The organism is Nitrospirillum guaranorum (assembly GCF_034653275.1).
Lineage (GTDB): Bacteria > Pseudomonadota > Alphaproteobacteria > Azospirillales > Azospirillaceae > Nitrospirillum.
Map to the genome: position 1 here is coordinate 452739 of NZ_JAYEES010000003.1, position 110947 is coordinate 563685.

106 protein-coding genes, 1 tRNA gene and 1 pseudogene (2 of these 108 only partly in view) are annotated in these 110947 nt (G+C 68.5%); 51 read left to right on the forward strand and 57 right to left on the reverse strand.

Annotated features, from left to right (window positions below):
• Positions 1–109: the 3' portion of a lysine-2,3-aminomutase-like protein gene (locus UAJ10_RS10970; RefSeq protein ID WP_322915393.1), read on the forward strand. 962 nt of this gene lie to the left of the window's left edge; 109 of the gene's 1071 nt are visible here — the last part of the coding sequence; the start codon falls outside the window, past its left edge; the stop codon is at positions 107–109.
• A 144-nt stretch (positions 110–253) separates the two neighbouring features.
• On the opposite strand, the gene UAJ10_RS10975 is transcribed toward UAJ10_RS10970, so the two are convergent.
• Positions 254–1000, reverse strand: coding sequence for a DUF599 domain-containing protein (locus UAJ10_RS10975; RefSeq protein ID WP_322915394.1), 747 nt, complete (start codon positions 998–1000; stop codon positions 254–256).
• A gap of 163 nt (positions 1001–1163) precedes the next feature.
• Between UAJ10_RS10975 and UAJ10_RS10980 the strand changes: the two genes are divergently transcribed.
• Positions 1164–1736, forward strand: a complete 573-nt coding sequence (locus UAJ10_RS10980; RefSeq protein ID WP_322915395.1) for a hypothetical protein — start codon at positions 1164–1166, stop codon at positions 1734–1736.
• Between the two features lie 5 nt (positions 1737–1741).
• Here UAJ10_RS10980 and maiA read toward each other — a convergent pair whose 3' ends face one another.
• Together maiA and UAJ10_RS10990 are read right to left on the reverse strand one after the other, a co-directional pair.
• Positions 1742–2407, reverse strand: a complete 666-nt coding sequence (gene maiA / locus UAJ10_RS10985) for a maleylacetoacetate isomerase (RefSeq protein WP_322915396.1) — start codon at positions 2405–2407, stop codon at positions 1742–1744.
• A 41-nt stretch (positions 2408–2448) separates the two neighbouring features.
• Positions 2449–3540: a fumarylacetoacetate hydrolase family protein gene (locus tag UAJ10_RS10990; protein WP_322915397.1), complete on the reverse strand. Its 1092-nt coding sequence runs from the start codon at positions 3538–3540 to the stop codon at positions 2449–2451.
• A gap of 300 nt (positions 3541–3840) precedes the next feature.
• Between UAJ10_RS10990 and UAJ10_RS10995 the strand changes: the two genes are divergently transcribed.
• Positions 3841–4317: a MarR family winged helix-turn-helix transcriptional regulator gene (locus UAJ10_RS10995; protein ID WP_322915398.1), complete on the forward strand. Its 477-nt coding sequence runs from the start codon at positions 3841–3843 to the stop codon at positions 4315–4317.
• 178 nt (positions 4318–4495) lie between these two features.
• Here the strand turns inward: UAJ10_RS10995 and UAJ10_RS11000 are convergent, their stop codons facing one another.
• A complete protein-coding gene (locus tag UAJ10_RS11000) occupies positions 4496–6709 on the reverse strand; it encodes a xanthine dehydrogenase family protein molybdopterin-binding subunit (RefSeq protein WP_322915399.1) in 2214 nt (737 codons plus the stop codon).
• 2 nt (positions 6710–6711) lie between these two features.
• A complete protein-coding gene (locus UAJ10_RS11005; protein ID WP_040849287.1) occupies positions 6712–7176 on the reverse strand; it encodes a (2Fe-2S)-binding protein in 465 nt (154 codons plus the stop codon).
• 534 nt (positions 7177–7710) lie between these two features.
• On the opposite strand from UAJ10_RS11005, the gene UAJ10_RS11010 reads away from it, so the two are divergent.
• From UAJ10_RS11010 to UAJ10_RS11020, 3 genes are all read left to right on the forward strand, one after another.
• The gene (locus UAJ10_RS11010) at positions 7711–8775 is read left to right on the forward strand and encodes an amino acid ABC transporter substrate-binding protein (RefSeq protein WP_322915400.1); all 1065 of its coding nucleotides are present in this window, start codon (positions 7711–7713) and stop codon (positions 8773–8775) included.
• Between the two features lie 164 nt (positions 8776–8939).
• Positions 8940–10190 carry a dicarboxylate/amino acid:cation symporter gene (locus tag UAJ10_RS11015; RefSeq protein ID WP_322915401.1) on the forward strand — a complete coding sequence of 417 codons (1251 nt, stop codon included), beginning with the start codon at positions 8940–8942 and terminating at the stop codon, positions 10188–10190.
• 427 nt (positions 10191–10617) lie between these two features.
• Entirely contained in the window at positions 10618–10818 is a 201-nt protein-coding gene (locus tag UAJ10_RS11020) for a hypothetical protein (protein ID WP_322915402.1), read from the forward strand.
• Between the two features lie 285 nt (positions 10819–11103).
• Here the strand turns inward: UAJ10_RS11020 and UAJ10_RS11025 are convergent, their stop codons facing one another.
• The 4 genes from UAJ10_RS11025 to hslV all read right to left on the reverse strand — a co-directional run bounded on the left by UAJ10_RS11025 (position 11104) and on the right by hslV (position 17157).
• Positions 11104–11322 carry a hypothetical protein gene (locus tag UAJ10_RS11025; protein WP_322915403.1) on the reverse strand — a complete coding sequence of 73 codons (219 nt, stop codon included), beginning with the start codon at positions 11320–11322 and terminating at the stop codon, positions 11104–11106.
• A 386-nt stretch (positions 11323–11708) separates the two neighbouring features.
• On the reverse strand, positions 11709–14546 hold the full coding sequence (locus tag UAJ10_RS11030) for a TonB-dependent receptor plug domain-containing protein (RefSeq protein ID WP_322915404.1): 2838 nt from the start codon (positions 14544–14546) through the stop codon (positions 11709–11711).
• 731 nt (positions 14547–15277) lie between these two features.
• On the reverse strand, positions 15278–16588 hold the full coding sequence (gene hslU / locus UAJ10_RS11035; RefSeq protein WP_322915405.1) for an ATP-dependent protease ATPase subunit HslU: 1311 nt from the start codon (positions 16586–16588) through the stop codon (positions 15278–15280).
• An 8-nt stretch (positions 16589–16596) separates the two neighbouring features.
• Entirely contained in the window at positions 16597–17157 is a 561-nt protein-coding gene (gene hslV / locus UAJ10_RS11040) for an ATP-dependent protease subunit HslV (protein ID WP_145749161.1), read from the reverse strand.
• Between the two features lie 138 nt (positions 17158–17295).
• On the opposite strand from hslV, the gene hisB reads away from it, so the two are divergent.
• The 8 genes from hisB (at position 17296) to hmpA (ending at position 22994) form a co-directional block, all read left to right on the forward strand.
• The gene (gene hisB, locus UAJ10_RS11045; RefSeq protein WP_040849280.1) at positions 17296–17919 is read left to right on the forward strand and encodes an imidazoleglycerol-phosphate dehydratase HisB; all 624 of its coding nucleotides are present in this window, start codon (positions 17296–17298) and stop codon (positions 17917–17919) included.
• Positions 17920–17950: 31 nt separating this feature from the next.
• Positions 17951–18616 (forward strand): imidazole glycerol phosphate synthase subunit HisH, encoded by a 666-nt coding sequence (gene hisH, locus UAJ10_RS11050; RefSeq protein WP_322915406.1) that lies wholly within the window; start codon positions 17951–17953, stop codon positions 18614–18616.
• Positions 18617–18674: 58 nt separating this feature from the next.
• On the forward strand, positions 18675–19268 hold the full coding sequence (locus UAJ10_RS11055) for a GNAT family N-acetyltransferase (RefSeq protein ID WP_322915407.1): 594 nt from the start codon (positions 18675–18677) through the stop codon (positions 19266–19268).
• Positions 19269–19276: 8 nt separating this feature from the next.
• Complete coding sequence (gene hisA, locus UAJ10_RS11060; protein WP_322915408.1) at positions 19277–20017, forward strand: 1-(5-phosphoribosyl)-5-[(5-phosphoribosylamino)methylideneamino]imidazole-4-carboxamide isomerase; 741 nt, start codon at positions 19277–19279, stop codon at positions 20015–20017.
• A complete protein-coding gene (hisF, locus tag UAJ10_RS11065; protein WP_322915409.1) occupies positions 20017–20793 on the forward strand; it encodes an imidazole glycerol phosphate synthase subunit HisF in 777 nt (258 codons plus the stop codon). Before hisA ends, hisF begins: the two co-directional genes overlap by 1 nt.
• A 4-nt stretch (positions 20794–20797) precedes the next feature.
• Positions 20798–21130, forward strand: coding sequence for a phosphoribosyl-ATP diphosphatase (locus UAJ10_RS11070; protein WP_322915410.1), 333 nt, complete (start codon positions 20798–20800; stop codon positions 21128–21130).
• Between the two features lie 53 nt (positions 21131–21183).
• Entirely contained in the window at positions 21184–21546 is a 363-nt protein-coding gene (locus UAJ10_RS11075; protein ID WP_322915411.1) for a histidine triad nucleotide-binding protein, read from the forward strand.
• Between the two features lie 233 nt (positions 21547–21779).
• Positions 21780–22994, forward strand: coding sequence for an NO-inducible flavohemoprotein (gene hmpA, locus UAJ10_RS11080; protein ID WP_322915412.1), 1215 nt, complete (start codon positions 21780–21782; stop codon positions 22992–22994).
• Positions 22995–23060: 66 nt separating this feature from the next.
• Here hmpA and UAJ10_RS11085 read toward each other — a convergent pair whose 3' ends face one another.
• The 3 genes from UAJ10_RS11085 to dnaK form a co-directional block, all read right to left on the reverse strand.
• Complete coding sequence (locus tag UAJ10_RS11085; RefSeq protein ID WP_322915413.1) at positions 23061–23642, reverse strand: LOG family protein; 582 nt, start codon at positions 23640–23642, stop codon at positions 23061–23063.
• Positions 23643–23711: 69 nt separating this feature from the next.
• Positions 23712–24854 (reverse strand): molecular chaperone DnaJ, encoded by a 1143-nt coding sequence (gene dnaJ, locus UAJ10_RS11090; RefSeq protein ID WP_322915414.1) that lies wholly within the window; start codon positions 24852–24854, stop codon positions 23712–23714.
• Between the two features lie 143 nt (positions 24855–24997).
• Positions 24998–26917, reverse strand: a complete 1920-nt coding sequence (gene dnaK, locus UAJ10_RS11095; protein WP_004274039.1) for a molecular chaperone DnaK — start codon at positions 26915–26917, stop codon at positions 24998–25000.
• 681 nt (positions 26918–27598) lie between these two features.
• Between dnaK and UAJ10_RS11100 the strand changes: the two genes are divergently transcribed.
• Positions 27599–27805 (forward strand): hypothetical protein, encoded by a 207-nt coding sequence (locus UAJ10_RS11100; protein ID WP_040849273.1) that lies wholly within the window; start codon positions 27599–27601, stop codon positions 27803–27805.
• Positions 27806–27973: 168 nt separating this feature from the next.
• On the opposite strand, the gene UAJ10_RS11105 is transcribed toward UAJ10_RS11100, so the two are convergent.
• The 3 genes from UAJ10_RS11105 to UAJ10_RS11115 all read right to left on the reverse strand — a co-directional run bounded on the left by UAJ10_RS11105 (position 27974) and on the right by UAJ10_RS11115 (position 31235).
• Positions 27974–29395 (reverse strand): hypothetical protein, encoded by a 1422-nt coding sequence (locus tag UAJ10_RS11105; protein WP_322915415.1) that lies wholly within the window; start codon positions 29393–29395, stop codon positions 27974–27976.
• 147 nt (positions 29396–29542) lie between these two features.
• Positions 29543–30391: an ABC transporter permease gene (locus UAJ10_RS11110; protein ID WP_322915416.1), complete on the reverse strand. Its 849-nt coding sequence runs from the start codon at positions 30389–30391 to the stop codon at positions 29543–29545.
• A gap of 4 nt (positions 30392–30395) precedes the next feature.
• A complete protein-coding gene (locus tag UAJ10_RS11115) occupies positions 30396–31235 on the reverse strand; it encodes an ABC transporter permease (protein ID WP_322915417.1) in 840 nt (279 codons plus the stop codon).
• 168 nt (positions 31236–31403) lie between these two features.
• Between UAJ10_RS11115 and UAJ10_RS11120 the strand changes: the two genes are divergently transcribed.
• The gene (locus tag UAJ10_RS11120) at positions 31404–32021 is read left to right on the forward strand and encodes a regulatory protein RecX (protein ID WP_322915418.1); all 618 of its coding nucleotides are present in this window, start codon (positions 31404–31406) and stop codon (positions 32019–32021) included.
• Positions 32022–32027: 6 nt separating this feature from the next.
• On the opposite strand, the gene UAJ10_RS11125 is transcribed toward UAJ10_RS11120, so the two are convergent.
• Positions 32028–34475, reverse strand: coding sequence for a mechanosensitive ion channel domain-containing protein (locus tag UAJ10_RS11125; RefSeq protein ID WP_322915419.1), 2448 nt, complete (start codon positions 34473–34475; stop codon positions 32028–32030).
• A gap of 304 nt (positions 34476–34779) precedes the next feature.
• On the opposite strand from UAJ10_RS11125, the gene UAJ10_RS11130 reads away from it, so the two are divergent.
• Both UAJ10_RS11130 and UAJ10_RS11135 read left to right on the forward strand, forming a co-directional pair.
• Entirely contained in the window at positions 34780–35484 is a 705-nt protein-coding gene (locus tag UAJ10_RS11130) for a sulfite oxidase-like oxidoreductase (RefSeq protein WP_322915420.1), read from the forward strand.
• A gap of 111 nt (positions 35485–35595) precedes the next feature.
• Entirely contained in the window at positions 35596–36117 is a 522-nt protein-coding gene (locus UAJ10_RS11135) for a glutathione peroxidase (RefSeq protein WP_322915421.1), read from the forward strand.
• 58 nt (positions 36118–36175) lie between these two features.
• Here the strand turns inward: UAJ10_RS11135 and UAJ10_RS11140 are convergent, their stop codons facing one another.
• Positions 36176–38191, reverse strand: coding sequence for a PAS domain-containing sensor histidine kinase (locus UAJ10_RS11140; RefSeq protein ID WP_322915422.1), 2016 nt, complete (start codon positions 38189–38191; stop codon positions 36176–36178).
• Between the two features lie 266 nt (positions 38192–38457).
• Here UAJ10_RS11140 and UAJ10_RS11145 point away from each other — a divergent pair, with 266 nt between their 5' ends.
• Positions 38458–38724, forward strand: coding sequence for a DUF1289 domain-containing protein (locus UAJ10_RS11145; RefSeq protein WP_322915423.1), 267 nt, complete (start codon positions 38458–38460; stop codon positions 38722–38724).
• Positions 38725–38748: 24 nt separating this feature from the next.
• Here the strand turns inward: UAJ10_RS11145 and UAJ10_RS11150 are convergent, their stop codons facing one another.
• From UAJ10_RS11150 to rsmI, 5 genes are all read right to left on the reverse strand, one after another.
• Positions 38749–38961, reverse strand: a complete 213-nt coding sequence (locus UAJ10_RS11150; RefSeq protein WP_322915424.1) for a hypothetical protein — start codon at positions 38959–38961, stop codon at positions 38749–38751.
• Positions 38962–39282: 321 nt separating this feature from the next.
• The gene (gene gshB, locus UAJ10_RS11155; RefSeq protein WP_322915425.1) at positions 39283–40233 is read right to left on the reverse strand and encodes a glutathione synthase; all 951 of its coding nucleotides are present in this window, start codon (positions 40231–40233) and stop codon (positions 39283–39285) included.
• 118 nt (positions 40234–40351) lie between these two features.
• Positions 40352–41245 carry a SirB1 family protein gene (locus tag UAJ10_RS11160; protein WP_322915426.1) on the reverse strand — a complete coding sequence of 298 codons (894 nt, stop codon included), beginning with the start codon at positions 41243–41245 and terminating at the stop codon, positions 40352–40354.
• Between the two features lie 141 nt (positions 41246–41386).
• Positions 41387–41776, reverse strand: coding sequence for a YraN family protein (locus UAJ10_RS11165; protein WP_322915427.1), 390 nt, complete (start codon positions 41774–41776; stop codon positions 41387–41389).
• On the reverse strand, positions 41763–42779 hold the full coding sequence (gene rsmI / locus UAJ10_RS11170) for a 16S rRNA (cytidine(1402)-2'-O)-methyltransferase (protein ID WP_322915428.1): 1017 nt from the start codon (positions 42777–42779) through the stop codon (positions 41763–41765). Before rsmI ends, UAJ10_RS11165 begins: the two co-directional genes overlap by 14 nt.
• Before the next feature lie 37 nt (positions 42780–42816).
• Between rsmI and UAJ10_RS11175 the strand changes: the two genes are divergently transcribed.
• Positions 42817–44196 (forward strand): penicillin-binding protein activator, encoded by a 1380-nt coding sequence (locus tag UAJ10_RS11175; protein WP_322915429.1) that lies wholly within the window; start codon positions 42817–42819, stop codon positions 44194–44196.
• Positions 44197–44208: 12 nt separating this feature from the next.
• Here the strand turns inward: UAJ10_RS11175 and UAJ10_RS11180 are convergent, their stop codons facing one another.
• The 3 genes from UAJ10_RS11180 to UAJ10_RS11190 form a co-directional block, all read right to left on the reverse strand.
• A complete protein-coding gene (locus UAJ10_RS11180) occupies positions 44209–44505 on the reverse strand; it encodes a hypothetical protein (protein WP_322915430.1) in 297 nt (98 codons plus the stop codon).
• Positions 44506–44658: 153 nt separating this feature from the next.
• Entirely contained in the window at positions 44659–45450 is a 792-nt protein-coding gene (gene znuB / locus UAJ10_RS11185) for a zinc ABC transporter permease subunit ZnuB (RefSeq protein WP_322915431.1), read from the reverse strand.
• On the reverse strand, positions 45443–46255 hold the full coding sequence (locus tag UAJ10_RS11190) for a metal ABC transporter ATP-binding protein (protein ID WP_322915432.1): 813 nt from the start codon (positions 46253–46255) through the stop codon (positions 45443–45445). The genes znuB and UAJ10_RS11190 overlap by 8 nt, the downstream gene beginning before the upstream one ends.
• A 209-nt stretch (positions 46256–46464) precedes the next feature.
• Here UAJ10_RS11190 and UAJ10_RS11195 point away from each other — a divergent pair, with 209 nt between their 5' ends.
• From UAJ10_RS11195 to UAJ10_RS11210, 4 genes are all read left to right on the forward strand, one after another.
• Positions 46465–47442 carry a zinc ABC transporter substrate-binding protein gene (locus UAJ10_RS11195; protein WP_322915433.1) on the forward strand — a complete coding sequence of 326 codons (978 nt, stop codon included), beginning with the start codon at positions 46465–46467 and terminating at the stop codon, positions 47440–47442.
• A gap of 66 nt (positions 47443–47508) precedes the next feature.
• Positions 47509–48309, forward strand: coding sequence for a 4-hydroxy-tetrahydrodipicolinate reductase (dapB, locus tag UAJ10_RS11200; RefSeq protein WP_322915434.1), 801 nt, complete (start codon positions 47509–47511; stop codon positions 48307–48309).
• Positions 48310–49254 carry a DMT family transporter gene (locus UAJ10_RS11205; protein WP_322915435.1) on the forward strand — a complete coding sequence of 315 codons (945 nt, stop codon included), beginning with the start codon at positions 48310–48312 and terminating at the stop codon, positions 49252–49254.
• 81 nt (positions 49255–49335) lie between these two features.
• Positions 49336–51810, forward strand: a complete 2475-nt coding sequence (locus UAJ10_RS11210; RefSeq protein WP_322915436.1) for a patatin-like protein — start codon at positions 49336–49338, stop codon at positions 51808–51810.
• On the opposite strand, the gene UAJ10_RS11215 is transcribed toward UAJ10_RS11210, so the two are convergent.
• Complete coding sequence (locus UAJ10_RS11215) at positions 51807–52298, reverse strand: DUF2244 domain-containing protein (protein ID WP_322915437.1); 492 nt, start codon at positions 52296–52298, stop codon at positions 51807–51809. The two genes, UAJ10_RS11210 and UAJ10_RS11215, sit on opposite strands and share 4 nt — an antisense overlap.
• Before the next feature lie 94 nt (positions 52299–52392).
• Entirely contained in the window at positions 52393–53157 is a 765-nt protein-coding gene (locus UAJ10_RS11220) for an SDR family oxidoreductase (protein WP_322915438.1), read from the reverse strand.
• A 137-nt stretch (positions 53158–53294) separates the two neighbouring features.
• On the opposite strand from UAJ10_RS11220, the gene UAJ10_RS11225 reads away from it, so the two are divergent.
• Together UAJ10_RS11225 and nth are read left to right on the forward strand one after the other, a co-directional pair.
• Positions 53295–54218 (forward strand): LysR family transcriptional regulator, encoded by a 924-nt coding sequence (locus tag UAJ10_RS11225; RefSeq protein WP_322915439.1) that lies wholly within the window; start codon positions 53295–53297, stop codon positions 54216–54218.
• A gap of 166 nt (positions 54219–54384) precedes the next feature.
• Positions 54385–55026 (forward strand): endonuclease III, encoded by a 642-nt coding sequence (gene nth, locus UAJ10_RS11230; protein WP_322915440.1) that lies wholly within the window; start codon positions 54385–54387, stop codon positions 55024–55026.
• A gap of 70 nt (positions 55027–55096) precedes the next feature.
• On the opposite strand, the gene UAJ10_RS11235 is transcribed toward nth, so the two are convergent.
• Together UAJ10_RS11235 and UAJ10_RS11240 are read right to left on the reverse strand one after the other, a co-directional pair.
• Entirely contained in the window at positions 55097–55489 is a 393-nt protein-coding gene (locus tag UAJ10_RS11235) for a bactofilin family protein (RefSeq protein WP_322915441.1), read from the reverse strand.
• Between the two features lie 512 nt (positions 55490–56001).
• Positions 56002–56706 (reverse strand): EI24 domain-containing protein, encoded by a 705-nt coding sequence (locus UAJ10_RS11240; protein WP_322915442.1) that lies wholly within the window; start codon positions 56704–56706, stop codon positions 56002–56004.
• Positions 56707–56799: 93 nt separating this feature from the next.
• Here UAJ10_RS11240 and UAJ10_RS11245 point away from each other — a divergent pair, with 93 nt between their 5' ends.
• From UAJ10_RS11245 to UAJ10_RS11265, 5 genes are all read left to right on the forward strand, one after another.
• Positions 56800–57780, forward strand: coding sequence for an adenosine kinase (locus UAJ10_RS11245; protein ID WP_322915443.1), 981 nt, complete (start codon positions 56800–56802; stop codon positions 57778–57780).
• Positions 57781–57972: 192 nt separating this feature from the next.
• The gene (gene ppa / locus UAJ10_RS11250; protein WP_004271346.1) at positions 57973–58506 is read left to right on the forward strand and encodes an inorganic diphosphatase; all 534 of its coding nucleotides are present in this window, start codon (positions 57973–57975) and stop codon (positions 58504–58506) included.
• Positions 58507–58738: 232 nt separating this feature from the next.
• Complete coding sequence (locus UAJ10_RS11255; RefSeq protein WP_322915444.1) at positions 58739–61462, forward strand: bifunctional acetate--CoA ligase family protein/GNAT family N-acetyltransferase; 2724 nt, start codon at positions 58739–58741, stop codon at positions 61460–61462.
• Positions 61463–61628: 166 nt separating this feature from the next.
• The gene (locus tag UAJ10_RS11260; protein WP_145749125.1) at positions 61629–61925 is read left to right on the forward strand and encodes a hypothetical protein; all 297 of its coding nucleotides are present in this window, start codon (positions 61629–61631) and stop codon (positions 61923–61925) included.
• 345 nt (positions 61926–62270) lie between these two features.
• Positions 62271–63626, forward strand: a complete 1356-nt coding sequence (locus UAJ10_RS11265) for an IS5 family transposase (RefSeq protein ID WP_322915445.1) — start codon at positions 62271–62273, stop codon at positions 63624–63626.
• Here the strand turns inward: UAJ10_RS11265 and xth are convergent.
• The 6 genes from xth to UAJ10_RS11295 all read right to left on the reverse strand — a co-directional run bounded on the left by xth (position 63613) and on the right by UAJ10_RS11295 (position 70828).
• The gene (xth, locus tag UAJ10_RS11270) at positions 63613–64449 is read right to left on the reverse strand and encodes an exodeoxyribonuclease III (protein ID WP_322915446.1); all 837 of its coding nucleotides are present in this window, start codon (positions 64447–64449) and stop codon (positions 63613–63615) included. The two genes, UAJ10_RS11265 and xth, sit on opposite strands and share 14 nt — an antisense overlap.
• Positions 64450–64517: 68 nt before the next feature.
• Positions 64518–65303, reverse strand: coding sequence for a gamma-glutamyl-gamma-aminobutyrate hydrolase family protein (locus UAJ10_RS11275; RefSeq protein WP_322915447.1), 786 nt, complete (start codon positions 65301–65303; stop codon positions 64518–64520).
• A 41-nt stretch (positions 65304–65344) separates the two neighbouring features.
• Complete coding sequence (locus tag UAJ10_RS11280) at positions 65345–66004, reverse strand: LolA family protein (protein WP_322915448.1); 660 nt, start codon at positions 66002–66004, stop codon at positions 65345–65347.
• A gap of 139 nt (positions 66005–66143) precedes the next feature.
• The gene (locus UAJ10_RS11285; RefSeq protein WP_322915449.1) at positions 66144–68870 is read right to left on the reverse strand and encodes a DNA translocase FtsK; all 2727 of its coding nucleotides are present in this window, start codon (positions 68868–68870) and stop codon (positions 66144–66146) included.
• A 150-nt stretch (positions 68871–69020) separates the two neighbouring features.
• On the reverse strand, positions 69021–70304 hold the full coding sequence (locus tag UAJ10_RS11290) for an aminotransferase class I/II-fold pyridoxal phosphate-dependent enzyme (protein WP_322915450.1): 1284 nt from the start codon (positions 70302–70304) through the stop codon (positions 69021–69023).
• A 185-nt stretch (positions 70305–70489) separates the two neighbouring features.
• Positions 70490–70828 carry a P-II family nitrogen regulator gene (locus tag UAJ10_RS11295; protein WP_322915451.1) on the reverse strand — a complete coding sequence of 113 codons (339 nt, stop codon included), beginning with the start codon at positions 70826–70828 and terminating at the stop codon, positions 70490–70492.
• Positions 70829–71212: 384 nt separating this feature from the next.
• Between UAJ10_RS11295 and UAJ10_RS11300 the strand changes: the two genes are divergently transcribed.
• From UAJ10_RS11300 to UAJ10_RS11315, 4 genes are all read left to right on the forward strand, one after another.
• A complete protein-coding gene (locus UAJ10_RS11300; RefSeq protein WP_322915452.1) occupies positions 71213–72463 on the forward strand; it encodes a UbiH/UbiF/VisC/COQ6 family ubiquinone biosynthesis hydroxylase in 1251 nt (416 codons plus the stop codon).
• Positions 72464–72584: 121 nt separating this feature from the next.
• Positions 72585–75014: a penicillin acylase family protein gene (locus tag UAJ10_RS11305; protein ID WP_322915453.1), complete on the forward strand. Its 2430-nt coding sequence runs from the start codon at positions 72585–72587 to the stop codon at positions 75012–75014.
• Positions 75015–75221: 207 nt separating this feature from the next.
• Positions 75222–76340, forward strand: a complete 1119-nt coding sequence (locus UAJ10_RS11310; RefSeq protein ID WP_322915454.1) for a hypothetical protein — start codon at positions 75222–75224, stop codon at positions 76338–76340.
• Between the two features lie 72 nt (positions 76341–76412).
• On the forward strand, positions 76413–77108 hold the full coding sequence (locus UAJ10_RS11315) for an RluA family pseudouridine synthase (protein WP_322915455.1): 696 nt from the start codon (positions 76413–76415) through the stop codon (positions 77106–77108).
• Positions 77109–77112: 4 nt separating this feature from the next.
• Here UAJ10_RS11315 and UAJ10_RS11320 read toward each other — a convergent pair whose 3' ends face one another.
• From UAJ10_RS11320 to UAJ10_RS11350, 7 genes are read right to left on the reverse strand one after another with little or no spacing between them, the layout of a single operon-like run.
• Positions 77113–77409: a putative quinol monooxygenase gene (locus tag UAJ10_RS11320; protein ID WP_322915456.1), complete on the reverse strand. Its 297-nt coding sequence runs from the start codon at positions 77407–77409 to the stop codon at positions 77113–77115.
• Positions 77410–77432: 23 nt separating this feature from the next.
• On the reverse strand, positions 77433–77903 hold the full coding sequence (locus UAJ10_RS11325; RefSeq protein WP_322915457.1) for a DUF2269 family protein: 471 nt from the start codon (positions 77901–77903) through the stop codon (positions 77433–77435).
• Positions 77903–79216, reverse strand: a complete 1314-nt coding sequence (locus UAJ10_RS11330; protein WP_322915458.1) for an SDR family oxidoreductase — start codon at positions 79214–79216, stop codon at positions 77903–77905. The genes UAJ10_RS11325 and UAJ10_RS11330 overlap by 1 nt, the downstream gene beginning before the upstream one ends.
• Before the next feature lie 30 nt (positions 79217–79246).
• Complete coding sequence (locus UAJ10_RS11335) at positions 79247–79693, reverse strand: thiol-disulfide oxidoreductase DCC family protein (protein ID WP_322915459.1); 447 nt, start codon at positions 79691–79693, stop codon at positions 79247–79249.
• 45 nt (positions 79694–79738) lie between these two features.
• The gene (locus UAJ10_RS11340; RefSeq protein WP_322917311.1) at positions 79739–80416 is read right to left on the reverse strand and encodes a phytanoyl-CoA dioxygenase family protein; all 678 of its coding nucleotides are present in this window, start codon (positions 80414–80416) and stop codon (positions 79739–79741) included.
• Entirely contained in the window at positions 80416–81681 is a 1266-nt protein-coding gene (locus tag UAJ10_RS11345; protein ID WP_322915460.1) for a PQQ-dependent sugar dehydrogenase, read from the reverse strand. The genes UAJ10_RS11340 and UAJ10_RS11345 overlap by 1 nt, the downstream gene beginning before the upstream one ends.
• Before the next feature lie 49 nt (positions 81682–81730).
• Complete coding sequence (locus UAJ10_RS11350) at positions 81731–82081, reverse strand: winged helix-turn-helix transcriptional regulator (RefSeq protein ID WP_322915461.1); 351 nt, start codon at positions 82079–82081, stop codon at positions 81731–81733.
• Positions 82082–82172: 91 nt separating this feature from the next.
• On the opposite strand from UAJ10_RS11350, the gene UAJ10_RS11355 reads away from it, so the two are divergent.
• Together UAJ10_RS11355 and UAJ10_RS11360 are read left to right on the forward strand one after the other, a co-directional pair.
• On the forward strand, positions 82173–82502 hold the full coding sequence (locus UAJ10_RS11355) for a nuclear transport factor 2 family protein (RefSeq protein ID WP_246172059.1): 330 nt from the start codon (positions 82173–82175) through the stop codon (positions 82500–82502).
• Positions 82499–83281: an SDR family oxidoreductase gene (locus UAJ10_RS11360; protein WP_322915462.1), complete on the forward strand. Its 783-nt coding sequence runs from the start codon at positions 82499–82501 to the stop codon at positions 83279–83281. Before UAJ10_RS11355 ends, UAJ10_RS11360 begins: the two co-directional genes overlap by 4 nt.
• 4 nt (positions 83282–83285) lie before the next feature.
• On the opposite strand, the gene UAJ10_RS11365 is transcribed toward UAJ10_RS11360, so the two are convergent.
• Entirely contained in the window at positions 83286–84140 is an 855-nt protein-coding gene (locus UAJ10_RS11365; protein WP_322915463.1) for an aldo/keto reductase family oxidoreductase, read from the reverse strand.
• A gap of 103 nt (positions 84141–84243) precedes the next feature.
• On the opposite strand from UAJ10_RS11365, the gene UAJ10_RS11370 reads away from it, so the two are divergent.
• The 5 genes from UAJ10_RS11370 (at position 84244) to UAJ10_RS11390 (ending at position 87966) form a co-directional block, all read left to right on the forward strand.
• Entirely contained in the window at positions 84244–85146 is a 903-nt protein-coding gene (locus UAJ10_RS11370) for a LysR family transcriptional regulator (RefSeq protein WP_322915464.1), read from the forward strand.
• 34 nt (positions 85147–85180) lie between these two features.
• A complete protein-coding gene (locus UAJ10_RS11375; RefSeq protein WP_322915465.1) occupies positions 85181–85531 on the forward strand; it encodes a hypothetical protein in 351 nt (116 codons plus the stop codon).
• A gap of 159 nt (positions 85532–85690) precedes the next feature.
• Positions 85691–87046, forward strand: coding sequence for an IS5 family transposase (locus tag UAJ10_RS11380; RefSeq protein ID WP_322915445.1), 1356 nt, complete (start codon positions 85691–85693; stop codon positions 87044–87046).
• Between the two features lie 342 nt (positions 87047–87388).
• Positions 87389–87613: an antitoxin MazE family protein gene (locus tag UAJ10_RS11385; RefSeq protein WP_322915466.1), complete on the forward strand. Its 225-nt coding sequence runs from the start codon at positions 87389–87391 to the stop codon at positions 87611–87613.
• A complete protein-coding gene (locus UAJ10_RS11390) occupies positions 87610–87966 on the forward strand; it encodes a type II toxin-antitoxin system PemK/MazF family toxin (RefSeq protein WP_322915467.1) in 357 nt (118 codons plus the stop codon). Before UAJ10_RS11385 ends, UAJ10_RS11390 begins: the two co-directional genes overlap by 4 nt.
• 86 nt (positions 87967–88052) lie before the next feature.
• On the opposite strand, the gene UAJ10_RS11395 is transcribed toward UAJ10_RS11390, so the two are convergent.
• Positions 88053–88144, reverse strand: a tRNA-Ser gene (locus UAJ10_RS11395).
• A 94-nt stretch (positions 88145–88238) separates the two neighbouring features.
• Entirely contained in the window at positions 88239–88985 is a 747-nt protein-coding gene (locus tag UAJ10_RS11400) for a YggS family pyridoxal phosphate-dependent enzyme (protein ID WP_322915468.1), read from the reverse strand.
• Between the two features lie 201 nt (positions 88986–89186).
• Here UAJ10_RS11400 and UAJ10_RS11405 point away from each other — a divergent pair, with 201 nt between their 5' ends.
• The 5 genes from UAJ10_RS11405 to holA all read left to right on the forward strand — a co-directional run bounded on the left by UAJ10_RS11405 (position 89187) and on the right by holA (position 95393).
• Entirely contained in the window at positions 89187–90308 is a 1122-nt protein-coding gene (locus UAJ10_RS11405) for a porin (protein WP_322915469.1), read from the forward strand.
• Positions 90309–90438: 130 nt separating this feature from the next.
• On the forward strand, positions 90439–90984 hold the full coding sequence (locus tag UAJ10_RS11410) for a DUF3576 domain-containing protein (protein WP_322915470.1): 546 nt from the start codon (positions 90439–90441) through the stop codon (positions 90982–90984).
• Positions 90985–91110: 126 nt separating this feature from the next.
• The gene (gene leuS, locus UAJ10_RS11415; RefSeq protein ID WP_322915471.1) at positions 91111–93729 is read left to right on the forward strand and encodes a leucine--tRNA ligase; all 2619 of its coding nucleotides are present in this window, start codon (positions 91111–91113) and stop codon (positions 93727–93729) included.
• Positions 93716–94288, forward strand: coding sequence for an LPS assembly lipoprotein LptE (gene lptE / locus UAJ10_RS11420; RefSeq protein ID WP_322915472.1), 573 nt, complete (start codon positions 93716–93718; stop codon positions 94286–94288). Before leuS ends, lptE begins: the two co-directional genes overlap by 14 nt.
• Positions 94289–94361: 73 nt before the next feature.
• Positions 94362–95393 (forward strand): DNA polymerase III subunit delta, encoded by a 1032-nt coding sequence (gene holA, locus UAJ10_RS11425; RefSeq protein ID WP_322915473.1) that lies wholly within the window; start codon positions 94362–94364, stop codon positions 95391–95393.
• Between the two features lie 76 nt (positions 95394–95469).
• Here the strand turns inward: holA and UAJ10_RS11430 are convergent, their stop codons facing one another.
• The 7 genes from UAJ10_RS11430 to UAJ10_RS11460 form a co-directional block, all read right to left on the reverse strand.
• On the reverse strand, positions 95470–96351 hold the full coding sequence (locus tag UAJ10_RS11430; protein WP_322915474.1) for a ParB/RepB/Spo0J family partition protein: 882 nt from the start codon (positions 96349–96351) through the stop codon (positions 95470–95472).
• Positions 96344–97162, reverse strand: a complete 819-nt coding sequence (locus UAJ10_RS11435) for a ParA family protein (protein WP_322915475.1) — start codon at positions 97160–97162, stop codon at positions 96344–96346. The genes UAJ10_RS11430 and UAJ10_RS11435 overlap by 8 nt, the downstream gene beginning before the upstream one ends.
• The gene (gene rsmG, locus UAJ10_RS11440) at positions 97152–97760 is read right to left on the reverse strand and encodes a 16S rRNA (guanine(527)-N(7))-methyltransferase RsmG (protein ID WP_322915476.1); all 609 of its coding nucleotides are present in this window, start codon (positions 97758–97760) and stop codon (positions 97152–97154) included. Before rsmG ends, UAJ10_RS11435 begins: the two co-directional genes overlap by 11 nt.
• Positions 97757–99646 (reverse strand): tRNA uridine-5-carboxymethylaminomethyl(34) synthesis enzyme MnmG, encoded by a 1890-nt coding sequence (gene mnmG / locus UAJ10_RS11445; protein WP_322915477.1) that lies wholly within the window; start codon positions 99644–99646, stop codon positions 97757–97759. The genes rsmG and mnmG overlap by 4 nt, the downstream gene beginning before the upstream one ends.
• Positions 99647–99756: 110 nt before the next feature.
• The gene (gene mnmE, locus UAJ10_RS11450; RefSeq protein ID WP_322915478.1) at positions 99757–101097 is read right to left on the reverse strand and encodes a tRNA uridine-5-carboxymethylaminomethyl(34) synthesis GTPase MnmE; all 1341 of its coding nucleotides are present in this window, start codon (positions 101095–101097) and stop codon (positions 99757–99759) included.
• A 10-nt stretch (positions 101098–101107) separates the two neighbouring features.
• Complete coding sequence (locus tag UAJ10_RS11455; protein ID WP_322915479.1) at positions 101108–101482, reverse strand: (2Fe-2S) ferredoxin domain-containing protein; 375 nt, start codon at positions 101480–101482, stop codon at positions 101108–101110.
• Positions 101479–101733 carry a DUF6489 family protein gene (locus tag UAJ10_RS11460; RefSeq protein WP_040843426.1) on the reverse strand — a complete coding sequence of 85 codons (255 nt, stop codon included), beginning with the start codon at positions 101731–101733 and terminating at the stop codon, positions 101479–101481. Before UAJ10_RS11460 ends, UAJ10_RS11455 begins: the two co-directional genes overlap by 4 nt.
• A 180-nt stretch (positions 101734–101913) precedes the next feature.
• Here UAJ10_RS11460 and UAJ10_RS11465 point away from each other — a divergent pair, with 180 nt between their 5' ends.
• From UAJ10_RS11465 to UAJ10_RS11475, 3 genes are all read left to right on the forward strand, one after another.
• On the forward strand, positions 101914–103974 hold the full coding sequence (locus UAJ10_RS11465; protein ID WP_322915480.1) for a thioredoxin domain-containing protein: 2061 nt from the start codon (positions 101914–101916) through the stop codon (positions 103972–103974).
• Positions 103975–104107: 133 nt separating this feature from the next.
• Positions 104108–104803 (forward strand): dienelactone hydrolase family protein, encoded by a 696-nt coding sequence (locus UAJ10_RS11470; protein WP_145749094.1) that lies wholly within the window; start codon positions 104108–104110, stop codon positions 104801–104803.
• A 182-nt stretch (positions 104804–104985) separates the two neighbouring features.
• Positions 104986–105960, forward strand: coding sequence for a quinone oxidoreductase family protein (locus tag UAJ10_RS11475; protein ID WP_322915481.1), 975 nt, complete (start codon positions 104986–104988; stop codon positions 105958–105960).
• Between the two features lie 2 nt (positions 105961–105962).
• Here the strand turns inward: UAJ10_RS11475 and dnaQ are convergent, their stop codons facing one another.
• From dnaQ to UAJ10_RS11500, 5 genes are read right to left on the reverse strand one after another with little or no spacing between them, the layout of a single operon-like run.
• Positions 105963–106676, reverse strand: a complete 714-nt coding sequence (gene dnaQ, locus UAJ10_RS11480; RefSeq protein ID WP_322915482.1) for a DNA polymerase III subunit epsilon — start codon at positions 106674–106676, stop codon at positions 105963–105965.
• A 9-nt stretch (positions 106677–106685) separates the two neighbouring features.
• Positions 106686–107330, reverse strand: coding sequence for a dephospho-CoA kinase (coaE, locus tag UAJ10_RS11485; protein ID WP_322915483.1), 645 nt, complete (start codon positions 107328–107330; stop codon positions 106686–106688).
• Between the two features lie 21 nt (positions 107331–107351).
• Positions 107352–108203: a shikimate dehydrogenase gene (locus UAJ10_RS11490; RefSeq protein ID WP_322915484.1), complete on the reverse strand. Its 852-nt coding sequence runs from the start codon at positions 108201–108203 to the stop codon at positions 107352–107354.
• 11 nt (positions 108204–108214) lie between these two features.
• Positions 108215–108859, reverse strand: a complete 645-nt coding sequence (locus UAJ10_RS11495) for a Maf family protein (protein ID WP_322915485.1) — start codon at positions 108857–108859, stop codon at positions 108215–108217.
• 6 nt (positions 108860–108865) lie between these two features.
• The gene (locus UAJ10_RS11500; protein WP_322915486.1) at positions 108866–109774 is read right to left on the reverse strand and encodes a pyruvate, water dikinase regulatory protein; all 909 of its coding nucleotides are present in this window, start codon (positions 109772–109774) and stop codon (positions 108866–108868) included.
• Between the two features lie 503 nt (positions 109775–110277).
• Between UAJ10_RS11500 and hemE the strand changes: the two are divergent.
• A pseudogene (gene hemE / locus UAJ10_RS11505) lies at positions 110278–110947 on the forward strand (uroporphyrinogen decarboxylase); it runs 391 nt beyond the window's last position.

Below are 110947 nucleotides of genomic sequence, written 5' to 3' on the forward strand. Positions count from 1 at the left end.
CGGCCACGGCAAGGTGCCCCTGACCGCCGACTACCTGGCCCCCGACGGCGAAGGCGGCTGGACCGTCACCGACCCGCGCGGCGGCCGGCACGCCTATAGCGAAGAGTAGTTTTAAAACTCCCTCAGCGCGGGGCGCGGCCATCCGGCCGCTAGGCTTGTCCTACCTTTTCAGTCCGCTGATGCTCCCAGAAAAGGTCCGACGGCCGCAGTCACGGCCTACGCCGGGATGATCCAGATCATGCCGGCGGTGGGATCAGCCCCCTTCCGGTGGCAGGGGCCGCGCGCGTTCCGGCAGCACCATCCGCACCGCCGTGCCGAAGCGGCGCACGGCATGGAAGGCGCGGGAGTGGAAGTGGCGGCGCACCAGCACCACGATCACCAGCGTGGTGGAGGCCATGAAGGCCAGGGGATGGACGAACCAGCCCAGCGCCGCGAAGCCGAAGTAATAGGCGCGCACCCCGGCGTTGAAGCTCTGCACCGCCAGGGACAGCAGGGCCGCCGCCGCGTCGGCCGCCTCTTCCACGTCCACGCTGGGCGGATGGTTGGTGGCGTCGGGCATGGCGCCGATCAGGGCGCAGGTATAGTTGTACTGCCGCACCGCCCAGGTGAACTGGAAGAAGGCGTAGACCAGCACGCCCAGCAGCAGGAACAGCTTGGCCTCGATCAGGGCGCCCGACGCTGTGCTGGCGACATGCATCTTGTCCACCAGGGCCGCCAGCCGGTCGGCGTTCACCAGGGCGCTGAGGTCGCCGGCGATCAGCAGCACGGTGGTGGAGGCGAAGAAGGACACGCTCTGGATCAGATGGCCCAGCAGCTGGCCATCCAGCAGGCGGGTGTCGCGCGCCTGCATGTTGCGCATCCACACCTCGCGCACCGTGCGCATGTGCAGGTTGAGGCTGGCCGGCGCGCCCGGCAGGCGGAAGATGACGTTATAGCCGCCCCACAACACGAAGAAGGTGATGAGGGCCAGAAGGTCCAGCGGCGCCAGGTCGAAGGGCATGGGCGGGGCTGCGGTCGCAGGAGGGCGGAAAGCGACGCCATCATGCCCTGAGCCCGCCCGCCAGGCGAGAGGAAGCTTGAGGCCCAGCATCCCCGCGCCATCGACACGCGGCGCCTTCTAAGGATACTACATTTCGCGAAATACAACTTTAATGCCAAGGGCCATGATGCCGTTGAAAATCGATAAGCCTTTGCTGATTGCCCTCGCCGCCGCCGCCACCCTGTTGGGGTGCGCCACTGGTGAGGCCAGCAAGGACATTGTGTTCGGCGCGGACAGCAAGAAGGCGATCGTCGTCTTGGGATGGGAAGGGCTGGACCAATATGGCGGTACGTCGCTGCGGATGCAGTTCCGCGGCACCAGCATGTTGGGTCCCTTCGACGATCGCTACTTCAGTTTAGCCAATGGCAAGGGGCTGGTGGAACGACAGCCGACGGAATACTTCGTAGCCGAAGTGGATCCGGGCTATTACGTCGTCAATTCGGTGGATGTCCGCTGGTCCCAAGAGGTGATCGTCCGGATGTGCAAGGGCACCATCAAGTTCTTCCTGCCGCCCGGCAAGGTCACCTATATCGGCAACTTCGCCTCGACTTTTGGCGGGGCCGCCGTCACGTCGGCCAAACCACACCCCCAAGCGGCTGCGGCCAAGCTGGCCGAATTCCCCCACATCTCACAGCCCATGACCGTGGCGACTGTGAGCAACGTTCCCTACCCAAAGCGTGAGGACTGCAAGCTGTAAGTTGCTCACGCCGGCGGCGCGTCGGCCTGGCGCTCAGGCGCGGCATCGGCGAAGGCCGGCAAGCTGGCGGCCGCGGCGTCGATGGCCACCAGGGTGGGGCAGGCGGACAGGTCGGCGTTGAAGCGGCGGGCGTTGAACATCTGCGGCACCAGGGTCAGGTCGGCCAGGCCGGGCGTGTCGCCGAAGCAGAAGCGGCCGGCATGGGGCTTCACCATCGCCTCCACCGCCGCCAGCCCGGTTTCCATCCAGTGGCGCACCCAGCGGCCGGCGCGTTCCTCATCCACGCCCATCTCACCCTTCAGGTATTTCTGGACCCGCAGGTTGTTGATGGGGTGGATGTCGCAGGCGATGGCCAGAGCCAGGGCGCGGACCTGGGCCCGCGCGATGGGGTCGGCCGGCAGCAGGGCGGGGGTGGGGTAAACCTCGTCAAGGTATTCCACGATGGCCAGCGACTGGGTCAGCAGGTGGTGGCCGTCCGCATCCTCCACCGCCAGGGTGGGCAACTGGCCCTGCGGGTTCAGGGCCAGGTAGTCCGGCTTCAACTGTTCCCCGCCGTCGCGCAGCAGGTGCACCGGCACCTGCTCGGCCGCCAGGCCCTTCAGGTTCAGGGCGATGCGCACGCGGTAGGCGGCCGAGGAACGGAAATAGGTATAGAGGGCGAGCGAGGCCATGGGGCAGGCGGGTCCTTGGGGAGGGACGGCAACGGGAAATGTCAGGGGACGGGCGCCGGAACCGGCTCGGGCGCCACCGGCCGGGGCCTGTATTCCGCCACCGTCTGCTCGATGGCGCCGAAGAGGCTGGCGCCGTCGGCGTCCCGCATTTCGATGCGCACGCTGTCGCCGAAGCGCAGGAAGGGCGTCTTGGGCTGGCCCTGCAGCAGGGTTTCCACCGTGCGCACCTCCGCCAGGCAGGAATAGCCGACACCGCCCTCGGCGATGGGCTTGCCCGGACCGCCATCCGGCCCCCGGTTGGACACGGTGCCGGAGCCGATGATGGTGCCGGCGACCAGCGGCCGGGTACGGGCGGCGTGCGCGATCAGCTGGCCGAAGTCGAAGGTCATGTCGACGCCGGCGTTGGGCCGGCCGAAGGGCTGGCCGTTGATGAAGGACAGAAGGTCCAGGTGCAACTTGCCGTCGCGCCAGGCGCCGCCCAGGGCGTCCGGCGTCGCCGCCACGGGGGAAAAGGCGCTGGACGGCTTGGACTGGAAGAAGCCGAAGCCCTTGCCCAGTTCCGCGGGGATCAGGCCGCGCAAGGACACGTCGTTGACCAGCATGACCAGGCGGATCAGGCCGCGCGCGTCCTCCGCCGACACGCCCATGGGCACGTCGCCGGTAACCACCGCCACCTCCCCCTCCAGGTCGATGCCCCAGGCCTCGTTGGCCATGAGGATGGGGTCGCGGGGGCCGAGGAAGCTGTCGGACCCGCCCTGGTACATCAGCGGGTCGGTCCAGAAGCTGGGCGGCATGTCGGCGCCGCGCGCCTTGCGCACCAATTCCACATGGTTGACGTAGGCCGAGCCGTCCGCCCACTGGTAGGCGCGGGGCAGCGGGGCCATGCAGGCGGCCTCGTCGAACGCCTCGAACGGGGCGATGCCCTCATCCAGTTCGGCCGCGACCTCGGCCAGGCGCGGCGCCACCTGGGCCCAATCGTCCAGGGCCCGCTGCAGCGTGACGGCGATGCCCGGCACGGCGCGGCAGCGCGCCAGGTCGGCCGACACCACCACCAGGATGCCGTCGCGGCCCACCTTGGCCTGCAAGGCGCCGTCCAGCGTCCGGTCCAGCGATTTCAGGGTAGCCAGCTTCATGGGGGCCTTTCCTATCGATCCATTCGCCCTTACGGGGTCGGCAGGAAAAAGGGCGCCCTCAAGGCGGCCGGCCATCCCCGGGGACGGCGGCGCCTTGAGACCACGAAAAACGGGGCTGTTTCCTCCCAACCCGTCTTCCACCCCCCGGGGCGGCGCCCGTTAAGGACAACCCCAATGATGGGATGGACAGCGGTCGGTTTTATCGTTTCAAATGAAACGTTATAAGTACAGTAGGCCGCGCGGGTTTCCCTGTCAAGCCGCCCAGCCACCGCCACCAACCTGTCACAGGGCCAGCACCCCATGTCCCCCGATCTGCAACTGAACCGCTTCCTGCCCTACCGGCTGAACATCCTGTCGAAGAAGGTCAGCCTGGCGCTGGCCACGCGGTACCAGGAACGCTTCGGCCTCAGCATTCCGGAATGGCGGGTGTTCGCCACCCTGGGCCAGGAGCAGCCGCTTTCGTCCAACGACATCGTGGAGCGCACGGCCATGGACAAGGCCAAGGTCAGCCGGGCGGTCAACCGCCTGGTGGCCGCCGGTCTGCTGGACCGCCAGCCCCATCCCCGGGACCAGCGCCTGCTGCGCCTGTCCTTCAGCACGCGCGGCCGCGACCTTTACGCCCAGGTGGCACCGGAAGCCTTGGCCTGGGAGGCGCAGCTGCTGTCCGTGCTGACCGACACCGAGCGCGCGCAGCTGTGGGCGCTGATGGAAAAGCTGGAACAGCGCGTGGCGGAGGAAATCCCGGAGTCGGTGCCCCTGTCGGATAGTCTGGATTAGTTTATTAGTCCTCAGGCGCCGGCAGGCCCATCCGGGCGTTTGGCTGTCCTCAGTTTCCAGTCCACTGCGTTCCCCGGAAACTTCCGGCGGATGCAGTCGCATCCTACAGTGACGTGGGACTGCTCCCACGTCACTGCTTGGCGCGTTAAAGCGACGGTGGGCCACCGTCGCGCTTCATTCAAACGCTGACCGACCCGGCGAAGGGAAGGTCGCGAACGCGCTTGCCGGTCAAGGCGGCGATGGCGTTGGCCACCGCCGGCCCCAAGGGCGGCACGCCCGGTTCGCCCACGCCGGTGGGCGGGTTGGCGCTGGGGACGATGTGCACCTCCACCTTGGGCATCTCATCGATGCGCAAGCAGCGGTAGGTGTCGAAGTTGGACTGGTCGACCACGCCGTCCTTCATGGTGATGGCGCCGAACATGATGGCGCCCAGGCCATAGCCGATGCCGCCCTCCATCTGGGCCTTGACCACGTCCGGCGTGACGGCGATGCCGCAATCGACGGCGCAGACCACGCGTTCGACCTTGATGCGGCCCTTGTCATCCTGCGAGACCTCGGCCACGTGGGCGACGACGGACCGGAAGCTTTCCGCCACCGCCACGCCCCGCGCCCAGCCCTTGGGCAGGGGCTTGCCCCAGTCGGCCTTTTCCACCGCCAGGTTCAGCACCGCCAGGTGCCGCGGGTGCTTTTCCATCAGCTTGCGCCGGAAGGCCACGGGATCCTGCTTGGCCTCCGCCGCCAGCTCGTCCAGGAAGGTTTCCACGGCGAAGGCGGTGTGGGTGGACCCCACCGACCGCCACCACAACACCGGCACGGGCGAGGTGGTGGTGTGCAGATCCACCAGGCGGTTGGGGATAGTGTAGGGGATTTCCGCCGCCCCTTCGACCGACGTCGCGTCGGGCTTGCCCGGCTGGTCGAACGGGCCGCCGGCCATGATGCTCTGCCCGACGATGCGGTGCTGCCAGGCCAGCACGCTGCCGTCGGCGCCCAGCTTGGCCTCCATGCCGTGGACATACAGCGGGCGGTAGCGGCCGCCCCGGATGTCATCCTCCCGCGACCAGATCAGCTTCACCGGTCGCCCGGCCAGCTTGCCGCCCTGCACCTTGGCGTCCGACAGCGCCTTGGCGATGGCCACACCCTCGACGATGTAGTCGGATTCGACGTTGGCGCGGCGGCCGAAGCTGCCGCCGGCGTAGACGGTGTGGATGGTCACCTGCTCCGGCTTCAGGCCGGCCGTCTTGGCGGCGTTCATCTGGTCGATGGTCTGGAACTGGTCGCCCGCCCAGATGTCGCAGCCGTCCTTGCCCAGCTTGACCACGCAGGTCAGCGGCTCCATGGGCGCGTGGGCCAGGTAGGGGAAGGTGAATTCCGCCTTCACGGTCTTGGCGCCCTTCACCGCGTCGACATCGCCCTCCTTGGTCACCAGCTGGCCGGGCTTGGGCAGCAGGGCCTTATAGTCGGCGATGATGGCGTCGGTGCCGCGCTTCTCGGCGTTGGTCTCGTCCCAGGTGACCTTCAGCGCCTCACGCCCCTGGTGCGCCGCCCAGTAGGAGGTGGCCAGCACGGCCACGCCGCGCGGGATCTCCACCACCTCGACCACGCCCTTCACCGCCTTCGCCGCCTTGGCGTCGATGGCCTGGGCCTTGGCGCCGAAACGGGTCGGGCGCTGCACCACCGCCACCAGCATATTGGGCTGGACGACGTCGATGGCGAAGATGGCCTTGCCCGTGGTCTTCTCCGCACTGTCCTTACGCGGCAGCTTGGTGCCCACCAGGGTGAAATTCTTCGGATCCTTCAGCGGCACGTCGGCGGGCACGGGCAGGGTGGCCGCCTTGGCCGCCAGCTCACCGAAACCGGCCTTGTGCGTGCCGGCGGAAACCACACCCTTGGACACGGTGATGTCCGACGCCGGCACGCCCCAGGTCTGGGCGGCGGCCGCCACCAGCAGGGCGCGCGCCGTGGCGCCGGCCTGGCGCAGCTGGGTCCAGGAATTGTAGACGGAGGTGGACCCGCCCGTGCCCTGGATGGGGCCGAAGGCGGTGTTGTTGTACAGCTTGGCGTTGGCGGGGGCGTGTTCCGCCCGCATCTGCGCCCAGTCGGCGTCCATCTCCTCCGCCACGATGGCGGTCAGGCCGGTGAAGACACCCTGGCCCATCTCCAGATGCTTGATCAGCACGGTGACGGTGCCGTCCGGCGCCACCTTGACGAAGGCGTTGGGCTCGAAGGTCTTGGCGGCGGCCGCGGCCGCCTCGGCCCGGCGGCTGGTGCCGGCCCAGGTGAAGCCCACCATCAGGCCCACGCCGGCGCCGCCGGTGACCTGCAGGAAACGGCGGCGCGAGGTGCCCTCGGGGCTTTGGGTCTGGGGGCCTTGGGTCATGTGTCCATCGGGCATGATCAGATCTCCAGCGCCTTGGCCGCCTCGTGGATGGCGGCGCGGATGCGGACATAGGTGGAGCAGCGGCAGAGGTTGCCGCTCATGGCGCTGTCGATGTCCTGGTCGGTGGGTTTGGCGTTATCGGTCAGCAGGGCCACGGCCGACATGATCTGGCCCGACTGGCAGTAGCCGCATTGGACCACGTCCAGCTTGACCCAGGCGTCCTGCACGGCCTTGGCCACCTTGCCCTCGATGCCTTCGATCGTGGTCACCTTGGACCCGGCGATGGAACCGATGGGGGTGGAGCAGGCGCGCACGGGCTGACCGTCGACATGCATGGTGCAGGCGCCGCACTGGGCGGCGCCGCAGCCGAACTTGGACCCCGTCTTGCCCGCGATCTCGCGCACCGCCCAGAGGAGCGGCATGTCGGGATCGGCGTCAACCGACCAGGGCTTTCCGTTGAGGGTGAGTTTGATGGGCGGCATGGAATCTCAATCCCGGGGGTTCGTCGTGCGGGGGCATCCCCATTCCGGATCGCCGCGCCAGGCGGCACCGGGCACGGTCCCGCTCCCTCCGATGCGGGCGGATGGGCGGCAGGACAGGCCTTGCGGAATACGAATGCGGAACGGCGGGCAACCCCATGCCCGCCGGGAAGTCATGGGTGTACCACGATCGTGTAGAAATGGCCAACTTGGCCAAATGGTGGACTTGCGAAACCGTCGGTTTCTTCCCATATAGCGGCTTGATCGAAGCTGGGCCGGGCCCTTTATTTGCTCGCTTCCGTTATTTCCATTCAAATATAGCGTCTATTCCGGCACAGCGAATGGTCGACCCCATTGTTGTGGCTAGTGGAATCTGCCCCAGGGACACTAGGCGCCCGCCCGGGCCTTTTGTATCTTGCGATGGCCCGTGACGAACCCTTGGCCACCAAACGGTTAGCGTCCAAGGCCGGTCGCACGGGCGCGGGACTTCGGGACGACACGGGGCGGGTCATGGGGCACAGGATGCGGCGCGGCTGGATGCGCCAGGCGAAAATATGGACGCTGGGCTTGGCCTTGGCGGCCGGCGCCCTTATGGCACCCGCCTGGGCCCCCGCCGGGGCGGCTGCCCCCGGTTCCGCCAAAACCGGCGGCACGCTGGAGCAGGTGCGCCAGCGCGGCACCCTGCGCTGCGGCGTCAACACCGGCCTGCCGGGCTTCGGGGCGCCGGACAGCCAGGGGGAATGGACGGGCCTGGACGTGGACATCTGCCGCGCCGTGGCCGCCGCCGTGCTGGGCGACGCCCGCAAGGTCCAGTTCATTCCGCTCAGCGGCCGCCAGCGCTTCAGCAGCCTGCTGTCGGGGGATATCGACCTGCTGTCGCGCAACACCACCTGGACCCTGAGCCGCGACGTGCAGGGCATGGACTTCGCCCCGCCCGTCTATTACGACGGCCAGGCCTTCATGGTGCGGCGGTCCTTCCGGGCGCGCAGCGTGCGCGAGCTGAACGGCGCCACCATCTGCGTGCAGCAGGGCACCACCACCGAACTGAACCTGGCGGATTATTTCCAGTCCACGGGCATGAGCTACACGCCGCTGGCCATCGAGGACCTGGGCGAGCTGGTGGCTGCCTTCTTCAACGGCCGCTGCGACGCCTACACCACCGACGCCTCGGCCCTGGCCGCCACCCGCGCGGCGCAGACGGTCAGCGCCGACGACTATCTGATCCTGCCCGAGCTGATCTCGAAGGAACCGCTGGCGCCGGCGGTGCGCAAGGATGACGCGCAATGGTTCGACATCGTGAAATGGACCGTCTTCGCCCTGATCGAGGCGGAGGAGCGGGGCGTCACCAAGGCCAACGTGCGCGACAACCTGGTGTCCGCCGCCCCGGGCGTGCAGCGCCTGCTGGGCGTGCGGACGGGGGCCGGGCTGGGCAAGTCGCTGGGCCTGGACGATGAATGGGCCGTGCGCATCGTTTCCCAGGTGGGCAACTATGGCGAGGTGTTCGAGCGCAACGTCGGCCGCAATTCCGTGCTGCGCCTGGACCGGGGGCTGAACGCCCTGTGGAACCAGGGCGGCCTGATGTACGCCATGCCCATACGGTGACGGAAAACGTAGCGATTCCGGTGGGGAGGGGCCTTTCGGGCGAAGGCCGCCGTTGTATCGGCACCGGTTTCAAGGCAAGTAGACAGCAACAGAAAATTTGACCGCGCCAAAATCGCCCCGGGAACGCCGGGACGCCGGCGCCGGCCATCGGGGGATAGGTTTCAATGCAGCAAAAGCGCTTCACGCTGTTCGTCCTGGGCGCGATGGTCGCCGGCATCGCGGTGGGCGCCGTGGGGCACAACCTGCCCGCGGCCGACGGGGCCTCCCTGGCCGGCACCCTGTCGATCCTGACGGACATCTTCCTGCGCCTGATCAAGATGATCATCGCGCCCCTGGTCTTCTCCACCCTGGTGGTGGGCATCGCGCATATGGAGGACGTAGCCGCCATCGGCCGCGTGGGCGTGAAGACGCTGGGCTGGTTCCTGCTGGCCGGCATCGTCTCGCTGATCCTGGGCCTGGTCATGGTGCAGATCCTGGAGCCGGGCGTGGGCATGGCCCTGCCGGACCCCACGTCCGGGGGCAAGGCGCCGGACGCCGCCGTCTTCACCCTGAAGAACTTCATCGAGCACACGGTGCCGCGCTCGGTGATCGAGGCCATGGCCAACAACGAGATCCTGCAGATCGTCGTCTTCTCCATCTTCGCGGGCATCGCCATCGCCTCGGTGAAGGAGAAGGTGCCGGTGGTGGTGCATCTGGTGGAACAGATCGCCACCGTCATGCTGAAGGTGACCAGCTACGTCATGATGTTCGCGCCCATCGCCATCTTCGCGGCGCTGGCGGCCACGGTGACGACGCAGGGGCTGCAGGTGCTGGGCAGCTACGTGAAGTTCGTGGGCGGCTTCTACCTGGCCATGGCGCTGCTGTGGGTGGTGCTGCTGGCGGCGGCCGTGCCCTTCATCGGCGGCCGGGTGCGCGAACTGGTCAGCGCCATCCGCCAGCCCGTGCTGCTGGCCTTTTCCACCGCCAGTTCCGAAGCCGCCTACCCGCGTACGCTGGAGCGCATGCAGGCCTTCGGCGCCGCCCGCAAGATCGTCAGCTTCGTCCTGCCGCTGGGGTATTCGTTCAACCTCGACGGCTCGATGATCTACTGCACCTTCGCCACCATGTTCATCGCCCAGGCCTACGGCATCCACATCAGCATCGGCCAGCAGGTGGAGATGCTGGGCCTGCTGCTGCTGACCAGCAAGGGCATCGCCGGCGTGCCGCGCGCCTCGCTGGTGGTCATCGCCGCCGCCCTGCCCTTCTTCCACATCCCGTCGGAGGGCATGGTGCTGGTGCTGGCCGTCGACCATCTGCTGGACATGGGCCGCAGCGCAACCAACGTGGTGGGCGTGTCGGTCGCCGCCGCCGTCATCGCCAAGTGGGAGGGCCTGCTGGGCCCCGGTCACCTGGCCGACGGGGAAGAGGACATCTGACCCGGCTGTCGTCGAGCCCCCGGCCCCGGCTGTCGTCCGGGTGGCGGAAGGCCGCACCCCCACCAACGGCGGGCCCCCGGGTCCGCCGTTCGCGTTTGAGGTACCACGGCGCGCTTGGGTCTAAGCGCTTGGCGCGCCTACCCTTTCCCCGGCGCCTGCGGCAGGGCGCCCTACCCCACTCGGCGGGCGACGATTCCGGGATCCCGGCGGCGTGCAACCCCCTGTACGGCAAGGGTATGCCGGATGGCCGCTGACATCGGCGGCCACAAACCCGACATGCCCCTGTCATAGCCGTCTGCCATGCTCATATATGCCCCATGGCGACGGATGGCACGTGCCCCGCCCCCTCCTGTCATGGGGATGGGGCGAGGAACCCCGAAGCCTGGACCAGGCTTGGACCAAGCCCAAGAAGGGAGGGTGAGACACGATGATGGTGCACCACGAACCCCGCCTGACCGACATGCTGGAGGACCCGGTGGTCCGGCTGGTGATGGAACGCGATGGCGTCTACCGCGATGATGTCCTGAAACTGATGGCCAGCGTGGCCCGCAAGGCCACCAAGCCCGCCGTGAAGACGGCCGCGACCAAGGTTACCGTGGCGGAGCCCGTCTTGGCCGGTCACGCGTGAAAACGGCGCTGTCGTTTAACGCGGATCCGAAGACACGATGCCCCAAGACGCGATGCCCTAGGACACGATGCCAAAGGCACGCCTTCTGTTTTCGGCGTTTCACTTGAGCCATCCATGACAGCCGCCCCCGGAAACCAGACTCCGGGGTGCGGCCAGCGGGAATGACCGGCGTCGGCGGGCACCGTCCCGCCGCCAGCCTCAAGTCCATGAAAGACAAGACATACCCGCAAATAAAAAAGGGCGACCGCAAGGCCGCCCGGCGAACAACCAAACCTGTTTCAGGCGTTATTGTTCGACCGGGGCCCCCGACATCTGGGCCGGTACCTTGGCCGGGGCGGCGTTGCTTTCACCCGAAGACGACCAGGCCGCCAGCAGGATCATGCCCACGGCGGTCAACGCCAGCAGCAGCCAGCGGCCGGCGCTCTTGTCGCCGGCAGTCCTGTCCCTCGTCTTGACATGGGGCAGTGGCAGGTCCGCCACCGTCTCCGTTGCATCGCCGTTCATCTTGCCCCCGGATGTCATGTTCCTGGGTTGATCCTGTACGGGAACAATAAAGTTACCCGCAGGGGCCACGAAACCCCTCTTAAGGTATAAATAGTCTATCTTTTCATTAAAGAGAGACTCTGTGTCATAGATCACACACCAGGACGGCAAGAGAAATTTAAGTCAAATAGCCTGTTAATGGATTAAAAGGGCAAGACACCGTTGTCTGATGCAAGACGGATCGGGTGGCGCTCGGCCCCTCGAACCGGCGGCCCCGGATAGCGGAATGGCGGGTGGAAAAAAGGCGGCATGCCGGAACCGGCAGCCGCCTTGAAGTGTAGCCTAACGGGTAACATCCACATCCGCCGGCGCCGGCCCGGTCGGGACCGGCGCCGCTGGTGTGGTTCTTAGAACTTCACGCGTACCCCACCGTAAACGAACCGGCCAATCACGTCGTACGTGCCGGCGGCCGTCTCGGTGCCTGTAACGTCGCCCGGCAGACCCGAGTAGACGGGGGGCGGCGCCACATCGAGCAGGTTGTGCGCGCCCGCGTAGAGCTCGACCGTGCGGTCGAACAGGGCATAGCTCACCTGGACATCATTATAGATCTTGGCGCCGATGCCGGTGGTCAGCGGCCAATCGTAGCTCTTCAGGAACTGGTCATCGAACCGGGCTGGGCCGATGTAGCGGACGGTCCAGTCGAAGTTCAGGTTTTCCCAGCTGTAGGTCAGATCGACGGTGGCGCGGTGGCGCGAGGCCCCGATCTCACCGGCGAACTGGTCATGGTCGGCGCCGGGCAGCGGCACCGTATAGCCCTGGAACAGCATGGTGTAGCTGGCGTGGACGCCGGCGGTACCCGCCAAGCCCAGCTTGTCCAGGTCGTAATTGTACGCGGCGGTGATGTCGATGCCGCTGGTGACCAGCTGCCCAACGTTCTGCAGGTTGGAGTTGATGTACTGCAGGGCGCCGTTTTGGTCGCGGGTGATCAGGCCGCAGAACTGCCCGCTGTGGCCGTCGCCGGTGCGGTAGCACTGATCCAGCGCGAACTGGCGCGGAACCGATTCCACCGCGTTGTCGACGACGATGCCGAAGTAGTCGGCGGTCAGGCTGAGGTTGGGGATGAAGCTGGGCGAATAGGCGGCACCGGCGCTGATGTTCTTGCTGCGCTCCGCCCCCAGGTTGGGGTTGCCGGAGTTGAAGCCGCTGACGCCCTGCAGTTCCGCCTGCGTCGGGGTGAAGGAGCCCTGGGAATTGATGCGGGCCAGGATCGACGGGATGGACCGGCAATTGGCCCCCAGCGTGCCGCCGCCCGAGGCGGTGATGCCCGAGCAGGGATCGACCAGGCCCGTGGGGAAGGTCTGGGTGCCGGGATCATACAGCTCGTTCACGTGCGGCGCGCGCACCGACACGGAGTAGTGGCCGCGGAAGTGCAGGTCGCTGACCGGCACATATTCACCGCCGGCGCGCCAGCTGTTGATGTCGCCGACGCTGGAATAGCTGGCCATGCGATCGGACATGTCGATCGACAGGCTGTGGATCAGCGGCAGATCCTTCAGCAGCGGGATGTTGGCCTCCGCGTACTCCTCGGTGACATGGTAGGAGCCCTCGACATTGGGGGCCTTGTTGCCGCCATTCAGGCCCTGCTGGGTCAGCACGTCGTTGTCGGACGCGCTGGTCTCCACGCGGTGTTCCACGCCGATGGCGATGCCCAGGGGCCCCGCCGGCAGCTGGAACACGTCGCCCGAGATGTTGCCCTGGGCCACCTTCTGCGTGACCTTGGCGTTCAGCGTCTGGTCGGCGCGCACATAGTCCGCCGCCGCCTTGCTCATGGAGTTGAAACCGAACAGGTTCAGCGGCGCGCAGCCGGCGGCGCGGGCGCTGGCATTGCGGCACTGGATGGTGCCGTTGGCCAGCTGTTCCACATCCAGCGCGTTGGCGAAGTTCAGGATGTTGACCTGGCCGGTCGACACCTGGGACTGGGTGGTCTGCCCGTAGTTGTAGGAGGCGTCCCACTTGAAGTTGCTGAAGGTCGGGACCAGAGTCTCGATCTTCGGAATGGTGCCCTCAAGGCCGAGGACGGCACGGAAGGTCTGGCGATCGTTCTTCGAGCCGCGATTGTCGATGTCGGACAGGCGCTTGGTGAACTGGATGTCCTTCAGGCCATCGCCGTTGCTGTCCTTCGCCGACGCCAGGATGGCGGCGGGGACCAGCGGGTTGTTCCGAATGACGCCATTGGCGTCGCGATACTGCACGTCCCACTGCCCGAGGGCGCTGGGATCGGTGAAGATCTGGTTGGACGCCAGAGGGAAGGGTTCAAGCCGCGACTGGGTATGGGTCTGGGCGTAGTTGATCTCGGTGAACGCCTTGACCCAGTCGGTCAGCTCATAGTCGGCGTTGGCGGCGCCGGTGTACCGGGTGGTGGGGATGGCGATGGTGCGGTAGGCGCTGCGGTTGAAACCATCGGGCTGGCGGCCAAGGGCGCTGTTGCCGTTGGTGTAGAAGCCGGTGACCAGCGTGCCGTTGGGCAGATAGGTATAAGTGGACTTGCCGGCGGTGAACTTGCCCTGGGGGGCGTAAGAGGAGAGATAGGGCCGGGTGACCTCGAACGCGTGATCCAGCTCGCCATCCAGGACGCCGGTGGATTCCTGGTCGACGGCGGTGCCGGCACGGTTGCGGGAATAGACCGCCCCTTCCTCGGAATAGCCGAAATAGGCCACGGCGTGCCCCCGGCTGCCGATCTTGCCACCCATGGTCAGCGTACCGTCCTTGGTGATGCTGTCGCTATGGTTGGAGATGCCATAGCGCGCGTCCACGGCCACGCCTTCGAAGTCCTTCTTCATCATGATGTTGACCACGCCGGCGATGGCGTCGGAGCCATAGATGGCCGACGCGCCGTCGGTCAGGACTTCGATATGGTCGATCAGGGCGGTCGGGATGCTGTTCAGGTCGACGGCGGTGCTGCCGGGCTCACCCGCCACGAAGCGGCGGCCGTTGACCAGCACCAAGGTGCGATCTTCGCCCAGGTTGCGCAGATCGATGGTCGCGATACCCGAGTTGGCGATGTCGAAGTTGGAGTTGGAGCGCGAGAAGGTCGGCGAGCCGAACGTCGGATTCTGCAGCAGGACGTCCTGGACGTTGATGACGCCGCGGCTGGCGATGTCTTCGGCGCTGATCACCTGAATGGGCGCGGCTTCCGTGGTGACGGATCGCGCGATGCGAGAGCCGGTGATGACGATTTCCTGCAAGTCGTCTTCAGCCGCGTGCGCAATGATCGCGCCAATCGGAAGCGTAGACAAGCCGATGGCGGCACCCGCCAGCAAAGCCTGGCGAGTCCTAAATTGTAATCCCCTCATTCAACCCATCTCCTGTTCGGATTTGTTATTGATCCGCCTACGCCACCGCAGCGTTTTGCCCCACAGCGGTGACGGCCGTCGCACACCAGTTCTTGTTCAATAGGCCGGACGACAGGCTGAAACAGTCCGGGAGGGGCTAAACGGACGTCAATGAGGAAAGTTTGCTATTTTGCAATGGTGGCAACTATGTAACTTTTTTGATACAGTTTTGTTATAAAATTTCATCAAAGATTTTGGCTCTGAATATAAATTATCTAAGCATGGGCCTTCGGGTGGCCGTGCCCAAGCCATGTCACTTTCCGTACGCCTTTCGGCTTAGACATCCACACCGCAAATACCGACTCGGATAGGGTAGCCTGCGATACCCATCGAGGGATACAAACCGCAGCATGCGTCAAAGTGCCGCATATCACCTTGTTTTGTAAGGAGGATTTTCGGCAGCCCGCTTAACCGGGCGTCATGTCCGCAGCCACGCGCCGTCAAGATCACGGACCTTGCCCCACGCGAGCGGCTGCGGAGACCACTATCACTAAAATAGTAGTCCGATCTCGTTCCACGTCCCGCTCGACAAAAAAGGCGGGACCTCGCGATCCCGCCTTCCTCCGGCAACGCCGCGCCAACGCTTACAGGATGAATTTGCTGAGGTCGGCGTTCTTGGCCAGGTCCGACACCTTCTCCCGCACATAGGCGGCGTCGATGGCGACGGCGCTGCCGGCCTGATCCGCGGCGGTGAAGCTGATCTCCTCCAGCAGGCGTTCCAGCACGGTGTGCAGACGGCGGGCACCGATGTTCTCCACCGTGCTGTTGATCTGCACCGCCAGGCGCGCCAGCTCGTCGATGGCGTCGTCGGTGAAGCTGAGGGCCACGTCCTCGGTCTTCAGCAAGGCCACGTACTGCTTGATCAGGCTCGCCTCCGGCTCCGTCAGGATGCGGCGGAAGTCCTCCTCGGTCAGGGGCTTCAGTTCCACGCGGATGGGCAGGCGGCCCTGCAGCTCCGGCAGCAGGTCCGACGGCTTGGCCACGTGGAAGGCGCCGGACGCGATGAACAGGATGTGGTCGGTCTTCACCGCGCCGTGCTTGGTGTTGACCGTCGTGCCCTCGATCAGGGGCAGCAGGTCGCGTTGCACACCTTCACGGCTGACGTCGCCGCCGCCCCGGTTTTCGGACCGGGCGGTGATCTTGTCGATCTCATCCAGGAAGACGATGCCGTTCTGCTCCACGGCGTGGATGGCCTCGGCCACCACCGTCTCGTTGTCCAGCAGCTTGTCGGATTCCTCGGCCATCAGCACGACGTGGCTTTCGGCCACCGTCATGCGGCGGGCCTTGGTGCGGCCGGCGAAGGCCTTGCCGAAGATGTCGCCCAGATTGATCATGCTCATGCTGCCGCCGGGCATGCCGGGGATGTCGAAGGCCGGGGCGGACGCGGCGTTGTCCTGCACCTGGATTTCGATCTCCTTGTCGTTCAGCTGACCCTCGCGCAGCATCTTGCGGAACTTCTGCCGCGTCTCGGATGACGCCCCCTCGCCCACCAGGGCATCCAGCACCCGTTCCTCGGCGCGCAGCTCGGCCTTGGCCGCCACCTCCTTGCGCAGGCGCTGGCGCGTGAGGGTGATGGCGATCTCCACCAGGTCGCGCACGATCTGTTCCACATCGCGGCCGACATAGCCGACTTCCGTGAACTTGGTCGCCTCGACCTTCAGGAAGGGGGCCTGGGCCAGCTTGGCCAGGCGGCGCGCGATCTCCGTCTTGCCCACGCCGGTGGGCCCGATCATGAGGATGTTCTTGGGCAGAACCTCCTCCTTCAGCCCATCGGGCAATTGCTGGCGGCGCCAACGGTTGCGGAGCGCGATGGCGACGGCGCGCTTGGCGTCCTTCTGGCCGACGATGTAGCGATCCAGTTCCGAGACGATTTCGCGGGGGGAGAACGAGGTCATCGCCGGGCTCACAGCTTTTCCAGGGTGATGTTGCGGTTGGTGTAGACGCAGATGTCGGCGGCGATGCCCAGCGCCTTGCGGGCGATGGCCTCCGCATCCAGGTCCGGCAGGTCGATCAGGGCGCGGGCGGCCGCCAGGGCGTAGGCGCCGCCAGAGCCGATGCCGATGATGCCGTCCTCCGGCTCCAGCACATCGCCGTTGCCGGTCAGGATCAAGCTCGCGCTTTTGTCGGCCACGGCCATCATCGCCTCCAGCCGGCGCAGGTAGCGGTCGGTGCGCCAGTCCTTGGCCAGTTCCACGGCGGCCCGGGTCAGCTGACCCGGATACTGTTCCAGCTTGGCCTCCAGGCGTTCGAACAGGGTCATGGCGTCCGCCGTGGCGCCGGCGAAGCCGGCCATGACCGACCCGCCGGCCAGGGGGCGGACCTTGCGGGCGTTGGACTTCATCACCGTGTTGCCCACCGACACCTGGCCGTCGCCGGCCACCACCACCTGCCCGTTCTTGCGGATGGAAAGGATGGTGGTGCCGTGCCACTGGATGGGGTCGTGGGTCTTGCCGTAATCGGACATGGCCTTGAGGCTTCCGTTGGAATGGAAATGAATGAAGGGCCCACGGTATGTGGGATGGCGATGATGCGGGTCAAGCCATGCGCCAGAGTCGGTGCTCCGGCCCTTTCACGGTAACAGCCTTGCTGCTAAGTAGTGTTTATGGACAGGAACGAACCAGCAGGCGCCCGCAGCAGCACTGTGGAGCGCAAGACCAAGGAAACGCAGATCAGCGTGACCGTGGATCTCGACGGTACCGGCCGTTACGACGTGTCGACCGGCATCGGCTTCCTTGACCATATGCTGGAGCAGCTGTCGCGCCATTCGCTCATCGACCTGACGGTGCGCGCTGTGGGCGACCTGCACATCGATTTCCACCATACGACCGAGGATACCGGCATCGCCATCGGCGAAGCCGTGGCCAAGGCCCTGGGCGACCGGCGCGGCATCAACCGCTACGGCCACGCCTACATCCCCATGGATGAGACGTTGACCCGCGCGGCCATCGACCTGTCCAACCGGCCCTACCTGATCTGGAAGGTCCATTTCACCCGCGACAAGCTGGGCGAGATGGACACGGAACTGTTCAAGGAATGGTTCCAGGCCTTCGCCTTCGCCGCCGGTGCCACGCTGCACATGGAAAACCTGTACGGGGAGAACAACCACCACATCGTGGAGAGTTGTTACAAGGCCCTGGCCCGGGCCCTGCGCGCCGCCATCGAGATCGACCCGCGCAAGGCCGACGCCGTGCCCTCCACCAAGGGTGTGCTGGGCGGTTCGCTCTGATCCTTTCTTCCAGTCACAGGGCCCGCCGCCTATGACCGCGACCTCTTCCGCCTCCGTGGCGCTGATCGACTACGGCTCCGGCAACCTGCGCTCCGCCGCCAAGGCGGTGGAGCGGGCGGCGCAGGAGGCCGGGCGCCATGGGCTGGCCGTCACGGTCACGGCCGACCCCGACGCCATCGCCCGGGCCGATCGCATCATCCTGCCGGGCGTGGGCGCCTTCGCCGACTGCATGGGCGGCCTGCTGGCCGTGGACGGGCTGAAGGACGCGCTGGAAGAGGCGGTGATCCGCCGCGGCCAGCCCTTCCTGGGCATTTGCGTCGGCATGCAGCTGATGGCGCGCGAGGGCCGCGAACACGGCGTACACCCAGGCCTGGGCTGGATCGATGCGGTGGTGGAACGGTTGACCCCGGCCGATCCCGCCCTGAAGATCCCGCACATGGGCTGGAACGAGCTGGTGCTGGACCAGGCGGACCACCCGCTGCTGGCCGGCATCGAGGCCGGGGCCCATGTCTATTTCGTCCATTCCTATGGCCTGAAGGTGGGCGACCCCGCCCTCTTGAAGGCCCACGCCGACTACGCCGGCCCCATCCCCGCCCTGGTGGGCCGCGACAACCTGGCGGGCACCCAGTTCCATCCCGAGAAAAGCCAGGCCACGGGCCTGACGCTGATCGCCAATTTCCTGGCCTGGACGCCCTGATCACCCCCTGTTCCCATCAACGCGTCACCGTTCCCGCCGCCACGCTTCGAGGTTTCCCATGACCGGTGCGCACCCGCCGGCCGCCCCCAGCGCCCAGATCACCGTGGAGGTGGCGGAACGCATCCGCCCCGGCGACATGGATGACCTGTGCGACGCCGCCGACCTGGCCATCCGCGATGGTGGCGGCTTCGGCTGGGTGACGCCCCCCGCGCGCGAGGCCATGGAGCGCTATTGGAAGGGTGTGATGGTGGTGCCGGAGCGCACCCTGCTGGTGGGCCGCCTGGACGGGGTCATCGCCGGATCGGCCCAGCTGGTGCGCCCCACCCGCAACAATGAGGCGCAAAGCTTCGCCTGCAACCTGACCACCAGCTTCGTCGCCCCGTGGGGGCGCGGCCACGGCCTGGCCCGGGCGCTGACCCTGGCGGTGGAGGACGAGGCGCGCAAGGCCGGCTTCCGCATCCTGAACCTGGACGTGCGCGCCACCCAGGGCGCCGCCATCGCGCTGTATCGCGCCCTGGGCTACATCGAATGGGGCCGCCATCCCCACTATGCGCGGGTGGACGGGCGGGACGTGCCGGGCCTGTTCTTCTACAAGGATTTGACGGACCCCAGCCGGCAGGAAGACCGGCCTCAAGACAGCAAGCGGGATTAGGGCGAACCATGATCATTTATCCGGCCATCGACCTTAAGGACGGCGCCTGCGTGCGCCTGGTGCGCGGCGACATGGACCAGGCCACGGTGTTCAACACCGACCCGGCCGACCAGGCGGCGCGCTTCGCGGCGCAGGGCTTCGAATGGCTGCATCTGGTCGATCTGAACGGCGCCTTCGCCGGCCGGCCGGTCAACGGCGACGCCGTGGCCGCCATCCTGAACCGGGTGAAGCTGCCGGTGCAGCTGGGCGGCGGCATCCGCGACATCGCCACCATCGAGGACTGGCTGAAGCGTGGGGTGGAGCGGGTGATCCTGGGCACCATCGCCGTGCGCGACCCCGACCTGGTGAAGCAGGCCTGCCGCTTGTTCCCCGGCCGCGTGGCCGTGGGCATCGACGCCCGCGACGGCCGCGTGGCGGTGGAGGGCTGGGCCGAGGCGTCGGACATCACCGCCCTGGACCTGGCGCTGAAGTTCGAGGACGCCGGCGTGGCCGCCATCATCTACACCGACATCGACCGCGACGGCGCCCTGGGCGGGGTGAACGTGGAGGCGACGGCCGACCTGGCCTCGCACCTCACCACGCCGGTCATCGCCTCGGGCGGGGTGTCCAGCATCGCCGACCTGGCCGCGCTGAAGCGGCAGGAAGACACGGGCATCACCGGCGTCATCTGCGGCCGCGCCCTGTATGACGGCCGCATCGACCCGGTGGCGGCGTTGAGCCTGCTGAACCGCCCCCGGGAGATGCTGTGATGCTGAAACGCCGCATCATCCCCTGCCTGGACGTGAAGGACGGGCGCGTGGTCAAGGGCGTCAACTTCGTCGACCTGGTGGATGCCGGCGACCCGGTGGAGCAGGCGCGCCTGTATGACGCCGCCGGCGCGGACGAGCTGACCTTCCTGGACATCACCGCCAGCCACGAGGGGCGCGACACCATCTTCGACGTCGTGCGCCGCACGGCGGAACAGGTGTTCATGCCCCTGACGGTAGGCGGCGGCGTGCGCACGGTGGAGGATATCCGCAAGCTGCTGCTGGCCGGCGCCGACAAGGTCTCGATCAACAGCGCCGCCGTCAGCCGGCCCGAATTCGTGCGCGAGGCGGCGCAGAAGTTCGGCGCCCAATGCGTGGTGGTGGGCATCGACGCCAAGCGCGAGGCCCCATCATCCACGAATGGCGGCCGCTGGGGCGTGTACACCCACGGCGGCCGCAAGGAGACGGGGCTGGACGCCGTGGAGTGGGCCCAGCGCATGGCGGAATACGGCGCGGGGGAAATCCTGCTGACCTCCATGGACCGCGACGGCACCAAGAGCGGATTCGACCTGGAGCTGACGCGCGCCGTGGCCGACGCCGTGCCTGTGCCCGTGATCGCCTCGGGCGGTGTCGGCACCCTCGACCATTTGGTGGACGGCGTCACCCAGGGCCATGCCTCGGCCGTGCTGGCCGCCAGCATCTTCCACTTCGGCACCTATTCCATCGCCGAGGCCAAGGCGCACATGGCCGCGGCCGGCATTCCCATGCGCGGGGTGTGACGCCATGCCCGGCAAGACCGAGGGCGATCCGCTTAAGGATCTGTACGCTACCATCCTGGCCCGCAAGGGCGCCGACCCCGAGACCTCGCATACCGCCCGGCTGTTCAGCCGCGGCACGGCCAAGATCGCCCAGAAGGTGGGGGAAGAGGCGGTGGAAACGGTGATCGAGGCCATGCGCGGCGACCGCGACAAGCTGGCGTCCGAATCCGCCGACCTGCTCTATCATCTGCTGGTCCTGTGGGCGGACGCCGGGCTGACGCCGGACGACATCTATGCCGTGCTGGCCGCCCGCCAGGGCATCAGCGGCATCGAGGAAAAGAAGAACCGTAAAGGCTGATCCGCTATAAGGGGCGGCGACCGCGCCCCCGCCGGCGCTTGAGGGAGAAAAAGATGGCATACGACAGCACCAACATCTTCGCCCGCATCCTGCGCGGCGAGATCCCCTGCAAGAAAGCCTATGAGGACGATCACGTCCTGGCCTTCCACGACATCCATCCGCAGGCCCCCACCCACATCCTGGTGATACCGAAGGGGGCCTACGTCAGCGCCGCCGATTTCGGCGCCAAGGCCAGCGACGCCGAGATCGCCGCCTTCACCCGCGCCGTTTCACGCATCGCCGCCGAGGCGGGGGTGGAGAGCTCCGGCTACCGCCTGATCTCCAACCACGGCCCCGACAGCCACCAGGAGGTACCGCACTACCACGTCCATATCCTGGGCGGCCGGCCGCTGGGCCGGCTGGTGACGCCACTGTAACCCCTTTCCATGATCCGTGAAGGCCGCCGGAAGCGATCCCGGCGGCCTTTTTCATATCCCCCGCGGCGCGGGGGACCGGCCGCGCGCCGTCCTGCGCTCAAAAAGATGTATTTGACACGCATCAATATCGCTGGCAGGAATTCATTCATCAGGAATGAATGATTAGGCCCCCGGTAGCCCGCCGCCCTGACCGCGTAAGGATAGCCGCCCTCTTCCCCAGACAGGAGTACGACATGCCGAAGCCGCTTAGTCCGGAAACCATCACGCTGGTCAAGGCCACCGTGCCGCTGCTGGCCGAACACGGTTCCACCATCACCAGGGCCATGTACCGCCGCCTGTTCCAGGATGACCCCATTCGCGCGCTGTTCAACCACGCCAACCAGGGTGAGGATGGCGCCCAGGTGCATGCCCTGGCCGCCGCCATCCTGGCCTACGCCCGCAATATCGAGAACCTGGGCGCCCTGACCCCGGTGGTGGAGCGCATCGCCCACAAGCACGTCGGCTATCACATCCTGCCGGAACACTATCCCTATGTGGCGACCGCCCTGCTGGGCGCCATCAAGGAGGTGCTGGGCGATGCCGCAACCGACGCGGTGCTGAACGCCTGGGGGGAGGCCTACTGGTTCCTGGCGGAGGTGCTGAAGGCGCGCGAGACCGTGCTGCGCGACGGGATTGCGGCGCAGGACGGCGGCTGGACCGGCTGGCGCCAGTTCACAGTGGCCGACAAGGTGCGGGAAAGCGGCGTCATCACCTCCTTCATCCTGCGGCCGGCCGACGGCGGCGGCGTGCCCCGCCACAAGCCGGGACAGTACCTGACCTTCCGCTTCACTCTGGCGGGCGGCACCGAGGTGAAGCGCAACTACTCCATCTCCTGCGCGCCACGGGATGGCCAATACCGCATTTCCGTGAAGCGGGAGGCCAACGGCAACGGCGGGTCGCGCCATCTGCACGACCATGTCCAGGTGGGCGACATCATCGAGGCGACGCCGCCGGCCGGCGACTTCTTCCTGGATGAGGCGCCGACGCGGCCCGTCATCCTGTTGTCGGGCGGCGTGGGCCTCACCCCCATGGTCAGCATGGTGGAGGAGATCGCGGCCCGGCACCCGGGGCTGGAGACCCACTACATCCACGGCGCGTTGAACGGCACCACCCATGCCATGGATGTCCACGTTCGCGATCTCGCCGCCCGGCATCCCACCATCAAGGTCGCCACCTTCTACAGCGAGCCGCATCCCCAGGACCGGCTGGGCGTCACCCACGACGGCGAAGGCTTCATCAGCATCGACTGGCTGCGAGAGAACACGCCCCTGCACCAGGCCGACATCTACCTGTGCGGGCCCAAGCCCTTCCTGCGCGCCTATCTCGGCGGCCTGGCCCTGGCCGGCGTGGCCGCCGACCGCATCCATTACGAGTTCTTCGGCCCGGCCGACGATCTGGTCGCCGCCTGAGGTCGCGGATAAAAGAAAAGGCCGCCGGGATCATTTCCGGCGGCCTCATTTATTTGGAACGAGTTCTCAGCGCTCGTCAGCCTTGATCCATTTGGTCACGGCCGGGGCATGGTAGGCGCGCAGCTTGTCCAGCAGCGTCTCAGCCGTGTCGGCCGTCACCAGCATGTCGCGATGGTTCTGCTTCATGAAGCCGGAGGCCACCACGCTGTCGAGGAAGGCGGTCAGGCCGTCATAGAAGCCGGCGACGTTGTAGATGGCGCAGGGCTTCTGATGGTGGCCCAACTGGGCCCAGGTCCAGACCTCGAACAATTCCTCGAAAGTGCCGATGCCGCCGGGCAGGGCGATGAAGCCGTCCGACAGCTCGGCCATCAGGGCCTTGCGCTCGTGCATGGAGGCGACGACGCGCAGGTCGGTCAGGCCGGCGTGGGCGATTTCCTTCTTCTTCAGCGATTCCGGGATGACGCCGATGACCTGGCCGCCCGCGTCCAGGACGGCGTCGGCCACGGCCCCCATGAGGCCGACGGAGGCGCCACCGTAAACCAGGCCGATGCCGGCGCCGGCCAAAGCCCGGCCCAGGCCGCGCGCGGCCTCAAGATACCGGGGGTCGAAGCCGGGGCTGGAGCCGCAGAAAACGCACAGACGCCGCATGATGTTCCTCAAAGAAAACGCCGGCGCGTCACCCGGGGAAGGGCGGCGCGCCGGCGCCGTTCCCAGATGTTATTCCTTCAGGTCGGCCCACAGCTCCTTCACCTTGGCGAAGAAGCCTTCCGATTCGGGGTGGGTGCCGCCCTTCTCTTCCCCGGCCTTCTCGAACTCGCGCATCAGCTCCTGCTGGCGCTTGGTCAGGTTGACCGGGGTTTCGACCAGGGCCGTCACGTACATGTCGCCGCGCTGGGTACTACGCAGGACGCTCATGCCCTTGCCCTTCAGGCGGAACTGGTGCCCGCTCTGCGTGCCCGGCGGAATGGAGACGCGGGCGCGGCTGCCGTCGATGGTCGGCACCTCGACCGTGCCGCCCAGGGCCGCCGTGGTCATGGGAATGGGCACCCGGCACTGGATGTTGGCGCCGTCGCGCATGAACAGCGCGTGCGGGGCAATGGCCAGGAAGATGTACAGGTCGCCCGGGGGCGCCCCACGGGCCCCAGCCTCGCCCTCGCCCGACAGGCGGATGCGGGTGCCGTCCTCGACACCGGCCGGGATGTTGACCTGCAGGGTCTTTTCCTTGCGCACGCGGCCATGGCCGCCGCAGTTGCGGCAGGGATCCTTGATGACGCGGCCGGCGCCGGAGCATGCCGGGCAGGTGCGCTCGATGGTGAAGAAGCCCTGTTGCGCCCGCACCTTGCCCGCGCCGTTGCAGGTGGGGCAGGTGACTGGCTGGGTGCCCGACTCGGCACCGGTGCCGTTGCAGACGTCGCAAGCGACGGAGGTCGGCACGCGCACGTTGGTGGAGGTGCCCTTGAAGGCGTCCTCCAGCGAGATTTCCAGATTGTAGCGCAGGTCGCTGCCACGACCCGGGCCCTGCCCGCCGCCCCGGCGGCCGCCCATGAAGTCGCCGAACATCTCTTCGAAGATGTCCGCGAAGCCGCTGCCGAAATCGAAGCCGCCGGCGCCGGCACCAGCCCGGCCACCGCCATTCTCGAAGGCGGCATGGCCGAAGCGGTCGTAGGCCGCCCGCTTCTGCTCGTCCTTCAGGACCTCGTACGCTTCGCTGACTTCCTTGAATTTCTGCTCGGCCGCCTTGTCACCCTGATTGCGGTCGGGGTGATACTGCATGGCCAGCTTGCGGTACGCTTTTTTCAGGTCGTCGGCCGAGGCGGTCTTCGCCACGCCCAGAAGTTCGTAATAATCCTGCTTCGCCATGTTTGGCCCTAAGCCCTTTCAGGGAATTGCCGGAACCCGGGCCCGACCAGGCCCCTGATGGGGCTCAGGCCCGCCCCCCGGAATTAACCGGCGGACGGGCCCGATACCTAGTCAGTCATTGCCCGGATCGTCTTAAGAAAGACTTAGGCGGACTTCTTTTTGTCTTCGTCGACTTCCTCGAAGTCGGCGTCGACGACCTTTTCCGACCCTTCGCCATGAGCGGCACCGTGGTCTTCGCCACCGGCGGCCGAGGCGTCCTGGCCGGACTTGTACAGCTCTTCACCCAGCTTCATGGAGACCTGGGCCAGGGCTTCGGTCTTGGCCTTGATGTCGGCCGCGTCCTCACCCTCCAGCGCCGTCTTCAGCTCGGCGATGGCCTTCTCGGCGGCGGCCTTCTCGGCGGCCGGCAGCTTCTCCGCGTTCTCCTTCAGCGTGCGCTCGGTGGAGTGCATCAGGCCATCGGCCTGGTTGCGCGCCTCCACCAGCTCCTTGCGCTTCTTGTCGTCGGCGGCGTGGCTCTCGGCTTCCTTGACCATGCGCTGGATGTCGGCGTCCGACAGGCCGCCGGAGGCCTGGATGCGGATCACCTGCTCCTTGCCGGTGGCCTTGTCCTTGGCCTGGACGTTGACGATGCCGTTGGCGTCGATGTCGAAGGTGACCTCGATCTGCGGCACGCCACGCGGGGCCGACGGGATGCCGACCAGGTCGAACTGGCCCAGCATCTTGTTGTCCGCCGCCATCTCGCGCTCACCCTGGAAGACACGGATGGTGACGGCCGTCTGGTTGTCCTCGGCCGTGGAGAAGGTCTGGCTCTTCTTGGTCGGGATCGTGGTGTTGCGGTCGATCAGGCGGGTGAACACGCCGCCCAGGGTTTCGATGCCCAGGGACAGCGGGGTCACGTCCAGCAGCAGGACGTCCTTCACCTCACCCTTCAGCACCGCACCCTGGATGGCGGCGCCGACGGCCACCACCTCGTCCGGGTTCACGCCGCGGTGCGGCTCGCGACCGAAGAACTGCTTCACCGTCTCGATGATCTTGGGCATGCGGGTCATGCCGCCGACCAGGATCACCTCGTCGATCTCGCTGGCCTTCAGGCCGGCGTCCTTCAGGGCCGCCTTGCAGGGCTCGACCGTGCGGGCCACCAGATCCTCGACCAGTGCTTCCAGCTTGGCGCGGGTCAGCTTGACGTTCAGGTGCTTCGGACCGGTCTGGTCCGCGGTGATGAACGGCAGGTTGACTTCCGTCTGCATGGCGGAAGACAGCTCGATCTTGGCCTTCTCGGCCGCTTCCTTCAGGCGCTGCAGGGCCAGACGGTCCTTGCGGAGATCGATGCCGTTCTCCTTCTTAAACTCGTCGGCCAGGTAGTCGATGATGCGGGCGTCGAAGTCCTCGCCACCCAGGAAGGTGTCGCCGTTGGTGGACTTCACCTCGAACACGCCGTCGCCGATTTCCAGCACGGAGACGTCGAAGGTGCCGCCGCCGAGGTCGTAGACCGCGACGATGCCGGAGCCCTTCTTCTCCATGCCGTAGGCCAGCGCCGCGGCCGTGGGCTCGTTGATGATGCGCAGCACTTCAAGACCGGCGATGCGGCCGGCGTCCTTGGTCGCCTGGCGCTGGCTGTCGTTGAAGTAGGCGGGCACGGTGATGACGGCCTGGGTCACCTTTTCGCCGAGGTAGTTCTCGGCCGTTTCCTTCATCTTCTGCAGGATGAAGGCGGACACCTGGCTGGGGCTGTACTTCTCGCCATGGGCCTCGACCCAGGCGTCACCGTTGTCGCCCGAAATGATCTTGTAGGGCACCAGGCCCTTGTCCTTCTGGGTCAGCGGGTCGTCGTAACGGCGGCCGATCAGGCGCTTGATCGCGAACAGCGTGTTCTCGGGGTTGGTCACCGCCTGGCGCTTCGCCGGCTGGCCGACCAGGCGTTCCCCGCCCTGGGTGAAAGCGGTCATGGACGGCGTGGTGCGCGCGCCCTCGACGTTCTCGATCACCTTGGCCGACGTGCCTTCCATGACGGCCACGCAGGAATTGGTGGTGCCGAGATCGATACCGATGACTTTGCTCATAATTCTAACCCTTCCAATGTGGCAGACGCGCGACGGCCCTTCCGGCACCGGAGCGGTCCCCCTGTTAAAACGGGACACGTTCAACACGATCATGGCGCGGCACCCGGTGGCGCCCGTCATGGCACGGCCCTCCCCATCCTGAAACGGGAGCGACCGCATCGCCACGCAGATATAGGCAGGGCGGCGCCCGGCTGCAACCGGCTTTGCGGCGCCGGGGCTCGCTAAAAGCGCCCATTCCACCCCTGGCATATGTCCCGCTATCCCATAGCGCGTACGCGGTATCGTCCGCCCCCTCGCCAGCCCTGGGGGTGGTGTTGGAACCCCACCACCACCGCTTGGTGCGGGAAGCGCGGGCGGCGGCCGCCCGATTTCCCATCCATCAAGTTACAATTTGTCAGGAATTGGCACCACCAAGTGAATGTCGTGTGAATACGGGCGTAATCCATCAGATTATGAATTAACGGAGAATTAACGGCCCTATTTACCGGCGGTTATTGCTGCAAAATTATAACTTATTGCCTCGCACAACCAGATTGACCCAACCTGAGGCAGGATGGTGTATCGCTAGTTGAGATTTTATTCTTCCTGTTGACTTGGCGCCCCAGATCTGTGCTGTAATTACTTCAGGGGTCGCTTGGACCCCCGGGCGAGGGGTCGCCCGCACTCTTGGGGCACAAAGTCATGACCGACACGCGCCGCACTACCGCCATCGCCATCAAGCATTGCCTCGACAATCTGGCGCTGGACGCTCGCCGCAATAACATGGGGGAACTGGTCCACCTCCTGGGCCTGGCCTCCCTGGCCGCGGAAGACGCCGCCAAGGCCGCGGACAGCCGCACCGTGGGCCTGCAATCCCTGCTGGACCGCACCCCCCAGGGGCGGTGCTGACAGGACGCGCCACTGGCAGGACCGCAAGGCCCCTTCCACAAGTGGGACGGGTCGGGCGGATCACGCATGACAACGGATGACCGGAACGACGGCCGCGCGGGCCGTTTTTCGGATTTATCCGTTTTTCTTTGCGCAGCGTTTTAAAGAATAGAGCGCGGGCGCGCCGCGTCAGTTCTTGGCGGGGTCGTCGCCCTTGCGGCGGCGATAGCCGTCATCCTCCTCGTCCGAGTCGAGGGGGCCCTCCCCCTCATCCTCGTCGAAGTCATCCTCGTCATCCGGCAGGGCGTCGCCCTCATCCCAGCTGCCGGCGTTCCAGCCGCCGGCGGGCCAATCCGGCGCCATGCCGGGCGGCAGGCTGTCGTCACCGTTGCCGGAGGCGTCGCCCACGGGCAGCGATTCATAGCCGCCGATCTGCGCGCGGCGGATTTCCCGTTCCAGCATGGCGACGGCGTCCGCCGCCAGGGGCGAACCTTGCAGCCCCTCGGGCAGGCCGTAGGAGAAGACGGCCAGGGTCGCCCGGCCGCCGACCACGGCACCGCGCAGCCACAGGTGGCAGCGCCGGCGGCGCCCGTCCTCCACCGCCGTATGGGTGAAGCGGGCCAGCACCTCGTCATCCGCCAGGGTGTCGACGCTGCCCATGCCCACCTGGCCGTCCGGCCCGTCGGCGAACTGGGCGGCGATGCGCCGCAGCAGCACGGCCGGGGGCAGGCCGTCACCTTCCTCCGCCGTGATGGCTTCCCAGTCCAGGCCGGCGGCAAGCGCCGATTCCAAGGCCGACTCCGGTTCCATATCGTCGGGCGGCGGGTAGTCATGCACCACGACCCGCAGGGTCTCGTCGGCCTCCGCATCGTCCGGGCGGCGGAAGTGGCTGGTCTCCGGCCCGCCCAGGTCGTCCTCATCCTCGTCGCTGGTCCGCCAGTCCCAGGGAAGGCGGAAGCGCACGACATCGGCGTGCACGATGTTGCGCATGGTGACGGCGCTGACGGGGCCCTGGTCGGCGGGTCCGAACTCCATGCGGCCGATCTCGTCGCCCAGGCGGTCCAGCAGGGCGCCCAAGCCGGGCACCCAGAATTCCTCGCCCGGCACGTACAGCTGCAGGGTGGCGACGCGCACCCGGTCGGGCGGACGGAAGTCCGCCATCTTCCACACGAAGATCTGCGCCTCGGGAATGCGCGCGCCGGCGCCCAGCGCCGCCGCGGCAGCCGTCGCCTGCTCCGGCGTCTGGCCCGGCTCGGGGGCCGCCGGCAGGGCGGCGCAATAGGCGATCCAGCGGCGATCGCCCGACGCCATGGCGGTCACGCCCGGCGGCAGCAGGTGATCGCGGTCCAGATACTGCAACGCGTCTTCGGCATCCACGCCGTATTCATTGGCGTAGGTGGTGACGGAAACCAGCAGGTCCAGCGGGTGGCCGCCCACGGGGCGTCCGTCGGTGGCCGCCCACAGCACCGGCGACTGCAGGGCCAGGCCGCCGTCGTCACGGTAGACGCGCGTCCAGGTCGCGGGCAGGCAAATGCGCACGGCCCCGCCATGCACGGCCATCCACTGCCAGTCGCCGCTGGCGAGGTCTATGTCCAAAGTCCGCTGTCCCATGGCGCGGCACTCTAGGCAAGCCGGCCCGCCGTTGCAAACCCTCCGCCAGCAGGCCAGCCAGTACAGTTGCGCCCCCAGCACATGGCTGGAGCGGCCAATTCCGTCAAAATCCACGCCCAGCCAAGGGCATGCGCGCAAAAGCGCCTATCAGTTGCGCAGGCGGTAGCCGCGGTGCAGCAGGGTGCCGGCGATGGCCAATAGCGCGACGTTCACGGCCACCAACACCAGGACGGCCAGCGCCGCCTGGTCCTGGCCCTGCCCCAGGAAGCCGATGCGCACGCCGTCGATGGCGTAGTAGATGGGGTTGGCCTGGACGATGGCGCGCAACACCCCCGGCATGCCCGCCACCGGCGCGAACAGACCGGACAGGAAGATCAGCGGCGTGAAGACGAAGGTCATGGCCGCCGACAAATGGTCCCACTTCACACTGATGAGCCCGGTCAGAACGCCGAAGGTGGCCATCATGGACGAGCCCAGCACCACGAACAGCAGCACCAGCGCGGGATCGGCCATGGGCGACTGCCAGAAGATGAGGAAGCCCACCCACACGGCGGCCCCGCTGGCCACGCCGGCGGCCATGGCGGACAGGACATAGGCGGCCAGCATCTCGGCGGCCCCCACCGGAGCCATGAGCTGGTCCAGGATCGCGCCCTCCATCTTCGCATAGAGGATGGAGAAGGAGGGGATCTGCACCGACTGGGTCAGCAGGGACAGGGTCACGAGGCCGGGCACCAGGAAGGCCAGGATGGCGTCGCCCTCGGGCGTACCGCGCTTGTCGCCCAGGCCGAAGGCGAAGACGGTGAAGTAAAGGGCGGCGGACAGGCCGGGCGCCACCAGGAACAGCATGGCCAGCTTGCGCAGGCGCTTGATCTCCCGCCCCAGCAGGGTCAGGAAGCCCAGGGTGTTGAAACGGCCATGGTACCGGCGGCGATCGGGCCGATAGGCCCCGGCCGGCAACGGCGCTTCGGCACCCACCCCGTCCACCGGCATGTCCATGGCGTCAGGCCTTCAGCTTGTAGCCGGTGGAGACCATGCGCAGGGCCACCAGCCAGAGGACGAGGTTGATGCCCAGCATCACGGCGATGCCGGTCCCCAGCGTGCCGTCGGTGCGACCGATGAAGCCGTAGCGGAACCCGTCGATGAAATAGAAGAAGGGGTTCACGTGGGCCACGGTGTGGAAGAAGCGCGGCGCGCTGTCCAACGTGTAGAAGGTGCCCGACAGGAAGGACAGGGGCGTGATCACGAAGTTGGTGATGGCCGCCATGTGGTCGAACTTGTCCGCCCAGACGCCACCGATGAGGCCCAGCAGCGACAGCAGCATGGACGCCATCACGGCATGGAATAGGACGTAGAAGGGCGCGTGCAGGCCCAGCGGCACCACCAGCTGGATGACGATCCAGGTGACGAGGCCCACCATCAGCCCGCGCACGATGCCGCCGGCGACGAAGGCGGACACGAATTCGAACGGGGACAGGGGCGGCATCAACACGTCGACGATGTTGCCCTGGACCTTGGACACCAGCACCGAGGACGATGTGTTGGCGAAGGCGTTCTGCGCCATGCCCATCATGATCAGGCCCGGGCCCAGGAAGCGCAGGAAAGGCACGTCGCCCACCATGCGCACGACCCCGCCCAGCGCCAGGGCGAACACGGAATAGAACAGCAACGTGGTCACCACCGGCGCGGCGATGGTCTGCACCCAGACCTTCAGGAAGCGCCGTATCTCCCGCTTCGTCAGGGTGGTGAAGCCCACCCAGTTGATGGCGCCCAGGGCCCGGGGGGCCGGAGCGCGCGGCGCGGCGTCGGCGCTGGACAAATGAGACTGCTGCAGCATGGTCATGGGATTCGGGCGCCCGTGCGGAAGGGTCCGGGGATATGCCCCCGGCGAGGCTGGGCCTGACCTTAACGCCGCGCCCCCCGTCCGGCAATATGAGCGGCGTCACAGGCGCCGCCGGAACCCCGCGCGACACCGTGGCGCCGGCCCTGCCCCCGGCGCTACCATGGACCCATGACCGACGACCTTTTCGACCCCCGCCCCGCCAACCAGCCGCCCGAAGGCCGCCAGCCCCCCAAACGGCGCGGGCCCAAACGGGTCAGCGCCGCCTATCTGGAGCGGGCCGCCCTGCATTACCTGGAGCGCTTCGCCGCCTCCACGGCGGCGTTGCGCCGCGTGCTGATGCGCAAGGTGGACATGTCGGCGGCCGCCCACGGCACGGACCGGGCGCAGGGGGCGGAGTGGGTGGAGGCGCTGATCGCGCGGTATCAGCAGAGCGGCCTGCTGAACGACCGTGTCTATGCCGAGGGCCGCGTGGCCAGCCTGCACCGCCGGGGTGGATCCACCCGCACCATCCGCCAGAAGATGGCGGCCAAGGGTGTGGACGCCGATCTGGTCGACGCCGCCCTGGGCGAACTCGCCCGCGAGTTGGACGATGCCGACGAAGGCTCGACCGACCTGCGGGCCGCCCACGCCTACGCCCGCCGCCGCCGGCTGGGCCCCTTCCGCCCCGAGGCGGAGCGGGATGCCAAGCGCGACAAGGACCTGGCCACCCTGGCCCGCGCGGGCTTCGACTTCGACACCGCCGCGCGCATCGTGGACGCGACCGATCCGGACGAAATTCCCGGGTGACGCCCCTCAGACCGGGAAGGGGATGCCCTCGGCGTCGAAGCGCAGCTTCAGGCGGCGGTTGAACTCGCGCCCCACGGCGAACTGGCGGCGGGGACGGGTCTTGATGCGGAACTTGATCTTCACCGCCTTCTCGGCGAATTCGCTGACGCCCAGGATTTCCAGGGGCGCCAGGATGCCGGGGCCAAACAGGCTGTCGCCCTGCAACTCCTCGCCGATCTCGGTCATGATCTGGGTGGCCCGGTTCAGGTCGGTGGCGTAGGCGATGCCGAAATCGGCGCTGAAGTAGCTATAGTCCTTGGTCAGGTTGGAAATGCCGGTGACGGCGCTGAACGGCACGGTATGGACCGCGCCGCTATCGTCGCGCAGGCGGATTGTGCGGATGGTCAGTCCTTCCACCGTGCCGGTGTAGCCGGCCAGCGTCACGGAATCGCCGACCGAGATCGTGTCCTCGAACAGGATGAACAGGCCGGTGATGACGTCCTTCACCAGGGACTGCGAGCCGAAGCCGATGGCGACGCCGATGACGCCGGCGCCGGCCAGCAGCGGGGCGATGTTGACCCCGATCTCCGCCAGCACGGTCAGCCCCACCATGACCAGCAGGATCACCAGCACGGCGTTGCGCACCAGGGGCAGCAGGGTGCGGATGCGGGCGCTGCGCTCCACCAGGCGTCCGTGCCGGTCGGTGGTGTTGAGGTAGCGCTCGATGCCTCCGCTGACCAGTTCCCACACGATCAGCGCGAAGATGACCATGAGGACGATGGTGAGGAGCGAGGCGCTGGCCCGCTGGCCGAAGGGGGTGCTGAGCCAGCCGAAACTGTCCACCCCCCAGGCCTGCAGCACGGTCAGCAATCCCGCCAGCCACACCACCACCTTGGCGCCCCGATGCAGGATGGGCAGATAGCGGTTGGCGCGGGATTCCAGCAGCGGGTATTGGCGCTTCAAATCATCCGGAATGGCGAAGCCGCGCCGGATCAGGCGGTCGATCCCCTCCATCAGCAGGCGGGCCACGATCAGGGTGACGACGCTGATCAGGGTGGCGCGGGAAACGAAACCGAAACCGCCCTTCACCTCCAGCGCCCAGATGCCGTAGATGGCCACGAGATAGACGATGGCCAGGATGTGCCAGATCTCCGCCAGGCGGCGGCGGACCAGGCCCCAGGCGGTCGGCGCCGGCGGGGGGGCGGCGACCATGGGGCTGTCGCCGGAGATTTCGGCCGCCAGCTGGGCCTCAAGCGCGCCGTCCTCGTGCAGGTCTTCCGGCTGCACGGGATCCCGGCCCCGGATCCAGTCCGCCACGCTCTGCCGGTTCTGCAGCACCAGGATCACCAGCATGATGCCGACGATCAGGCCCACCACCTTCAGCAGGGCCATATAGGGGCGATAGGGCAGGCCCAACTGAAGCGCCACCTGCGCCACGAAGTAGCCGTAGACGGCGGTCAGGGCGATGCGGCGCACCCAGATGTAGATGTAGTGCGCCGTCTCATCCCCCACCGGGAGAAGGCGCAGGGAAGGGGCGCCCGGCGACAGCAGGAAACGGGCCGCCAGCGTCGCGCCCTGCACCAGCAGGCTGGACACGATGATGCCCAGCGCCGCCGTGGAGGCGGGCTTGGGCGGATGGGTCAGGGTCTGCACGCCATAGGCCGCCAGGGCGAAGGCCACCATGGGCACGATGTCCAAGAGGGTGCGGATCAGCAGCAGACCCAGACGCACGCCCCAATTCCGGGGTTGGCGATGTTCCAGCCCCCGGCGCGGGCGCGCCAGCAGCCAGAAGGTCGCCAAGCGGGCGACATAGCCAGCGATGACCACCAGCAGCACCTCGCCCAGCAGAATGCCCCACTGCACGCGCAAGCGGGGGTCGGACATCTGGCGGTCCAGCCAACGATAGGCCTTGGGCAGGTCAAGCAAGGCCTGCCCGGCGGCCGCGATCTCCTCACTGAATTCCTCGATGCGGTCGGACAGGGCGTCCAGCATGCGGGCGCCCAGCGCCTCCACCTCCGACTCCTGCGCCGGGGCCGTGGGGGCGGCGCCGGCAGGAGCAGGGGCGGCGGAGGTCGCCGTCGCCGGGGCCGGGGCCGCAGGGGCCGCGGAGACGGCACCGGGGTTCGCGTCGGCCAGCAGTTTCAGCTGGGCGATCAGGGCGTCGCGGCGCTGGGGGTCCTGCAGGGTCTGCAGCAGGGCCGCCGCCTGGGCGGACGCGGGTGGCGGGACAGCATGGACGGCGGGCGGCGAAACGGGCACCGGCACGGGAACGGCCACCGGCTCCTTGGCCGCCTCCTCTTGCGGGGGCTGCGGGTCGGGCTGGGCCAAATTGGGTGGGGAAGGGTCGGACTGGGACACCTCGGCGGCCCCGGCCACGGGCGCGCCCTGCGCCCGGGCGGGCGACGGCATCGCGGGCGACAGCAGCAGGGACGCCAGAAGCGCCAGGGAAACGGCAAAAAGGGCTTTCCGCATCATCCGCAACAATCGGGGTGGGCCTATCCAGGAAGGGCCAAGGATCAAGGAAGGGCCGAACGTTAACCTTAAAGGGTAGGGCTGCCAACGGCTGGGCGCGCGATGTTGCCGTAAAGCATAGGTCCCGAAGCACAGTTGCCGCCAAAATCGCCGCTGGCCGGTAGGCAGGCGGGGCAGGGCGCACTATCCTTAAGATTGTGGCGGCGGCGCGGCATGTGGACCGGGCGCCCACGATTTGACACAACATTTCCCGTGGGCACCCGGCCAACCCCGGTCACCCCGGCTGATCATGTGAGCAACCCGGCGCATGGCTACGGACAGTCCCGACGACACCCCACCGGATGCCGCCCTGGGCGCCAACGACCGGAACACCCCTGAAAGCAAGCTGGTGGCGACCAAGCGCGCCTGGGCGCTGTCCCGGCTGCTGACCGGCGGGCAGGCCGACCCTTTGGCGTCCCGCCCCCGCCTGCCGCCGGGACAGCGCCTGGTGACCAACTGGCCGGTGCTGGATCTCGGCATCCTACCGGAGGTGGACATCCACGACTGGACCCTGACCGTGGACGGGTTGGTGGATCATCCCTTCACCTGGCGCTGGGCGGATTTCCAGGATCAGCCGGCGTTCAGCGACACATCCGACATCCATTGCGTCACATCCTGGTCGCGCTACGACAACCATTGGCGGGGCGTTTCCGCCGGCCACATCGTGGCGCTGGCCCGGCCGCAGGCGGATGCCGCCCACGTCCTGCTGCACAGCTATGACGGGTATACCACCAACCTCAGCCTGGCGGCGTTCAGCGCCGCCGATGTGCTGCTGGCCACCACCTGGCAGGGGGAGCCCTTGACGCGGGAACATGGCGGGCCGGTACGGCTGGTGGTGCCCCAGGCCTATTTCTGGAAATCGGCGAAATGGATCCGCCGCATCCAGTTCGTCAACGACGACACGCCAGGGTTTTGGGAGGTACGTGGGTACCACAACGAAGGCGACCCCTGGACCGAACAACGGTACGGTTGAGACCTGTAGATGAGTCAAAGCAGCTTTTCCCGCACGGCCCCCCATATGGCCGCCCGCACAGCCCCCGTCGCGTCGCGCCTGCGCGCGCCTTCCAATTCCCAGGTCAGGCCCATGGAGCAACCGAAGACGCGGGAACGGCTGAACGCCCACAGCTTCACCTTTCCCAGCCTGACCGGCGATGGAACCATACCGCTCAGCGCCTTCAAGGGCCGACCGGTGCTGGTGGTCAACACGGCGTCGGCCTGCGGTTACACCCCGCAATATGCCGAACTGCAGATGCTGTGGACCCGCCTGCGCGGCCGGGGCCTGGTGGTGGTGGGCGTGCCATCGAACGATTTCGGCGGGCAGGAGCCCGGAAGCCCGGCGGAGATCGCGCAGTTCTGCGCCACCACCTACGGCGTGGACTTCCCCCTGACGGCCAAGCAGACCGTGATCGGCCCCAACGCCCACCCCTTTTTCCAGTGGGTGGTGAGCAGCGTGGGGGAGGGGGCGGGCCGGCCGCGCTGGAACTTCCAGAAGCACCTGATCACGCCCGACGGGCGCCTGGCGGAAATCTGGCCCTCGCCCGTGCGGCCCATGGCCGACGTGGTGCTGGAAAGAATCCTGGGCCTGCTGAACAAGGCCGGGCTCTGAGCGTCACGGCCCGCCGTCGATGCCGGTATCGGTGCCGGTGGCGGTCAATCCGTGGTGCTCAGTTCGCCGCCGCCACCAGCCCGATGTCCGGCCACACCCGGTCGGCGGGCATGATGACGCGGGCGATGGTGCCGGTGCCGGGCTCGCTCTCGATCTCCAGCTTGCCGTCGTGCAGTTCCACCAGGGCGCGCACCAGGGGTAGGCCCAAGCCGGCGCCGCCGGCGGTGCGGGTCAAGGGGTTCTCGATCTGGCGGAAGGGTTCCAGGGCGCGGCCGATGTCTTCCGCCCGCATGCCGATGCCGGTGTCGGCCACGGTGATGACCAGGCGTCCGTCGCCGTCGACCACGGCGCCCAGGGTGACGGTGCCTCCCTTCAGCGTGAACTTCACGGCGTTGGCCAGCAGGTTGGACAGCAACTGCTTCAGCGCCACCTCGTCCGCGCGCAGGCGGGGCAGGAAGTCCGCGTAGTCCGTCTGCAGATGGATGCCGCCGCGGATGGCCCGTTCCTTCACCACCCGCAGGCAGGAGGCGAAGACGCGCGGCAGATCCACCATATGCTCGTTCAACTCGCGCTTTCCGGCCTCGATCTTGGACAGGTCCAGGATGTCGTTGATCAGGTCCAGCAGCATGCGGCCGCTGTCGTGGATGTCCTTGGCGTATTCGGCGTAGGCGGGGTTGCCGATGGGCCCAAGCGACTGGCTGCCGATGATCTCGGAAAAGCCGATGATGGCGTTCAGAGGCGTGCGCAGCTCATGGCTCATGTTGGCCAGGAATTCGGTCTTGGACCGGCTGGCGAATTCCGACTGCTCCTTGGCCAGGCGCAGCGCCACCTCGGCCCGGCGGCGGTCGGTGATGTCGTCGGCCGTGCCCTGGATGGCGTAGGCGCGGCCGGCCCCGTCCAGCAGCACCCGGGCCGACAGGGACGCCCACAGGGCGCTGCCGTCCCGGCGGCGAATCTCGGCCGCGAAATCCTGGATGGCGCCCCGGTCCATGACTTCCTGGGGGAAATCCACCCGGGGGCGCGGGTCGACGAACAGCTGCGTCCAGGCGTCGGTCAGGGTGGTCGCCAGATCCTCTTCCGAGGCGTAGCCCAGCATGCGCACCAGGGCAGGGTTGGCCGACAGGATGGCGCCCCCGACGGTGATGGTGAACATGCCCTCCACCGCGTTCTCATAGATGTCGCGGTACTTGCGCTCGCTGGCGTGCAGCACGGCGTTGGCCTGTTCCAGGCTGTCCATCAGCACGGTGCGGTCGTGGGCGCGGCGGCGGCTGACCATCAGCACCAGGCTGATGCCAAAGGTGAGCGCGAAGCCGAAGACCAGCACGGCCTTCACCTCCCACGACTGGCGGGCCAGGCCGGCCACCAGATCGCCCGTCATGTCCAGCCACCACACCCCGTCGCCGATGGAGATGGCGCGGCTGAATTCCGAGGTGGCGGTGGCGGTATGCCTCGTCTGGACGAAGGCGGCCTCGCCCCCGCGCGACCGCAGGCTGAGCCGGGTCCACAGGGCGGGATCGGCCTGCCCCTCCATGCGCAGGGTCAGCAGATCGCGCAGATCGATGCGGGCCACCAGCGCCATCCCGCCGTTGGCCACCGTCCCGGATGTGGACCGCGCCAGCAACAGGCTGGCGCCGTCGGCGCCCAGGCGCACGGTGATGCCCTCCGGCGAAAGCGGAAGGTCGGCGATGTCGGCGGGCGCGATGTCGGCCCCGACGGGGCCGGTCCGCAGCACGCGGCCGCCCGGGCCCACCCAGGACACGGCCCGGATCTCGGGCCGGAGGTCGATCAGCAGGGCCACCTGGCGGTCGAATTCCGCCGGGGCGGGATTGGCGGTCAGGAAGTCGCCCTCCGCCCCCAGGGTGGCGGCGATGCGGTCCAGCCGTTGCTGCACATGACGGCTGCGGGCGTCGGCCTCATCCGCCAAGCGGGCCTGGGCCACGCCCGACAGCATGGAATGGACGTAGAACGCGGCCAGGACGGTCAGGACAATACCGGAGAGGGCGGCCAAAATCGGGCCGCGGGTCAAAAAAAAGACGGCCGGGCGGCGACGCCGCGCGGTCTCCAACACCGACATCCTGGCAATACCTTTCCGCTTCCCCTTGGGGCCATGTCCGCCGTCCATGTCCCTAGTCCACGTCCAGTCAACATCCCCTGGGGGCCCCCTGCGGCTTCGCAGGCGGGCAGGATAAACCCATTCCTAACCCCAAAGATACAACAGTGGGTTAACATCCTGTCAGAAAGTGTAGGATGGCGTAGGAAAGGCGGCCATGGAAAGGGCGACAAGATACGCCCGCAGTCGTTAATATCCGGGGGTCCCCGCAACCGACCGGTGCTGACACCTTGACCGACAGCCCCATCCCCTCCACCGGCCCTGATCCCAGGGTTCCCGATCCGGACGATTACGTGGCCAGCCCGTGCACCCGCGTCTGCCGCATCGACGCGCGCAGCGGCCTGTGCGCCGGCTGCCAGCGCACCTTGGAAGAGATCACCTTGTGGGGCGGGATGACGCCGGACCAGCGGCGCGCGGTGCTGACCAGCCTGCCGGAGCGGCGCAAGGCCAGGCGCACCTTGACCCGTTGGCGTCATGGCAGCCAGCCGGGGATGTAATCCCGGGGGAAGGAGAGGGACGGATCAGTCCGCCCCGTTGTCCGGATCCTCGCCCTCGGCGAAGGCGCGGGCACCCCACATCAGGCGTTCGATCTCACGGATACGGTCGCCCTGGCGACGCAACCGTTCGGCATTGACGACATTACCGCCCGGCGCCCCATCGGGCCCCGAGCCCTTCGAAGCCCTGGGTGCCCGCTTGGGGCTGTCCTCCCCACCGAGATCGTCCGCGCCAGCCATCGACCGCCTCATCGACCGGACGCCGATACCGTGCCACGGGCGCCCTCTGGTTCATGCAAGTATCACGAAGCGTATCATGGCCCTGGGCCACCCGCATCCCGGAAAGCCCGCCAAATCGTTCGGACAGGGTGATAATAAGTAGACGGTGTGACCTGATTTCAACGGTCCCCCGCCCCCTATTTTCGCAGTGGACTGCGCCTGGCGTTTCCAGCGGCGGGAATGCCCGCGCCAGCACCGCCAAGCCACCCTGGCCCGACGGCCTCACCGGGACGCGGCGTACCGCCGCTGGATTCACCGTGACGCGGCGTACCGCCGCTGGATTCACCGTGACGCGGCGTACCGCCGCTCGATGGCGTCCCACAGGGTGGACTCGATGGCGCCGCCGTTCAGGCGGTTGATCTCCTGGATGCCGGTGGGGCTGGTCACGTTGATCTCGGTCAGGTAATCGCCGATGACGTCGATACCCACGAACACCAGGCCCTTGTCGCGCAGCACCCCACCGATGGTGGCGCAGATCTCGCGTTCGCGCTGGGTCAGGTCGGTCTTGGCGGCACTGCCGCCGGCGTGGAAGTTGGCGCGGGCCTCACCCTCCTGCGGCAGGCGGCTGACAGCGCCCACCGGCTCGCCATCCACCAGCAGGATGCGTTTGTCGCCCTGGCGGATTTCCGGCAGGTACTTCTGCACGATGATGGGCTCGCGGTAGAGCTGGGTGAAGGTCTCCAGCAGGGCGCCCAGGTTCTCGTCATCCGGCTTCACATGGAAGACGCCGGATCCGCCGTTGCCGAACAGCGGCTTCACGATGATGTCCTTGTATTCCCGGCGGAAGGCCAGGACCTCGTCCTTGGCGCTGGTGATCAGCGTCGGCGGCATCAGGTCGGGGAAGTGGGTGACGAACAGTTTCTCCGGCGCGTTGCGGACGGAGGCGGGGTCGTTCACCACCAGGGTCTTGGGGTGGACGTGTTCCAGCAGGTGGGTGGCCGTGATGTAGGCCATGTCGAAGGGCGGGTCCTGGCGCATCAACACCACGTCGACGCTGGCCAGGTCCAGCGTCTCGGCCGGGCCGAAGGTGTGGTGGTTGCCCCGCTCGCGCCGCACCTCCAGCGGCCGGGCGGTGGCCACCAGGCGGCTGTGGCGGAAGGCCAGGTCCTGGGGCAGGTAGTGGTAAAGGGTGTGACCCCGCCGCTGCGCCTCCAGCGCCATCATGAAGGTGCTGTCGGTATCGATGTTGATGGAGTGCATCGGGTCCATCTGAATGGCAACGGACAGGCTCATTCTCATCTCCCCCACGCCGGCGGTCCGGCGGTGCTTGGCTGGCAAAGGATAGGACTGTGGCCCGCATGGGATCGGCCCGGCTGCGGCGCCAATCACACGAGGGTGAATAAAGGTCGGGTCAATTCAGGCGATTGCGCAGATGCTGCACCAAGGTGGCCGCCTGGTCCAGCAGCTGGGCCGAGGTGCCGGCGCGGGCCCCCAGGTCCAGGAAGGTCTCGAACGCCGAGATGGCGGTGGTGATGTGGCCCAGCTGTGCCTGCAACAGGCCGGATTCGCGCCACAGCGCCACCTGGCCCGGTGCCATCAGCAGCATGGCCTCCACCGCCTCGGCCGCCAGGTCGGGCCGTTCGCCGCGCATGTGCAGCAGCTTCACATTGTTGTGCAGGCGCAGGAGGACATCGCGGTTGCCCACGGGGGCATAGTGGTCCGGTTCCAGTTCCGCCGCGGCGCCCGAGGTCTGTTTGATCAGGTCGCGCAGGTCGACCACGCTCAGCACCCGGCCGCCGCCGAAGGGGTCGATGATGGCGCGGTCGCCACCGTGATCCAGGCGGATGAGGAAATGTCCCGGAAAATTCAGGCCCACCATGCGCCAGCCCTGGGCGCGGGCGGCATGCATGTAGAGGATGCCCAGCGCCACCGGCAGGCCCCGACGCCGGTCGATCACCCGCGCCAGGTTGGCGTTCTGCAAATCCTCATACGTGGCGCTGTCGCCCTCGTAGCCCATGCGGTCCACCAGGGCGCCGCGCAGGGCGTCCAGGCACTCCTCCAGCGTCAGCGCCTCCGGCGCGCGGCCGGCCGTCCGCTTGGCCACGGCGGCGGAGAGCGCGGTGAGATGCCGGCGGTAGGGCGCCAGGCTGGTGTCGCCCCCGGACAGGGTCGCCAGCGCCAGGGCGGTTTCCGCCAGGTCGATATCCTCGTCACGCATGTGGCCCACGGCGCGCAACAGCGCGCGGGCTTGCGCCTGGCCCTTGCCGGCGCGGGTGCTGCGGTTCTGGGACCCCTGGCTGGTCACGGATTGGATGCTCCCTCCGGCATCGGCCCTGCGGCGCCGGGCCTTGGGGGCGCCGGGCTTTGGGGAGATAGCGCATCGCCGGGGCCGGTGTCGACCACCAATGCCGCCGAAACCCTCAATGACCGCGCATGAAACGCGCCGTCAGGAGGATCGCCAGGCGTCCGGCTTGTGCAGCGGCCAGCGCCGCGGCCGGACGATCATGAGGTCGAAGCGGATGGCGTGGCGCGCCAGCCGGGGCCGGGCGGCGACATAAAGGCCGGCGGCCCGTTCCAGCCGGCGCCATTGCGCCAGGCTGACGGCCAGGTGGCCCAAATCCTCCGTCGGGCGCGCCTTGACCTCGACGATGGCCAGCAGGTCGCCCCTGGCCGCCACGATGTCGATCTCCCCCGCCGGGGTGCGGCAGCGGCTGGCCAGCACGCGATAGCCCTTCAGCCGCAGGGCCAGGCGGCACCATGCCTCCGCCCAGCGGCCCAGGCGCTCGCCGGAGCGGCCCTTCTGCGTCTTTCGCGCCAGCCGCTCAGCCCGCGTCATCTTTCGAAATCTCAAGCGCCCGTTGGTAGATCTGCTTGCGGGGGGCGCCGCTGGCCTCCGCCACCGTGGCGGCGGCGTCGCGGACGCTGAGGGTGCGCAGGGCGGCGCGCAGCAGGCCGTCGATGTCCACCTCCTCCCCACCGTCCTCGACCGGCGGGCCGATGACCACCACCACCTCCCCCTTGGGCGGGCCGTTCCCGGCATAATGGGCGGCGAGCCCGGGCAGGGTGCCGCGCCGCACCTCCTCGAACAGCTTGGTCAGCTCACGCGCCACCGCCACCTCGCGCCCGCCCAGCACCTGGGCGGCGTCGGCCAGCAGGTCGGCCAGGCGTTGGGCCGACTCGAACAGCACCAGGGTGGCGCGCACCGGCGCCAGTTCCTCCAGCGCGGCCCGGCGGGCGCCGGTCTTGTTGGGCAGGAAGCCGGCGAACAGGAAGCGGTCGGAGGGCAGCCCCGCCAGCACCAGGGCCGCCAGGGTGGCGCTGGCGCCCGGCAGATGGGTGACGTACAGCCCCTGGTCGCGCGCCTCGCGCACCAGCTTGTAGCCGGGGTCGGAGATCAGCGGCGTGCCGGCGTCGGACACCAGGGCGATGGCCTCGCCCGCCGCGATGCGGGCCAGCAGTTGGGGCCGCATGCGGGCGGCGTTGTGCTCGTGATACGGCAGCAGGGGCTTGCGCACCTGGTACCGGGCCATCAGCTTGGCCGTCACGCGCGTGTCCTCGCAGGCGATGGCGTCCACGCCCTTCAGGGTTTCCAGCGCGCGCAGGGTGATGTCGCCGGCGTTGCCGATGGGGGTGGCGACGACATGCAGGCCAGGCGGCGGTTTACGCGCGAAGGCGCTGCCGTTAGGCTCTGCCCCGTCTTCGTCCAACGGGACGTCCCCATCCAACGGGACGTCATCGTGGGGGTCGTTTCCGGCGTCGATATCGTCGACGGGGCCAGTGTCGACAGTGTCGACAGGGCCGGTATCGACATCGTCGACAGGCGGTTGCTGCGGTTTCATGGGATCAACGGGTGGGTTTGCGATGAAGTATGCCGGGATGTCCGCCACGACGGCGACGGCCAGGACCGCAGCGACGCTGCTGACGCTGGCCTTGCTGGCGGGCTGCGCCAGCCAGCCCACGGTAACGGCCCCGCCGCGCGCCGCGCAAGCGCCGCAGCAGGCGCCCCAGCCGCAAGCGGCCCAGCCCCAGCCCGAGGTGGCCCCGCCCCAGGCGGAGGCGGCCCCCGTCCCGGCCACGGTGCCGGCGGATGAGACGGTGCGGGTGGCCCTGCTGCTACCCCTGTCGGGCAAGGCCGCCAGCCTGGGCGAGGCCATGCAGCAGGCGGCGCAAATGGCCCTGTTCGACACGGCCGACAGCCATTTCCAGCTGCTGATCCGCGACACCAAGAGCACGCCGGAGGGGTCGGTGGCCGCGGCGCAGGACGCGCTGGCCGCCGGCGCCACCCTGCTGATCGGCCCGGTCTACGGCGTGGACGCCAAGGCGGTGACGCCGGCGGCGGGCGCGGTGCCGGTGCTGAGCTTTTCCAACGACGCGACGGTGGCCGACACGCACGCCCCGGCGGGCGGCACCTGGGTGCTGGGCTTCCAGCCGCAGGACCAGGTGGCCCGGGTGGTCAGTTACGCCGCCAGCCGTGGCCTGACCCGCCTGGCGCTGCTGGCCCCGGTGGGCGGCAACGGCGACATGGTGGAGCAGGCCATGCGCGACGCCGCCGCCAAGGCCGGCGCCGACGTCACCCGCGCCGCGCGCTACCAGCCCACGCAGAAGGACGTCAGCGACACCATTAAGCGGTTGTCCAACTTCGAGCAACGCCACGCCCAGATGGCGGCGGCACGCGACGCGGCGGCCGCCGCCAAAGAGGGGGGCGCCAAAGAGGGGGGCAAGGACGGCAAGCCGGCGGCGGCCGTCGAGGAATTGCCCTTCCAGGCCATCCTGATCGCCGAGGGTGGCCAGCGGCTGAAGGAGGTGGCGCCCCTGTTGCCTTTCTTCGACATCGACCCCGGCCCCGTGCGCTTCCTGGGGACGGGCCAGTGGGACGAGCCCGGCATCGGGCGCGAGCCGGCGCTGGTGGGCGGCTGGTACGCCAGCGCCGCCCCCGACGCGCGCCAGGGCTTTGAGAAGCGGTTCAACGACGTGTACGGCCAGCGCCCGCCGCGCCTGGCCACCCTGGCCTATGACGCGACCGCCCTGGCCGCCGTGCTGGCCAAGGGCCACAAGGCCTATGTCCGGGAAAACCTGATCGATCCCAACGGCTTCGCCGGCATCGACGGCGTGTTCCGCCTGCTGCCCACCGGCCAGGTGGAGCGGGGCCTATCCGTGCTGGAGGTGACCAAGACCGGGGTGACCGTCGTGGATCCGGCGCCCACCAGCTTCACGCCGGCGGCGACCCCGGCGCCCAGCCCGAACACCGGGTCGTAAGCCGGGCCCCCATTATCTGGAGGCGGTGCGCGCGGCGTCCATATCCAGGTAAACGCCGTCCAAGTCGGCGTTGTCCAAATCGGGAAGACCGAGGTCGGCGGCCAGGTCCTGGGCCAGGGATCGTCGGGTGGCGGCGGCGGCCAGTTCGAACCAGGCGAGGCGGGCCACGCGGCTGGCGGCCGAGTGGTCGGTGTCGCGGCGCAGTTCCCCGGCGATGAAGCCTTGGCTCATTGAGCCGGCGGACGCCTGCGCATAACCGGCCTTCATGCCGGTGGGGGAGAACCGATCCAAACCATGCTCCATCGTCATGTCTGCCACACACCAGGTGGGCGTCGGTTCACATGCTGTTAATTAGATAGTGACCGAAATGGCGCGGTTCGGGTAGAAAAATTATGCTTAAAAATTAGTTAAAACGGTGTGCGACCGCGAAGGCCACGCCACCTGCGGTGGCCATCCATCCGCTCAGCGTATCCCACCCCTTGGGAAAAGCTGGGACAGCAGGAACAACGCGGCCGCAGCAACCACCACCGCCGGCCCCGCCGGCAGGTCGGCGCGGAAAGAAGCGCCCAGGCCGCCGCAGACCGACAACGCGCCGATGGCGGCGGCCAGACCGACCATGATTTCCGGCGTACGGGCGAATCGGCGGGCACAGGCGGCGGGGATGATCAGCAGGGCCGTGATCAACAGCACGCCCACCACCTTCATGGCCAGCGCGATGGTGGCGGCCATCAGCATCATGAAGCCCAGCTGCGTGGCCAGCACGGGCACACCCTCCACCCGTGCCAGATCCTCGCTCACCGTCATGGCCAACAAGGGGCGCCACAACCAGGCCAGCAAGGCCAGCACCACGGCCCCGCCGCCCCAGATCCAGACCAGGTCCCCGCCGTTGACGGCCAGGATGTCGCCGAACAGATAGGACATGAGGTCCACCCGCACCGTCTGCAGCAGCGCCACGGCGATGAGGCCCAGGCTGAGCGTGGTGTGGCTGAGCAGACCCAGCAGCGTGTCGGTGGCCAGTTTGCGCTGGCGCTGCATCAGCACCAGCACGCCGGCCAACGCCAGGCCCACCAACGCCACCGCCAGCATCAGGTTCATGCCGGCGACGAAGCCCAGCGCGATGCCCAGCAGGGCGGCGTGGGACAGGGTGTCGCCGAAATAGGCCATGCGCCGCCAGACGACGAAGCAGCCGAGCGGTCCCGCCACCAGGGCGACGCCGATGCCGCCGGCCAGCGCGCGCAACAGGAAATCATCCATGGGGGTGCTTATCCTTGGGCCCGGGATCATGCGTGTGCTGGCAGCCCGGCGTGGCGGCGCCATGGCTGTGGGGCCCGGGGGAAGACAGCCAAGCCGGCACGGCCAGCGGGTCCCAGGCGTTATCGGGGGTGTTGCTGAGGGGCCCGAACAGGGCCTGGAAATCGGGATGGCGGCGCACATCCTCCGGCCGGCCGGCGCAGCAGACATGGCCGTTCAGGCAGATCAGCCGGTCGGTGCCCGAAATGGCGTAGCTGAGATCATGGCTGACCATCAGCACGCCACAGCCGTGGCGACGGCGGATGGCGTCGATCAGGGCGTACAGGGTGGCTTGGCCGGCCACGTCCACCGCCTGCGCCGGTTCGTCCAGCACCAGAAGGTCGGGCCGGCGCAAAAGGGCGCGGGCCAGCATGACGCGCTGCAGCTCCCCACCCGACAGGGCCTGCACCGGGCTGTCGGCCAGGCTGGCGGCGCCCACCTCGCCCAGAGTCTCATCCACCGACGCGTCGGTCACCGGGCCCCAAAGGGCCAACAGCCGCCGCACGGTCAGGGGCAGGGTGGCGTCCACGGCCAGGCGCTGGGGCATGTAGCCGATGCGCAGGCCGGGCTTGCGCCACACCGTGCCGCCGCTGGGCCGCTGCAGCCCCAGCACGGCGCGCAGCAGGGTGGACTTGCCGGCGCCATTGGGGCCCACCAGGGTCACCACCTCGCCAGCCGACACAATCAGGTCCACCGACTGCAGCACCGTGCGCCGGCCGAACTGCACCGTCAGGCCGGCGGTCTTGATAAGCGCCGCCTCAGGCGACATCTCTGGGAACTCTGGCTGGGCAGACTCTGGCGGGGACGGCATGGGCCCTTCCTGGCGGGAAACCGGTCCCAGGTGCCAAGACGCCTGCGACACGGGTATGCGTGCCCCCCGGCTTTACGGCATCCGGACCGACTTGACAAACGTTATAATATAACATTGCATGTCGGGGCGCTTCCTGTCCCGGCGCCCATCACCCCGATTGGTACCCCATGTCGCCCTTCCGCATCCTGTCCCTGGTCGCCCTGCTGTGGCTGGCGTTCACCGTCCCGTCGCGGGCGGACGCGCCCACGGCGCCCAAGGTGGTGGCGAGCGTGAAGCCGGTGCATTCCCTGGCGGCTGCGCTGATGCAGGGGGTGGGGCAACCGAAATTATTGGTCGACGGCACGGCCAGCCCGCACAGCTTCAGCCTGAAGCCGTCGGACGCCACCGCCCTGTCCCAGGCCGACATCGTGTTCTGGATGGGCCCGACCTTGGAGCCCTTCCTGGTGAAGCCGCTGGCCAGCCTGGCCCGGGGCGCCCACATCGTCACCCTGATCGAGGCGCCGGGCCTGCGCCCCCTGGCCCTGCGCAGCGCCGGCGCCTGGGCGGACGGCGATTCCCACCAGGATGGGTCCCATCAGGAGGGGCATGCCCACCTGGTACCGGCCGTCGTGGGCGGGGCCGCCGACAACCAGATCGACGGCCACGCCTGGCTGGATCCCGGCAACGCCAAGGCCATGGCCCGCGCCATGGCCGACGCCCTGATCCAGCATGACCCGGCCGACGCCGTGCGCTATCGCGACAACCTGGCGGCCCTGCTGCGCAGCCTGGACGCCCTGGACGCGGAGATCGGCGCCATCCTCGCGCCCGTCAGCGCCAAACCCTTCGTCGTCTTCCACGACGCCTTCCATTACCTGGAAGCGCGCTACCGCCTGGACGGCGTGGGCGCCATCACCCTGAACCCGGAGGTGCGGCCGGGTGCCGCCCGCCTGAGCCAGCTGCGCGCCCGCATCCAGGCCTCCGGCGCCACCTGCGTCTTCGCCGAGCCGCAGTTCGAGACGGCGCTGATCGGCACCCTGGTGGACGGGACCCAGGCCAAGCGCGGCGTGCTGGATCCGGAGGGCGCCCTGCTGCCCGCCGGGCCGGACCTCTACGCCACCCTGATGCGCGCCAACGCCCATGCCTTGGCCAATTGCCTTAACGGGTAACAGGCTGTCTCGGCGGGTAAGCTGTGTTAAGACGCCCCCACGGAATTTGACGGCTGGGGTGACATCATGCGGATCGGGATCGTGGGCTGCGGCGGCCGGATGGGCCGCATGCTGATGCGGGAGGTGCTGGGCACCCCCGGCGCCGTCCTGTCCGGCGGCACCATGCGCCCTGGCAATCCCGACCTGGGCCGCGACCTGGGCACCCTGGCCGGGCTGGACCCCGCCGGCATCGTCTCCACCGGCGACGTGGAAGCCCTGTTCACCGCCAGCGACGCGGTCATCGACTTCACCACCCCCGCCGGCACGGCCGTGCACGCCGACCTGGCGGCCCGCCACGGCACCGCCCTGGTGGTGGGCACCACCGGCCTGACGCCGGACCAGCAGGCCGCCATCGACACGGCCGCCAAGACCGCCGCCCTGGTGCAGGCACCCAACATGAGCCTGGGCGTGAACCTGCTGCTGGCCCTGGTGGAGGACGTGTCGCGCACCCTGGGGCCGGACGTCTGGGATATCGAGATCGTGGAAATGCACCACCGCCACAAGGTGGACGCCCCCTCCGGCACCGCGCTGGGCTTGGGCCGGGCGGCGGCGGCTGGGCGCGGCGTCGACCTGGCCGCCGTGTCCGACAGGGTGCGCGACGGTCACACCGGCGCGCGGGAGGCCGGCCACATCGGCTTCGCCACCCTGCGCGGCGGCGACGTGGTGGGCGACCACACCGTGATCTTCGCGGCGGAAGGCGAACGCATCGAACTGACCCACAAGGCCGGCAGCCGCGCCATCTTCGCCCGTGGCGCCGTGCGCGCCGCGATCTGGGCCGGTGGCAAGGGCCCCGGCCTTTACAGCATGCGCGACGTGCTGGGCCTGTAAATGACCGACACCGCCGCCGAGCTTACCACCGCCCCGGGCCGCTGGGCGCACCCGGGCCTGCGGGGGGCGTTGTGGGGGCTGTTGGCGGTGGCCGTGTGGGCGGGATCCTTCGTCATCACCCGCATGGGCGTGAAGGCCGGCCTGAACGCCTTCGACCTGGTGGCCCTGCGCTTCGCCACCGCCGGCGCCCTGATGATCCCGATCCTCCACCGCCGAGGCCTTGCCTTCGACCGGCTGGGCCTGGGCGGCCTGGTCCTGCTGGTGACGGGGTCGGGGGCGCCCTACGCCCTGATGCTGGCGGCCGGCGCCCGCTACGCCCCGGCCTCGCACGCGGCGGCCTTGACCCCCGGGCCCATGGCGGCCATGACCGCCGTGCTGGGCGCCCTGTTCCTGCGCGAGCGCCTGCCGGTCACCGGCTGGACCGGCGTGGGCCTGATCCTGGGCGGCAGCGCCCTGATCGGCGGGCCCAGCCTGTTCAACGCGTCGGGTGAGGGGGCCGCCCTGGGCCACGCGCTTTTCCTGGGTGGGGCGCTGATGTGGGCCATCTACGTCATCGTTCTCAGGCGCAGCGGCGTGGGCCCGCTGCACGCCACCGCCATCGTCGCCACCGGGTCTGCGCTGCTGTACCTGCCGCTCTATCTGCTGGTGTTACCCAAGGGCATCGGCCAGGCGGCGGCACATGACATCGCGCTGCAGGCCGTCTACCAGGGCTGCTTCACCACCCTGGTGGGCCTGGCGGCCTTCAACCGCGCCGTTGTCCTGCTGGGCGCCACCGGGGCCGCCGCCCTGCCGGCCCTGATCCCCGTGGTCACGCTGGGCCTGGGCGCCGTGATGCTGGGCGAGGCGCCCAGCCTGGCGGAGACGGCAGCCACCCTGCTGATCGGCGGCGGCGTGCTGGTCACCACGCTGGCCCGCAATCGTCGTCCCCCACCCTCAAAAACTTAAAGTCTCAAAGACTTAATTGACCGCCCCGGATCGCGGCGCGACAGTCGGGGTGGGAGAAACCACCGCCTCGGATGCCATGCCGTGAAGGAAAAAGAACTGCGCATGGCGCTCGTCTGCTACGGCGGGGTGTCGCTGGCCGTGTACATGCACGGCGTGACCAAGGAACTGCTGAAGCTGGCCCGCGCCTCGCGTGTTTTCCACGGCACCCACGATCCCCGCCTGCGCAACGCCGGCAGCTACCAGGCCCTGCAGGACGACCTGGCCCGCCGCATCGGCTACAGCAGCGGCGCCAGCCTGGACGGCGGCGCGCAGACGCCGGACACGGAAGAGATCTACGTCGCCCTGCTGCAGGAGGTGGGCGCCCATATCGACCTGCGCATCGTCATCGACGTCATTGCCGGATCGTCCGCCGGCGGCATCAACGGCGTGCTGCTGGCCCGCGCCCTGGCCCATGACCTGGACCTGGACGCCCTGACCGAGCTGTGGCTGGACGGCGCCGACGTCACCAACCTGATGGTGGAGGACGGCCGGGCGACGAAGTGGAGCAAGTGGTTCCTGAAACCCTTCCTGGCCTATGGCCTGGGCCGGCTGATGCGCCTGGCGCCGGATGACGAGATGCGCTGGAAGCTGTCCATGTTCGTGCGCTCGCGCTGGTTCAAGCCGCCCTTCGACGGCATGCGGCTGATGGAGATGCTGTTGGACGCGGCGTCCGCCATGGGCCGACCGGTCAGCCCCTACGCCTCGCTGCTGCCGGCGGGGCAGTCGCTGTCGCTGTTCGTCACCGTCACGGATTTCCATGGCTTCCTCCAGCGCATCCCCGCCCACGACCCGCCCTCGGTGGAGGAGCGGGAGCATCGCCATGTGCTGAAGTTCCACTACCGCCGCTGGCCCGGCGGCCGGGTGGACACGGATTTCGGCGAGGGCGCCATCCCCGGGCTGGTGTTCGCCGCGCGCGCGACCTCCTCCTTTCCCGGCGCCTTCACGCCGGCGCACCTGCGGGCGTTGGACGGCCTGCTGGCCCGGCGGGGCCAGGACTGGCCGGAGCGGGAGCGCTTCCTGAAGCGCAACTTCCGCCGCTACACGGCAGCCGGCGTGGATCCGGGGCGCATCAGCTTCATCGACGGCAGCGTGCTGAACAACAAGCCCTTCGCCGAGGCCCTGCGCGCCATTTCCGGCCGCCCGGCCTATCGCGAGGTCGACCGCCGGCTGATCTACATTGACCCCGATCCCGCCCACCTGAAACGGGTGGCCAAGGCGGAAACGCCAGGCTTCTTCCGCACCCTGAAGGGTGCGCTGTCGGACATCCCGCGCAACGAGCCGGTGCGCGACGAACTGGTGTCCATCGACCGCAACAACGCCCGGGTGCGCCAGTTGCGTTCCGTCATCGACGCCGCCCGCCCCGGCATCACCCAGCTGGTGCACGAAGTGGTGGGGGGTGAGCCGCCGGCGGAACTGACCTATGCCCAGATCCACGACTGGCGGGAGATCGCCAACGGCCGCGCGGCCAAGGAGGCGGGCTTCGCCTATGAGGCCTATGTGCGCCTGAAACTGACCTCGGTGCTGGACGCCATGGGCCGCCTGGTGGCGGTGGGCTGCGGCTATCAGCCGGGCACGGCCGCCGCGCGGCAGGCCACCGACGCCCTACACGCCTGGGCCCGGGCCACCGGCATCACCCCGGACCAGGTGACGACCTGGAGCCTGGAGCGGCGCGACGACGGCCTGCCGGGCGGTGACGCCCCGCCCTGGGTGCGCTTCCTGCTGGCCTTCGACGTGGGCTTCCGTGGCCGGCGCCTGCGCTTCGTCATCCGCGCCCTGAACGAGCTGTATTCCCGGCTGGACGAGGATGAGTTCGCCGACGTCGCCGCCCGCGACCTGGATGAGATCAAGGCCAACCTGTACGACTGCCTGGAGCGGCTGCGGGTGTACGAGTCCGGCGCCTTCCTGAACGCCGACGAGCGCGAGGCCCTGGCGGTACCCTTCGTCGAGCCCCTGGCCATGGGCCGCCAGCCGGACGTGGCGGCGGTGGACCAGGTGATGTGGGACCTGGCGCGGCGCATCGACCTGAACGCCATAAACCAGCAGGTGGACGAGATCTTCGCCCTGATGGGCCTGAACATGCTGGGCGTGGCGGCGCGGCGGGAGCTGTTCGTGGCCTATGTCGGCTTCGCCTTCTGGGACGTGCTGACCTTTTCCATCAGCGGCTGGCGCGAGCTGGACGACCTGGAGGAGGTGCGGGTGGACCGCATCAGCCCGGACGACGCCCGCTTCTGCCAGGCCATGGGCGGCGCCATCCCGCTGAAGGGGCGGGAGATCAACCATTTCGGCGCCTTCTTCAGCCGGGCGCACCGCGAGAGCGACTATCTGATGGGCCGCCTGCACGCCGCCGACCGGCTGGTGGACCTGGTGCTGGACGCGGCCGGTCACCCGCCGGGTGTGAACGGCCCCGCCCTGAAGCGCCGCCTGTTCGCCGCCATCGCCCGGACGGAGCGCCAGCGCCTGGGTGACAAGTCGCCCGCGCTGCGCTGGCTGGAAACTATGCTGGCGGAGGGGAGCTAAAACCCCGCGCGCTTATGCTTGGCCAGCGCCTCGCTCAGCGTATGTGCCACTTCCACGCGTTCCTCCATGGGCAGGAAGGCCCCGACCACCAGGCGCTTGCCGTGGCTGGTCAGCACCACCTGGCTGTCGTGCTGGGCGGGGTCGTCCATGTGGACGCGCAGCCAGTAGGGGATGAAGGACCAGCGGCGGCTGGGGCGGCGGGGTTCCACCCGTTCCACCGTCAGGGCCTGGTCGGTCAGCTCCACCCGCTCATAGAGCCGGGCGGAGCGGTAGCTGGCGCGGAAGGCCAGGTAGATCACCAGCACGTCCACGCCGCAGAATCCGATGACGGGCCAGGCGCCCCGCAGGAAGAAGACCAGGCCCACGCCAAAGCTGACCGCGGCCACGATGCCCATGAGGATGCGGAATCCCCGTGGCGACAGGCTGCGGTGGGGCCGCAGGATGACGCTGAGCCAGGTCTGCCTCAGGGTGGTTTCGTCATGGATCATGGACAAAACAGTAGGGCGGCCCACCCACCCGGTAAAGGCCGCCCCCTGTCAGGGCTCAGGCGCGGGCCATGCCCGCAGTGCTTGGGTCCTCAGCTCAGGTGCGGGTAATCGAGATGCCGCCGTCCACCAACTGGGCGGTGCCGGTGACGAAGGACGAGTCGTCCGACGCCAGGTAGAGGACGGCGCGGGCCAGTTCCTCCGGCTGGCCGGCACGGCGCAGGGCGTGGGCGTTGTTCACCCAGTCGCGCTTCTCGGCCGTGTCGTTGGCGGCGTGGTACATCTCGGTCTCCACCGCGCCCGGCAGCACGGCGTTGACGCGCACGCCCTGGGGGCCGAACTCGGCGGCCAGCGCCTGGGTCAGGCCGATCAGGCCGGACTTGCTGGCGGCGTAGGCGGCCAGACCGGGGAAGGCGAAGGTGTGGCCGACGAAGGTGGAGGTGAAGACCACCGAACCGCCGCCGTTCTTCACCATCTGGCCGATCTGGTGCTTGGCGCCCAGGAAGGGGCCGGTCAGGTTCACGGCCAGGGTGTTGGCCCAGCCGGCCTCGCTCACGCCGGTGCTGGGGCCGGCCTCACCCAGGGTGCCGGCGTTGTTGAAGGCGATGTCCAGGCGGCCGAAGCGGTCCACCGCCAGCGCCACCAGGGCCTGGTTATAGTCCTCATGCTGGACGTCGCCGGCCAGCGCCACGGCTTGGCCGCCGGCGGCGGTGATCTCGGCCACCAGGCTGTCCAGTTCCGCCTGGCGGCGCGCGCCGACCACGACCTTGGCGCCTTCCGCCGCGAACAGCTTGGCGGTGGCGCGACCGATGCCTGAGCTGGCGCCGGTGACGAGGGCCACCTTGTTCTGCAAACGAGCCATTTTTCATTCTCCGATGCTGGGGTCGGCGCGACATCCGCGCCGCTGACGAACCCAGGTTTACCCTTCAGCCCCCCTTGCATCGATGGCATGGAAATGAGTTTATGATTCATCTTTCCTGAATTATGAGAAGGCCACCCATGGACAGGCTGCGCGCGTTCGAGGTGTTCGCCACGGTGGTGGCCCGGGGCGGCTTCGCCAAGGCGGCGGACGCCCTGAACACCTCCCCCGCCAACGTCACCCGCTATGTCAGCGAGCTGGAGGGCTACCTGGGCAGCCGGCTGCTGAACCGCACCTCGCGCCGGCTGTCGCTGACCGAGGCGGGGGAGGCGCTGTACGAGCGCGCGCAGACCATCCTGGAAGAGGTGGCGGAAGCGGAGGCGCTGGCGTCGGCGACGACGCTGAAGCCCCGGGGCCGGCTGCGGGTGAACGCGCCGCTGAGCTTCGGCATCCGTCATCTGGCGCCGCTGTGGCCCCGCTTCACGGCGCTGTATCCCGACGTGCTGCTGGACATCGCCCTGACCGACCGGGTGGTGGACATGGTGGAGGAAGGGTTCGACCTGGGCATCCGCATCTCGCGCGGCGGGTCGCCCACCTATGCCGCGCGCAAGCTGGCCACCTCCCGCAACGTGCTGTGCGCGGCGCCCGACTACCTGGCGCGGCACGGCGTGCCTCGGACACCGGACAGCCTGGCCAGCCATGTGCGCATCGCCTACAGCTACACCGGCGTGCCGGAGGACTGGGTGCTGCTGGACCCGGAGGGCAAGCCCGTCACCGTGCGCATCCCCATCCGCCTGGTGACCAACAACGGCGACACGGCGCGGGCCGCGGCATTGGCCGGGCAGGGCATCATCTGGCAACCCACTTTCCTGATCGGCGACGATCTGCGCGCCGGCCGCCTGGTGCCGGTGCTGCCGGACCACCGCATCCCCGACATCGACATTCTGGCCGTCTATCCCAGCCGCCGCCATGTCAGCGCCAAGGTGCGCGCCCTGATCGACTTCCTGGCCGACGCCTTCCACGGCACCCCGGCATGGGACCGCCAATCCGGCGACGCCGCTTGATCGAACCATGGCGCCGCCCATAGATTTGCCGGCCCGCTACACGGCCGGGCGCAAATAAACCTAGGCCGCGACCGCGGCCGCCGGAGCTTTCCGGGGAGCGTCAGCGGACTGGAAAGCGAGGACAAGCCTAGGGGCGGATGCCCCGCCGGCGTTTGAGGCCCCGAACATGAAACGCGCGAACATCGAGGAATTCTTCCGCAGGCTGGCGGAACGGGATCCGGAGCCGAAGACGGAACTGGAGTATGTGAACCCCTATACCCTGCTGGTGGCGGTGGTGCTGTCGGCCCAGGCCACGGACGTGGGCGTGAACAAGGCGACCAAAGCGCTGTTCAAGATCGCCGACAACCCGGCGGCCATGGTGGCGTTGGGGGAGGCCACGGTGCGCGACCATGTGAAGACCATCGGCCTGTACAAGACCAAGGCCGCCAACGTCGTCCGCCTGTCGGAAATCCTGCTTGAGAAGCACGGCGGCCAGGTGCCGCGCAAGCGCGAGGAGCTGGAGGAGCTGCCGGGCGTGGGCCGCAAGACGGCCAACGTCGTGCTGAACGTGGCCTTCGGCGAGCCGACCATCGCCGTCGATACACATATCTTCCGCGTGTCCAACCGCACCGGCCTGGCGCCGGGCAAGACGGTGGAGGCGGTGGAGGAGAAGCTGGTGAAGGTGGTTCCCAAGGCCTATCGCCTGCACGCCCACCACTGGCTGATCCTGCACGGCCGCTATGTCTGCAAGGCGCGCAAGCCCGACTGCGCCGTGTGCAGCGTCATCGACCTGTGCGCCTACGAGGCCAAGACGGTATTGACCGCTTAAGTCATTCCGGAAGTGAAACGGGCCAGCCGCAAGAAGGGCTGGCCCGTAAAAATCTGGCAGGTGGCGAGGCTTATTCCTCGGTGCCCGTGGCCACGACGGCCTCGACTTCCTTCACGGGGCGGGCCCGGGAGTCGCCGGTCAGCGTCTCGATGGTGCCGACCAGCAGGCCGCCCTGTTCCACTTCCAGCACGCCGTAGCGGATGTTGCCCTGGATGCGGCCGGTGGAGCGGACGCGCAGGGTGCCGCGCACGGAGATATCGCCTTCGAAACGACCGCCGATATCGGCCTCGTCGATCTCCACCGAGCCCTTGAACAGGCCGCTGTCGGTCACCTCGATGGCGCGGCCCTCGCGCAGCTTGGCCTCCACCGTGCCTTCCACCACCAGGATGTCGCAGGCGGCGATTTCACCGGACAGGGAAATCTCACGGCCGACGATCAGTTTGCGCATGTCGTTGGTAGGCAAGGGGGCATTTCCTTCAGTACCGGTGGGGGCGACGCGCCGGGGCGGCGTGCCGGGAATTTCCACGACACGGCGCGGAATGTCACTACGAAAACCACCGGTGGCGGCACCGGCGGGCGCCGGGGTCGCGGGCGTGGCCGGCACCGGCGTGGCACCACCCCCAAGGCCGCTGTTCCCCAAGCCGAGCGAAGGCTGACCCGGCGTCGGTGTGGGGCCGGGCGTCGGCGTCTTGAACTGCATATCGATCCCCTTGTCTAAGGGCCCCCGGCTGGCCGCGGCCAGATTGGATGGGGGCTCCGGTTCGGAAACGGGTTCCACGGCCGGGGAGGCCGGGGGCGTGGGCTCAGCCACCGGAACAGGCGTGCGAAGGTCGGCCGGCTTGGCCGGGTCGCCACCAACGGGGCCCAGGTTCGGTCGGTTACGTCGGAACATCGGCGTTGTCCCCAAATCTTCGTGTCGCGCGGCCGGCCCGGCCCCGTTTCAGGGCCCGGACAGGTCGTTGAAGGTCGTTCTTTTTATGAGTTCGCCCGGGGTGCGACCGGCAGCGGACTTCGCGTTCCGCCTGGGGGCAGGAACCCGCCGAACAGGTGGAGCATGAAGGCCGTCGCCAGAACCGGCGCGAACAGATTCACAACAGGCAGCAAGGAAATAAAGGCAATAATGAGGCCTGCGCAAAAAATTCGCCCCCTGTAGCGCAGACGGAGTAGACGCGCCTGGTCCGGGGGCATGCGGCGCACCGCCACTTGGTCGAAATACTGCCGCCCCAGCAAGAAACCGTTGGCCAGGGGATAGGCCACGGCACCCACCGGCGGCAAAAGCCACAGGGGCAGCACGGCGACGTTGACGAGGATCAGCAGGACCGTGAAGCGCAAGGCGATGCCCGCCTCTTCCATCACGCCGGCATCGCGCGGCGGCGGCAGCGTGGGGTACCACCGACGCTCTACGGCGCGGGCCACCGGTTCCAGCAGCATGCCGGCGACGGCCGCCACCACAACCAGGAAGAAGTACCAGGCCAGCGCCCCGACACCCAGGGCGCCCGCCACCGTGATCAGGGGATCCAGCCAGGCCTTGCCCGTGGGGTGCAGGCGGTCCAGCCCCCAGGACACGGCGACCCCAAGCACGATGAACGACAGCAGCGTCAGGATGAAGGAACGCGCCATCACCCGCAGCAGGGCGGGATCGAAAGCCTGGGCGAGGGTGCGGAACAGGGCGCGGATCATCTCAGCATCCTAGGTAGTATGCCCCCGCGCTTGCCGCAAGCGGCCCCATCTCTATACTGCGCGCCAAGTTTTTTGCCGATCCGGAGGATTTAAGTGACGGCTGAATTGGATGTGGTGGGGATCGGCAACGCGATCGTCGACGTGATCACGCAGACGACCGACGTTTTCCTGGCGGACAACCGTCTGGACAAGAACAGCATGCGCCTGATCGACACGGCCGAGGCCGAGGCGCTGTACGCCAAGATGGGCCAGGGCATGGAGATGTCGGGCGGTTCCGCCGGCAACACCATGGCCGGCATCGCCATGCTGGGCGGCAAGGGCGCCTTCATCGGCAAGGTGGCGGGCGACCAGCTGGGCCAGGTCTACCGCCATGACATCGAGGCGGTGGGCTCGCGCTTCGTCACCACCGACCTGGCCGACGGCACGCCCACGGGCCGCTGCCTGATCCTGGTGACGCCGGACGCCGCGCGCACCATGAACACCTACCTGGGCGCCGCCGTCCGCCTGACCCCGGCCGACATCGACGAGGCGCTGATCGCCTCGGCCCAGGTCACCTACATGGAAGGCTACCTCTGGGACCCGCCGGCGGCGAAGGAGGCCTTCCTGAAGGCGGCGTCGGCCGCCCACGGCGCCAGCCGCAAGGTGTCGTTGTCCCTGTCCGACGCCTTCTGCGTGAACCGCCACCTGGACAGCTTCCGCGACCTGGTGGCCGGCCATGTCGACGTGCTGTTCGCCAACGAGGCGGAAATCACCGCGCTCTATGGCACCGACTTCGACCAGGCGGTGCAGGCGGTGCGCGGCCAGGTGGCCGTGGCGGCGCTGACCCGCAGCGAGAAGGGTGCCGTCATCGTCACCCCCGATGAGATCGTGACCGTGCCGGCCGCCCCGGTGGCCAAGGTGGTGGACACCACCGGCGCCGGCGACCTGTTCGCCTCCGGCTTCCTCTACGGCTACACCCGCGGCCGCGACATGGCCGCCTGCGGCGCCATGGGCGCCGTTTGCGCCGCCGAGATCATCAGCCACTACGGCGCGCGCTCGCAGGCCGACCTGCGCCAGCTGGTGGCGGGCATCTAGGCGGCCCCGCTTTCCGGGGGAATGGCGGTCGCGAATGGGCGTTCCCGCATGGGCGCCCATCCGGCGCCGCTATCCTTTGCCCGCTTTTTTTCGCAGGTGCACTCGCATAGACTGCGCCGCGCCGGGCACCCCTTCGGGCCCCGAACCCATCATCACGGTTCAACCGTTTGTCGTGACGCAAAGGCAACTTCCATGGACATGAGCAAGATCCCGGTCGGCAAGAACGCCCCGTGGGACATCAACGTCGTCATCGAGATCCCGCAGGGCGGTCAGCCGGTGAAGTACGAGGTGGACAAGGACTCGGGCGCCATCTACGTCGACCGCTTCCTGCACACCGCCATGTACTATCCGGCCAACTACGGCTTCGTGCCGCATACCCTGTCGGGCGACGGCGACCCCGCCGACGTGCTGGTGGTCAGCAACACCCCCGTGGTCCCGGGCGTGGTCCTGCGCTCGCGTCCCATCGGCGTGCTGCTGATGGAGGACGAGGCCGGCATGGATGAGAAGATCCTGGCCGTGCCGGTGGACAAGCTGCACAGCTTCTACACCAACGTCAGCAGCTACAAGGACCTGCCGGAGATCCTGGTGGAGCAGATCGCCCACTTCTTCGAGCACTACAAGGACCTGGAGAAGGGCAAGTGGGTGCGCATCGTCCGCTGGGGCGACGCCGACGAGGCCGCCAAGATGATCAGCGACGCCATGGAGCGCTACAACGCCCAGAAGTAAGCGTTCAGCCTGGCGCTGAAGGTTGGATCGGGGGCGGTGCCGCAGGGCGCCGCCCCTTTTCCTTTGGCGCATATCCCGCCCTTATCGCGATAGGAGTGCCGCAGCGGCCTTGGTCGGCGGCGCCGATGCGGCTACGCTCCAGAAAAGCTTGAGACATGTCATGGCCGTGCCGCCGGGCGTTGCTATGGTCGGGCCTTGAGCCGGCTGACGGCAGAGGACAGAAGGAAGGCGCATGACCATCCGCAACCTGCATCACCTGTTCAGGCCGTCCTCCATCGCCCTGATCGGCGCCAGCCGCCGGCCCCACACCGTGGGCGCGGTGGTCGCCCGCAACCTGTTCGCCGGCGGTTTCGACGGGCCCATCATGCCCGTGAACCCGCAGGAACGCTCGATCGAAGGGGTGCTGACCTACCCCGACGTGGCGTCGCTGCCCGTGGTGCCGGACCTGGCCGTCATCTGCACACCGCCCTCCACCGTGCCGGAGCTGATCCGCCAGCTGGGCGAGCGCGGCACCAAGGCCGCCGTGGTCATCACCGCCGGCTTCGCCGAGATGGGGGAGGCGGGCAAGGCCCTGCAGCAACAGGTGCTGGATGCCGCCAAGCCGCACCTGCTGCGCGTGGTGGGGCCCAACTGCCTGGGCGTCATGGCGCCGGGCAACGGCCTGAACGCCAGCTTCGTCCACGTGCCGCCGCTCAGGGGCGACATCGCCCTGCTGGCGCAGAGCGGCGCCGTCGTCACCTCGGTCGTCGATTGGGCGACGCCGCGCGGCATCGGCTTTTCCCACCTGGTGTCGCTGGGCGGCATGGCCGACGTCGACTTCGGCGACCTTCTGGACTTCATGGCCCAGGACGGGCACACCCGCGCCATCCTGCTGTATGTCGAGGCCATCGCCCACGCCCGCAAGTTCATGTCGGCCGCCCGCGCGGCGTCCCGGTCCAAGCCCGTCATCGTCATCAAGGCCGGCCGGTCGGACGAGGCGGCGCGCGCCGCCAGTTCCCACACCGGATCCCTGGCCGGCGCCGACGCCATCTACGACGCCGCCTTCCGCCGCGCCGGCATGCTGCGCGTGGGGGAGCTGAGCGAACTGTTCGACGCGGTGGAGACCCTGGCCACCGGGGTGCAGATCAAGGGCGACCGCCTGGCCATCCTGACCAACGGCGGCGGCATGGGCGTGCTGGCGACCGACAGCCTGATCGAACAGGGCGGCCGCCTGGCCCAGCTGTCACCGGAGGCCATCGCCAAGCTGGACAACCTGCTGCCCCCGACCTGGAGCCACGGCAACCCCATCGACGTGCTGGGTGACGCCAACGGCAAGCGCTATGCCGACGCCCTGTCGGTGCTGCTGGAGGAGAAGGACTGCGACGCCATCCTGGTGATGAACTGCCCCACCGCCGTGGCCGACAGCGGCGAGGCGGCGCGCGCCGTCATCGACACCCTGCGCGGCAAGCGCTTCCCCGTGCTGGCCAACTGGCTGGGCGAGGGCGCGGCGGTGGAGGCCCGGCGCCTGTTCGCCGCCAACCGCATCCCCAGCTACCAGACCCCGGACGAGGCCATCCGCGCCTTCATGCACCTGGTGCGCTACCGCCGGAACCAGGAAGAGCTGATGGAGGTGCCGTCCACCGTACCGGATCAGTTCGTGTACGACGGCGTGGCGGCCCGGATACCCATCGAACAGGCCCTGGCCGAGGGCCGCGCCTGGCTGTCGGAGTACGAGGCCAAGCAGGTGCTGCGCGCCTATGGCATCCCCGTGGTGGAGACGGTGACCGCCGCCACCCCGGAGGAGGCGGAGGCGGCCGCCCGCAGGCTGGCCGTGCCGGGCCGGAACAGCCGGCTGGCGTTGAAGATCCTGTCACCCGACATCACCCACAAGTCCGACCTGGGCGGCGTGGCCCTGAACCTGGCGCCGGATGAGGTGCGGCTGGAGGCGGAGGCCATGCTGGCCCGCATCCGCGCGGCCGCCCCCGGCACCCGCATCGAGGGCTTCACCGTGCAGCAGATGGCCCACATGCCAGGCGCGGTGGAATTGATCGTGGGCATGGCCGACGACCGGCTGTTCGGCCCCGTGCTGGTGTTCGGCCAGGGCGGCACGGAGGTGGAGGTGGTGCAGGACAAGGCCCTGGCCCTGCCGCCGCTGAACATGAACCTGGCGCGCGACATGATGGCCCGCACCCGCGTGCACAAGCTGCTGCAGGGTTATCGCCATCGGCCGCCGGCCGACCTGACCGCCATCGCCCTGACCCTGAACAAGGTGTCGCAGCTGGTCATCGATTTCCCCGAGATCCAGGAACTGGACATCAACCCGCTGTATGCCGGGGCGGACGGCGTCATGGCCCTGGACGCCCGCATCCGCGTGGCGCCGCCGCCGGAGCCAGGGGCGGTGCGCCTGGCCATCCGCGCCTATCCCAAGCGGCTGGAACAGCACGTCAAAATCCACGACGGGCGCGAGTTCCTGATCCGGCCCATCCGGCCGGAGGATGAGCCGCTGATCCACGACATGATCGCCCGCACGGCCATCGAGGATATCCGCCTGCGCTTCTTCGCGCCCATGCGCCGCCTGTCGCGCGCCATGGCCGCCCGCCTGACCCAGATCGACTATGACCGCGAGATGGCCCTGGTGGCCATCGCCCCCGACCCGGCGCCGCCGCCGGCCGAGGGGTCGGACCTGCGCCCGGGCGACGAGGCCATCTTCGGCACCGTGCGCATCACCGCCGATCCGGACAACGAGAAGGCGGAGTACGCCGTGCTGGTCCGCAGCGACATGAAGGGCAAGGGCCTGGGCTATCTGCTGATGACCCGCATCCTAGACTATGCCCGCACCCGGGGCATCCGCGAGGTGTTCGGCGAGGTGCTGCGCGAGAACGTCACCATGCTGCAGATGTGCCGCGACCTGGGCTTCAAGCAGACCGACTATCCGGACGACCCCGGCATCGTCGAGGTGCACTACACCTTCGGCTGAAACGCCAGCCGCTGAAGACTAGAAACAGAGATCAAATTAAATAAAATTGTCGGCAATCCCAGGCGTCGTCTGCGGATAACTCCCCGGTCCTGCCGCATGACTGCCCGGTTATTTACGCCGTCGGCGCGTATTGACTCACCCTTAAGGAAAGCGTTGAGTCGTTCGCATGATTGTCCCGCCCACCATCGCCCAGGCCGTACCAGCACCGGTACTGACGCCGCAGCAGCAGTCGCCGACGCAGAACCCGTCGTTCCTGGCGGCCGTCGCCGGTGCGCAGGGTGCCGCCAAACCGGTGGCGACGCAGACGGCCAACGCGGCCCAGCCGACGGGCAAGTCCGAGGGCAGCAAGGACAACCGCAGCGGCACCGATACCGGCCAGGCGACCGATACCGGCGCCAACGCCGTCCGCGCCCGCAGCAGCGCCCATCCCTGGCGCGGCCAGATGCTGGACGTGACGGTTTAGTCGGTTCCCTCAGACGCCGGGCGCGGCCATCCGGCCGCTTGGCTTATCCTCCCTTTTCAGTCCGCTGACGCTCCCCGAAAAGGTCCGGCGGACGCGGTCGCGTCCTACAGCGGCATGAATGCCTCATGCCGCTGGTAAACCGTTCCGCCCAATCGGCAGCGGCCTCAGACAGTCGCCCGTGAATGATTTCTAAGCCGTTGGCCGACCATGGTGTTTGGCTGGTAGTGCTGTAATCGAATTTGCAGGAAAGAGGGGGCTTGGCCTCCGCTTTCTTGCAATTTGGGGATCCCCTTTTGGGCCATTTCGTGATTCGATTCCCCCTGTGAACAGCGGTGGGAACAGGCCATGTCACGACCCCGGGACACCCGACAGAAAGACCTTCTGCGTCCAGCCCTGGACCAGATCATCGACCTGAAGCACCCACTGGTGGTGCTGTCGGGCAAGATCGACTGGGGCTTTCTGGAACAGCGCTTGGGTGGGGTCTATGGCGGCGGACCAGGCCAGCCGCCGTTGCCGGTCCGGCTGATGGCGGGCCTGCTGATCCTGAAGCACATGCACAACCTGTCGGATGAGGTGCTGACCGCCCGCTGGGCGGAGAACCCCTATTTCCAGTTCTTCTGCGGCGAGGAGGTCTTCCGCCACGACCTGCCCTTCGACCGGTCGTCGCTGTCCCGTTGGCGCCAGCGCCTGGGCGAGGAGCGGCTGGCCGCGCTGATCCAGGAGAGCCTGCGGGTGGCCCAGGCCACCGGCGCGCTCAGCACCCGCGACTTGGCGCGCGTGGCGGTGGACACCACCGTCCAGCCCAAGGCCGTCGCCCACCCCACCGACGCCCGCCTGACCCACAAGGCCATCGAGAAGCTGGTCGCCTTCGCCAAGGACAACGGCCTCACGCTGCGCCAGAGCTATCTGCGCGTGGCCAAGAAGGCCGCCATCATGGTCGGCCGCTACACCCACGCCCACCAACACAAGCGCGCCAACCGGGAACTAAAGTTCCTGCGCACCCGTCTGGGCCGCCTCATCCGTGACATCAACCGCAAGGTCGCCGCCAAGGGAGGCGCCGAGGCCCCAGACCTCCTGGCCCGCTACGGCCCCTTACGTGACCTGGCCATCAAGGTCAGCATGCAGACCCAGCGCCAGCGCGGGCAGAAAGTCTACTCCCTCCACGCCCCCGAGGTCGAATGCATCGGCAAGGGCAAGGCCCGCGCCCCCTACGAGTTCGGCTGCAAGGTCAGCGTCGCCGTCCCCATCACCAAGCCCAAGGGCGGCCTCTTCGTCCTCCACGCCCAGGCCCTGCACACCAACCCCTTCGACGGCCACACCCTGGCCAAGGCCGTCGCCGACATCAAAGCCAACACTGGACGCGAGCCGGACCGCGTCCACGTCGACAGGGGCTATCGCGGCCATGACCATCCCAACAAGTTCAAGGTCTGGATCACAGGCCAGGTCCGCAGGACTACCACCGCCATCAAACGGGAGATGAAGCGCCGCGCCGCCATCGAGCCCATCATCGGCCACCTCAAGGCCGAGCACCGCATGGGACGGAACTACCTCAAGGGACGCCACGGCGACCGTATCAATGCCGTCCTCGCAGCCGCTGGCTTCAACTTCCACCTCCTCGTCAGGTGGTTCCAGGACCTTTGGCGTGCCCTGCTCTGCGCTCTCCAAATCCAAAACGAAATGACCCTGATCAGCTCAAATTGAACCGGTCAGGGCCATTCTTCACGGGCGACCAGACATCAATATCGATCATCACCGGCACATGGTCCGAGGGCTTGGGCCCCCAGCCGCGGGCTTCGCGCAGCACGGTGTAGCCCAGAAGATTGGGCACCAGCGGCCGCGTGACCCAGATGTGGTCCAGGCGGCGGCCGCGATCGGACAGGCCCCAGTCGGCGGAGCGGTAGGACCACCAGGTGTAGAGCTTCTCCGTGGCCGGCAGGAAATGGCGCACGGCATCCACCCATTCCCCCGCCCGCATCATGGCGTCCATCTTCGCCACCTCGATGGGCGTGTGCGAGATGACGTTCAGCAGGGCGCGGTGGGACCAGACGTCGCTTTCCAGAGGGGCCACGTTCAGGTCGCCCACCAGGATGCGGGGCTTTTGCCGGTCCTCCAGCGCCTCGCCCCAGGCCGTCAGCTCATCCAGGAAGCGCAGCTTGTGCCGGAACTTGTCGTTCAGGTCGGGGTCGGGGATGTCGCCACCGGCGGGAATGTAGAAATTGTGCAGCTCGATCCCACCCGGCAGTTCCGCCTGCACATGCCGGCAGTCGTGCCGCTCGCACCACAGGGTGCCGCCCGTGCCGGACAGCGGCAGGCGGGAGAGGATGGCGACGCCGTTGTAGCTTTTCATCCCGCGCACGTGGACATGGACATAGCCGCGCGCCGCCAGTTCCTTCAACGGGAAGGCGTCGTCGATGACCTTGGTTTCCTGCAGGCAAAGGACATCGGGGCCGTAGTCGTCGACCAGCCGCAAGACCATGTCCAGGCGCAGCCGCACCGAATTGATGTTCCAGGTGACGATGCGCAAGGCGGCCTCTTAAGCGATGGGAGAGCACAGGGTGTACCCGCCGCCGCCCGAGGGAACAAGTGCGGAACTCAGCTTTCGCGCGCGGTGGCCCGTGTGCGCACGGCGTCGCCGAAGGCCTTGAACAAGGCGACGGAGGCCGGGTCTTCCCAGAAGCGCCATTCGGGATGCCATTGCACGGCCAGGGCGAAGGTGGCGCCCTCGACCCGCACGGCTTCGATCAGGCCGTCGGGCGCCGTCGCCTCCACCGCCAGGCCGGGGGCCAGGCGGTCTATGCCCTGCTGATGCAGGGAGTTGACGGTCATGCGCTCCCGCCCGGTGATGCCGGCCATCAGGCCGCCGGGGGTCAGGTCCACGGCGTGGGCGCCGCCGTATTGCACCTCCAGCGGCTGGCTCTCGTCATCACGGTGGTCCATCAGGCCGGGCACGTCCTGCACCTTCTGGTGCAGAGTGCCGCCCAGGGCCACGTTCAGTTCCTGCAGGCCACGGCAGATGGCGAACAGCGGCAGGTCGGCGTCCAGCGCGGCGCGATACAGGGGCAGGGTGGTGGCGTCGCGGTTCAGGTCGTGCAGGGTGCCGGGTTCCGACAGCGGGCCTTGATAGCGGTCGGGGTGCACGTTGCTGGGGCTGCCGGTGAACAGCAGGCCGTCCAGGCGCCCCACCACCTCCGCCGGGTCGTAGCGGTCGCCCAGGGCGGGCAGCAGCACGGCCAGGGCATGGGCGCCGTCCGACACGGCGCGCACATACTTGTCGCCCACGACATGGAAGGGGTGGCGGCCCAGGGTGCGATAGTCGGCGGAGATGCCGACGATGGGCAATCCAGTACGGGGAAGGCCGGTACGGGGAAGGCTGGTCATCGCTGAACCCTCCTTTGCTTGGGGGCCGCCGGGGCGCGGCGTCAGTCACGCTCCTTGCGGCGGCTGGGATCGCGGAAATAGAACTGGTTATCATCCAGACTGACGCCCGTCTGCGGATCCAGCAGCGCCACCTCGGTGGTGGCGCCCTGGGCGTCCAGCACCCGCCACTTCCTCAGGCCGAAGGGCTGTTCCTGGAACATCAGGGTCAGGCGGCCCAGGCCGGGATCCTTGGTCTGGACCAGCGTCACCTCCAGCACCCCGGCGCTGTCGTCCATGGACGTGACGGTGACGTCGCCGGACAGGTGCAGGTCGGGCCGCAGGATGAAGTCGGCCATGGTGCTGCCGATGGGCGCGTTCGACTGTTCCTTGGACTCGGCGTCCCAGAAATAGACGAAATGGCCGTCGGCCACGATGAAGTTCTTGTTGGGCGGGTCGTAGTCGATCCGCATCTTGCCTGGCCGCTTCAGCTGGAAAGTGCCGCGCACCAGGCTGCCGTCCGGGTTCACCTGCTGGAACTGCGACTTCAGCGTCTGGATGCCGTTCAGGTAGGTTTCCACCTGCTTCAGCTTGGCCTTGTCGTCATCGGTGAACTGGGTGGGGGGCTTGGCGGCAGCCGGCCCGGCGATGAAGACCAGGGGGGCGGCCATAGGGGCGGCGGTGGCGAGCGCGATCAGGGCGGCAAGAGCGGTGCGGCGTATCATGGTGCCTTCAGGATAGACCGCGCTTTAAGGCGGAATTTTGGTGGCGGTACAAGGTGTTGGAAAAAGCGGGAAGAGGGGAGGGGGCTCAGGAGGCGCCGCGTACGCGTCCCATCCACGGGAAGCGTACGCCCCTTCCTCCTCAATTCACCCGTTCATGGTCGTCGATGTTACGCGCCAGCACCTCGCGCTTGCCGACATGGTTGGCGCGGCTGACCACGCCCTCCTGCTCCATGCGCTCGATCAGGCGGGCGGCGCTGTTGTAGCCGATGCGCAGGTGGCGCTGGATGAAGCTGGTGCTGGCCTTGCCCTCGCGGCAGACCACGGCCACCGCCTGGTCGTAGAGATCGTCGCCGGAGCTGGCGTTGCCGCCGGCGCCGCCACCGCCCGACCCGCCATCGTCGTCGAAGGGGCTGACGTCCTCCTCCTCGGTCACGGCGTCGACATAGTTGGGCTCGCCTTGCGCCTTCAGGAACTTCACCACGTCCTCCACCTCCTGGTCGCGGACGAAGGGGCCGTGGACGCGGGTGATGCGGCCGCCGCCGGCCATATAGAGCATGTCGCCCTGGCCCAGCAGCTGTTCGGCACCCTGTTCACCCAGGATGGTGCGGCTGTCGATCTTGGAGGTGACCTGGAAGCTGATGCGCGTGGGGAAGTTGGCCTTGATGGTGCCGGTGATGACGTCCACCGAGGGGCGCTGCGTCGCCATGATGATGTGGATGCCGGCGGCGCGGGCCATCTGGGCCAGGCGCTGGATGGCGGCCTCGATGTCCTTGCCCGCCACCAGCATCAGGTCCGCCATCTCATCGACGATGACGACGATGTAGGGCAGTTCCGTCAGATCGATGGGCTGGTCCTCGAACACCGGCTTGCCGGTGTCGGGGTCGAAGCCCGTCTGGATGCGGCGGGTCAGCGTCTCGCCGTTCTGGCGCGCCTCGCGCAGGCGCATGTTGTAGCCGTCGATGTTGCGCACGCCCAGCTTGGACATGGCGCGGTAGCGGTCCTCCATCTCCCGCACCGTCCACTTCAGGGCCACCACCGCCTTCTTGGGATCGGTCACCACCGGCGCCAGCAGGTGGGGGATGCCCTCGTAGATGGACAGTTCCAGCATCTTGGGATCGACCATGATGAAGCGGCACTTCTCCGGCGGCAGCCGGTAGAGCAGCGACAGGATCATGGTGTTGATGGCCACGGACTTGCCCGAGCCGGTGGTGCCGGCCACCAGCAGGTGGGGCATGCGAGCGAGGTCGGCGATCACCGGCTGGCCGCCGATGTCCTTGCCCAGCACCAGGGCCAGCTTGTGCTGGCTACGGTCGTAGGTCTCCGCCTCCAGCAGTTCGCGCAGGTAGACGGTCTCGCGCTTGGCGTTGGGCAGCTCCACGCCGATGACGTTGCGGCCCGGCACCACCGCCACGCGGACGGACACGGCGCTCATGGACCGGGCGATGTCGTCGGCCAGGCCGATGACGCGGGACGACTTGGTGCCCGGCGCCGGTTCCAGTTCATAGAGGGTGACGACGGGGCCGGGATGGACCTTGCCGATCTCACCCTTCACGCCGAAGTCGTCCAGCACGCCTTCCAGCAGCTGCGCGTTCTGGCGCAGGCCTTCCTCATTCACGCCGGGGCTGCGCACCGACAGGTCGGGCAACTGCAGCAGGTCCACTGGCGGCAGTTCGTATTCGCTGGGGCCGTCGGGTTCCAGGTCCAGGCTGGATTGCACCGGCGCCGGCGCCTTGCGCGCGATCTCCACCGGCTTGGCCTTGGGCGGGACCACGGTGGCCAGAGGCCGGCGGGGGGCAGCCTCGCCCTCCACCGCCAATTCGCCGTCGCGCGGCGGTTCGCGGTCGGCGGGACGGTCCAGCGGGGGAATGGACAGGCTGGGTTCGCGGCGGCCGCCGTCGCCGAAGCCGGGTTCCCGGCGGAGCGCCGGCGCGGCCCGCTTGGGCGCCGACAGGCCCCTGAGCGTGTCGGCCAGGCCGCCCTTGAGACCGCCGGCGATGCCGCCGAGGCCGCCCCGCAGCGCGGAGCCGGCGGCGCGCAGGCGCCCGGCCAGGCCGCCGGCGGGGACGGCCGTTTCCTCCGCATACTCCTCATACGTCTCATCCTCCGGCTCATAGGCCGGTTCCGGCGCGCGGCGGATGGAGGCGGGCTTGGGCTTCAGCGCGGGCCGCCATTGGCCGGCGCGGCGCAGGAAGCCGTAGGTGGCGCCCACGGCGGCGAAGGCCTGGTAGAAGGGCACGCCCAGGGCCACGACGATCAGCGCCACGGTGGCGAAGGCCATGACCAGGCCCAGCACCACCGGGCTGCTCCACCCCAGGTGGCTGGCGATGAAACGGTCGACCAGCGTGACGATGACGCGGCCGGCATTGCCGCCGGCGCCGCCGCCGAAGGGGGCGGAGATGCCGCCCAGCGAGACGCCCGCCAGGGTGATGGCGAACAGGCCGGCGGCGACGCGTCCCGCCCAGAAGCTGGGCGGGTCATGGCGCAGGATGCGCACGCCCCAGCCGGCGATGATGACTGCCAGCAGATAGGCGGCCAGGCCGAAGGATTGCACCAGCACGTCGGCGGCGTAGGAACCGAAGACCCCCGCCACGTTGTGCACGGTGGTGTGGGGGCCGGCCGTGTTCCAGGAGGGGTCGTTGGGGTCGTAGCTGAACAGGATGGCGGCCAGCGCCAGGGCCAGCAGCACCACGCACAGGCCGCCCACCTCGGTGGCGCGGCGCATCAGGAACTGCGAGGCACCCTCGGGCAATAGACTGCCCCGCCGGCGCTTGCCTGGGCCGGTGGGCGCGGGGCCAGCCCCCGAACCTGAGGACAGGGGATCGCGGTTGCCCCGGGAACCGGGGGTGGAGGCAAGGCGGGTCGTCATGGGCCGTCGCTCGTTCCTGAAAACTTACGGGCGTGGGTCGATATCGGAGACGGTGCCACGGCCGGTGAGGGCGGTGGGCCGGTTCCAGGGAGTAAACACGGTATCAGGCAACTTTATGTCAGGCCGAAAACCGGGTGTGCCCGGTGCTGGTCATCCCAACACCCGGGCGATCGTCTCACAGGCGCGGGCCACCGTTTCGGTGTCATGCACCAGGGCCACGCGGATAAAGGGATGGCCGGCATTGCTGCCGTCCGGTTCCGACCGCGTGAAATAGGCGCCGGGCAGAACGCGCAGGCCCGCCTCCCCCCACAGCGTGCGGGTGGCGGCCTCGCCGTCGCCCACCTCCAGCCACAGGAAGAAGCCGCCGGCCGGGCGGTAGAAGCCATAGCGGCCCTTCAGCGCCGCCTCCGCCGCGTCGATCTTCTGGCGGTAGAGGCGCCGGTTCTCCTCCACGTGCGCGTCATCGCCCCACAGCGCGGCGGCGGCGGCCAGCGCCGGCAGGGCGTTGCCGGCCAGGGCGTAGCTGCGCAGGCGGGTGAAGGCCTGGATCAGCGCGGGATCACCGGCGATGAAGCCGGACCGCAGGCCGGCGGCGCTGGACCGCTTGGACAGGGAATTGAACACCAGCAGGTTGGCCGTGCCCCGGCCGGCCCCGTCGCCTTCCAGCGCCAGTGCCGCCTCGAACCCGCCGGGGGGTGGGGCCTGGTCCCAGATCTCGGCATAGCATTCGTCCAGCGCCAGGACGAAGCCGTAGGCGCGGGCCAGGGTGATGGCCTTCTTCAGGTAGGCCAGGTCCGCCACCGCCCCTTGCGGGTTGCTGGGCGTGCACAGGTACATCAGCGCCGTTCGGGCGAGCAGGTCGGGCGCCAGGGCATCCAGGTCGGGCAGGAAGCCGGTCTCGCGGGTGGCCGGCATGAACACCGGCTCCGCCCCCGCCAGGGCGGCGGCCCCCTCGTACACGGCGTAGAAGGGGTTGGGGATCAGCACCGCCGGCTGGCGGCCGTCTTTCCGCTGCGGTGTGGCCAGCAGCGCCACCTGGAACAACGCCTCGCGCGTGCCGGTGGCGGGCAGGATGCCCTTGTCCACGTCCACGAAGCCGGCCGGCAGGCCGTAACGGCGGCAGAGCCAGCCGTGCACGGCGGCGCGGAAGGGGGTCGTGCCGATGGTGGGCGGGTATTTGCCCCAGTCGGCCAGGGGAGCCGCGGCCAGCGCCTGCGCCAGCAGGGCGGGCGGCTCGTGCTGCGGCTCGCCGATGGACAGCATCAGCGGTGTGGTGTTGCTGCGCGGCGTCACGTCCGCCAGCAGTGCCGCCAGCCGGGTGAAGGGATAGTCCGACAGCCCGCCCAGGCGGCCGTTCAGGGCCGGACCCACGGTCGGCCCCCCAGCAACCGGGTGCGTCGTGACGGAAAGCCGAGGGTCGGCCGCCAGTTCCATGGGAAAAATCGTGTCCGGACATATCGGGAAGATGGCCCGATATTAGCCGCCGGACCCCGCCCCCACAAGGGCCACAGCGCTTCAGCATCCCTGGCCCCGTCCGGGAAAGCGCCTTAGAATCCGTGGATTTGCCCCTAAATGCTTAGAAACCCGATGAAAAGCGGACCACGGCCGTCACCGCATATTCACAAGGCGGGCTGGCCCCGTTCGCCGGTGCGGATGCGCACCGCCTCGGCGATGGTCATGACGAAGATCTTGCCGTCGCCGATGCGGCCGGTGTTGGCCGTGGCCTGTATCGTCTCCACCACGCTTTCCATCTGGTCGTCGGGCACCGCCACCTCGATCTTAACCTTGGGCAGGAAGTTCATGGCGTATTCCGCCCCCCGGTAAATCTCCGTCCGGCCCTGCTGCCGGCCACAGCCCCGCACCTCGCTGACCGTCACGCCCAGATGCCCCATGCCCGCCAAGGCCTCACGCACTTCATCCAGCTTGAACGGTTTCAACACCGCCACCACGAGCTTCATCGGCAGTCCTCGAAGGCCGGGGCTCCGGAGAACCCCGTATAAGGATAGGCGGCGCCGGTCGGCGGGCCTGTTGGGCGCCCGGTTCTTCAAGAAGCGTGCCGTATTCACAAGATTGTCGCGTCTAACCCGAAAGGGGGGTCGGGCGGACGGCGGCGGGGCGGTAATCCGCCGGGCCATCGCCGCTTTTTGGCGCACAGCCTGCCGAAGGATGATGCCAAAGACGGTTCACCGCCCACAAAGTGGGGGCAATTGCATAAATTATAGGCAATACAGGCCTGGTTAACGGGCATGAGCGTGGCACTGGACAAGCGCCGGTGGGCTCGCGATGCTGCGCCCCTGGTTCCTCCAGTCCCCGCCCTGCCCCTCTGTCCCGAGGCATCGCCGATGTCCACCGAAGCGCCCGCGCCCACCGCCGATACCGATCTGATCGCTGACGTCGCCATCGTGGGCGGCGGCCTGGCCGGCCTGTCGCTGGCGGCGGCGCTGGGCACGGCGGGGGTGCGCACGCTGTGCATCGACCGCGACAGCCCGGCCCACCAGCTGGGCGCCACCTTCGATGGCCGCACCACCGCCATTTCCCACGGCAGCAAGAAGATCCTGGAGGGGGCGGGGGTGTGGGCCCACCTGAACGGCGACGCCGGCCCCATCCTGGACATCCGCGTCACCGACCAGAACCGGCCGACGTTCCTGCATTACGACCACCGCGAGGTGGGCGATCAGCCCTTCGGCTACATCGTTGAGAACATTGTGCTGCGCCGGGCGCAATTCGCCCGCCTGGCGGAGCTGCCGTCCGTCACCCACCTGGCGCCGGTGGAGGTCGCGTCGCTGGATCGGGGCCCGGCCATGGCCACCATCACCCTGGCCGACGGCCGCCGCGTGCGCGCCCGCCTGGTGGTGGGCGCCGACGGGCGGGGCAGCCTGTGCCGCAAGGACGCCGGCATCAAGCTGGTCGGCGGCAGCTATGACCAGACGGCCATCGTGGTAACGGTGGAGCATGAATTCCCCCACCATGGCGTGGCGGTGGAGCTGTTCCTGCCCAGCGGTCCGTTCGCCATGTTGCCCCTGACGGGCAACCGCACCTCCATCGTCTGGTCGGACAAGAGTGCGGCCGTGCCCCATTACATGGGCCTGGACGAGGCGGCCTTCACCGCCGAGCTTCAGGCCCGCATCGGCGATTGGCTGGGCGCGGTGCGGCCCATCGGCGGGCGCTACAGCTTCCCCCTGTCGTGGCAGCATGCCCAGCGTTACATCGACCGCCGCCTGGCGCTGGTCAGCGAAACCATCCACGCCATGCACCCCATCGCCGGCCAAGGCCTGAACATGGGCCTGCGCGACCTGGCGGCCCTGGCGGAGGTCATCGTCGACGCCTGGCGCCTGGGCCTGGACGTGGGCGGGCAGGCGACGCTGGAGCGCTACCAGCGCTGGCGCCGCTTCGACAACGTCAGCCTGCTGGGCGTGACCGATGGCCTGACCCGCCTGTTCTCCAACGACATCGCCCCCTTGAAGGTGGCGCGCGGCTTGGGCCTGGCGGCCGTCAACTCCGCCCCCCTGATGCCGCTGAAGAAGTTGTTCATGCGCCACGCCATGGGCGTCGTCGGCGAGCTGCCGCGCCTGGTGCGGGGGGAGCCGCTGTAAACCCGCGACGCCGTTGGACTTGTTGCCATCGGCGGACACATTGGACGAGATGCGCCGCCGCCAGGGCGGCGGGCCCCAGCGGCCCTGCATCAAGAACAGGGCCTGAGGCATGGGGACAGGAATGGAAGCGAAGACCGACCGCCGCACCGGGCGCCGGGTTCTGGCGTGGCTGGGCGGGATCGCCGGCGTGGTGGTGGTCGGGGTCGCGGGGCTGGGCGGCTGGGTGGCATGGAGCCTGAACGCCAGCCTGCCCCAGCTGGAGGGAACCGCCGCCATCCCCGGCCTGAGTGGCCCGGTGACGGTGGAGCGGGATGAGAACGGCGTGCCCACCCTGACGGGCCCCGACCGCGTCAGCCTGATGTACGGCCTGGGCTTCCTGCACGCCCAGGAACGCTATTTCCAGATGGACCTGACCCGCCACGGCGCCGCCGGCGAATTGTCTAGCCTGTTCGGCCCGCTGGCCGCCAAGTTCGACACGCCCCGCCGCCTGCACCGCTTCCGCGACCGCGCCCACGCCGCCGTGGAACGCGCCAGCCCCGAGCAGCATGCCATGCTGGCGGCCTACACCGCCGGCGTGAACGCCGGGCTGGACGGCCTGAAGGTCGCCCCCTTCGAGTACGCGCTGCTGCGCCAGCACCCCCAGCCGTGGAGCCTGGAGGACACGCTGCTGGTGGTGGACGCCATGTATTTCGACCTGCAGTCCTCCGACGGATGGGATGAGCGCCGCCTGGAGCTGGCCATGGACCAGCTGGGTCCCCTGATGGCCAACTTCCTTTATCCCAAGGGAACGGAACTGGACGCGCCGCTGGACGGCAGCACCCTGCCCGAGCCGCCCATGCCCGCCAGCTACACCCCCGCCATCAAGATGGGCCAGGCGGTGCCGCAGCAGGACGAGGCCCCCGACAATGAGGCGGCGATCCGCGGCAGCAACAACTGGGGGGTCAGCGGCGCCCTGACCGGCACCGGCGCCGCCATGGTGGCCAACGACATGCACCTGGGCCTGCGCACACCCAACACCTGGTATCGCGCGCGGCTGGTGGTGAAGCCCGCCGGATCGGACACGCCCACCCTGGACCTGGTCGGCGTCACCCTGCCGGGCAACCCGCTGCTGGTGGTGGGCAGCAACAAGCACGTGGCCTGGGGATACACCGACGCCTATATCGATACCGGCGACGTGATCATCCTGGAACCGGTGGATGGCGACCCCGACCGCTATAAGACGCCCGACGGGCCCAAGACGCTGGAAAAGCACCGGCAGGTTCTGTGCGCCGCGCCGACCTGCCCCAGCATCACCATCGAGGATAGCGACTGGGGCCCGGTGATCGGCACCGACGCGCAGGGGCGCAAGCTGGCCTACCGCTGGGTGGCGCATGACGTGGGGGCGGAGGTGATGACCGCCGGCGCCGCCCTGGAGCAGGCGGGCTCGGTGGAGGAGGCGGTGGCCATCGCCCATCGCCTGCCCATCCCCAACGAGAACATGATGGTGGTCGACACCAAGGGCAACCTGGCCTGGACCGTGGTGGGCCTGGTGCCCCGCCGCTTCGGCCACGACGGCACCCTGCCGACCAGCTGGGCCGACGGCAAGGCCGGGTGGAATGGCTATCTGTCCCCGGCGGAGGTGCCGGTCATCGCCAATCCCCAGAACGGACGCCTGTGGACCGCCAACACCCGCGTGGTGGGCGGCGACGCCCTGGCCAAGCTGGGCTTCGGCGATTACGCCCTGGGCGGCCGCGCCGGCCAGATCCGCGACGACCTGCTGGCCAAGGACGCCTTCACCGAAAAGGACCTGCTGGCCATCCAGCTGGACGACCGCGCGCCCATGCTGGATTTCTGGCAGCGCCTGATGCTGCAGGCCCTGGGCGAGCGGGCCAGCGACCAGGCGCTGGCCAACCTGGTGGCGCCGGTGGAAAGCTGGGGCGGCCGCGCCGCCATTCCCTCCGTCGGCTATCGCCTGGTGCGCACCTTCCGCAGCGCCCTGGTCGACCGGCTGTACCAGGCCTACACCGCCCCGCTGGCGGGACCGGCCGGCGACCACGCCAACGACCTGGTCAGCCACCAGGCCGAGGGGCCGGCGCGCCGCCTGCTGACCGCCCGGCCCGCCGGCCTGGTGCCACCGGGCTATAAAAGCTGGGACGCCCTGATCGACGCCGCGCTGAAGGACGTGCGCGAGCGTATCGAGCAGAACGGTGGCGACATCGCCCATTTCACCTGGGGCGACCGCAACCGCCTGGCCATCCGCCATCCCATCTCGAACATCCAGCCGCTGCTCAGCCCCTATCTCGACCCGCCGGGGGAGCCGGTGGCCGGCGACCTCTATCAGCCGCGCGTGACCGCCCCCAGCTTCGGCGCCTCAGAACGCCTGGTGGTGTCGCCGGGGCATGAGGACACGGGCCTGTTCCACATGCCCACGGGCCAGAGCGGCCACCCCCTGTCCCCTTACTACAACAAGGGGCATGAGGACTGGGTGCAGGGCCGCCCGACGCCGCTGCTGCCCGGGGCGACCCGCTGGCGCATGACCCTGGAGCCCGCCAAGGGGCCGCCGACGCCCTGATGCGGAATGCATGATGGCACCGCCATCAATGCCATCGTGCATCCGGCAATTTTTGCCTGCTTTTAGCAAGGATACCGGCAGCATTTACCAAGGCAGGGCTTGATCAAATTTGCCGCTGATGCAGTAGTGCATTGATTATATTGTGATCACTGCGTGGCCCGCCCCGTGCTTGGAGAACCCCGGCTTTATTTGCGGGGTGCCTGCATCATGGATGGTGGCGTTGTTTCCGGCCTGAACTCGACCGATCCCGTGTCCAACGGCCTTGGGCTGGAGACGGAGGCCCACACCGGGTCCTTCGCCCGGGCGTATCAGGAGGCGCACGCCGCCGCCGGCATCCAGCGCCTGGCGGTGACGCCGGTGCTGGAGATGATGGACATGGCCGGCGACCCGGACGCGCTGGACGCCTATCTGGCCCGCGCCCACGCCGACCTGCCCCTCAGCAGCGACAACGTCGACCGGCTGAAGGGCAACATGCACCTGGTCTTCCTGTTCCGCGACTTCCGCCGCCCCCTGGCCCGCGCCATGGAGCGGATGAAGGACACCGGTTCCGGCCCTTTCGCGGCGCTGCCCACGTGGATGAGCGCGCACCATCGTTTCGGCCTGCTGCGCACCGCCGGCTGCCTGGGCCTGAACAAGGAACTGGACGACTGGATCGCCGATCTGGAGGCGCGCGGCGCACCCGAGGCGCCCATCGCCTGCCCCTTTGGCCGCATGGCCCGCGCCGCCCGCCGCTTCTTCGCCGGGTCCCCCCTGTACCGCCGCGCCGACCATTCGGTGCTGAGCATCGCCAAGACCGGCAGTAACACGGCCCTGCACGTGTGCTGGAGCCTGGTGGAGGCCGCCTATTATCTGGGCGTGGACCTGCCGCCGGCGGAATGGCGCGCCATGCTGTGGCGCTCGCGCAAGGAAATCGCCACGCTGGCCTCGGGCAGCCTGGGCATGATCGTCACCTTCCTGGAGGCGGCCCACCTGCATCCCCATGGCGACTCCGCCGTGAACCCCACTACGCATGAGGGCTCGCCCTTCCGCCTGGTGGGTGAGGGGGCGGACCGGCGCCTGGACCTGCGGCTGGACGGCATCACCCCCATGACCACCGGCCATGACCGGCTGTTCACCGGCTGCCCGGCCTTCCATGTCGGCGGCATGATCGACACCTATCTCAGCTGGGTGCTGGACATCGCCCTGCACCACGGCTTGAACCGCCAGCCGGCGGCCACCCCGGTCCTGGGCGGCATGCTGGGCACCACGGTCGCTTCGCCGGTCCCGCTTGGCGGCGGTCGCGCCATGACGCAGCAGGTGGCGGCGGGCCCGGCGCGCGACCCCTGACCTTGATTGGCGGGTCCTGACAGGGTAAGGCCTGGGGCGAGCGCGGCGCGCGCCCAGAAGGACCCCATCGCCATGAAGCCAGAAGACATCCAGGCCCGCGTGCTGTACCGCGACGCGCTGATGCTGATCATCGACAAGCCGGCCGGCCTGCCCGTGCACGCCGGCCCCGGGGGCGGCGACAACCTGGAACGCCATTTCGACGCCCTGCGCTTCGGCCTGCCGCGGGCACCCACCCTGGCCCATCGGCTGGACCGCGACACCAGCGGCTGCCTGATCCTGGGCCGGCATCCCAAGGCGCTGCGCAAACTGGGCAAGCTGTTCCAGGAGGGCCGTGTGTCCAAGATCTATTGGGCGGTGGTGGCGGGATCGCCGCCGGCGGCGGAGGGCCATATCGAGGCCAGCCTGTTCAAGCACACCAACAAGAACGGCTGGAAGATGGAGGTGGTGCCCGAGGGCACGCCGGACAGCCAGGCCAGCGTCACCGATTATCGGGTGCGCGGCCGGGCGGAGACGCCGGACGGCCCCATCACCTGGGTGGAGCTGTATCCCCGCACCGGCCGCACCCACCAGATCCGGGTGCATATGGCGCATGTGGGCTGCCCCCTGCTGGGTGACCCGGCCTATGGCGGGCCCGCCGGGCCCCTGCATTTGCATTCCCGCGGCATCACGCTGCCGCTCTACCCCAGCCGCGACCCGGTGGGCGCCGAGGCCCCCGTGCCCGCCCACCTCCGCGCGGCGCTGAAGCGCTGCGGCTGGACGGGGGAGTGACGCCTTACAGCCATAGCGGATCGATGGGAAAGCGGCTGCGGACGACCTTACCTTCGGGCTGGGCCTGCATCCAGGCGCGCCAGGCCTGGAAGTAGGCGCTGGCGTAATGGGCGTCCAGGGCCGCCTGGTCCTCGAAAACCTCCCACACATAGTAGACGCCGGGTTCGTCCTTGGTCGCCGCGAAGTCGAAGCGGCGGCAGCCCGGCTCCAGGCGCGTCTGCTCGACATTGACCCGCTGCAGGGCCAACGCCTGCTCCCGCAGCTCGGGCGCCACTTCCAGGCGGATCAATTGGGCGATCATGGGCGGACTCCTTTGAGCGCGGGTCAGAAGGCGGGCTTGGTCACCATCAGCCAGATGATGCCCAGCATGGCGAAGAAGGCGGGAAAGCCGAAGGCGAACCAGAGGCGGAACAGGCGGAAGTAGGCGGGCGGCAGGGGCTGGCCCGCGCGCGCAGCCACCCGCGCCAGGTCGCGCAGGCGGATCTGCATCCACACCACCGGCAGCCAGAAGGCGCCGGTGACGCCGTACAGGATCAGGCTGAGGCCGATCCAGCCGCTGAACACGGGAAAGCCCGCCAGATGGGCCAAGGTGCCGCCGGTCAGCGGCTGCGCCACCATGGCGGACGCCGTGAAGATCGTGTCGGCCACCACCACGATCTGGGCGGTGTGGGCGACCAGCGCGGGGTCGCGCGTGCGGTGGGCCATCAGCATGAAGAAGGCGATACCGGCGCCGGTGCCGAACAGCACGGCGGCGCCGATGATGTGGGCCACCTTCACCAGGGTGTAGAGATCCATCAGCGTTCGTCCAGCAGGGCCAGGGCGGCCAGCGCCAGCATCGCCGCCGGCAGGGTCTTGAGAAAGGGGCCCATGGGGTCCAGCCACAGGTCCGGCCGCCAGAGCGTACCGCCCACCATGTACGCCCCCGATACCGCGACCATGCCCAATAGCGCGGCCTTGGTCCGCCGCCGGAAGACGACGCCCACGCCCAGCGCCAAGTCGATGGCTGAACCCAGCAGCACGAACAGGGTGGCCGGCATCCGCGCCATGCCCGCCGCTGTCAAAACGGCGGTGGCCTCGGGCACGCGGCAGAAGCCGATCAGGCCGGATAGGATCCAGAAAAGCGCCAGCATCGCTGGCTTCAGGAAATAGCTTTTGGCGAACCAGCGCTCCTGCACGCCGGCAGGATGGGCGGCCAGCATGTCCGCCAGTGACAGGGGTCGGATCGCCAGGTCGCGTTCCATGGCCCGGCCATCACCGGCGATGCCGCCGCGCAACTGGTCCAGTGTGGCGGTGCGCAGGGGGCTGCGCCATCCGGCCCAGGCCAGGGCGTCGGCGCCCTTGGCGGCCAAGCGGGCCACCCCGGCGGGCACATGCCACAGGCGGGCGGGCGGCAGGCCCAGCCAAGACCGCAGGGTGAGCACCACGTCGGCCAGGGTCACGGCCTCATCATGCACAAGGTCGATGGAGCGGGCCGCCGGCGTGTCGGGCAGCACCGCCTTGGCCACCGCCCGGGCCACATCGGTCGCGGCCACCACTTGCACGGTGGCGCCGGCATGGACCACGGGCAGCACGCCGGGGAAGGCCGCCAGGCCGCGCAGCAGGGCGCTGCCGCCATAGGCAGCCGGCGCCAGGACCAGACCCGGTCGCAGGATGATCCAATCCAGGCCGCTGGCGCGCAGCAGCGTCTCGGTCGCCAGCTTGGTGTCGTTGAAGCGGTCGCCCTGGGCGCCCAGACCACGATCGGCGGCGACACCGGCGGCGGAAATGTGGACCAGGCGCCGTACGCCGGCCTGTACGCATGCCGCCACCAGGCGAGCAACCCCATCGCGATGCACCGCCGCCAGGTCGTCGCGCGGGCCGTCCTGCAAAGCGCCGGCGCAGTTCACCACAGCCTGGGCATCGGCCAGCAGGGGGCGCCAGTCTTCCACCGTGGCCGTGGCCAGGTCGACGCGGGCCCAGCGCATCTGGGGCCAGCGTGCGGGGGGCAGGGTCCGGGACGCCGCCTCAATATCACGGCCGGCGGCGGTGACGGCATGTCCCTCGGCCAGCAGCCGCGCCACGACATAACCGCCGATCAGACCGTAGGCTCCAATGACCAGGACGCGCATGCCCCATCCCTCTTACGGTCCCGTCCCCTGTCAGAGGATGAACCGATCCCCCTGTTCCGGGGTGGGAAGGTAGCAGACCTCCCGTTTGCCGAACCAGCGCAAGCGGTTGCGGGCGATGATCGCATACACCGCATCCCGCACGGGCCGGGGCAGCACCCGGCCGGCCGCCATCAACGACCAGGGAAATCCCAGGAGTTCGAACACGCGGATGGAACTGTCGGACTTAACCCGCACCAGGCCATCCTCCAGCACCAGGTTGGTCTGATAGTCCACCGGGTCCAGGCCATAGTGCCGGTACAGGGCCGCGCCCAGCGGCGTCTGCGCCGCCATCAGGCGAAGGCGCCCGGCACGGTCGTGCCGCATCACGAACTGGGCGAATCCGGAGCAGAGGACGCAATGGCCGTCGAAAATGATGATGGGCCTGTCGTCCGGGAACGCCGGCACCGAGGGATCATCGCGATAGCTGTACGCGGCCATGGGGTCGGGTCCTGGCAGGGATTATACCGCCACTGTAACCTGCGGCTAAACCCCAAGCCAGCGGAGCCCGCCCGGCAGCTCACCCACGGCGTAGTCGACCTGCAACACCCGGCGACGGCGGGGGCGAGCGGCGGCGTCGGAAGCATGCAGGACCAGGGTGGCGTAAAGCCAAACATCGCCGGCCTCCGCCAGGCAGGCTGCCTGGCCATGGCGACGCACGGCATCGGCGATGTCCGCCACCGCGACCCGGCCCAAACGATGCGACCCAGGGGCCACCAGCAACGGCGCGTTGTCGGCGTCCACCGGATCGAGATGGACGCGCAGGGTGACCATGCCGGCCAGCAGGTCGGCCGGCGGCGCCACGTGGGTCAGCCCGTCCTTCACGCTCCACGGACCATAGCCCGGAACCTCCACCCGTGCGGCAACGGCGATGGTGCGGTCCTGGTGCCAGCCCAGGCCCCAGTTGGTGTCGGAGGTCTTGTCGAACAGGATGGCGCGCACCGGCCGGCAGCCCTCACCCAAGGCAGAGGCCGCCAGGCGGCCCACCGGGCCCTTGACGCCGAGGAAGGCATCCAACCCCGGAATGCCGTGCAGGCGCACGCCCGCGCGGGTGACGGGAATATCAGGCGCGAGATTGGGTGCCAGCGTCGCGGCCAGGCGCGCCACCTCCACCGGCGGCAGCACGGCAAGGTGCCGTTCGGCGCCGTCGCGGGCGTAGGTCATCACGGCGTCTTGCTTCCTTTCGCCAGGCGCAGGAGGGTGCCGTTGTGATCCTCCGTCACCAGCACGCTGCCATCGGGCAGGCGGGCCAGGGATACGGGCGCGCCCTGGGGATGGTCGCCGGTGACGGCGTCCCACCCCGAGATCACGTCCTGGGGCGCGCCGGTGGGACGGCCCTGGGCATCGACGGGCAGGGCCACCACGCGGTGGCCGGTATCGCGATAGCCATGCAGGGTGATCAGCAGGGTGCCCGCCAGGCCGGGTAGCGGGCCGTCGGCATAGGGCAGCAGGCTCAAGGGGGCGGCATGGGGTGGCAGGAGCAGGGTGGGCGCCTGCTTGACCTTGCAGTCGGCCTCCTTGTAGTGGCTGCGGTATTCCGGGCTGGGCACGCCATCGTCATAGCAATAGGGCCAGCCGTAATCCGCCCCCTCTCTCAGGGTCAGATAGAGGTCGTGCGGCGCATCATCATCCGCCAAGGCCGGGTCGGCGTCAGAGATGTTGTCGCGGGCGTTGGTGGCCGTCACCACCTGGTCGCCCGCCAGCACCGCCAGCGCCACGGCGTTGCGCAGGCCCCGGGCATAGGGACGCACGCCGGCGACGCCCACGGGCACCGCACCGGGCGTCAGATGCAGGATGACGCCCCGGGGCGTGGCGCCCACGGTTTCGGGGCAGGGCGCGTCCGCCCGGGGCGGCGTGTCATCGCCCTTCTTGCCGCCGGGGGTTTCGCAATGGTCGGTGCCGGAGCCGACATTGATGAACAGCGACCCGTCCGGCGCCACCGCCAGCGCCGCCAGGGGATGCAGCCCTTCCTTGGGCAGGCCCGTGACCACGTCGCGCAGGCTGGCCGCCACGTCGGCGGCGTTGGGGTCCAGGCTGACGATGCGGCCCAGCACGCTCATGTACAGGCGCCCGCCCGGGGCCGGCACCAGCGCGTGGGGCTCGTCCAGGCCGGTCAGCAGCACCTCGGGCGCCGCCCGGCCGCCCTCCTTCAGGCGCAGCAGCCGGCCATGGTTGTGGCGCCAGCCGCCGCCCAGGTCGACGACATAGACGTCGGTGCCCAGCACCGCCACGCCGCGGGGGAAGCCCAGCTGGCTGGCTACCAGGCCCACGCACAAGCCCGGCGCCGTCTTCAGGTCTACCGCCGGGAAACCATCACATTGGCCCTGGGTGGTGTAGCCGGTGTGCACCCGGGCCGAGGCCGGCAGGGATGCCGCCAGCAGGGCCAGGCCCAACAGTCGAGCAAGCTTGCGGATACGCCTGACAGGCATCACGCCCTCCCCCTTGTGGTCCGTGGGTAGAGACTATAGGCGGGCGGGATCAATCGGCCAGCGGACGCCGCTCCGCCCAGGCCAGCAGGGCGTCCAGCGCCGGGCACAGGGCCTGGCCCCAATCCGTCAGGCCGTATTCCACCTTGGGCGGCACCTGGTGGTGGACGATGCGGCGCACGATGCCGTCCCCCTCCATCTGGCGCAGCTGCTGGATCAGCATTTTCTGCGAGATGCCCGGAAGCGCGCGCTCCAGGTCCGAGAAGCGCCGCAATTGGTAGCCGAACAGATGGAACAGGATCAGCAGCTTCCACCGTCCCTCCAACATGCGGAAAGCCTGCTCCACCCCCTCGGCCGCGGTGACGGGGGTATGGTCGGGCTTGCTGAGGCGATCACTAACCAAAAGGTTGGTACCTTACTTTTTAGTGGGTTCTTGTTCTTTTCTCAGTCTATGGACACGTTCCTTCCAGCGCAACCAAGCCGAAGGAAGGAACATGATGTCCCTGACCCTGCCATCCCCCATCGCCGCTTATTTCGCGGCGGACAAGGCCGGCGCCGACGCCGTGGCCGCCTGCTTCACCGCCCAGGCGGTGGTGAAGGACGAGGGCCATACCCATCACGGCCCCGCCGCCATCGCCGCGTGGAAGACGGCCGCGTCGGCCAAATATAACTACACCAGCACGCCCATCGCGATGGAGGAGGCGGAGGGCCGGGTGGTCGTCACCAGCCACGTCGCCGGCGATTTCCCCGGCAGTCCGATAGCCTTGCGCTACGCCTTCGTGGTTGAGGGCGGCAGGATCGCCAGCCTGGAGATCACGCCATGAGCTTCGACCTGGGATTGGCCGGCCGGCGGGCGCTGGTCACCGGCGGCACCAAGGGCGTGGGCGCCGCCGTCGTCGCCACTCTGCGGGAAAACGGCGCCCGGGTGATGACCACGGCGCGGTCCCTGCCCGAGACGCCCGAGCCGGGCGTGTTGTACGAGGCCGCCGACGTCGCCACGGCCCAGGGCTGCGCCGCCGTGGCTCAGGCGGCGCTCGACCGGCTGGGCGGCGTGGACATCCTGGTCAATGTGGTGGGCGGGTCCACGGCGCCGGGCGGCGGCTTCGCCGCCCTGGACGACGACATCTGGATGCGGGAACTGAACCTGAACCTCATGGCCGCCGTCCGCCTGGACCGGGCGCTGCTGCCCAGCATGGTCGCACGCGGCGATGGCGTCATCATCCACGTCACCTCCATCCAACGCGCCTTGCCCCTACCGGAATCGACCACGGCCTACGCCGCCGCCAAGGCCGCCCTGTCGACCTACAGCAAGAGCCTGTCGAAGGAGGTGACGCCCAAGGGCGTGCGCGTGGTCCGCGTCTCCCCCGGCTGGGTGGAGACGGAGGCCGCCGTTGCCCTTGCCGACCGCCTGGCCCGGGATGCGGGCACGGATTATGAGGGCGGCAAGGCCATCATCATGAAGGCCCTGGGCGGCATCCCGCTGGGCCGTCCCAGCAAGCCGCGGGAAGTGGCGGACCTGATCGCCTTCCTCGTCTCGTCCCGTGCCGCCGCCATCAGCGGCACGGAATACACCATCGACGGCGGCACGGTGCCGACCGCCTGAGCCGTCAGGGCGCGATGGCATCCAGCTCGGTCATCACCCCATCCGACAGCCACAGTTCGGCCGCGGCCAGGTTCTGCCGCAGATGGGCGACGGAGGAGGTGCCGGGAATCAGCAGGATGTTGGGCGAACGGCGCAGCAGCCAGGCCAGGGCCACCTGCATCGGCGTGGCGCCCAGACGGGCCGCCACGTCGGACAGGGTCGACGACTGCAGGGGGCTGAAGCCACCCAGCGGGAAAAAGGGCACATAGGCGATGCCGTCGCGGGCCAGGTCGTCGATCAGGGCATCGTCAGCGCGGTGGGCCAGGTTGTACAAGTTCTGCACGCAGGCGATGCGGCAGATGCCACGCGCTTCCGCGATCTGCGCCGCCGTCACGTTGCTGAGCCCGATGTGGCGGATCAGGCCCTGCTGCTGAAGCTCCGCCAGCACCGTCAGGGGCGCCGCGATGGAGCCCTCGGCGGGACCGTGCACGTCGAACATGGCCCGGAAGTTCACCACCTCCAGCACGTCCAGGCCCAGGTTGCGCAGATTGTCGTGCACGGACTGGATCAGCTGTTCGCGGGAGAAGGCCGGGTTCCAGGAGGCGTCGGCCCCGCGTTCGGCGCCGACCTTGGTGGCGATCACCAGATGATCGGCATAGGGGTGCAGCGCCTCGCGGATCAGCTGGTTGGTGACATGGGGGCCGTAGATGTCGCTGGTGTCGATATGGTTGACGCCGGAGTCGACGGCGGCGCGCAATACGGCCAACGCCGCGTCGCGGTCCTTGGGCGGGCCAAACACCCCGGGCCCGGCCAGTTGCATGGCGCCGTAACCCATGCGGTTCACGCTGCGGTCGCCAAGGGTGTAGGTGCTGGTGCTCATGAGCGGCATCCCTGCTGGGGTGTGAAGATGCAGTAGAGATAAGCGTCCGCCGCCTGTACGATAATCGGGCACAGTCAGAACGGGTTGTTCGGGAAAGCGAACAATGAAAATCGATCTTGGGGACCTGAACGCCTTTGTCACGGTGGCGCGCGCCCGCGGCTTCCGCGATGGCGCGCGGGCCAGCGGCGCCAGCGCCTCCGGCCTCAGCGAGGCCGTCAGCCGGCTGGAGGCGCAGATGGGCGTGCGGCTGCTGAACCGCACGACGCGCAGCGTGGTCCCCACCGAGGCGGGACAGCGCCTGCTGGAACGGTTGGGGCCGGCCTTGACCGAGGTGGAAACGGCGTTGGACGTGGTCAACAACTTCCGCGACCGGCCGGTGGGCACCCTGCGCCTGAACGTGCCCATCAGCGCCGCGCGCCTGGTGCTGCCGGCCATCGTGCCGCGCTTCCTGGCCGCCTATCCCGACATCGAGATGGAGGTGATCGCCGAGGACAGTTTCGTCGATCTGCTGGCGGTGGGCTGCGACGCCGGCATCCGCTATGGCGAGCGGCTGGAGCAGGACATGATCGCCGTGCCCATTGGTCCGCGCGTGCAGCGCTTCGCCACCGCCGCGTCCCCCGCCTATCTCGACCACCACGGCCGGCCCCAGCACCCGCGCGACCTGCTGCGCCACGCTTGCCTGCACGGGCGCTTCTCCAACAGGCCGGCACCGCTCTGGGAGTTCGAACGGGATGGGGAGACGGTGCAGGTCGACCCCAAAGGCCCCTTGCAGGTCAGCATCGGCACCGCCACCGACCTGGCGGTGGAAGCGGCCATCGCCGGGATGGGCATCATCCTGCTGTTCGAGGACTGGTTGCGCCCGCATCTGGACAGCGGCGCCCTGGAACCGGTGCTGGAGCCGTGGTGGCTGAGCTTCCCCGGGCCTTTCCTGTATTACCCCGGCCGCCGTCTGGTGCCGGCCCCCTTGCGCGCCTTCATCGACTTCATCAAGGAGCCGATGGGGTGAGGGCCAGCGCCGCCCGGCCAGAGGTTGGCCCGCTTTGATCGAGCATTTCGGGGCGGTGTTGTCCGATGAAGATAAGGAAACGCTGCGCCTGTGCCGCCAGCTTCGGAACAAGTTACTCCACAGCGATTTCCGCGCGGCGCGGGACAAGCTGAGCGAGTTGGGTATTGCATCGTCGCCCGGCGGCGTCGTGAAGATAAATCTGCCGGTGGTGATCGCCGCAGAGGTTGCGGCGAAGATTGAAGCGGCGGAGGCCGGCGTAGAAGGCGTGGGGGTAGCCGACACACTGTCCACGGACGCAGGTAGCGTATTCGGATGGTTCCTTGAAGCGGCGCAATCCGGCGACTTTGCCAAGGCGGGAGCCGCCTTCAAAGTCGCCCGTGAATGATTTCTAAGCCGTTGGCCGACCATGGTGTTTGGCTGGTAGTGCTGTAATCGAATTTGCAGGAAAGAGGGGGCTTGGCCTCCGCTTTCTTGCAATTTGGGGATCCCCTTTTGGGCCATTTCGTGATTCGATTCCCCCTGTGAACAGCGGTGGGAACAGGCCATGTCACGACCCCGGGACACCCGACAGAAAGACCTTCTGCGTCCAGCCCTGGACCAGATCATCGACCTGAAGCACCCACTGGTGGTGCTGTCGGGCAAGATCGACTGGGGCTTTCTGGAACAGCGCTTGGGTGGGGTCTATGGCGGCGGACCAGGCCAGCCGCCGTTGCCGGTCCGGCTGATGGCGGGCCTGCTGATCCTGAAGCACATGCACAACCTGTCGGATGAGGTGCTGACCGCCCGCTGGGCGGAGAACCCCTATTTCCAGTTCTTCTGCGGCGAGGAGGTCTTCCGCCACGACCTGCCCTTCGACCGGTCGTCGCTGTCCCGTTGGCGCCAGCGCCTGGGCGAGGAGCGGCTGGCCGCGCTGATCCAGGAGAGCCTGCGGGTGGCCCAGGCCACCGGCGCGCTCAGCACCCGCGACTTGGCGCGCGTGGCGGTGGACACCACCGTCCAGCCCAAGGCCGTCGCCCACCCCACCGACGCCCGCCTGACCCACAAGGCCATCGAGAAGCTGGTCGCCTTCGCCAAGGACAACGGCCTCACGCTGCGCCAGAGCTATCTGCGCGTGGCCAAGAAGGCCGCCATCATGGTCGGCCGCTACACCCACGCCCACCAACACAAGCGCGCCAACCGGGAACTAAAGTTCCTGCGCACCCGTCTGGGCCGCCTCATCCGTGACATCAACCGCAAGGTCGCCGCCAAGGGAGGCGCCGAGGCCCCAGACCTCCTGGCCCGCTACGGCCCCTTACGTGACCTGGCCATCAAGGTCAGCATGCAGACCCAGCGCCAGCGCGGGCAGAAAGTCTACTCCCTCCACGCCCCCGAGGTCGAATGCATCGGCAAGGGCAAGGCCCGCGCCCCCTACGAGTTCGGCTGCAAGGTCAGCGTCGCCGTCCCCATCACCAAGCCCAAGGGCGGCCTCTTCGTCCTCCACGCCCAGGCCCTGCACACCAACCCCTTCGACGGCCACACCCTGGCCAAGGCCGTCGCCGACATCAAAGCCAACACTGGACGCGAGCCGGACCGCGTCCACGTCGACAGGGGCTATCGCGGCCATGACCATCCCAACAAGTTCAAGGTCTGGATCACAGGCCAGGTCCGCAGGACTACCACCGCCATCAAACGGGAGATGAAGCGCCGCGCCGCCATCGAGCCCATCATCGGCCACCTCAAGGCCGAGCACCGCATGGGACGGAACTACCTCAAGGGACGCCACGGCGACCGTATCAATGCCGTCCTCGCAGCCGCTGGCTTCAACTTCCACCTCCTCGTCAGGTGGTTCCAGGACCTTTGGCGTGCCCTGCTCTGCGCTCTCCAAATCCAAAACGAAATGACCCTGATCAGCTCAAATTGAACCGGTCAGGGCCATTCTTCACGGGCGACTTCAAAAGCGCAGCAAAAATAGTCGATAGGCTGGCCAGTCTCGATGGGACGTAAGCATTTGATACCCCGATTAGAGGGCCAGATAAAAGGCCGCACATTGCGGCTCGGTCGGTCGATTGTTTTTGCTTGGATTTTCGCCGATCCGGCAATGTGCGATCTCGGGGCGCAATGCGTGCTGTGCCATCAACCTATTGCCCAATAACGACTTTCTGCACAGTTGCCGTCGGCGTTAGCCGAGCTGCTGCATCGAATCCGGTTTTATCGTTGAGCGCCACATGGTAAGTTACATGTAACCAGGCTGGGGAACCGAGTCATGGCATCGGCGCGAGGCGCTAAGCCCACCAAGATTAAGGTGCAGGAGCACCGCGACCGGCTGCGCGCCCAGGGCTTGCGGCCGATCCAAATTTGGGTGCCGGACGTGCGCGCGTCCTCCTTCCGGGCCGAGGCGCACCGGCAATCTCTGGCCGTGGCGTCGAGCGCCCACGCGGCCGAGGATCAGGCGTTCATCGACGCGGTGTCCGACTGGGATGGTGAATGAGGCGGGGCGACGTCTGGACCGTCTCCGGCGGCAAGGACTATGCGGGCAAACCGCGCCCCGTCGTCATCGTGCAGGACGACGCCTTCGACGCGACGGACTCTATCACGATCTGCGCCTTCACCACGGACCCGACCGACGCGCCCCTGTTCCGGCTGCCGGTGGAGCCGAACGAGCGCAATGGCCTGCGTTCCTCCTCCCGGCTGATGGTGGACAAGATCACCACCGTCCCTAAATCCAAAATCGGCGAGCGAATCGGCCGGCTGGACGACGACGATGTGGTTCGGCTCAACCAGGCTGTAATGGTGTTCCTCGGCTTGGCGGTGTCGCCGAGAACGGGCCGGAAAGGGGAATGACGGACGGCGCCACGACCAAGGCGTATCGCGGCGCAATCAAACCGACGGCAAGCGGCGTAAACTCAGTGCCCACTCAGGGACTGAAATGGCGGAGGGGATGGGATTCGAACCCACGATACGGTTTTGGCCGTATACCCGCTTTCCAGGCGAGCGCCTTCAACCACTCGGCCACCCCTCCGTCCGGAATGGGGCGGGACCATATAGAGACACGCGCCCCTCGGCAAGGGTCTTTTCATACCATCCCGCGCAAGGCTGATTTTTCCCCGGATGGCTCAGCCTTCGCCCGCTTCGGCCCCGTCCCGCACGGGCTTAACCCGCTCGCCAAACAGGGCGGTGCCGACGCGCACCTGGGTCGCCCCCATGCGCACCGCCAGGTCGTAGTCGCCGCTCATGCCCATGGATACCTCGGCCAAGCCGGCCTTGCGCGCCAGGCCGGCCAGCAGGGCGAAGTGCATGGCCGGCTCTTCCTCCGCCGGCGGGATGGCCATCAGGCCGGCGATCTCCAGCCCGTGGGTGTCGCGGCAGGCGGCCAGGAAGGCGGGCACGTCGGCCGGGGCGATGCCGGCCTTCTGCGGCTCCTCGCCCGTGTTCACCTCCACCAGCAGGCGCGGCCGGCGGCCCTGGCGCTTGATCTCGGCGGCCAGCGCCTCGGCCAGGCGCTCGCGGTCCACGGTCTGGATGACATCGAACAGGGCGACGGCGTCCTTGACCTTGTTGGTCTGCAGCGGGCCAATCAGGTGCAGTTCCACGTCGGGGTAGTCGGCCTTGAGCTCCGTCCATTTGGCCTTGGCCTCCTGCACGCGGTTCTCGCCGAACACCCGCTGGCCGGCCTCAAGCGCGGCTCGGATCTTCTCCACCGGCTGCACCTTGGACACGGCCACGAGGCGGACGGCGGCCGGATCGCGGCCCACGCCGCGGGCGGCACCCTCGATGACGCCGCGCACGGTGGCGAGGCGGGTGGCGACGTCGGCGTCCGCGGGCGGGGCGGGCGGGGCGGGGGGCTTGCTGGCGCGGGTCATGATGGGGCCACGGTTGTGTATGGGCGGTTGTGCGCGGACGGGATCAACGGTAAAGCGTGGCCCAGGCATGATCCGGGGGAGCGGTCGGGCCCGGGCACGCGCGACTTTCCTGCGCCGCGCCGGCCAAGGCAAGGCTCCCGTATCGACAACCGCCGCCTATATCACTTGTCCCGTCGCATTCCAGGACACGGAAGCCCACCGATGACCCGCCGCATCCCCGTCGCCCTCTGCGCCGCCGTCGCCCTGCTGGCGCCCCCGCACGCGGCCCGGGCCGAGGTCGACTACCACCTGTCGGGCGTGGCCCAGGGCGGGGTGGTGGGCACCGACCGGCCGGCGGCGGGTGACGGCCATTGGGACGCCGCCGGCGCCTATGCCGTCACCGGCAGCGTGGAGACGGTGACCGACAGCGGCGTCACCTACGGCGCCCTGCTGCGCGTCGGCTCCGGCAACACCGGGCGCAGCACCGACCGGCCGGGCAACGCCGACCGCGAGGGGATCGGTATCGACCAGGCCTATGTCTACGCCTCCGGCGGCTGGGGCAAGGTGCGCCTGGGCCAGAGCTGGGGCGCGTCGGAGCGGGCGACGGACCTGTTGCCCCTGCTGGTGGGCGGGGAGATGGACGGCTTCTGGACGCAAAGCGCGCGGGTGCGGCCGCCGGGCATGGCCCTGGGCCGCGCCTATGCCGGCCGCGACAGCGACGATGCCGCCAAGGTGGACTATGAGACGCCGCGCCTGTTCGGCCTGAAAGCCGGCGTCTCCTTCGCGCCCGAACGCCGGGCCTTCGGCCAGGACATCGTGGCGCCCTACGCCATCCCGGCGGAGACCGATTTCTGGGAAGGGGCCCTGAACTATCGCGGCGACTGGGGCCCCACCCAGTATGAGGTGGGCGTGGCCTACAACCACGCCAATGCCGCCCACAGCTGGCTGCGGGACACCTCCACCGTCACCCTGGCCGGCGGCCTGACCTACGGCGGCTTCACCGTCGGCGCCGTGCTGTTCGACGACGGCGACAGCGGCCTGCTGCGCGATCGCCCGGCCGATGGGCCGGGCGCGACCCGGGGCGCCACCCTGCAGGGCACCTATGAGAATGGCCCCTATGGCCTGACCCTGTTCTGGCACGGCAGCGAGACGGAGAACTGGACCACCTATCGCGCCTACGGCCTGGGCCTGTCATGGAAGGTGCGGGGCGACACCACCCTGGGCCTGGACCTCATCCATTGGACGGCCGACCTGGAAAGCGGCAACCCGGCCGCGATGGCGGACCAGTCCAGCCCCCACCCGACAGGTAACGTGGCCAGCGCCGTGGTAGAATTCCGTTTCTAGGTTTTCCGCCCACCGCCACCAGCACCCGCTGCCACAATGCCCACCGCCACAACGCCCGCTGCCCGCGACGCGCCGTCCCTCTGGCCGGCCTTGCGTCCCAGCGGCTTTTTTGATCTAAGGAACCGTTCTCGTGACCCTGGGTGACAATCACATGCCGTCGCGCTCCGCTTTCCTCATTGGCCGCTCCCTCCTGGTTGCCGGACTTCTGCTTTCCACGTCCGCTTGTTCCTGGCTGGGCTGGGGCGATGACGACGACAACGCGAAGGCGGCACCCAAGCCCGTCTCGATCCTCATGCGCCAGAACACCTCTGGCCCGGTCGGCACGTCCAACACCGCCGTGCAGGTGGTGGGCCCGACGGTCAACGCCTTCCTGTGGCGCGCGTCGCTGGACACCATCGGATTCCTGCCGCTGGTTTCGGCCGACCCCTACACCGGCGTGATCATAACCGACTGGTACAGCCCGCCCAGCACCCCGGGCGAGCGGTTCAAGATCAACCTGTACGTCCTGGACAGCACGCTCCGCGCCGACGGCGTGCGCGTGACCGTGTTCCGCCAGGTCGACCAGAACGGCCAGTGGCGCGACGCCACCGTGGCCGCCGAAACCAACAGCCAGCTTGAGGACACCGTCCTCACCCGGGCGCGCCAGCTGCGCATCCAGCAGGCCCCCCCGAAGTAAGCTGATCCATCGCCGGCGGGCGACTGTCTCCTCTCGCAACGCCCCGGCGCCCGCCGGGAGGGGGTGACGCCCCGGCCCCCTCCGGGCTGATGGCCGGCGCGACACCCGAGAGAAGGCGGTTTTTCCATGTCCCGGTACAATGTCAGGGAAAACGAGGCGAAGTGGCAGTCGGCCTGGGCCGACCGGAACAGCTTCGCCGTTTCCGCGGACCCTGCCCGGCCGAAGTATTTCGTCCTGGAGATGTTCCCCTATCCCTCGGGGCGCATCCACATGGGCCACGTCCGCAACTACACCATCGGCGACGTGATCGCCCGCTACAAGCGGGCCAAGGGCTTCAACGTCCTGCATCCCATGGGCTGGGACGCCTTCGGCCTGCCGGCGGAGAACGCGGCGCTGGAACGCAACGTCCACCCCGGCAAGTGGACGTACGAGAACATCGCCACCATGCGCGGCCAGTTGCAGTCGATGGGCCTGGCCATCGACTGGAACCGGGAGATCGCCACCTGCCGCCCGGAATATTACCGGCACGAGCAGAAGATGTTCCTGGACTTCCTGAAGGCCGGCCTGGCCTATCGCAAGGAAAGCTGGGTCAACTGGGATCCCGTCGACAACACCGTGCTGGCCAATGAGCAAGTGGTGGACGGCCGCGGCTGGCGCACCGGCGCGCTGGTGGAAAAGCGCAAGCTGTCGCAGTGGTTCCTGAAGATCACCCACTTCGCCGACGACCTGCTGTCGGCCCTGGCCACGCTGGACCGCTGGCCGGAAAAGGTGCGGATCATGCAGGAGAACTGGATCGGCAAGTCCACCGGCCTGCGCTTCCGCTTCCAGCTGGCCGCCCCGGCGGGCGTCACCCCCAACGTGTTTCCGGGCGAGCCCGAGGTCGAGGTGTTCACCACCCGGCCCGACACCCTGTTCGGCGCCAGCTTCGTCGGCATCTCCCCCAACCATCCCATCGCCTTGGCGCTGGCGGAGAAGAACCCGGCCGTGGCCGAGTTCATCGCCGACTGCAACCGCGTCGGCACCTCGGAAGAGGCGATCGAGACGGCGGAGAAGAAGGGCTATGACACCGGCATCACCGCCGAGCATCCCTTCGTGCCCGGCTGGAAGCTGCCGGTCTACATCGCCAACTTCGTGCTGATGGAATACGGCACCGGCGCCATCTTCGGCTGCCCGGCGCACGACCAGCGCGACCTGGACTTCGCCCGCAAGTACGGCCTGAAGGTCACCCCCGTGGTGGTGCCCGAGGGGGAGGATCCGGCCACCTTCGACGTGGGCACCGAGGCGTACACCGGCCCCGGCCTGCTGCGTAACTCACAGTTCCTGGACGGCATGGATGTGGAGGCCGCCAAGCAGGCGGCTGGCGAGCGCATCGAGGCCATGGGCCGCGGTCAGCGCACCACCATCTTCCGCCTGCGCGACTGGGGTGTGTCGCGCCAGCGCTACTGGGGCTGCCCCATCCCGGTCATCCACTGCCCCAGCTGCGGCCTGGTGCACGTGCCGGAGGACCAGCTGCCCGTCACCCTGCCGGACGACGTGACCTTCGACCAGCCGGGCAACCCGCTGGACCGCCACCCGACCTGGAAGCACGTGGCCTGTCCCACCTGCGGCACGGCGGCGGTGCGCGAGACCGACACCTTCGACACCTTCATCGAGTCGAGCTGGTATTTCCTGCGCTTCGCCAGCCCGCGCGTGGAGGGCCAGGCCTTCAATCGCGAGGAGGCGGCCTACTGGCTGCCGGTCGACCAGTACATCGGCGGCATCGAGCATGCGGTGCTGCACCTGCTGTACGCCCGCTTCTGGACACGCGCCCTGTCCCATGTCGGCTACACCGACCTGAAGGAGCCGTTCGAGGGCCTGTTCACCCAGGGCATGGTGACCCACGCCACCTACCAGGACGCGGAGGGCAAGTGGCTGCTGCCGTCCGACGTGGACGTGGTGGACGGCAAGTCGGTGCAGCGCGAGGGCGGCGGCCCGGTGACCGTCGGCCCCATCATCAAGATGTCGAAGTCCAAGAAGAACGTGGTGGACCCGGCGCACATCATCGACACCTACGGTGCCGACGCCGCCCGCCTGTTCATGCTGTCCGACAGCCCGCCGGACCGCGACCTGGAATGGACCGAGGCCGGCATCGATGGCGCCTGGCGCTTCATCAACCGCCTGTGGCGCCTGGTGACGGAGCCGTCCGTGGCCCTGCCGCCCGCCGGCACGCCCATCCCGGCCGAGCTGTCGCCGCTGGCCACCGACGCGCGCCGCATGGTGCACAAGACCGTGGCCGCCATCGGCGAGGACCTGGAACGCTTCCGCTTCAACAAGGCCGTGGCCCGCATCCGCGAGTTGTCCAACGCGCTGGAGAAGCTGGACGCCAAGGCGGGCGCCGATGCCCAGAACATTCAAGAGGGTGACGCCGCCGTGCTGCGCGAGGGGCTGGAGGTGCTGGTGCGCCTGATCGGCCCGATGATGCCGCACCTGGCTGAGGAGTTGTGGTCCGTGCTGGGTCATGACACCCTGCTGGTCAATTCGGTCTGGCCGGTGGCGGATGAGGCCCTGGCCACCGAGGACACCGCCACCGTGGCGGTGCAGGTGAACGGCAAGCTGCGCGCCACCCTGCACCTGCCCAAGGACATCGCCAAGGAAGAGGCCGAGGCGCTGGCCCTGGCGGAGCCCAACGTGCAGCGCGCCCTGGAGGGAAAGCCCGTGCGCAAGGTCATCGTCGTGCCCAACCGGGTGATCAATGTTGTCGTCTGACGGCGTCCTCAAGATCGCCGTCCGCAAGGCGGTGGTGGGTGCGATCCTGGTGGCGGGGCCCCTGGCCCTGTCCGCCTGCGGCTTCCACACCGTCTATGGCGACCACAGCCTGTCGGGCAAGCCCTCGACGCGCGGGCAGATGCAGTCGGTGTCGATCGACATCATCCCCGACCGCGTCGGCCAAATCCTGCGCAACAACCTGATCGACCGGTTCTACCAGGACGGCGGCCGGCCGGCGAAGCCTGACTACCGCCTGAACGTGCGCCTGAATTCCAACAAGGAAGATCTGGGCATCCAGCGCGACGCCACCGCCACCCGCGCCCGCCTGCACGTCCTGGCCGATTACCAGCTGATCGACATCAAGACGGGCAAGACGCTGTACCGCACATCCAGCCGGTCTATCGTCAGCTACGACATCTCCGAAGCGCAATACTCCACCATGGTCACGGAACAGGACGCCTATGACCGCGCCCTGACTGAGGTGGCGGAGGAAATCACCACCCGCCTGGCGCTGTACTTCGACCGCGGGTCGGTGGTTCAGGCGACCAAGGACCAGTAAGCCCTTTTGCATCAATCGCGTGCATGGGCCGCCTCCGCCCCGGGGCGGCCCTTTCCGCTCCCGGGAGGCGTCCTTGAAGGTTCAGCCCCGCAACGCCGACGGTTTCTGCAAAAGCCCGCCCGCCGGCATCGTCGCCGTGCTGGTCTATGGCCCCGACACCGGCCTGGTGCGTGAACGCGGCCAGGCCCTGTCGCGCGCCGTCGTCAGCGACCTGCAGGACCCTTTCCGCGTCAGCGACCTGAAGGCTGACCAGATCAGCGGCGACGGCGCCCGCCTGAATGACGAAATGGCCGCCATGGCCCTGACCGGCGGCCGGCGGCTGGTGCGGGTGCGCGACGCCGACGAGTCGGTCACCGTGGCCTTCCAAGCCCTGCTGAAGCAGCCACCCGGCGGCGACACCTTGTGCGTGGTGGAGGCGGGCGATCTCGGCAAATCCAGCAAGCTGCGCGCCTTGTTCGAGTCGGATGACAAGGCCGCCGCCATCGCCTGCTATGTGGAGGAGGAGGGGGAGCTGGCGGTCACCATCGGCCGCATCCTGGGGGAGCATAAGCTGACCATCGACACCGACGCCCGCGACTGGCTGGCCGCCAATTTGGTGGGTGACCGCGCCGTGGCCCGGGGGGAGGTGGACAAGCTGGCCATCTATATGATGGGCGCCAGCCGCGTGACGCTGGAGGACGTGCGCACCGTCATCGGCGACAGCGCCGCCCTGGACATGGATGAGCCGGCCCTGGCCGCCGCCGACGGCGACATCGCCGGCATCGACCGGGCGCTGGGCCGCCTGTTCGGGGAGGGGACCAGCCCCGTGCCCATCCTGCGCAGCGCCCAGCGCCATTTCCAGCGCCTGCAGATGGCTGTCTACCACACCACGCGGGGGCAGACGGCGCAGCAGGCGGTGAAGGCCCTGCGGCCGCCGGTGTTCTTCAAGATGGAAAACCAGATGACCAACCAGGTGCGGCGCTGGACCCTGCCCAACCTGGCCCTGGCCCTGGACCGCCTGATGGATGCGGAGGCTGACTGCAAGCGCACCAACATGCCGGATGAGACCTTGTGCGCCCGGGCCTTTTTCCAGGTGGCGCAGCTCGCCCGCCGATCAGGCAACTGAATCCCATATCAACAAAAAACGCCGCCAGTGACAGCACTGACGGCGTTTTTTCATGCCTGTACCCCTGCGCGAGATCTCAGTGTTGGTGCTTCAGCCGCGCCAGAAGGCCATCCAGCTGGTCCAGGTTGCTGTAATGCACGGTCAGGCTGCCCGCCTGGCCCTTGGCCTTCAACGCCACCTTGAGGCCCAGCTCGGCCGCCAGTTCCTTTTCCAGCGCCAGGGTATCGGCCGTCTTGGGCGCGGGCGCGAGGCGGGCCGCGGGGTTGGCGGCGTCCTTCACCAGCTGTTCCGTCTGGCGGACGTTCAGGCCGCGCTTCACCACTTCACGGGCCAAGCCCAGGGGATCGGCAGCGGTCAACAGGGCGCGGGCGTGGCCCATGGTCAGGCTGCCGTCCTGCACCAGCGCCTTCACCGCGTCGGGCAGGGCCAGCAGGCGCAGCATGTTGGCCACGTGGCTGCGGCTCTTGCCCACGGCGCGGGCCAGATCCTCCTGCGTGTGCTGGAATTCATCCATCAGGCGCTGGAAGCCCTCGGCCTCTTCCAGGGGCGTCAGGTCCTGGCGCTGGATGTTTTCCACCAGCGCGATTTCCAACGCCTCGCGGTCGGTCAGCGACCGCACCACCACCGGCACCTCGTGCAGGCCCGCCAGCTGGGCGGCGCGCCAGCGGCGCTCACCCGCGATGATCTCGTAGCGGGCGTTGCCGCCAGCCGGCGCTTCCTCGACCTTGCGCACCAGGATGGGCTGCAGCACGCCGCGCTCGCGGATGCTGTCCACCAGGCTGCGGATGGCCTCTTCATCGAAGTGGCGGCGCGGCTGATAGCGCCCGGGGTGCAGCAGCTCGATGGGCAGGGCGCGGGGCGGGCGGCCCTTTTCCACCGGCTCCTGCTCGTCCGCCACCTCGGCAAACAGCGCGGACAGGCCGCGCCCCAGGTTGCTGCGCTTCTTCATTTCATCCATGGACTGACTGCCGGTTACGCTCACGCTTCAAAACCTCTCCCGCCAAATGAATATAGGCCTGCGCGCCCGCCGACTTCAGGTCGTAGAGCAGCACGGGCTTGCCGTGGCTGGGCGCCTCGGAGACGCGGACATTGCGGGGAATGACCGTCTCGTACACTTTCTCGCCGAAGAAGCCGCGCACGTCGGCGGCCACCATGTCGGACAGGTTGTTGCGCCGGTCGAACATGGTCAGCACCACGCCCTGGATCTCCAAAGCCGGATTGAAGGTGCGCTTCACCCGCTCGATGGTGCGGATCAGCTGCGACAGGCCTTCCAGGGCATAGAACTCGCACTGCAACGGCACCAGCACCGAATTGGCCGCCGCCAGGGCGTTGAGGGTCAGCAACCCCAGGGCTGGTGGGCAGTCGATCAAGATGTAGTCATAGTCGGCGGCCGCGCCAGTCAGCGCGTCACGCAGGCGGAACTCGCGCCGCTCCAGCTCCACCAGTTCCAGCTCCGCGCCCGATAGGTCGGCCGAGGCGGTGACCACGAACAGCTTGGGGATGCTGGTGCCGCGCACCGAGGCTTGCACCGTCGTCTCGCCGAACAACAGTTCATAGGTGCCGGTGCCGCGTTCCGTGCGGCCGATGCCCAGGCCGGTGGAGGCGTTGCCCTGTGGGTCGTTGTCCACGATCAGCACGCGCTTGCCGGTGGCCGCCAGGGCCGTGCCCAGGTTGATGGTGGTCGTGGTCTTGCCCACGCCGCCCTTTTGGTTGGCAAGGGCCAGGATGCGCGCTCGCTTGGGCGCGGGGGTCGGGGCGTCAGCGGGCACGGGCGATCTCACCAAGGATAAGGATGGTCCCCGACGGGTCCGTAATGCTGGGGACTTGGGAGGCGGTCATTGTCCAGGATTGGGCGGCAAGGGTCAATTCCTCGGGGGCCGTCCTGCCCTTCAGGAAGAGGCACTTCGCACCCGGCTTCAGGAAGCGGTTGCCCCAGTCCAACAGCTCCGGCAACGCCGCCAGGGCGCGGGCCGTGACCACGTCGGCCGCGATCTCCGGCGCCTGTTCGATGCGTTGGGCGTGGACGGTCACCTGCGTCCCCGTGGCCCGTGCCACCTCCCGCAGGAAGGTGGCCTTGCGTGTGTCGCTCTCGATCAGGTGCACGTCCGGTACGCCCAGGATGGCCATGACCAAGCCAGGAAACCCAGCGCCGCTGCCCATGTCCACCTGCGTCCGCGTACCCGGGGGCAGCAGGGCGTGCAGCTGGGCGCTGTCGGCCAGGTGGCGTTCCCAGACATCGGCCACAGTGGACTTGGCCACCAGGTTGATGGCGGGGTTCCACTTGGCCAGCAGCTGGGCATAGACGGTAAGCCGGTCCAGTGTTTCACGTGAAACATGGAATCGGGTGGCGAAATCAGCAGGGGTCATGCTGCACTCGTGGTGTCGTCGGTCTGGACCAAGCGGGCAGGGCGCTTTTTCACGTGCCGCAGCAGGGCGGTCAGCGCCGCCGGCGTCATGCCCGGGATACGGGCGGCCGCCCCCAGCGTGGCGGGGCGAACCTGGCGGAGCTTGGTACGAATTTCGGCGGATAGCGACGCGATGGCATCCACATCCAGGTCCGCCGGCAGGGCCAGCGCCTCATCGCGACGGAAAGCGCGAATGTCCGCTTCCTGCCGGTCGAGATAGCCGGCGTAGCGCCCGTCGATCTCCACCTGCTCGGCGATCTCCGGCGAAAATCCGTTCAGCTCCGGCCAGAGGACACCCAGCCGGGCCAAGTCGATGTCGGGATACCGCAGCAGGTCGGCGACGCTGCGGCGCACGCCATCCTGGTTGATGGTCAGGCCGTGCTTGGCCAGCTCATTGGGCGTGGCCGACAGGGTGCCGGCCAGATGGCGGGCTTGGTCCAGGGCGGCCAGCTTGGCGCCGAAGGCGGCGGCGCGCGCCTCACCCACACAGCCCAGGGAAAGCCCACGCGGGGTCAGGCGCTGGTCAGCATTGTCGGCGCGCAGCAACAGGCGGTATTCCGCCCGGCTGGTGAACATGCGGTAGGGTTCCGACGTACCCCGGGTGATCAGGTCGTCGATCATCACGCCGATGTAGGACTCGGCGCGATCCAGCACGAACGGCGCCGATCCCGACACGGCCAGGGCGGCGTTCAGCCCAGCCACCAGGCCCTGGGCCGCCGCCTCCTCATACCCTGTGGTGCCGTTGATCTGGCCCGCCAGGAACAGGCGGGGCAGGCGGCGGGTCTCCAGCGTCGGGCCCAGCTCGCGCGGGTCGACGTAGTCGTACTCGATGGCATAGCCGGCCCGAAGCATGGTGACATGCTCCAGCCCGGGGATGGCCTTCAAAATCTCCAACTGCACATCGCGGGGCAGGGAGGTGGAAATGCCGTTGGGATAGACGGTGTCATCGTCCAGGCCCTCCGGCTCCAGGAAAATCTGGTGCCGTTCCTTGTCGGCGAAGCGGACGATCTTGTCCTCCACCGACGGGCAATAGCGCGGGCCGATGCCCTCGATCTGCCCGGAATACATGGGCGCGCGGTGCAGGTTGGCGCGGATGACCTCATGCACGCGGGCGCTGGTCCAGGTGATGTGGCAGGGCACCTGCGGCGTGGTGATCTTGTCCGTGAGGTAGGAGAAGGGCGGGGGCGGATCGTCGCCCGGCTGCACCTCCAGGCTGGCCCAATCGATGGTGCGGCCGTCCAGGCGCGGCGGCGTGCCGGTCTTGAGCCGACCCAAGGGGAAGCCCACGCGCATCAGGGTGTCGGACAGGCCCAGGGCCGGCGCCTCACCCACCCGGCCGGCGGGGATCTTCTCCTCACCGATATGGATCAAGCCACGCAGGAAGGTGCCGGTGGTCAACACAACGGCACCCGCCATGACCTTCTCACCGGCGGCGGTGACGATGCCGGCCACGCGGCCATGGGCGTCGATCACCAAGTCCTCGACGGCGGCGGCCACCAGGGTCAGGTTTTCCTGCTCCGCCAGGATGGCCTGCATGGCCTGGCGGTACAGCTTGCGGTCCGCCTGGGCGCGTGGCCCACGAACCGCCGGCCCCTTGGATTTGTTCAGCACGCGAAACTGGATGCCGGCGCGATCGGTCACCCGTCCCATGACGCCGTCCATGGCGTCGATCTCACGGACAAGGTGGCCCTTGCCCAGACCACCGATGGCCGGGTTGCAGCTCATCTCCCCAACCGTGTCGAGGCGATGGGTGTATAGGGCGGTGCGGGCGCCCAGCCGCGCGGCGGCGGCGGCCGCTTCGCAGCCGGCATGGCCGGCGCCAACCACGATGACGTCATAGGTCTGCATGGCGCCGGACTTTAGGGGCGCGGACCCGACGAGTCAAAGGTCGCCAGGGGATGACGGCCATGATTCCGTGCCGCCCCATGTTTCACGTGAAACATAGGGGCTAAGTCAACTCACTTTCCGATGCAGAAATCGCGGAAGATGACGTCCAGCAGGTCTTCCACGTCCACACGGCCGGTGATGCGGCCCAGGGCGCGGGCGGCCAGGCGGGCGTCCTCCGCTGCCAGTTCCGGCAGATCGGCCCTCAGCGCGCGCGCCAGGGCGGCGCGGCAATCCTCCAGCGCCTGACGATGCCGGGCGCGGGTGAGAGATGGGGCGGCGCCCGGCATCAGGCGATCGCCGACGATGCGCTCCAGGGCCCCCAACAGATCCGCCAGCCCCTCACCGGTGGCGGCGGATACGGCGATGGCCGTACGGCCGGCGACCATGGCCGGCACATAGGTGCATAGGTCGCGCTTGTTCAGCACCACGAGCGCGTCGCCATCCGCCAGGGCCAAGGTGGCCGCCGCCATGTCGCCGATGTTCCACGTGGAACAATCCAGCACCAACAGCTTCAGGTCGGCTTTTTCCGCCCGCGCCAGCGCCCGCCGGATGCCCTCGCGCTCGACCTCATCGGCGGCGTCGCGCAGGCCGGCGGTATCGGCCAGGATGACAGGGAAGCCGCCCAGATCCAGGTTCACCTCGATGACGTCACGCGTTGTGCCGGCGGTGGCGGAGACGATGGCCGCGTCCCGCCGCGCCAGGGCATTCAACAGACTGGACTTGCCGGCATTGGGCGCGCCTAGTATGGCGATGGAAAAGCCGTCGCGCAGCCGCTCCCCCCGATGACCATCGGCCAGGTGGGCGCCGATCTCCTGGTACAGGCTGGTCAGGACGGGTACAACCGCCGGCGCCAGACCGTGGGGCAAATCCTCATCGGGGAAATCAATGTCCGCCTCCAGGTGGGCCAAGGCACGCACCAGGCGATGGCGCCACCCCTCGTAAAGCTGCCCCAGGACACCATCCATCTGGCGCAGGGCCTGGCGCCGCTGGGCCGCCGTCTCGGCATCGACCAGGTCGGCGATGGCCTCGGCCTCCGTCAGGTCCAGCTTGCCGGCTTCGAAGGCGCGGCGGCTGAACTCCCCCGGCTCCGCCACGCGCAGGCCCTGGGCCGCCAGCGCCTCGCTGGCGGCCGTCAGGACGGCGCGCCCGCCATGCAGATGCAACTCCGCCACATCTTCGCCGGTGAAGCTATCGGGTGCCGGGAACCACAGCACCAGCGCCTGGTCGAAAACCTCCCCCTCCTGGTCCTTCAGCCGCGCCAGCGTGGCGCGGCGCGGCGCGGGCAGGGGCCGCCCGGTCAAGGCGGACAGGGCGGCCCCGGCCTTGGGACCGGACAGGCGGATGACCTGCACCCCGCCCCGGCCGGGGGCGGAGGCCAAGGCGAAGATGGTGTCGGTGCTATAGAGGGACATGAGAGGTTGGTCAGTCTGCGGCGGCGGCTTTGCGGGCGCGGTGCGCCGGCACTTTCTCATCCGGATATAGCATCAAGCGGTCCACCCGGCCGCCCTCCACCAGGTGAGTCTTCACAATTTCATCGACGTCGCCGGTGGTGGCGCAGGTGTACCAGACACCTTCCGGGTAGATCACCAGCGTGGGCCCCAGCTCGCACCGGTCCAGGCAGCCGGCGGCGTTGACCCTGACCTTCTTGCCCAGGCCGGCCTCCTTGGCGGCGGCCTTCATGTGGTCGCGCAACGCCTCGGAACCCTTCTCCTTGCAGCAGCCCCGGGGGTGGCCCGGCGGCCGCTCATTGGTGCAAAAGAAAACGTGACGGTCGAAATAGGGTGCTGGATCGGTCACTTCGCGTCCTTGCCCCCGCCCATGGCGGAGGTCATCTGGTTCCACATCATTTTCTGCATCTGCTCGAACCCCTGGATGCCCACAGGCAGCCAGGTTTTCAGCAGGGCGTCCGGATCCATGGCGGCCAGGTTGGCGCTCATGCGGTCCTGCATCTGCCGCATCAGCGCGTCCTGCATGGGCTTCACGTCCGGCAGGCCCAGGAAAGCACGGGCCTCTTCCGGGGTGCAATCGACGTCGACGGTGATTTTCATGGGGGCGGACCTTCCTGTTCGGTTGGACTCTAAAGGCGCGTGCCGGGGGAGCTAACTGAGATATACGCCCGAAATAACGCCTCTTTTTTCTGACCTGCACTGTAGCGGAGGCTACAGTGGGGGCAAAGCGGCACTGGACAATCAACGACCGCATCATTCAGCCAGAAGAGCATCACCCCCATGGCGGCATCGGATACGACACAAGCGGCGGCGAACCTGTTGGTTCACGAGACCAGCCCCTACCTGCTGCAGCACAAGGACAACCCCGTGCACTGGCGCGCCTGGGGGCCGGAGGCGTTCGCCGAGGCCCAGGCGCTGGGCAAGCCTGTCCTGCTGTCCGTGGGCTATGCCGCCTGCCATTGGTGCCACGTGATGGCCCATGAAAGCTTCGAGAACGAGGCCATATCCTCCCTGATGAATGACCTGTTCATCAACATCAAGGTGGATCGGGAGGAACGGCCGGACGTGGACCAGGTCTACCAGCAGGCCTTGTCCCTGCTGGGGCAGCAGGGCGGCTGGCCGCTAACCATGTTCCTGACCCCCAAGGGGGAGCCGTTCTGGGGCGGTACCTATTTCCCTCCCGCCGGCCGCTATGGCCGCCCAGGATTCCCCGACGTGCTGCGGGGTGTGGCGGAGACCTATGCCCAGGACCCCGGCAAGGTCAGCCGCAACGTGAAGGCCCTGGGCGACGCCCTGCTCCGCCTGTCCCAGGGCCATCCGGGGGAGGCCGTGACGATCGGCGCCCTGAACGCCGTGGCCGACCGCCTGGTGCGCGAGGTCGACCCCTTCCTGGGTGGCATCAACGGCGCGCCCAAGTTCCCCCAGCCCAGCATCTTCGACCTGCTGTGGCGCGCCCACCTGCGCACCGGCCGCACAGACCTGCGCGACGCCGTCATCACCACCCTGACCCACATGGCCAACGGCGGCATCTACGACCACCTGGCTGGCGGCTTCGCCCGCTATTCCACGGACGAGCAGTGGCTGGTGCCCCATTTCGAGAAGATGCTGTACGACAACGCCCAGCTGGTGGCGTTGATGACCCAGGTGTGGCAGGGCACCCGGGACCCGCTGCTGGAGGTCCGGGTCCGGGAAACCGTGGGCTGGGTGCTGAACGAGATGAAGGTGCCGGGCGGTGCCTTCGGCGCCACCCTGGATGCCGACAGCGAGGGGGAGGAAGGCCGCTTCTACGTCTGGACCAAGGCGGAGGTCGACCGCCTACTTGGCGCGGATACCGACCTGTTCTGCGCCCACTATGACGTGACCGGGCTGGGCAACTGGGAAGGCCACACCATCCTGAACCGGCGCACGCCCCTGGCGCCGGGCAGTGCCGAGGAAAACCGCCTGGCCCATGCCCGCGCCCGCCTGCTGAAGGCCCGGGCCCTGCGCATCCGCCCCGGTTGGGACGACAAGGTGCTGGCCGACTGGAACGGCCTGATGATCGCGGCCCTGGCCCGCGCTGGCTTCGTCTTCGAACAGCCGGGCTGGATCGAGGCCGCCATCGACGCCTACAGCCATGTTGTAACAAGCCTGGGCCATACTGGCGGGGATGGGCTGGACCGCCTGTATCACAGCGGCCGCGGCGGCAGGGCCCGCCACGCCGGCCTGCTGGAAGACTACGCCAACATGGGGAAGGCCGCCCTGACCCTGCATGAGATCACCGGTGACGCCGCCTTCCTGGATCAGGCCGCGCGCTGGACGGACACGCTGGACCGTCATTTCTGGGATGAGGCGGACGGCGGCTATTACACCACCGCCGACGATGTGGGCGACCTGCTGGTCCGCCCGCGCAACGCCCACGACAACGCCGTGCCCGCTGGCAATGGCACCCAACTGGGTAACCTCACCCGCCTGTGGATGCTGACCGGGCAGGACCGCTACCGCGCCCGGGCCGACACGCTGATGTCGGCCTTCAGCGGGGAACTGGGCCGCAACTTCTTCCCGCTCTCCACCTTCCTCAACATGGCCGAGACGCTGCTGAATGGCGTGCATGTCGTGCTGGTGGGGGAGGGCGACGACCTGGAGCCCTTCAACGTCGTCCTGCGCACCCAGTCGCGTCCAACCCTGGTTGTCAGCCGCCTGGCGCCCGGACAAAATTTGCCGGACCCGCATCCGGCGGCGGGCAAGGCCATGGTGGATGGCCGGGCCACGGCCTATGTCTGTCAAGAGATGCGGTGTTCCTTGCCCGTCACCACGCCGGAAGCGCTAGCCGATCTGCTGGCCGCTAGCGCTTCCAGCCAGTGAGGTGCCCCATAGCGTCCTAGTGACGGACGTCACGGTGACAGGCCCCCGCCCAATCGTTAATATGGATCGAATAAGAAACGACGCGTGTTTTAACCATAAGCATTCGACAACCAAATCAAAGGGGTAGCGCAGCATGACCACCGTGACGATCAACGCCACCGATGGCGGCAGTTTCGACGCGTACCTGGCGATCCCGGCCGGCGGCAAGGGCCCGGGCCTGGTGCTGATCCAGGAGATCTTTGGCGTCAACGCCAACATGCGCGCGCTGTGCGACCATTATGCCGCCCTAGGCTACACCGCCATCTGTCCCGACCTGTTCTGGCGCCAGGAACCGGGCGTGCAGCTGACCGACCAGACCGAGGCCGAATGGCAGCGGGCCTTCCAGCTGTACAACGGCTTCAGCGAAGCCAGCGGGGTGGAGGACCTGATCGCCACCGTGGACTTCCTGCGCGAGCATGAGGCGACGGGCGGCAAGGTGGGCACCCTGGGCTACTGCCTGGGCGGCAAGCTGGCCTTCCTGATGGCCACCCGATCCGACGCCGACGCCAACGTCAGCTATTACGGCGTGGGCCTGGACGGCGCCTTGGGCGAGGTCAGCGCCATCACCAAGCCGCTGATGCTGCATACCGCCGGCAAGGACAAATTCTCCTCCGACGAGACGCGGGCCAAGGTGAACGCCGCGATCGAGGGCAACCACCTGATCATCCAGCACCTCTACCCGGAGCAGGACCACGCCTTCGCCCGCGTGGGCGGCGAGCATTACGACGCCAAGGCGGCCGACCTGGCCAACCAGCGCACCGCCACCTTCCTGAAAGAGACGCTGTCTTAACATTGTCCCTCAAGCGCCGGGCGCGGGCATCCGCCCGCTCGGCTATCCTCAGTTTCCAGTCCACTGCGTTCCCCGAAAACTTCCGGCGGACGCGGTCGCGTCCTACAGCGGCATGAGGCGCGGTCTCATGCCGCTGATGGCTGCCTAGCCGAATTTTCTTCCCCCTTCATAGGAGCCCCACCATGGTCCACGCCATCCGCATCCACCAGACCGGCGGTCCGGAGGTGATGAAGTGGGAGGAGGTGACGGTGGGGGAGCCGGGGCCGGGCCAGGTGCGCCTGCGCCAGACGGCCGTGGGCCTGAACTACATCGATGTCTATGTCCGCACGGGCCTCTACAAGAATCCGTTGCCCCTGATCCCGGGCATGGAGGCCGCCGGCGTGGTCGAGGCCGTGGGGCCCGACGTCTATGACTTCAAGGTCGGCGACCGCGTCGGCTATTGCACTGGCGGCACCGGCGGTTATGCCGAGGCGCGGCTGTACCCGGCCGAGCGATTGGTCCACCTGCCGGACGGCATCGACGACCAGACGGGCGCGGCCATGCTGCTGCAAGGCCTGACCGCGCACTACCTGCTGCACCGCACCTTCCCGGTGAAACCGGGACAGACCATCCTGCTGCACGCCGCCGCCGGCGGGGTGGGGCTGATCGCCTGCCAGTGGGCCAAGGCTTTGGGCGCCACCGTCATCGGCACCGTCGGCTCCGACGAGAAGGCGGAACTGGCCCGCGCCCACGGCTGCGACCACACCATCGTCTACACCCGCGAAAACTTCGTGGAGCGGGTGAAGCAGATCACCGACGGCCAGGGCGTGCCCGTCGTCTACGACAGCATTGGCAAGGACACCTTCTACCAGAGCCTGGACTGCCTCAGCCGCCTGGGCACCATGGTCAGCTTCGGCAACGCTTCCGGCCCCGTGGGCGCCGTGGACATCGGCATTTTGAACACCAAGGGCTCGCTGTTCCTGACGCGACCCTCCCTGGGCGGCTACGTCGCCACCACCAAGGAACTGCGCGACAGCGCCAACGCCCTGTTCGCCGCCGTGCTGTCCGGCAAGGTGAAGATCGACGTGCGCCAGACCTACGCCCTGAAGGACGCGGCCCAAGCCCACATCGCCCTGGAAGCCCGCCGCACCACCGGCTCCACGGTGCTGCTGCCGTGAGATCAGCCGGCGGTCGCCGCCGCCGCTTCCTCACCCGCCAGCCACAGCGGCGACTTGATGGCCTTGAGGAAGGCGGCGTGGGCCTCCAACTCCTCGGCCGAGGCGGCGTGGGGACGGGAGGCGCGGAAGACGCGGGTCTCCTCGACCACCACCAGGCCCACCTCCGCCGTCTTCACGGCCGTGGCGCCCAGCACCAGGTCAGGCTGCCGGCCGCCCATCAGCTCCAGATAGACCTCGGCCAGCAGCTGGGCGTCGAGCAGCGCGCCGTGATAGGTGCGGCCGGAATTGTCGATGCCGAAGCGGCGGCACAGGGCGTCCAGGCTGGCCGGGGCGCCGGGGAAGCGCTTGCGCGCCATGGCCACGGTGTCCACCGACCGCGCCATGGGCATGGTCTTCATCCCCAGGCGCGTGAACTCCGCGTTCAGGAAGCCCATGTCGAAGCTGGCGTTGTGGATGATCAGCGGGCTGTCCTGGATGAAGTCCAGGAAGTCGCCGGCCACGGCGGCGAACACCGGCTTGTCCGAGAGGAAGGCGGCCGACAGGCCATGCACCGCCTCGGCTTCCGCCGGCATGTCCCGTTCCGGGTTGATGTAGGCGTGCCAGCTGTTGCCGGTGGCTACGTGGTTCAACAGCTCCACGCAGCCGATTTCCACCACACGATCGCCGCCCAGCGCATTCACACCGGTGGTTTCGGTATCGAGGACGATTTCACGCATGGGAACGGGCTACCTGGCTCTACGGATCAAGGACGGGCGGGGACGGGGCGGCCATACCCGGCCGCGCTGCCCGGACAGCAGTGTGACGATCCCGGCCAGCCGCCGCAAGGTCAGCGCGCGGCCCAGGCCCGTGGGCACGATGAAATCCGCCCGCCGGCGCTTTTCGGCATCCGGCATCTGGCGGCGTAGAATGGCCTCCAGCTTGCCCGGGTTCATACCCGGCCGGGCCAGCACCCGGGCGCGCTGCAGGCTGTGGGGGGCGGAAACGACGGCCACACGGTCGCAGTTGACCTGGCCTCCCGTCTCGAAGAGCAGGGGCACGTCCAGCACGGCCACCTTGGCGCCGCTGGCCGCGGCACGGCGCAGGAAGCGATCGCGCGCCTGGGCCACCAGGGGATGGACGATGGCCTCCAGCCGCCTCAGGGCCGGGGTGTTGCCCATCACCTCCGCCGACAGCAGCTGCCGGTCCACCGCCCCATCACGCACCACGCCCGGGAACGCCTGCCCGATAGGGCCCACCGCGGCACCCCCCTTGGCATAGAGGCGATGCACCGTGGCGTCGCTGTCGTGGATGGGGCAGCCCAGCCGGCGCAGCATCGCCGCCGCGGTCGACTTGCCCATGCCGATCGACCCGGTAAGGCCCAGCACGATCATCGGGACACCGCCATGGGCTGTTCAGTCCCCGAAGACGGCGACGTAGAGGGCCTCCGTCACCTGTGGCGCCCGGCCGAACCAGGCCTCGAACCCCGGCCGGCCCTGATGCAGCAGCATGCCCCGGCCATCCACCACGACATGGCCCCGGGCCTTGGCCGCCGCCAGCAGGGGGGTCTCCACCGGCGTATAGACGATGTCGGTCACCACGGCCCCGCGCGGCAGGGCATCCAGCGCCAAATCCAGGGGTGGGTGGCCCGTCATGCCCTGGGTCGTGGCGTTGGCCAGCAGCTGGGCGCCGGCCAGGGCCTCCGCCCGTTCCTCCCACGCCACCGCCGTGACCGGGCAGGCGACGCCTGGGCCCAGATCCGCCGCCAGCTCTTGCGCCCGGGCGAGTGTGCGGTTCACCAGGCGGATTTCCGGCACGCCGGCATCGGCCAGCGCCACCACCAGGGATCGTGCCGCCCCGCCCGCGCCGACGATGACCGCCGGGCCCTGGCCAGCCGTCCAGGCGGGCGCGCCGGCCCTCAGGTTCTCGAGGAAGCCGAAGCCATCGGTGTTGCGACCCTCCAGCGTGCCATCGGCATGGACGATGACGGTGTTGACCGCCCCCATGCGGCGGGCCGTCTGATCCACCCTGTCCACTGTGCGGAACGCCGCCTCCTTATGCGGCACCGTGACGTTGCAGCCCACCAGGCCCAGCGCGGGCAGGGCGCGCAAGGCTTGCTCGATGCGATCCGGCGGCACCGCCAGCGGCACGTAGGCCCCATCGATGCCGTACTCCGCCAGCCAGTGACCGTGCAGGCGCGGGCTGCGGCTGTGCCCCACCGGCCAGCCCATGACGCCCGCGACACGGGCCTTTCCAGTGAAGCTCATGGCTTGGTCCTTCAGGCTGGCAGCACGCCACGCACGCGCAGGAAGCCCAGCAGCGGCAGCAGCGGCAGACCCAGGATGGTGAAGTGGTCGCCGGCCACGCGGGTGAACAGCTGGGCGCCCAGCGCCTCCAGCTGATAACCGCCGACGGAGGTCAGCACGGCGTCGCCGGTGGCGTTCAGATAGCGCTCGATGAAGTCATCGCTCAGGGGCCGCATGGTCAGCTTGGCCTGGTCGGTCTGGTGCCAGACACGGCTGTTGTTGTGGAACAGCACGGCGGTGGTCACCAGGCGGTGGGTGCGGCCGGACAGCGCGCGCAGCTGCTCGGCGGCACCGGCGCGATCCTCCGGCTTGTCGAACCAGCGCCCCTCGCACTCCAGCATCTGGTCGGCGCCGATGACGTAAGCACCCGGCACCTTGGCGGCCACGCGCGACGCCTTCAGCTCCGCCAAAGCCTCCGCCGTTTCCTCCACCGTCAGGCCGCCGGACTTGCACGACAGCTTGACCTCTTCCTCATCCACGCCGGGGCGGTGGGCCACGACCTCCAGCCCCGCGCCGCGCAGCAGGGACAGGCGCGTCTGGCTGCCGGACGCCAGCACCACCGGCTGCGTCGCCAGCACCGGGGTCGCCGGGGCCGGCGGAAAATCTTCAGACGACATGCACACTCACATTCCGGAATGGGGCGGGCGCGGGGACAGGCGCGGGCCCTCCGCCGGCTCCCCCACGGGGTTGATGGGCTCGGCCCCCGCCGGACGGCGGCGGGCCAGCAGCATGAGGATTTCGGCCGCCGTCTCCTCGATGGACCGGCGGGTGACGTCGATGACGGGCCAGCCCTTGCGGCTGTACAGCCGTCGCGCCTCCGACAGTTCCGACCGCACCTGCTCGGGGTCGACGTAGCTGGTTTCCTCGCCCTGGTTCAACAGGCGCAAGCGGTTGCGGCGGATCTGGATCAGCCGCTCGGGGTCCTTGGTCAGGCCCACCACCAGGGGGCGCGACACCTGGTCCAGCTCCGGCGGCAGGGGGCAGCCGGGGACAAAGGGGATGTTGGCCGCCTTGATGCCGCGGTTGGCCAGGTAGATGCAGGTCGGCGTCTTGGAGGTGCGCGAGACGCCCACCAGGATGACGTCGGCCTGGTGCAGCTCCCACGCCGTCTGGCCGTCGTCGTGGCCCAGGGCGAAATCCATGGCGTCGATGCGGCTGAAATATTCCGCGTCCAGGGCATGCTGGCGGCCTGGCTGGCTCTGGCTTTCCAGGCCCAGGTAGGCGGCCAGCGAATTGATCAGGTGGTCCAGCACCGGCACGCAGGGGATGCCGATCTCGCGGCAGGTGTCCTGCAGGCGGCGGCGCAGGCGCTCGTTCACCAGGGTGAACATGACCAGCCCCGGATTATCGCGGATGCCGTCGATCACCATCTCCAGCTGCCGGTCGGTGCGGACCAGGTTCCAGAAATGCTCGATGGGTTCGACATGGTCGAACTGCGAGACGCAGGCGCGCGCCACGGAATTGATGGTCTCGCCGGTGGCGTCGGACACCAGGTGCAGGTGGAATTCCTTGGTTTGGGGCGTCTGGGACAAGGGCGTCGCTCCGGCAACGGACATACGGGTGGGCTTGGAAGGCGCGGACTGGACGCCTGTGGACGGGATTTGGGGAAAACCGGCGGACAATCCGGGAAAAATGCGCCGTTCCGGGATCCTCTTTCCTTTCCATACAGGCTTCCCGGGATCCCACGCAGAGGGAATCCCGCATCGGGATAAAGGTCCGTCACCCCTTGGAACAACCGGGGCGATGACCGGCGCCGCCCACTTATCCCCAGGATCCCCGGACCCGACGGAATTTATAACATTCCAAGGCTCTGACCAGAAACCCCGCTGCGTCATCCACATCCCGAAGAGCCGGAACGGGATCCCGCGAACGCTGTGGATGAAATACGGATGATCTTGAATTCCCGTTATCCACAGGGCCAACTACCACCCCATTCCTTTTTCAAATTAGATCAGAGTAGAAAAGGGGCCTGTGGGAAAACGTCGGGCCCGGCCGCCAGCGTGCCGGCGCCCCTATGGAGACCGCCTTGTCCCAGATCCAGCCCCAAAGCCGGCCGGACCGCCTGCTGCTGCGTACCCTGAAGGGTGAGACGTCACCCCGTCCGCCCTTCTGGCTGATGCGCCAGGCCGGCCGCTACCTGCCCGAATACCGTGAGGTGCGGGCCCAGGCCGGCGGCTTCCTGGACCTGTGCCTTAAACCGGACCTGGCGACCGAGGTGACGCTCCAGCCCATCCGCCGCTATGGCATGGACGCCGCCATCCTGTTCTCCGACATCCTGATCCTGCCGCACGCCCTGGGACAGAAGGTGTGGTTCGCGGAAGGCGAGGGGCCGCGCCTGGACCCCATCCGTGACCAGGCCGGGCTGGACCGGCTGGACGTGGCCCATCTGGAAGAGCGGGCGGAACCGGTCTATGAGGCTGTCCGGCGTATCCGGGCGGCGCTGCCGGATGCCGTGACGCTCATCGGCTTCGCGGGCAGCCCCTGGACCGTCGCGACGTATATGGTCGAAGGGGCAGGCTCCAAGGAGTTCCTGCACGCCAAGGGTTGGGCCTACCAGGATCCAGCGGGCTTCCAGCGCCTGATCGACCTGCTGGTCGAGACGACCGTCACCCACCTGTCCGCACAGATCGATGCCGGGGCCGAGGTGGTGCAGCTGTTCGACAGCTGGGCTGGCGCGCTGGCTCCGGCGGAATTCGCACGCTGGT

What these genes read in the sequence shown, in the direction of transcription:
- UAJ10_RS11460 (WP_040843426.1), bottom strand. Translation starts at nt 101,733, where the DNA reads ATGAAAATCACCGTCGACGTCGATTGCACCCCGGAAGAGGCCCGTGCT.
- UAJ10_RS11220 (WP_322915438.1), bottom strand. Translation starts at nt 53,157, where the DNA reads ATGGCTCGTTTGCAGAACAAGGTGGCCCTCGTCACCGGCGCCAGCTCA.
- UAJ10_RS11110 (WP_322915416.1), bottom strand. Translation starts at nt 30,391, where the DNA reads ATGGACATGCCGGTGGACGGGGTGGGTGCCGAAGCGCCGTTGCCGGCC.
- UAJ10_RS11310 (WP_322915454.1), top strand. Translation starts at nt 75,222, where the DNA reads ATGGATGGTGGCGTTGTTTCCGGCCTGAACTCGACCGATCCCGTGTCC.
- UAJ10_RS11190 (WP_322915432.1), bottom strand. Translation starts at nt 46,255, where the DNA reads ATGTCGCCTGAGGCGGCGCTTATCAAGACCGCCGGCCTGACGGTGCAG.
- UAJ10_RS11260 (WP_145749125.1), top strand. Translation starts at nt 61,629, where the DNA reads ATGATTGTCCCGCCCACCATCGCCCAGGCCGTACCAGCACCGGTACTG.
- UAJ10_RS11240 (WP_322915442.1), bottom strand. Translation starts at nt 56,706, where the DNA reads ATGATCCGCGCCCTGTTCCGCACCCTCGCCCAGGCTTTCGATCCCGCC.
- UAJ10_RS11325 (WP_322915457.1), bottom strand. Translation starts at nt 77,903, where the DNA reads ATGGATCTCTACACCCTGGTGAAGGTGGCCCACATCATCGGCGCCGCC.
- hisH (WP_322915406.1), top strand. Translation starts at nt 17,951, where the DNA reads ATGACCGCGACCTCTTCCGCCTCCGTGGCGCTGATCGACTACGGCTCC.
- UAJ10_RS11105 (WP_322915415.1), bottom strand. Translation starts at nt 29,395, where the DNA reads ATGGGACAGCGGACTTTGGACATAGACCTCGCCAGCGGCGACTGGCAG.
- UAJ10_RS11140 (WP_322915422.1), bottom strand. Translation starts at nt 38,191, where the DNA reads ATGTCGGTGTTGGAGACCGCGCGGCGTCGCCGCCCGGCCGTCTTTTTT.
- UAJ10_RS11015 (WP_322915401.1), top strand. Translation starts at nt 8,940, where the DNA reads ATGCAGCAAAAGCGCTTCACGCTGTTCGTCCTGGGCGCGATGGTCGCC.
- UAJ10_RS11165 (WP_322915427.1), bottom strand. Translation starts at nt 41,776, where the DNA reads ATGACGCGGGCTGAGCGGCTGGCGCGAAAGACGCAGAAGGGCCGCTCC.
- UAJ10_RS11295 (WP_322915451.1), bottom strand. Translation starts at nt 70,828, where the DNA reads ATGAAGCTCGTGGTGGCGGTGTTGAAACCGTTCAAGCTGGATGAAGTG.
- UAJ10_RS11010 (WP_322915400.1), top strand. Translation starts at nt 7,711, where the DNA reads ATGCGCCAGGCGAAAATATGGACGCTGGGCTTGGCCTTGGCGGCCGGC.
- UAJ10_RS11335 (WP_322915459.1), bottom strand. Translation starts at nt 79,693, where the DNA reads ATGGCCGCGTACAGCTATCGCGATGATCCCTCGGTGCCGGCGTTCCCG.
- UAJ10_RS11070 (WP_322915410.1), top strand. Translation starts at nt 20,798, where the DNA reads ATGCCCGGCAAGACCGAGGGCGATCCGCTTAAGGATCTGTACGCTACC.
- UAJ10_RS11475 (WP_322915481.1), top strand. Translation starts at nt 104,986, where the DNA reads ATGGTCCACGCCATCCGCATCCACCAGACCGGCGGTCCGGAGGTGATG.
- UAJ10_RS11175 (WP_322915429.1), top strand. Translation starts at nt 42,817, where the DNA reads ATGTCCGCCACGACGGCGACGGCCAGGACCGCAGCGACGCTGCTGACG.
- UAJ10_RS11405 (WP_322915469.1), top strand. Translation starts at nt 89,187, where the DNA reads ATGACCCGCCGCATCCCCGTCGCCCTCTGCGCCGCCGTCGCCCTGCTG.
- hisA (WP_322915408.1), top strand. Translation starts at nt 19,277, where the DNA reads ATGATCATTTATCCGGCCATCGACCTTAAGGACGGCGCCTGCGTGCGC.
- UAJ10_RS11380 (WP_322915445.1), top strand. Translation starts at nt 85,691, where the DNA reads ATGTCACGACCCCGGGACACCCGACAGAAAGACCTTCTGCGTCCAGCC.
- UAJ10_RS11365 (WP_322915463.1), bottom strand. Translation starts at nt 84,140, where the DNA reads ATGAGCACCAGCACCTACACCCTTGGCGACCGCAGCGTGAACCGCATG.
- UAJ10_RS11075 (WP_322915411.1), top strand. Translation starts at nt 21,184, where the DNA reads ATGGCATACGACAGCACCAACATCTTCGCCCGCATCCTGCGCGGCGAG.
- UAJ10_RS11470 (WP_145749094.1), top strand. Translation starts at nt 104,108, where the DNA reads ATGACCACCGTGACGATCAACGCCACCGATGGCGGCAGTTTCGACGCG.
- UAJ10_RS11390 (WP_322915467.1), top strand. Translation starts at nt 87,610, where the DNA reads ATGAGGCGGGGCGACGTCTGGACCGTCTCCGGCGGCAAGGACTATGCG.
- UAJ10_RS11290 (WP_322915450.1), bottom strand. Translation starts at nt 70,304, where the DNA reads ATGGAACTGGCGGCCGACCCTCGGCTTTCCGTCACGACGCACCCGGTT.
- UAJ10_RS11100 (WP_040849273.1), top strand. Translation starts at nt 27,599, where the DNA reads ATGACCGACACGCGCCGCACTACCGCCATCGCCATCAAGCATTGCCTC.
- UAJ10_RS11135 (WP_322915421.1), top strand. Translation starts at nt 35,596, where the DNA reads ATGGAGCAACCGAAGACGCGGGAACGGCTGAACGCCCACAGCTTCACC.
- UAJ10_RS10980 (WP_322915395.1), top strand. Translation starts at nt 1,164, where the DNA reads ATGATGCCGTTGAAAATCGATAAGCCTTTGCTGATTGCCCTCGCCGCC.
- UAJ10_RS11180 (WP_322915430.1), bottom strand. Translation starts at nt 44,505, where the DNA reads ATGACGATGGAGCATGGTTTGGATCGGTTCTCCCCCACCGGCATGAAG.
- UAJ10_RS11280 (WP_322915448.1), bottom strand. Translation starts at nt 66,004, where the DNA reads ATGATACGCCGCACCGCTCTTGCCGCCCTGATCGCGCTCGCCACCGCC.
- maiA (WP_322915396.1), bottom strand. Translation starts at nt 2,407, where the DNA reads ATGGCCTCGCTCGCCCTCTATACCTATTTCCGTTCCTCGGCCGCCTAC.
- UAJ10_RS11370 (WP_322915464.1), top strand. Translation starts at nt 84,244, where the DNA reads ATGAAAATCGATCTTGGGGACCTGAACGCCTTTGTCACGGTGGCGCGC.
- UAJ10_RS11320 (WP_322915456.1), bottom strand. Translation starts at nt 77,409, where the DNA reads ATGATCGCCCAATTGATCCGCCTGGAAGTGGCGCCCGAGCTGCGGGAG.
- hslV (WP_145749161.1), bottom strand. Translation starts at nt 17,157, where the DNA reads ATGTCCGATTACGGCAAGACCCACGACCCCATCCAGTGGCACGGCACC.
- UAJ10_RS11085 (WP_322915413.1), bottom strand. Translation starts at nt 23,642, where the DNA reads ATGCGGCGTCTGTGCGTTTTCTGCGGCTCCAGCCCCGGCTTCGACCCC.
- UAJ10_RS11315 (WP_322915455.1), top strand. Translation starts at nt 76,413, where the DNA reads ATGAAGCCAGAAGACATCCAGGCCCGCGTGCTGTACCGCGACGCGCTG.
- UAJ10_RS10995 (WP_322915398.1), top strand. Translation starts at nt 3,841, where the DNA reads ATGTCCCCCGATCTGCAACTGAACCGCTTCCTGCCCTACCGGCTGAAC.
- UAJ10_RS11215 (WP_322915437.1), bottom strand. Translation starts at nt 52,298, where the DNA reads ATGATCCATGACGAAACCACCCTGAGGCAGACCTGGCTCAGCGTCATC.
- UAJ10_RS10990 (WP_322915397.1), bottom strand. Translation starts at nt 3,540, where the DNA reads ATGAAGCTGGCTACCCTGAAATCGCTGGACCGGACGCTGGACGGCGCC.
- UAJ10_RS11020 (WP_322915402.1), top strand. Translation starts at nt 10,618, where the DNA reads ATGATGGTGCACCACGAACCCCGCCTGACCGACATGCTGGAGGACCCG.
- UAJ10_RS11115 (WP_322915417.1), bottom strand. Translation starts at nt 31,235, where the DNA reads ATGACCATGCTGCAGCAGTCTCATTTGTCCAGCGCCGACGCCGCGCCG.
- UAJ10_RS11495 (WP_322915485.1), bottom strand. Translation starts at nt 108,859, where the DNA reads ATGTCGTCTGAAGATTTTCCGCCGGCCCCGGCGACCCCGGTGCTGGCG.
- dnaK (WP_004274039.1), bottom strand. Translation starts at nt 26,917, where the DNA reads ATGAGCAAAGTCATCGGTATCGATCTCGGCACCACCAATTCCTGCGTG.
- UAJ10_RS11120 (WP_322915418.1), top strand. Translation starts at nt 31,404, where the DNA reads ATGACCGACGACCTTTTCGACCCCCGCCCCGCCAACCAGCCGCCCGAA.
- UAJ10_RS11330 (WP_322915458.1), bottom strand. Translation starts at nt 79,216, where the DNA reads ATGCGCGTCCTGGTCATTGGAGCCTACGGTCTGATCGGCGGTTATGTC.
- UAJ10_RS11340 (WP_322917311.1), bottom strand. Translation starts at nt 80,416, where the DNA reads ATGACCTACGCCCGCGACGGCGCCGAACGGCACCTTGCCGTGCTGCCG.
- UAJ10_RS11275 (WP_322915447.1), bottom strand. Translation starts at nt 65,303, where the DNA reads ATGACCAGCCTTCCCCGTACCGGCCTTCCCCGTACTGGATTGCCCATC.
- rsmG (WP_322915476.1), bottom strand. Translation starts at nt 97,760, where the DNA reads ATGACCCCTGCTGATTTCGCCACCCGATTCCATGTTTCACGTGAAACA.
- nth (WP_322915440.1), top strand. Translation starts at nt 54,385, where the DNA reads ATGAAACGCGCGAACATCGAGGAATTCTTCCGCAGGCTGGCGGAACGG.
- hisB (WP_040849280.1), top strand. Translation starts at nt 17,296, where the DNA reads ATGGACAGGAACGAACCAGCAGGCGCCCGCAGCAGCACTGTGGAGCGC.
- mnmG (WP_322915477.1), bottom strand. Translation starts at nt 99,646, where the DNA reads ATGCAGACCTATGACGTCATCGTGGTTGGCGCCGGCCATGCCGGCTGC.
- UAJ10_RS11125 (WP_322915419.1), bottom strand. Translation starts at nt 34,475, where the DNA reads ATGATGCGGAAAGCCCTTTTTGCCGTTTCCCTGGCGCTTCTGGCGTCC.
- UAJ10_RS11490 (WP_322915484.1), bottom strand. Translation starts at nt 108,203, where the DNA reads ATGAGCTTCACTGGAAAGGCCCGTGTCGCGGGCGTCATGGGCTGGCCG.
- hmpA (WP_322915412.1), top strand. Translation starts at nt 21,780, where the DNA reads ATGCCGAAGCCGCTTAGTCCGGAAACCATCACGCTGGTCAAGGCCACC.
- UAJ10_RS11055 (WP_322915407.1), top strand. Translation starts at nt 18,675, where the DNA reads ATGACCGGTGCGCACCCGCCGGCCGCCCCCAGCGCCCAGATCACCGTG.
- mnmE (WP_322915478.1), bottom strand. Translation starts at nt 101,097, where the DNA reads ATGTCCCTCTATAGCACCGACACCATCTTCGCCTTGGCCTCCGCCCCC.
- ppa (WP_004271346.1), top strand. Translation starts at nt 57,973, where the DNA reads ATGGACATGAGCAAGATCCCGGTCGGCAAGAACGCCCCGTGGGACATC.
- leuS (WP_322915471.1), top strand. Translation starts at nt 91,111, where the DNA reads ATGTCCCGGTACAATGTCAGGGAAAACGAGGCGAAGTGGCAGTCGGCC.
- UAJ10_RS11150 (WP_322915424.1), bottom strand. Translation starts at nt 38,961, where the DNA reads ATGGCTGGCGCGGACGATCTCGGTGGGGAGGACAGCCCCAAGCGGGCA.
- UAJ10_RS11400 (WP_322915468.1), bottom strand. Translation starts at nt 88,985, where the DNA reads ATGACCCGCGCCAGCAAGCCCCCCGCCCCGCCCGCCCCGCCCGCGGAC.
- znuB (WP_322915431.1), bottom strand. Translation starts at nt 45,450, where the DNA reads ATGGATGATTTCCTGTTGCGCGCGCTGGCCGGCGGCATCGGCGTCGCC.
- dapB (WP_322915434.1), top strand. Translation starts at nt 47,509, where the DNA reads ATGCGGATCGGGATCGTGGGCTGCGGCGGCCGGATGGGCCGCATGCTG.
- UAJ10_RS11385 (WP_322915466.1), top strand. Translation starts at nt 87,389, where the DNA reads ATGGCATCGGCGCGAGGCGCTAAGCCCACCAAGATTAAGGTGCAGGAG.
- lptE (WP_322915472.1), top strand. Translation starts at nt 93,716, where the DNA reads ATGTTGTCGTCTGACGGCGTCCTCAAGATCGCCGTCCGCAAGGCGGTG.
- UAJ10_RS11465 (WP_322915480.1), top strand. Translation starts at nt 101,914, where the DNA reads ATGGCGGCATCGGATACGACACAAGCGGCGGCGAACCTGTTGGTTCAC.
- rsmI (WP_322915428.1), bottom strand. Translation starts at nt 42,779, where the DNA reads ATGAAACCGCAGCAACCGCCTGTCGACGATGTCGATACCGGCCCTGTC.
- UAJ10_RS11430 (WP_322915474.1), bottom strand. Translation starts at nt 96,351, where the DNA reads ATGGATGAAATGAAGAAGCGCAGCAACCTGGGGCGCGGCCTGTCCGCG.
- hisF (WP_322915409.1), top strand. Translation starts at nt 20,017, where the DNA reads ATGCTGAAACGCCGCATCATCCCCTGCCTGGACGTGAAGGACGGGCGC.
- UAJ10_RS11300 (WP_322915452.1), top strand. Translation starts at nt 71,213, where the DNA reads ATGTCCACCGAAGCGCCCGCGCCCACCGCCGATACCGATCTGATCGCT.
- UAJ10_RS11195 (WP_322915433.1), top strand. Translation starts at nt 46,465, where the DNA reads ATGTCGCCCTTCCGCATCCTGTCCCTGGTCGCCCTGCTGTGGCTGGCG.
- UAJ10_RS11265 (WP_322915445.1), top strand. Translation starts at nt 62,271, where the DNA reads ATGTCACGACCCCGGGACACCCGACAGAAAGACCTTCTGCGTCCAGCC.
- UAJ10_RS11205 (WP_322915435.1), top strand. Translation starts at nt 48,310, where the DNA reads ATGACCGACACCGCCGCCGAGCTTACCACCGCCCCGGGCCGCTGGGCG.
- UAJ10_RS11255 (WP_322915444.1), top strand. Translation starts at nt 58,739, where the DNA reads ATGACCATCCGCAACCTGCATCACCTGTTCAGGCCGTCCTCCATCGCC.
- UAJ10_RS11225 (WP_322915439.1), top strand. Translation starts at nt 53,295, where the DNA reads ATGGACAGGCTGCGCGCGTTCGAGGTGTTCGCCACGGTGGTGGCCCGG.
- gshB (WP_322915425.1), bottom strand. Translation starts at nt 40,233, where the DNA reads ATGAGCCTGTCCGTTGCCATTCAGATGGACCCGATGCACTCCATCAAC.
- dnaQ (WP_322915482.1), bottom strand. Translation starts at nt 106,676, where the DNA reads ATGCGTGAAATCGTCCTCGATACCGAAACCACCGGTGTGAATGCGCTG.
- UAJ10_RS11025 (WP_322915403.1), bottom strand. Translation starts at nt 11,322, where the DNA reads ATGAACGGCGATGCAACGGAGACGGTGGCGGACCTGCCACTGCCCCAT.
- UAJ10_RS10975 (WP_322915394.1), bottom strand. Translation starts at nt 1,000, where the DNA reads ATGCCCTTCGACCTGGCGCCGCTGGACCTTCTGGCCCTCATCACCTTC.
- coaE (WP_322915483.1), bottom strand. Translation starts at nt 107,330, where the DNA reads ATGATCGTGCTGGGCCTTACCGGGTCGATCGGCATGGGCAAGTCGACC.
- UAJ10_RS11005 (WP_040849287.1), bottom strand. Translation starts at nt 7,176, where the DNA reads ATGCCGCCCATCAAACTCACCCTCAACGGAAAGCCCTGGTCGGTTGAC.
- hslU (WP_322915405.1), bottom strand. Translation starts at nt 16,588, where the DNA reads ATGACCTCGTTCTCCCCCCGCGAAATCGTCTCGGAACTGGATCGCTAC.
- dnaJ (WP_322915414.1), bottom strand. Translation starts at nt 24,854, where the DNA reads ATGGCGAAGCAGGATTATTACGAACTTCTGGGCGTGGCGAAGACCGCC.
- UAJ10_RS11285 (WP_322915449.1), bottom strand. Translation starts at nt 68,870, where the DNA reads ATGACGACCCGCCTTGCCTCCACCCCCGGTTCCCGGGGCAACCGCGAT.
- UAJ10_RS11000 (WP_322915399.1), bottom strand. Translation starts at nt 6,709, where the DNA reads ATGCCCGATGGACACATGACCCAAGGCCCCCAGACCCAAAGCCCCGAG.
- UAJ10_RS11305 (WP_322915453.1), top strand. Translation starts at nt 72,585, where the DNA reads ATGGAAGCGAAGACCGACCGCCGCACCGGGCGCCGGGTTCTGGCGTGG.
- UAJ10_RS11355 (WP_246172059.1), top strand. Translation starts at nt 82,173, where the DNA reads ATGATGTCCCTGACCCTGCCATCCCCCATCGCCGCTTATTTCGCGGCG.
- UAJ10_RS11345 (WP_322915460.1), bottom strand. Translation starts at nt 81,681, where the DNA reads ATGCCTGTCAGGCGTATCCGCAAGCTTGCTCGACTGTTGGGCCTGGCC.
- UAJ10_RS11130 (WP_322915420.1), top strand. Translation starts at nt 34,780, where the DNA reads ATGGCTACGGACAGTCCCGACGACACCCCACCGGATGCCGCCCTGGGC.
- UAJ10_RS11360 (WP_322915462.1), top strand. Translation starts at nt 82,499, where the DNA reads ATGAGCTTCGACCTGGGATTGGCCGGCCGGCGGGCGCTGGTCACCGGC.